The following is an 86,917-nucleotide window of genomic DNA, read 5'->3' on the forward strand; positions in this document are numbered from 1 at the left end:
AGCAGAGTGGGGCACGTGAACCCAGCCCGGCCGGACAGAGTCTCGCTCCTCGCCTCGGTGGGGGAGGGCGAACCGAGACGAGGAGCGACGAAGTGGAGAAGGCGAGGGGCGGCGAAGCCCCCCGCCCCTCGCCAAGTGCGAGCAGTTACCCGAAAACCGCCCGCAAGGCCGAACCTGGGCGACCCATGAGGGTGCAGGCCGACCGAACGCGTAATGCGTTCCAGCACCTCAAGTATCTGAGGGCGGGGATGCGGCTGTCTGTAGGTATTTCGGGGGACAACGACTCAGAACGTCGCGCGCCAGCCGAGCTCCCGCGCGAGCGGCCGGCGCAGTCCCCGCTGCGTGACCGACCACGCCGAACGGCGCGGGGCGTCGTCGGCGACGGCGCCCGCGCTCTCTTGCGCGTACGCCTCGGTGACGACGGCGATGAGCGCCGCGAGCTCTTCGGGGGTGGGGTTGCCGCGGCGCACGTCGATCGTGACCGGCGGAGCCTGCTCGTCGTTCGTCACAGGGGGATGTTCCCGTGCTTCTTGGGCGGAAGCGACGCGCGCTTGCCGCGCAGGGCACGCAGCGCCTTCGCGATCGATACGCGGGTCTGCGCGGGCTCGATGATGCCGTCCAGCTCGCCACGCTCGGCGGCGAGGAACGGCGAGGCGACGTTGTAGGTGTACTCGTTCGCGAGCCGCGTGCGCACGGCGGCGACGTCTTCGCCGGCCTCCTCGGCCTTCTTGATCTCGCCCCGATACAGGATGTTGACCGCACCTTGACCGCCCATGACGGCGATCTCGGCCGTGGGCCAGGCGAGGTTGATGTCGGCGCCGAGCTGCTTGGACCCCATGACGATGTACGCGCCGCCGTAGGCCTTGCGCAGGATCACGGTGACCAGCGGCACGGTCGCCTCGGCGTACGCGTAGAGCAGCTTCGCGCCGCGGCGGATGACGCCCGTCCACTCCTGGTCGGTGCCGGGCAGGTAGCCGGGCACGTCGACGAGCGTGACGATCGGGATAGAGAACGCGTCGCAGAACCGCACGAAGCGGCTCGCCTTCTCGCCGGCCTCGATGTTGAGCGTGCCGGCCATCTGCGACGGCTGGTTGGCGATGATGCCGACGCTGCGCCCCTCGACGCGACCGAAGCCGATCACGATGTTCGGCGCGAACAGCGGCTGCACCTCGAGGAACTCGCCGGTCTCCGAGCCCGCGGCGGGGTCGACGATCCGGCGGATGACCTCGTGGATGTCGTACGGCTGGTTCGGGGAGTCCGGGATGACGGTGTTCAGCTTGAGGTCGGAATCCGTCGTCTCGAAGTCGAACCCGGACTCGTAGTCGGGCAGCTCGGCGAGGTTGTTGTCGGGGAGGAACCCCAGCATGGTCCGCACGTAGTCGATCGCGTCGTCTTCGTCTTCGGCCAGGTAGTGCGCGACCCCGGAGCGGGTGTTGTGCGTGTAGGCGCCGCCGAGCTCTTCCATGCCGACGTCTTCGCCCGTGACCGTCTTGATGACGTCCGGGCCGGTGACGAACATCTGGCTCGTCTTGTCGACCATGACGACGAAGTCGGTCAGCGCGGGGGAGTACACCGCGCCGCCGGCGGCGGGTCCCATGATGATCGAGATCTGCGGGATGACACCGGAGGCCTGCGTGTTCAGGCGGAAGATCTCGCCGTACTTGCCGAGGGCGACGACGCCTTCCTGGATGCGCGCTCCGCCCGAGTCGAGGATCCCGACGACGGGGATGCCGCTGCGCAGTGCGAATTCCATGATCTTGATGATCTTGTCGCCGGCGACCTCGCCGAGCGAGCCGCCGAAGGTCGAGAAGTCCTGCGCGTAGACGGCGACCGTGCGCCCGTGGATCGTGCCGGTGCCGGTGACGACCGAGTCGCCGTACGGGCGTGAACGGTCCATGCCGAACGCCGACGTGCGGTGCCGCACGTATTCGTCGAGCTCGACGAAGCTGCCCGGGTCGACGAGCATCTCGATGCGCTCACGCGCCGTGCCCTTGCCCTTCGCGTGCTGCTTCTGCTTCGCGACCGCCTCGGCATCGAGGACGGCCTCCTGATAGCGGGCGCGGAGGTCGGCGATCTTGCCGGCGGTCGTCGAGAGGTCGGGCTGCTCGGTCACGGATTCCACCCTAGTGGCGGGTGTTCGCAGACCGTTGGAGGGTTCGCACAAGTGCCCGCGGCATCCGCTGTCGTGATCGTCGGATGCCGCGGCACGAGGCCCGTCGAGCGGCGCGACCGGAAATTTCTGTGGCGCCGCGATCTTCGGATGCAGTAGACATATCGCCGAGTCTCTACTCGCCGATGTCGCACTCGCTGCATCGATTGCTCTCTCGAGGAAGATTGAGGAATATGTCCCAGACGATGCATGTGCGCCGGGCACAGGGCGCAGTGGCCACCGTCGCGACTGCTGCGCTGCTCATCGCGGCCCTGCACGCCGCGCCCGCTGCCGCCGCAGAGGAAACACCGCATGAAGCGACCGCGCACGCAGCTGTGGCCGGGCTTGAAGCCGCCGGTGTCGGGGCTGTCGACGACGCCGCGCTGACGCAGTACGCCGCGGGAATCGCCGACGCGGACGGGACGATGACGATCATCGGCACAGAGGTGACCACGGGTGACTTCTCGATCGATCTGCCCACCGATACGCCGCTCGAGCTCGGCGAGGACGGTCTCGCCGCGGCGACGGATGCGCAGTCGGGACTCGGCGTCGTGGTGGCTCCCGTCGAAGGGGGTACGGCTCGCCTCATCACGGTCGCCGACGAGTTCTACAGCGACACCCCGGTGCACGCGTACGAGTACGACATCCGCCTTCAGGGGGGTGTGGAGCTGCGGCAGCTGTCTTCGGGTGACGTCGTCATCGTCGACGTGACCGGTGGACCCCACCCCGACGCCGAGGTCGAGCTGGCCCCCGAGGTCGATCCGGTGGAGTACGAGGCCGGCCTGGCCGAGGCCGCCGAGGGCATCGGTGCTGACGACGCAGCCGTCGGCGACGGCGAGGTCGTCGTCGGGGCGTTCCTGGCGCCTTGGTCCGTGGACGCGGACGGCATGCCGCTGCCCACGCACTACGAGATCGAGGGAGACACGCTCGTCCAGGTCGTCGACACCGAAGGTGCCGCGTTCCCGGTCGTCTCGGATCCGGCGCCGCTCATCGTGCTGGGCCTTCTCGCCGCTGCCCGCATCTTCGTGGCGGCGACTGCTCGTGCGTTCGTGACGACGGCGATCCGGGCGGGGATGGCGATGACGACCCGAGGGGGCTTCTCGACGTTCGCGAGGTTCAAGACGTGGGCCGGTAACGCCAAGCCGAATTATCAGTGGCACCATGTCGTCGAGCAGGGCAACACGAAGTTCCCCGCCGCTGCGATCCACAACCCGCAGAACCTGGTGCAGATCCCGACGGCGATTCACCAGAAGTGCGTCAACTCGTGGATGGCGAAGAAGTTCGCGGGGAGTGTCGCGGGCTTCGCCTTCCGCAACACTGCGACCATCCGCTCACAGGTGAGGGCGATGAGCTGGACCAACCAGCACAAGTTCGGAGTCCAGCTCCTGCGCCACTGCGGAATCAACATCTGACCGACGCTCGTGGTCCCGTGCGTGTTCGCCGCGCGGGGCCACGGGCTCGACCGAAAGAATCACGACGTGCCTCACATCGACCACCCGGCCTGGCGCAGGCTTGTCGAGCTCCACGCGCAGATCGCCGAGCTGACACCGCGTATCCACGAGATTCCGGCACAGAGGTGGAACGCGCTCGCCGACGAGCAGGTCGCCGCGGCGCGCGATGTGCGGTCCGACGGCAACCTGATGCGAGAGCTGCGGGGGCTCGTGGCCACCAGCGCACCCGACGAGGCGGCGGTGCTCCACGAGGTCTTGACCGGGGCCGTGTGGGAGCACCGTGCCGACCTCGGCGCGCTGCGGGCCGACCCGCGCGTCGCGGATGTGTCCGGCGATCTCGACATCCGCCCCGCGCTGTATCTGGCGGAGGTCGGTTCCGAAGACGACCCGTACGCGGCGGAAGAGCTCGACGACGACTGGCGCGACCTTTCGCGTATCGGCGGGGTGCCGACGGCGACTCCCGGATCGTCGATGCCGGACGGGACCGTGTTCCTCCTGCAGCTCGACGGTGCGGCGCTCACGCGGCTCGCCGAAGACGACGAGACGATCGCGGCGATGCTGCGGGCTCACGCGTGGCCGGCCGATGGGCTCGTGCAGGTCTTCCACACGACCCTCGGTGACTCGCGCACCGCACCGGACGTGCCGAACGGCGGCGCGGTCGTGCGCCATGTCGCGGAGGACGATGTTCGCGCCCGCGGCCCCATCGAATCGGGCCAGACGTCGGCACACGCCGTCGAGATCATCGCGCTGCCGACGTTCCAGCCGTCGCCGGACGCGTCGGCCGACGCGGTCGAGCGCGCCGGCTGGCTTCAGCTCGAAGCGGATCAGGTCGCCCGCAACGGCTCCTACCCGGACGGTTTCGAGGCCGCGGCCGAGCGCAGCCCCTTCGAGGCGCGGGCGGGTGCGGTCGTGCATCTGGGCGGTCTCGCGGCGCCGGACTTCGGCATGTCGCTCGACGACGTGCACGTGCTGAGCGTGCAGCTACCGCTCCAGCATCCGTCTGATGAGCACGTGCTGCTGTTCGACATCCCCGGAGACCCCTCGTTCGGCGGCGTCTTCGGCGACAGCGGGCATCTCGAGATCTGGATCCGCCGCAGCGACCTCGACGCGCACCGCTTCTCTCCGCTGGCCACCTTCATCCGCAGCGCCTGACGTCGGGTCTCGCGGTCCGGTGCCGCCGCGTGTCAACCCAGGGTGGCGAGCCCGACCCCCGAGTAGCGTGGCGTTCATGCCTATCCCTGACGAGGGCTATCCCCTCACCGCCGCGATCAGTCCCCGCGTGCAGGTCGTCGAGGCGACCGACTCCACCAACGCCGACGTCGTCACGCACGTGACCGAGGCGCCGGGCGAGTGGCCGCACCTGTCGGTGCTGCTCACGACCGACCAGCGCGCGGGACGGGGCCGCCTCGACCGCACGTGGACGACACCACCCGACACGGCGCTGGCGGTGTCGACGCTGATCGACGCGACGAGGGTGCCGATGGCCGCGCGCGGGTGGGTCCCGCTCATCGCCGGCGCCGCGATGACCCGGGCGATCGCAGCGCAGCTGGCAGGGAGTCCGCACTCCGCGTCGCTGAAATGGCCCAACGACGTGCTCGTCGACGGCGGCAAGATCTGCGGCATCCTCGCGGAGGTCGTGCCCGATCACCCCGACGCGATCGTGATCGGCACGGGCGTGAACACGCGCATGCCTCGCGTCGACCTTCCCGTCGACACCGCGACCTCGTTCGCCGCGCTCGGGCTCGAATGCGACGACGACCAGCTCATCGCCGACTACCTGAAGGCGCTCGATGAGCAGCTCACGGCTCTCGCCGACGCGCTGGGCAACGCCGTCACGGCGGGGCTCGCGGCCGAGATCGAGGTGCTGTGCTCGACGATCGGGCGCGAGGTCGTCGTGCTGCTTCCGGACAGCTCGCGTCTCATCGGTCGCGCCGCGCGTCTGGACGCCGAGGGACGCCTCGTCGTCGTGGGCGGCCTCGCCGTCGAGACCGCCGTGTCCGCCGGCGACGTGCTGCACGTGCGCTGAGCCGCGGCATCCGCCCTGCTCCGGTCTCCGACCCCTGGGCCCGTCGGGCCGGGTCCCTGAGCTCGCCGGTCCCTGAGCCTGCCGAAGGGTCGCCCGCCCGCACCGAATTCGTGCCCTCATCCGTCGTGGCGTCGCGGCACCGCGCGATCGCGCCCCCACAATAAGAAACATGACGCAGCCGATCTACGGCGGGCGCCCCCTGACGCCGGCGCCGGGCGCACCGACGCCCGAGCTGCGTGTTGCGCGGTTCCGCCCGCACGCGCGGCGGCTGACGTGGTCGGCGCTCGTGCTGATCGCGGTGGCCGGTGCCACCGGCTATCTCTACAACAACCTCCCGGCGGGATACGAGAACTGGATGCTGCTGACCGCGGCCGCTGCCGTCGTCTTCCTGCTCGTGCTGCTGCCGTTCCTCGTGTGGTGGACGCACGTCTACACGATCACGACGCGTCGCGTCATCGAGCGGCGCGGCGTGCTCGTCACGCACCGGCGTGAACTCGCGCACGTCCGCGGGTACACGATCCGGGCGAGGCGCGGCATCCTGCAGCGCATGTGGGGCACGGGCACGCTCGTGCTGTCGAACGGCGTCGACGAGCCACTGCGGCTCGTGAACGTGCCGAGTATGGCGCTCGTGCACGAGGCGCTCGTAGATCAGGTCGAGGTGAACCAGATCCTCGCGCATCGCGATGCGCAGCCGCCGCTTCCTCCGGGCACGCCTCCCATGCCGCCGCTGCCCTGACCCCGGCGCACCGCCCCCCGCGGCGTTTGGGGCGTATTTCGGCATCGACACGCCGCCGGCCACGGCGTGTCGTCGACAGAACGCGCCCCGAACTGCGGGTGAGGCTCGCGCGCCGGGGATGCCCACCGTGTTCGCCCCGCGCTGCGGGTGAGCCTCGCGAGCCGGGGACGCCCACCGGGTTTGGGGCGTATTTCGGCATCGACACGCCGCCGGTCACGGCGTGTCGCCGACAGAACGCGCCCCGAACTGCGGGTGAGGCTCGTGAACCGGGGACGCCCACCGTGGTCGCCCCGCGTTGCGGGTGAGCCTCGCGAGCCGGGGACGCCCCCGCGGGGTTTGGGGCGCATCTCGACACCGACACCCCGCCGGCCGCGGCGTGTCGCCGACAGAACGCGCCCCGAACTGCGGGTGAGGCTCGCGAGCCGGGAACGACCACCGTGTTCGCCCCGAACTGCGGGTGAGCCTCGCGAACCGGACACCCACCGGGTTTGGGGCGCATCTCGACACCGCCACGCCGCCGGCCACGGCGTGTCGCCGACAGAACGCGCCCCAAACCCGAGGAGAGCAACGGATGCCGGGACACGCGCCCCGGCCCGGGCTGGGATGATGGGTCCCATGACATTGCGCGTCGGAGTCGTCGGTGGCGGACAGCTCGCCCGAATGATGATCGCGCCCGCCGTCGAGCTCGGTATCGAGCTGCGCGTGCTGGCCGAAGACGAAGGGATGTCGGCGTCGCTCGCCGCGACCGCCGTCGGTGACTATCGCGACGCCGACACGGTGCTGGCGTTCGCACGCGAGGTCGACGTCGTGACGTTCGACCACGAGCACGTGCCTCAGGACGTGCTCGCGCAGCTCGTCGAGGCGGGGGTCCAGGTGCATCCCGGCCCGTCGCCGCTCGGTGTCGCGCAGGACAAGCTCGTCATGCGCGCGAAGCTCGAAGAGCTCGGGATGCCGCAGCCTGACTGGGCCGGTGTGACCGATGCCGTCGAGCTGCAGGCCTTCATCGACGCGCACGGCGGTCACGCCGTCGTCAAGACACCGCGCGGCGGCTACGACGGCAAGGGAGTGCGTGTCGTGCGGGCGGCGACCGAGGCCGAGGACTGGTTCGCCGCGCTCGCCGAGGACGCGCGCGGGGGAGCGCTGCTGGTCGAGGAGCTCGTCGACTTCTCGCGCGAGCTGGCGCAGCAGGTCGCACGGCGCCCGTCGGGCGAAGTGCGCGCGTACCCGGTCGTCGAGACCGTGCAGCGCGACGGCGTCTGCGCCGAGGTGCTCGCGCCCGCTCCCGGGGCGGGAACCCGTCTGCGCGACGTCGCCCGCGACATCGGCGTCGCGATCGCCGAAGGACTGGGCGTGACCGGGATGCTGGCGGTCGAGCTCTTCGAGACGACCGACGAGCGGCTGCTCGTGAACGAGCTGGCGATGCGTCCGCACAACAGCGGCCACTGGAGCCAGGACGGCGCCGTCACGAGCCAGTTCGAGCAGCACCTGCGTGCCGTCGCCGACCTGCCGCTGGGCGACCCGTCGCCGCGTGTGCCGTGGACGGTCATGGTCAACATCCTCGGCGGCCCCGCCGAGGGTGGGCTCGACGAGCGGTTCGCCGTGGCGATGTCGGAGCACCCTGAGGCCAAGATCCACACCTACGGCAAGGCCCCGCGCCCCGGCCGCAAGGTCGGCCACGTCAATGTCGCCGGGGCCGACCTCGATGACGTCGCCTATCAGGCTCGCGCCGCCGCCGCCCACTTCCTCGACTGACTCCGCCCGACGCCCCCACGCCCCCCACACCCGACCACACCCCACACCCCACACCCGCGAGACTGCAACCGCACGCCGAGAGAGCGGGTAGACCCCGCAGTCTCGGCGCGCCGTTGCAGTCTCGCGGTCAAATGAGGCCACGCGAGGCGCAGCGGGAGGCGTGCCGTTGCGGGGAGTTTCCAGCGACGCGCCCTAGCCTGGTCGAGTGACCCGGCCGCTGCATTCCTCCGACGCGCCCCTGGTCGGCGTCGTCATGGGCTCCGACTCCGATTGGCGCGTCATGAGCGACGCGTCCCAGCTGCTCACCGACTTCGGCGTCGCGCACGAGGTCGAAGTCGTCTCGGCCCACCGCACCCCTGACAAGCTGATCCGCTACGGGCGCGAGGCCCGGGCCCGCGGCATCCGCGTCATCATCGCCGGAGCGGGCGGCGCCGCACACCTGCCGGGCATGCTCGCCTCGGTCACCGCTCTGCCCGTCATCGGCGTTCCCGTGCAGCTCGCAACGCTCGACGGCCTCGACTCGCTCCTCAGCATCGTGCAGATGCCCGCCGGCATCCCGGTGGCGACCGTGTCGATCAACGGCGCGAAGAACGCGGGACTGCTCGCCGTGCGCATGCTCGGAGGGGCGGATGCTGCGCTCGCAGACGCCGTCGAAGCGTATGCGCGCGAACTCGAGGGGCAGGTCGAAGACAAGAACCGGCGGCTGAAGGACTCCCTGTGAGCGTGGCGAGCCCGCCGCGACCCGGCGCCGCTGCGCCCTACAGCACCGCGAGGCTCGTCGAGGATCGCCCGCTGCGCAACCCCGACACCCGGTCGCCGGCGTTCATGTCGCGGCGCGGCTGGTGGCTCGTGCTGTGCAACTTCGTCATCCCGGGGTCGGCGCAGGTGCTCGCGGGCAACCGCCGGCTCGGCCGGTTCGGACTCGCCGCGACGATCGTGCTGTGGGTCGCCGTCGTGCTCACGGCCCTGTGCGCCCTGCTGTGGCAGAGCGTCTTCCTCACGGTCGCGACGAACTGGTTCGCGTTGCTCGCCGTGCAGGTCGTGTTGATCGGCTACGCCGTGCTCTGGATCGTGTTGACGATCGACACGCTGCGGCTCGTGCGCCTGGTCAAGACGGGCGGGCTCGCCCGCTTCGGCATCGCGCTGCTCGCCGTCGTGCTGCTCGTCGTCTCGGGCGGATCGGCGGCCTATGCCGCCAACATCGCGGGCGTCACGCGCGACACGATCGGCATCATCTTCGGCGAGAGCGGACCGTCGGTTCCGCCCGATGACGGCTACTACAACATCCTCCTGCTCGGCGCCGACAGCGGCGAAGGCCGCGATTCGATGCGCTTCGACAGCATTTCGGTCGTGTCGGTCAACGCCGACACGGGGGCGACGACGATCACCGGCATCCCTCGTGACATGCCGAACTTCCCCTTCGCGCCCGGCCCGATGCAGGACAAATACCCGAACGGGCATGCCAGTCACACCGACCCGAACTGCGGGTGGGGGAGCGGCATCAACCAGCTGCGCACCGAGGTCGAGGTGTGTCAGGACGGCAACGCCCTGTATCCGGATGCTGCCGCCCAAGGCTCGGCGCCGGGGATCGAGGCGACGAAGGATGCCGCAGAGGGAATCCTCGGCATCACGATCCCGTACTACGTCTTCATCGACATGCACGGTTTCGCGTCGCTCATCGATGCGCTCGGCGGTGTCGAGATCACGGTCGCCGAACGCCTGCCCAAGGGCGGCGGACCGGCGTATCCGGGACAGCCCGCCGCGGAATGGGCGATCGGCTGGATCGAGGCGGGAACGCAGCACATGGACGGCGACACCGCCCAGTGGTACGCCCGATCGCGCTACACGACGAGCGACTTCGACCGCATGGAGCGTCAGCGCATCCTGCAGCAGGCGATGCTCGCACAGTTCACTCCGCAGACCGTGCTCACCCGCTTCCAAGACGTCGCGAACGCGGGTGCCGACATCGTCGAGACGGATCTGCCGCAGTCGCTCATCCCGTTCCTCGTCGAGCTCGCGATCAAGGCCAGGGAGCACCCCGTGACGACGATCGAGCTGACGCCCGATCACGGCATCGACGAGTACAACCCGGACTATCCGCACATCCAGCAACTCGTGCGCACCGCGTTGCATCCTCCGACTCCGACGCCGACCGAATAGGCGTCACGAGACCACCCGCGCCGCTCCCCGGCAACGGCCGCGCACGCCATTAGGCTCATCGCATGGTGGCGACGCTGCGGGTGATGCTCGACCAGATGGTCGCGCCCACCGACCGCGATCTCGCCGAAGCATCGCGCGAACTGACGCAGGCCCTCATCGCCGGGGCGCCCGACCGCTGCGAGGTGGCGGCGATCGTGCCGGCAGGGCCGGAGTTCGACGCTGTGCCCGGCCTCGCCGACGTGCGCCGACTCGCCCTCGCGCGCCGTGAGCTCGCGACGGCGCTGCAGCGGGGGATCGGTTTCGGGATCGGCGGGGGCATGATCCATTCCCCGACGCTGCTGGCTCCGCTCGTGCGGCACGACCGGATGCACGACAGCGACCAGACCGTCGTGACGGTGTGGAGCCTCGCCGCGTGGGAGACGCCCGACGAGGTGGGCCGTGGGTCTGCGGGGTGGCAGAAGGCGATGGTCAAGCGTGCGGTCAAGCACGCCGATGCCGTCGTCGTGCCCACGCATTCGCTCGCCGACGGCATCCGGCAGATCGCGCCCAAGCTCGGCGACCGGATCCGCGTGATCGCGGGCGCGTCGCCGCGCGGGTTCGCGGTGCCGACCGACGAGGTGGGCCGCCGTCGCGCGCTCGACCTGCCCGAAGGGTTCGTGCTGCTCGCGGGTGGCCCCCTGCCCTCCGATGCTCTCTCCGCTGGTTTCGCGGCCGTCGCCGCATCGGGCGTCGACCTGCCGGTCGTCGTGATCGACGTCGACGAGGGGCACGAGCCCGCCGTCGCCGAACTCGCGTCCGCCGCGGGTCTGCCCGAGCGACGGCTGCACGTGCGCGGCACGCTCGATCCGGGCGATCGTGCCGCGGTCTACGGCGCATCCGTCGCCTTCGTCGCCCCATCGCATCGCGCGGCGTTCCCGTGGCGGGTCGTCGACGCGCTCACGCTCGGCGTGCCCGTCATCGCGGCGGACTCGGCCGTGCACCGCGAAGTCATCGTCGACGGCGGCGTGCTTGTCGCAGGGGCGGATGCCGGCGAGCTCGGCGACGCCCTCGGGGATGCGCTGTCGTCTGTCGATTCCGCGGGGCGTCTCGGCGTGCTCGCTGGCGATCGCGGACGCGCCTTCTCGTGGCGTGAGGCGGCCGGCCGCGTGTGGCAGCTCCACGCCGAACTCTGAGCGGGGGCGGGTCACCTAGAATGTGATGGTTTGCACCGAGGGAGCGACCCTCATGCCTCGAGAACTGACAGACGTGAGCGACAACCCCGAACTCTTCGCAACCGTGCCCCGCAGCGCGTTCGACACCCCCGGCCGCAGCCGAGGGCTGCTCGACGTCTTCCGCTGGCACTACCTGCTGCGCCTGCTCGTGCGCACGGGAGTCACCACCCGCTACCGCAATAGCGTGCTCGGCTGGACGTGGTCGTACGTGCGGCCCGCCGCGCAGTTCCTGGTCTTCTTCGTCGTGCTGGGGATCTTCCTCGACCTCAACAAGGGCATCCCGAACTACGCGATCTACCTCTTCTCGGGCATCGTCGTCATCAATCTCTTCAGCGAGGGGTTCAAGAACGCGACGACGTCGATCGTCAACAACGCCTCGCTGGTGCGCAAGGTCTACCTGCCCCGGCAGCTGTTCGCCGTGTCTTCGGTCGTGGTCGCGTTCGTGCACTTCCTGCCACAGGTCGCGCTGCTGCTCATCGTCTGCCTCTTCTTCGGCTGGATCGTCAAGCTCTCGTTCCTCGCGATCCTCGCGATCATCGCCGGAATGCTGCTGGTGATGCTCTTCTCGCTCGGCCTCGGCCTGTTCTTCGGCGCGGTGAACGTGCGGTTCCGCGACGCCGAGAACATCGTGGAGCTTTTCCTCCTGCTGGCGACCTGGGCGTCGCCCGTGCTCTACAGCTGGACGATGGTGCGCGACGTGCTCCCGGCGTGGCTCCTCGAGGTCTACATGCTCAACCCGATCACGCAGGCGGTCGAGCTCTTCCACTACGCCTTCTGGTACCCGATCACCGCGACCCCGGGCAACGCGGCCGACATCCCGCTTCCGCCGATGCTGGGGATCAACACGCTGTGGACCTTCCTGATCGTGATCGCGACGGTCGCGATCGGCCAGACGGTGTTCCGCCGTCTCGAGGGAAGGTTCGCGCAGGCGCTATGACCAGTCAGATCACTCCCTCGCGCCCGAGCGTCATCGTCGACAGCGTGCGCAAGACCTTCACCCTCAACCACGCGTTCTCGCTGAAGGACACCCTGGTCAGCTGGGTGCGCGGTCGCCGGCTCACGAGCTCGTTCGACGCCCTCAAGGGCGTCGACCTCGTCATCGACGAGGGCGAGTCCGTCGCGATCCTCGGCCTCAACGGCTCGGGCAAGTCGACGCTACTCAAGCTCGTCTCGGGTGTCATGCAGCCCGACGCCGGCCAGGTGCTCACACGCGGACGCGTTGCCGGCCTCATCGAGGTGGGCGCGGGCTTCCACCCGGAGCTCTCCGGTCGCGAGAACGTCTTCCTCAACGCCGCGATCCTCGGTATGACCCGCAGGGAGATCGAGGAGCGCTACGACGACATCGTCGCGTTCAGCGAGATCGAGGAGTTCATCGACCAGGAGGTCAAGCACTACTCGTCGGGCATGTTCATGCGCCTCGCGTTCTCGGTCGCGATCCACGTCGAGCTCGACATCCTCCTCGTCGACGAGATCCTCTCGGTGGGCGACGCGCCCTTCCGCGAGAAGTGCCGACTGAAGTTCGAAGAGCTCATCGCGCAGCGCAAGACCCTCGTCGTGGTCAGCCACGATGCGACGATGGTGCGCGAGCTGTGCACCCGCGGCGTCGTCGTCAAGCGCGGCGAGATCATCTTCGACGGCCCCGTCGAAGAGGCGCTCGCGGCGCTGGAGGCGTGAGCGTGGACTGGCTTCTCGCGATCCCCGCATTCCTCGTCGCCCTCGTCGTCCTGTTCGTCCCGGGCCTCATCGCGGCCCTCGCCTTTCGCCTCCGCGGCCTCGCGCTCTGGGCGGTGGCACCGGCGCTGAGCACGGCCATGGTCGCCGTCACGGCGACGGTCCTCGGCTTCGCGGGCATCGCCTGGACGGCGCTGTCGGCGACGCTCGGCTGCCTCGTGCTGAGCGCGGCCGTCTGGGGCGTGGCCGTCCTCCTCGGTCGTCCGACTCCCGACCGACCCGCACGGGTGCGAGCCGATCGGCTCCTGATCGGCGTGGGGCTCGCCGCGGGCGCGATCCTCATCGCCGTCCGCCTGGGCATCTACATCGGCGCGCCCGCGAACGTCTCGCAGACCAACGACGCGATCTTCCACCTCAACTCCCTGAGATTCATCGCCGAGACGGGTTCGGCATCGTCCTTCGACATCAGCGGGGTCATCGGGCGCGAGGCGTTCTATCCCGCGGCCTGGCACGCGCTGGCATCCTTCACCTCTCTGCTCTCGGGCGCCGAGCCCGTCGTGGCGGCCAACGTGCTCTCGATCGCCCTCGCGGCGGTCGTCTGGCCCCTGGGCATCGCGTGGATGACGAACCGGGCGACCGGCGGATCGGCTCCCGCGACGGCGCTGGCCGGTGTGCTCTCCGCCCTCACGCTGACCTTCCCCTACCTGATGTTCGAGTGGGGCGTCGTCTACCCGTACGCGCTGTCGCTCGCGATCCTCCCCGGTGCCGTGGGTCTCCTGCTCTCGCTGCCCTCCTGGCGCGAGCGCCGGCAGCCCGATCGGCTCTCGGCGCGCGGCATCGTCGGCGCGATCCTCCTTCTCGCGATCGCCGCCGTGGGCATCGCGATCGCGCAGCCGTCCACCGTGCTGGCGTTCGCGATCATGGGCGCCTGTGTCGTGGTGTGGTGGATGCTGGCGGGCTGGCGCGACCTCGGCGGGCGGGCCCGTCTGCTTCGCGCCGTCGGCATCGTGGCGGCGCTGCTCGCCGTCACGGCGGCGTGGCTGTTCCTCGCGCGCGGCACATCCGGATCGACGTGGGGCACATTCCAAGGACGATGGCGGACGATCGCCGACATCCTGTTCAACGGCCAGGTCATGCTCCCGTTCCTGTGGGGCGTGAGCCTGCTCCTGATCGTCGGCATCGTGATCGCCGTGCGCACCGCGGCGCTGCGGTGGATCCTCGCGGTCTGGCTCATCTTCTCGGGCCTCTACGCGATCGCCGCGTCCGTCGCGTCACCCGCGCTGCGCGACCTGCTCCTTGGCGTCTGGTACGGCGACCCCTACCGCCTGGCGGCCCTTGCTCCGCTGACCGTCGTGCCGCTGGCCGCGGTCGGCGCCGCCGCGATCGCCGCATGGGCGGCGCGGGCGGTCGCCGCCCCTCGTCAGGCGGGGTCCGGCGCGATGGGCGCGGTCGCGGTCATCGCGATCGTCGGACTCCTCGCCGTCGCCGTCGCGCCCGTCGTGCAGATGCGACGCGTCTACACGGGCATCACCGAGGACGAGACGCGGTACGAGGTCACGCGCTCAAGCCACCTCTCGGCCGACGAGCTGGCGCTCTTCGCCCAGCTGGACGACCTGATGCCCGAGGGCGCGGTGGCCGTCGGCAACCCGTCGACGGGCATCGCATTCGGGTACGTCCTCACCGATCGCGACGTCTACCCGAGGACCTGGTCGCCGCCGCGCACCGAGGAATTCGACCTGATCTCGCAGGAGTTGCGCGACGTCGCCGACAACCCGGAGGTCTGCGCGGCGCTGGACGATATCGGAGCCGAGTACGTGCTCGACTTCGGGCCGGGCGAGGCGACCCCGGGTCGCTACGTCATCCCCGCCATGTCGGGGTTCGACGGGCGGGACGGCTTCGAGCTCGTGGCCCGCGAAGGCGACGCGAGCCTGTGGCGCGTCACCGCGTGCGGCTGATCCGCCGCTAGTCGTCGCTCGCGCGGTCGTCGGCCGTCGCCTTCTCACGGGCGAGCGCTTCGTCGAGCGCGATGCGTCGGCTGAGCTGCGTGATGCGCCGATTCAGGTCGACGTTGCGTCGGTACTGCGTGTAGACGAAGACGAGGAACACGACGAGCAGGCCGTACAGGAGCAGGTCGGTGCCGCGGCCGACGCCGAGCAGGTTGGCGAGCCACGACAGCCACGTGGGGAAGAGCACCGAGAGCACGGCGATCACCACGAACGCGAGCAGCAGGAGCCGCTGGATCGCGAGGTGGCTGTCGCTGCCGGGCCGGCGGAAGAACGCGTACCCGAGCGCCAGGATGGCGACGATCAGGATGATCTGGATCCACATGGGATCACCTCACGATCAGGTCGACGAGGATGTTCACGGAGTTGAGCACGCTCTGGCCCTTGGCCTTGGAGTAATCGGTGTAGAGGAGCTCGACCGGGTATTCCTCCCAGGGGAGGCCCGAGCGGCCGAGCTGGAGGACGATCTCTGTCGCGTGCGCCATGCGGTCCTGCTTGAGGTGCACGTTCTCGGCGGCGTCGCGCCGCAGGGCGCGCAGCCCGTTGTGTGCGTCGGAGAGGCGCATCCCGGTCGTCATGTTCGTCACCCAAACAGCGGTCTTGAGGATTACGCGCTTGAGCAGCCCGGGCTTGGTGCGATCGTCGAGGAAGCGCGAGCCGAAGATGATCGCGGCATTGTGCGAGCGCGCGATCGCGACCATCCCGACGGCGTCCTCGACGCGGTGCTGTCCGTCGGCGTCGAAGGTGACGATGTAGGCGCAGGAGGGATGCGCGAGCGCGAACTCGATGCCGGTCTGCAGCGCCGCGCCCTGACCGAGGTTGACGGGGTGCTCGACGAGGAACGCGCCCGCTGCGCGCGCGGCAGCGGCCGAACCGTCGGTCGAGCCGTCGTCGACGCAGACGATGTTCGTGAATTCCGGCTTCAACTCGGCGATGACCTCGCCGATGACCGACGCCTCGTTATAGAGCGGGATCACCACCCAGGTCTCCTGGTCGGGCTTCGCGGAGGTGCCCGGGGCAGCAGAAGGCATGTCTTCCATTCTGGCAGAGTGTTCGGCGCGTCGAGACAGGCGGTGGCGCATGGCCGCGTGCGGTCGGCGGTCGCTCAGGCGCCTTGGGTACAATTTCGCGAGCAGGGGGTGCATCAGCGCCCTCCCAAGGAGGATGCACGTGAGCCTTGCAACGGTCACCCAGGTGTGCACGAGGACCGTCATGGACACGACGGACCCCGACGTCTGGTTCGACGATGCCGGCGTTTCGAGTCACGCGCTGCGCTTCGACGAGCTGTTTGCAGACCGGGTCGAGCGCGCGCAGACGGGCGGTCGTGCCGACGAGCTGTCCGCCATCGTCGACAAGATCAAGCGGTCCGGCGAGGGCAAGCCGTACGACTGCGTCATCGGGGTCAGCGGAGGTGTGGACAGCTCGTACCTCGTCCTTCAGGCCGTCAAGCTCGGCCTCCGGCCGCTCGCGGTGCATTTCGACAGCGGCTGGAACTCCGAGCTGGCCGTCAGCAACATCGAGCGCATCGTCAAGAAGCTCGACCTCGATCTCTACACCGACGTCGTCGACTGGCGCGAGATGCGCGACCTCCAGCTGTCGTTCTTCAAGGCATCCGTCGCCAACTGCGACATTCCGACCGATCACGCCTTCCCTGCGGTCGCCTATCGACAGGCCGCGAAGTACGGGATCAAGTACATCCTCACGGGCAGCAACTACGCGACGGAGTCGATCCTCCCGAAGTCGTGGGGCTACAGCGCCGCCGACGTGCGCCACGTCAAGGGGATCCAGCGCCGGTTCGGCTCGGTGAAGCTGCGCACGTACCCGACCATGGGTCTCTTCGGCCGCTACGTCTGGTACCCGCGTGCCCGCGGGATCACGACCGTCGCGCTCCTCAACTACATGCCGTACTACAAGACCGAGGCCAAGCAGGCGATCGCCGATGAGCTCGGATGGCGCGATTACGGCGGCAAGCACTACGAGTCGGTCTTCACGCGGTACTTCCAGGGCTACTACCTGCCGACGAAGTTCGGATTCGACAAGCGCAAGGCCCATCTCTCGTCGCTCATCCTGTCCGGTCAGATCGATCGGGAGGACGCCCTCGCACAGCTCGCGGTCTCGGACTACGACGATGCCCTGCGTCGACAGGACGAAGAGTTCATCGCCAAGAAGCTCGGCGTCTCCGCCGAGGAGTTCCGCCGCATCCTGGACCAGGCGCCCGTGGATCATCTCGAGTATCCGAACGAGAAGTGGCTCTGGGACCTCGCGCTGCGGGTCTCGGGCAAGTTCCCGGGGGTCACGAAGGTCATGCGTTGACCGTCGGAGTCATCCAGTACGGAATGGGGAACCTCGGGTCCGTCCTCAACATGTTCCGGCGGATCGAAGTCGATGCGCGCCTTGTCTCCACACCGGAGGAAGTGGCGGCGAGCGACCGGCTGCTCCTTCCCGGCGTCGGCGCGTTCGACCAGGCGACCGCCCGCCTCGAAGGCAAGGGACTGACCTCGGCCATCCGCGACTTCGCCGCGACGGGCAAGCCCGTCCTGGGCGTCTGCCTCGGAATGCAGCTGCTGATGGACTCCAGCGCGGAGGGTGTCTCCAGCGGCCTGGGTCTGATCGAGGGCACGGCTACGCGCTTCGAGCCTTCTGCCGGGGTCAGAGTGCCGCACATGGGCTGGAACACGGTCACCCCGGCGCGTCCGGATGCGCTGTTCGACGAGCTGGATGATCCGCGCTTCTACTTCGTCCACAGCTATCACGTGGTGCCGACCGCTCCCGAGCACGTCCTCGCCAGGACGCCTCACGGAGCGGAATTCACCTCCATGGTGCGACGCGACAACATCGCCGGCGCGCAGTTCCACCCCGAGAAGAGCCACGCCTTCGGCATGCGGCTCCTGACGAACTTCGCTGCAGCATGACGGCCTTTCCCCGCGTCATCCCCGTCCTGACCATCAGCGACGGCTACCTCGTCAAGCCGGTCAAATTCGGTCGATCCAAGTACATCGGCGATCCGATCAACGCCGTCAAGATCTTCAACGAGAAGCGCGTGGACGAGCTCTTCATCTGCGACATCGACGCGTCGGTGAAGGGGCGCCCGATCGACTATGGATTGATCGAGGAGATCGCGACCGAAGCATTCATGCCGGTGGGCTACGGCGGCGGGATCGCGGCGGTCTCCGAGGCCGAGCGCATCGTCGGCCTCGGCATCGAGAAGGTCGTCCTGGGTTCCGCGATGGCACGTCGCCCGGATCTGGTCTCGGAGGTCTCGCAGTCGCTCGGCTCGTCGAGCACGGTCGTGAGCGTCGACTTCCGCAAGCGACTGACGGGGTACGACACGGTCGCCGTCCACGGCACCACGTCGCTTGGGATCGGTCCCGTGGACCTCGCACGTCGCGCCGAAGCGCTCGGTGCCGGCGAGATCCTGCTCTCGTCCGTCGATCGCGAGAGCACCTTCTCGGGTTACGACGTGAAGCAGATCGCCGCGGTCGCCGCGGCCGTCGACATCCCCGTCGTCGCCCTGGGAGGGGCCCGAGGCATGGACGACTTCCGAGAGGGGCTCGCCGCGGGTGCGAGTGGCGTCGCCGCCGGCGGCGCCTTCGTTCTGAACGGCAAGCACCGGGCGGTGCTGATCACCTATCCGTCGGTGGCCGAAGTCGAATCGCTACGGGCGCCTGCAGACGCGAGGTAAGCTGCAGCGTTCTCGGACGCGCGCGGTGCCCAGATCGAGGCCGCGTTCACGGCGTGCGTGCGCCGAGAGCCGTCGACGGCCGACGCAATTGCGCGACTGAGCTGCGAGTCGTCCGAGATCGAGGGGCCGAAGACGTCAGCGGGTGCGTACATCGCCGTCAGCGGGCTCTGCATGACGAGCACGTCCACATCGAAGCGCAGTGCCTCATACAGAACCGTGCTCGCCGTGCCGACCACGATGCGAGCATCGCCCAGGCTCTCGTAGACATCGGCAATGCGGTCGAACTCGACGCGGTGCGCACCGGCGAGCCGAGGGTAAAGCTCTTCGACGGTGGCCCGTTCGGACGGATGCGGGCGGAACGCGACGGTCCAGTCACTCGGCAGGACATCGCGCACGCGCAGTGTCAGATCCATCATCGATTCGCGGCGGTACACGCTGGAGACGACGATCGCTCGTCGCGAGCGCTGCCCCTTCTCGCGGATCTTCGCGGCGGCGGTCTCGAGATGAGGCTTTCCGATGATGACCGGTCGCGCGGGGTGGGCGAGGTCACGTCCCCAAAACTCGCCGAACAGGAGGAGCTCCGACGGAAGTGAGTCCCGAAGCTCGTCGTCCCACATGGCGGCGCCGAAGTTGTACGCGCCGTGCGCGCCCCCGATCCACCCGTGCTGAGGCTCGACGACGGTGATTCCCTGTCGTCGCATCCACTCGACAGAGGGGGATCTGCTGCCGTAGGAGGCGTCCTCCATGAGGACCACGTCGGGGTCGAGTCGTTCCGTGACACGTCTCAGGGTGCGGTGGCGACGGTCGGCGCGGAGGAGCCGCTGGACGGCGATGCCTCGCGCCTCTTGCGGAATCGGAACAGGGAGGAAGGGCTCGAAGGCGTCGACGAGGTCGTCCACCGCTCGGCGAGCCGCATCGACGTCGGCGCGGCGCCCGCGCGGGAGCCGATCGGCGAGCTCGCCGCCCACCAATGCAGCGCTCGTCGTGAAGGTCGCGGGGAAGGCAGTGCGGCGCGTGCGACCTCGCGGTCTGATCGCATCGGTGAGGAGCACCGATTCTTCCGGCGCTGCGGCAAGGTATGCGTCGGCGAGCCAGTTGCGTTCGCCTTCCGGCGTGGGATGGACCGTGACTCCACCCGTGACGAAGAGGAATCGCCTGTGAGCGGGCATGCGGCCGAGGCTCCCGCGCCCCACGGCGAGTCCAGCCGCGGCGCTGCGGATCTCGTCGAAGATGCGGGGGGTGCCGGTGTGCACGGGGGCGTGTGTCGCGAGCTCCGCGTCTACGGCGCCGGTGACGAGTGGCCACCGGACGAGCGGCCACACGTGCCAGTCCGCACCTGGCAGTACCGTGTACAGCGAATCGTGACGCGAGTCTTCGAATGCGACAACTCCGCTCACGGACTCCGACGTCGGCGCGGTCACAGCTCGCCCTGTGTGAGACCCGCGAGCATCGCCTGACGGGCGAAGTCGGGCTCGTCGCGCACGAGCTCGGCGAACGTGCCCTGGGCCGTCACCCGCCCCTCGCGCATGAAGAAGATCCGGTCGGCGTGCTGGATGGTCGCGAGCCGGTGCGCGACGACGATGACGGTCGTCCGGCCGTGAAGGGCGCCGATCGCGGAGGTGACGGCCGCCTCGGTCGACGTGTCGAGAGCGCTCGTCGCCTCGTCCATTACGAGCACGTAGGGGTCGGCGTAGAGGGCGCGCGCGATTCCGAGGCGTTGGCGCTGACCGCCCGACAGGGAGAGTCCGCGCTCGCCGATCGGGCTGTCGAGCCCGCCGCGGGCGTCGAACACGTCCCACACCTGGGCCCGACGGAGGGCGTCGACGGCGCGATCCCGGTCGTAGTCGTCCTTCCACGTGAGCGCGACGTTCTGGCCGACCGTTGTGTCGAACAGTGCGACTTCTTGGGGCACGTAGCCGACGTGCTGCTTCCACGACGTGCTGACGTCGCGCAGCGGCGTCTCGTCGATGCGAATGGCCCCCGAGGTCGGCGAGAGGAGGCTCAGGATCAGGTCGACCGTCGTGGATTTTCCCGAACCCGACGACCCGACGAAAGCGACCGTCGAGCCGAAGGGGATCTGCAGCGAGACGTCGTCGACGGCGGGCGCGGCATCCGGTGCGTACCGGAACCCGACGCTGTCGAGGATCAGCAGCTCGGGAGCGGTCGGGATGCCGTCGTCCCGGGTCTCGCTCGGAGCCTCGACGGAGGCCTCGGAGGCGTGGATCTCGTCGAGGATCGCCCGTGCCTGCGGGGCGTTCGCGGCCATCTGCGACGCGATCGCCTGCAGGCGGATGACGGCGGGTGTCATCCGGAAGCCGGCAAGCCCGAACAGGGCGACGGCGCTCAGGGCGCCGGTCGGGCCGCCGAAGGTGAAGCCGACGACTCCGACGAGCGCGATGCCCACGACGACTCCCGCTTCGAGCACGTACCGGGGGACCTGATTGAGGAAATGGATGTTGCCGCGCGCCCGCGTCGCCTGCGAGCGCGCATCGCCGACGACGGCCGTCATCTCGGGCTCTTTGCCGCGCAGCGTGAGTTCTTTGAGAGCGCCCACCATCTCGGTCATAAGCCGAGACGTGCGCAGTGTCGCGGCGAGGTTGACGCGGCCCGCGACACGGGCGTTGCGGGCGATCCAGACGTACAGCACGGCGCCCAGCACCGCGACGAAGGCGATCGCGACGATCGCGATCCCCGGAGAGGCGATGGCGAGCACCACCAGGATCGCCACGAGGCTCATGGCCTCGCCGACGACGGTCGAACCCGGCAGGAGGAAGCCCCCGACCGCGAGCGACAGGCTGCTGTCGGTGAGCCGGATGAGGTCGGACGAGTTCTTCTTCAGCCGCTCGGCCCACGGGGCCGAGATGTACGCGCCGAACAGGCGAGCACCGATCTCGAACTCGAAGCGCGCGAAGCGCCTCGTGGCGATCCAGAGCAGGACCGAGGCGGCCCCGCCTTTGACGACGATGAGCAGGCACACGATGCCCAGCGTGATGAAGACGCTCGCGCCTTCGAGCCTTCCGATGACCGGGAGGGTCGGAGTCGACCCCGACGCGATGGGGCCGACGATGAGCGCGAGGAGCCCCAGCGCGGCGGCGTCGAGGATCGAGAGGAATCCGAGGGTCACCGAGTAGCGGCGTGCGAAGCGGGCGGCACCGGGGGGAGCGGCCGCGAGCAGCTCACGGTAGAGCAGGTTCAGCGCCCGCACGAAGCGCTCCCGCGTGCACGGCTGCGACCGCGGTCAAGAGTCGACACGGCGTCGATCAGCTTCCTGCGGCGGCGTCCAGCCCGGCGATCGCCTCGCGGATCTCGTCGACGGTGAGCCATTCGTCGTTGCTGTCGGAGCGGTAGGCGAACCCGTCGGGGGCCGGCTCGCCCTCGGGTGCGACGAAGCCCCAATTGGCGATCGTGGGGAGCACGACGTAGCGATCGGCGAGCTTGAGCGTGCGGCGGCTGTCGTCGGCCGAGATCATCTCCTCGTGCAGCTTCTCGCCCGGGCGAATGCCGATGTCGACGAGCTCGGCGCCGGGGGCGATCGCCTCGGCGATGTCGACGACGCGCGTGCTGGGGATGCGCGGCACGAAGAGCTCGCCGCCGTTCATCGTGTCGAAGCTGTCGAGCACGAACTGCACGGCCTGGGGGAGCGTGATCCAGAAGCGCGTCATGCGGGCGTCGGTGATGGGGAGGGGCTGGCCCGCCTCAGCGAGCTTGCGGAAGAACGGCACGACGGAACCGCGACTGCCCATGACGTTGCCGTAGCGCACGACCGAGAACCGGGCGTCGTAGCCCGCGGCGTAGTGGTTCGCCGACTGGAAGAGCTTGTCGGCGGCGAGCTTCGTCGCGCCGTAGAGGTTGAGCGGGCTCGACGCCTTGTCGGTCGACAGCGCCACGACCTTCTTCACGCCCGAGTCGATCGCGGCCTCGATGACGTTCTGCGAGCCAATGATGTTGGTGCGCACGAACTCGAACGGGTTGTACTCAGCAGTGTCGACCTGCTTGAGCGCCGCCGCGTGCACCACGTGGTCGACGCCGTGCATCGCCCGGCGGAGCCGTGCCTCGTCGCGGATGTCGCCGATGAACCAGCGCAGACGGGGGTCGTCGCCGAAGGCGAGCCGTGCTTCGTACTGCTTCAACTCGTCGCGCGAGTAGATCACGACCCGCTCAGGAAGGCCGGCATCGAGGATGCTTCGGATGAAGGCTTTTCCGAAGGACCCGGTCCCGCCCGTAACGAGCAGCGAGGAGCCTTTGAGAATCGACACGTTGTCGCCTTTCTGACTGCGTGGTCAACCTCCACAGCCTATCAGTGGGGCCTGCGGTCGCTTGGGTATGCTGGCCGCGCGAACGGACGCTCGCTCGGCGGATCCTCCGCCGCATGGCGCGGACGGGGGAGGGTGCGCATTGTCCTGGCTGGTCACAGGAGTCTCGGGTCTGCTCGGAGCCACGGCGGCGACGCGGCTCGCCGATCGCGGTGTCGACGTCGTCGGGGTCAGCAGGCGGCCGCCCGCGGGAGCCTCGGCTCCGCATCTGGCGCGCGACCTGCGGTCAGCCGACGGGCGTGCCGGACTCGTCGCCGCGTCGGGCCCCGCCGTCGTGCTGCACACCGCGGCCTTGGCATCGCACGAGGAGTGCGAGCGCGACCCCGATGCGGCGTACGAGCTGAACGTCACCGCCGCGGCGGACCTCGCGGCGCAGGCGCGACGCGAGGGTGCGGCCTTCATCCACATCTCCACCGACGCCGTCTTCGACGGGGAGCGCGGTGGGTACCGCGAGACGGACCCGACCTCGCCGACATCGGTCTACGGCCGGACGAAGCGGGATGCCGAGGCCGCCGTGCTCGACGTCCATTCCGATGCGCTCGTGGCGCGCGTCAACTTCTACGGCTGGAGCCCGTCTGGCCGGCGCAGCCTGCTCGAGTTCTTCGTCAACGCCCTGCGCGCGGGGAAGACCGTCGGCGGCTTCACCGATGTGACGGTGTCGACGCTGTACGCGGGATTTCTCGTCGACGCGCTCGTCGCCGCGCAGGAGGCGGAGGCCTCCGGCATCCTCCACGTCGTCTCGTGCGAGAGCACGACGAAGTTCGACTTCGGCCGGGCGATCGCGCGGCGGTTCGCGTGGGATCCCGAGAGAGTCGAGCCGATCGAGTCGCGGGCGGTGCTGGAACTCGCCCGCGGGAACGACCTGTCGCTCGACACGTCGCGGTATCGCGCGACGGTGGGCGACCTCCCCGGACAGGCGGCGGGACTGGATGCCGCATACGATGATCTGGCTCGGGATCTTCCCGGGCGTGTGCGGGCATTCGCGCCCGGAGAGGGCCCGTGACCATGAGAATCGCGGATCGCAGCGTCGGACCCGACGACCCGACCTACTTCATCGCCGACATCGCGGCGAGCCATGACGGCGAGCTCTCGAGGGCGGTCGACCTGATCCACCTCGCGGCGCAGGCCGGCGCAGACGCGGCGAAGTTCCAGAACTTCACCGCACCGAAGATCGTCTCGCGCCGCGGCTTCGACGAGCTCGGGGGCGTGAGTCACCAGTCGAAATGGAGCAAGTCGGTGTTCGACGTCTACGCCGATGCCTCCATCCCGCACGAGTGGACGCCCGCCCTGCGCGCCGCCTGCGACGAGGCGGGTATCGCCTATTTCTCGGCCGCGTACGACCTCGAGGCGGTCGATATGCTCGATCCCTACGTGCCGGCATTCAAGATCGGCTCGGGCGACATCACGTGGCTCGAGTCGCTCGACCATACGGCGCGCAAGGGCAAGCCGATGCTCCTCGCGACCGGCGCAGCCTCGCTCGGCGACGTTGTGGCGGCGGTCGACGTGATCCGCGCCGTCAACCCCGAGCTCGTGCTGATGCAGTGCAACACCAACTACACGGCGTCGGCCGACAACATGCGTTTCCTGTCGCTGCGCGTGCTCTCGTCGTACGCGGCGCTGTTCCCCGATGTCGTGCTCGGTCTGTCCGATCACACGGCGGGGCACACCTCGGTGCTGGGCGCCATCGCGCTGGGCGCACGCGTCATCGAGAAGCACTTCACCGACGACACCACCCGAGAGGGCCCCGACCACGCGTTCTCGATGGACCCCGCGTCGTGGCGCGCCATGGTCGACAGCGCACGGGACCTCGAGGCTGCCCTCGGCGACACCGTGAAGCGCGTCGAGGCCAACGAGTCCGAGACCGTCGTGATCCAGCGCCGCGGCGTGCGTGCGGCGCGCGATCTCGTCGCGGGAACCGTGCTGAGGCGCGAGGATCTCGTCGTCGTGCGTCCGGCCACGCCCGACCTGATCCCCGCCGATCGCCTCGCGGATGCCGTCGGTGCGGCGCTGCGCCGTGCCGTCGGCGAGGACGAGGGGATCCGCCCCGAGGACATCGAGCACACGTGACCTCCGTGCGCCTCGCGTACGTCACCCAGGGATGGAGTGGCCACGACGACCGCTTCGTCGCGGCGTGGCGCGCAGCGGGCGCGGAGGTGGGGTCGGTTTCGGTGTCGCGCGACGACGTCGCAGACCCGCGTGCGGCCGTCTGGCAAGACCTCGCCGCACTGCTCGGCGAAGGGCCGGTCGACCTCGTGCAGGCAGGACCGCTCACCCATGTCGTCGAGAACGTCCGACGCGCCTGGAACGGGCCGCTCCTGGGCACGTCGTGGGGCTACGACCTGCTGCAGGACCTGGAGCGGGGCGGGGCCGCGGGCGCGAGCGTCGCCCGATCGATCGCCGCCTCGACGGTGCTGCTCGTCGATAGCGATCCCGGCCGCGCGGCCGCCGCGGCTCTCGGATTCCCGGAGGATCGCACGATGCAGTTCCCGTGGGGCGTCGACCTCGAGCGGTTCCACCCCGAGGGCGCCGACCTGCGCGACGATCTCGGGCTCGATCGCGATGACGTCGTCATCCTCTCGACGCGTCGCCACGAGCCGATCTACTCGGTGGGCACCCTCGCCGACGCCCTCGCGCTCGTCGCGGACGAACCGCGCATCCACGCGATCATCGCCGGCTCCGGGAGCGAGACCGTTCACCTGCGCTCAGTGGTCGACGCCGCGGGCCTGGCCGACCGCGTGCGGTTCGTCGGCGAGACCGACAACGCGCGGCTCGCCGACCTCTATCGCACGGCCGACCTGTACGTCAGCACGTCGACGACCGACGGCACCTCGATCTCGCTCCTCGAGGCGATGGCCAGCGGTACCCCCGCGGCGGTGAGCGACATCCCCGGCAACCGCGCATGGCTGCTCGCGGATGCCGTCGAGCCGTTCGCGCTCGGCTCTGCATCCGAGCTCGCGACGCGGCTGCGCGCGGCGACTCCGCGGGCCGAGCGCGCAGTCGCCTCGTGCCGGGTGCGACGCGCCGTCGAAGCCCGAGCCGACTGGCGTGAGACGGCAGCCGGGTTCGGCGCCTTGGCGCAGCGCGTCGTGCGCACCCACGAGCAGCTGGAAGTCTCCCGGTGACGGTGCGGGTCGTGATCCAGTCGAGGCTCTCGTCTTCGCGGCTCCCCGCTAAGGCCCTCCTGTCGGCGGGCGGACTCCCGTTGACGGCCCTCGTCGCGCTGCGCGCGGCGAACCGGGGCGCCGACGTCGTCGTCGCAACGAGCGAGGCGCCCGAAGACGCGCACATCGTCTCGATGCTCGATGGGCACGGCATCCGCTCCGTGCGCGGCCCCCTCGACGACACCCTTCGTCGCTTCGTGCTCGCGACGGCCGATCTCGACGACGACGACATCGTCGTGCGGCTCACCGCTGACAACGTGATCCCCGACGGCGAGCTGGTCGAGACGGCGGTCGCCGAACTCGGACAGCGCGATCTTCGCTACCATCGCGTGTCCGATTCGGATCGCGACGTGCCCTATGGCGTTTCGGTCGAGGTGTTCGACGTCGCGGCGCTGCGCGAAGCCGATCGTTCGACGGACGCCGCGTTCGACCGCGAGCACGTCACCCCGTGGATCCGCCGAACCTACGCGGCCGACGACTCCCGGGCGCCGGGCACGCACTCGTTCGGCCGCGCAACCGTCGACAATTTCGACGACTACGTCGTGCTCGCGGATGTGCTGGCGCACACGGATGACCCCGTCGGTGTGCCCTGGACACGTCTCTCGGAGCGCTTCGCCGTCGCGACGGGCGCCGCGCAGGTGCCGCGTCGCGCCGGCCGCAGCGAGCTCGTGCTGGGCGGCGTGCAGCTCGGCATGGCGTACGGCATCGCGAACGACACCGGCATGCCCGACGACGAAACGGTGACGGCACTGCTGCGCGCCGCCGTGCGGCACGGCATCGATCTCGTCGACACGGCGGTGGGGTACGGCGCCTCGGAGATTCGGATCGGACGATTCCTCGACCGCGGCTATCGCGACCGGCTCGCGGTCGCCACGAAGGTCTCGTCGCTCGAAGGTCTGCCCGACGCGGGGCTTCCGTCCGCCGTCGAGGCATCCGTCCTGCGTTCGGCAGTGCGGATCGGCGCCGACGTCGGTGGGGGAGCGTCGTTCGACGCGGTGCTTTTCCATCGCCCCGACGACGCCTTCCGGCCGGCGGCATGGGACGCCCTGCGCGCGCTCCGCGCCGACGGCCTCGTGCGCCGGATCGGCGTCAGCGTGCAGCATCCCGACCAGGCGCTCCGCGCGCTCGACCTGCCAGAGGTCGGCGCGCTGCAGATCCCGTTCAACATGCTCGACCGCCGGTGGGAGGCGTTCGCCGAGCAGGCTCACGGCCGCGCGGACGTGCACGTGACGGCGCGGAGCGTCTTCCTGCAGGGGCTGCTCACCGGGCGTGTGCCGGTCGAGGACTGGCCGACCGCGCCCGCGTTCGATCCTGCAGCGCTGCTCGATCGCATCGACGCAGCCCGCCGGCGCGTCGGCAGGAGTGACACGATGGCTCTGGCGCTCGCGTTCGCACGCGCGCAGCCCTGGATCGACGCCTTCGTCGTGGGTTGCGAGCGGCCGGAGCAGCTCGATGACCTCGTAATGCGGTTCGCCGCAGCGCCGCTGTCGGCGGCCGAGGCGGTCGAAGTCGCCGAGATTCTCGGCGAGGTGCCGCTCCGCATCATCGATCCGACGACGTGGACGAAGGGATGACCATGGACGAGCAGGGTGCCGCGAGCGCGGCAGGGCGGCTGTTCGACCTGTCCGGCCGGGTGGCGCTCGTCACCGGCGGTACGGGGCATCTAGGTGCGGCGTTCGCTCGTGCGCTCGCGGGGGCGGGCGCCGACGTGTGGCTCGCCGGCCGCGACGCCGAGCGCTGTGCGGATGCCGCTCAGCGGCTCACCGCCGAGTCGGGCGCGCGGGCGGTCGGGCTCGTCGTCGACGTCGAGGACGCGGCATCCATCCGCGAAGCCGCCGCGGCCTACACGCGGGAGCACGACCGGCTCGATGTGCTGGTGAGCAACGCGCACTACCAGCGGTCGGCATCGTTCTCATCGGTCATGGGCGCCGATTTCGCGCGTGCCGCGGGGATGGCCGCCGGCGCGACCCACGAGCTCGTGCAGGCGTTCGAGCCGGCGCTGCGGCGCACGGGCGGCGAGCTGCCGAGCAGCGTCGTCGCGGTCGCGTCTATGTACGGCTCGGTGAGTCCCGATCCGCGCAACTACCCGACGCCCGAGAGCCAGAACCCGCCCGACTACGGGGCGGCGAAGGCCGGCCTCAAGCAGTACGCACGCCATGCCGCGGTGCACCTGGCCGGCCAGGGAATTCGTGTGAACACACTGAGCCCGGGACCGTTTCCGCGTCAGGAGAACGCTGCCCCCGAGTTCCTTCGCACCCTCGCCGCGCGTGTGCCGGCCGGCCGTGTGGGGCGCGCCGACGAGCTCGCCACCGCGCTGCTGTTCCTCGCCTCGCCGTACTCTTCGTTCGTCACCGGCATCGATGTGCCCGTCGACGGCGGCTGGACCGCCTGGTGACGCCGTCGAGCGCCTCCGCGCGAACGTAGAATCGTCTAATGCGCATCGCCGTCGTCGCCCTCGGAAAGATCGGGCTTCCTCTCGCCGCTCAGTTCGCCGACGCCGGCTATGAGGTGATCGGCGTCGACGTCAACCCGGCGACGGTCGCGAAGATTAACGATGGCCTCGAGCCGTTCCCGGGCGAGGCGGGTCTCGCCGAGAAGCTCACCGCGCTCGTGCCCGCGGGGCGCCTGCGGGCGACGACCGACTACGCGGAGGCTATCCCCGGCGCCGACGCAGTCGTGATCGTCGTGCCCCTCTTCGTCGACGAGACGACGGGTCTGCCCGATTTCGGTTGGATGGATGCCGCGACCCGCGAAGTCGCGGCGAACCTCACTCCCGGAGCTCTCGTGAGCTACGAGACGACGCTGCCCGTGGGAACGACGCGCGACCGCTGGAAGCCGATGCTCGAGGAGGGCTCGGGACTCACGGAGGGCGACGACTTCCACGTTGTTTTCTCGCCCGAGCGCGTGCTGACGGGGCGCGTCTTTGCCGACCTGAGACGGTACCCGAAGCTCATTGGAGCGCTCAGCCCCGAGGGCGCGCGTCGCGCGACCGAGTTCTACGAGGCCGTCCTCGAATTCGACGAGCGCCCCGACCTCGCCCGGGCCAACGGCGTCTGGGATCTCGGCACCGCCGAGGCGAGTGAGATGGCGAAGCTCGCCGAGACGACGTACCGCGACGTCAACATCGGTCTCGCCAATCAGTTCGCCCTGTTCGCCGACCGCGTGGGCCTCGACGTCTACCAGGTCATCGAGGCGTGCAACTCGCAGCCGTACAGTCACATCCATCGGCCGGGGATCTCGGTCGGCGGTCACTGCATCCCCGTTTATCCCCGCCTCTACCTGTCGACCGACCCCGGCGCCGACATCGTGCGGGTCGCGCGCGAGGTCAACGCCGGGATGCCGACGGCCGTCGTTGCCCGTGCCGCAGACGTGCTCGGCGATCTCACCGGGCTCGAGGTCGCCGTCCTCGGAGCCGCCTACCGCGGCGGAGTGAAGGAGACGGCGTTCTCGGGCGTCTTCCCTGTCGTCGAAGCGCTGCGCGCCGGGGGAGCGAAGCCCCGGGTGCACGACCCGCTCTACTCCGACGAGGAACTGCGCGCGCTCGGGTTCGAGCCGTATGCGCTCGGCGGCGCGGCCGATGTCGTCATCATCCAGACCGACCACGCGGCCTACCGAACACTCGCGGCGAGCGACTTCCCTTCGGCGCGCCTGCTCATCGACGGCCGGAACGTGACGGACCCCGCTGCGTGGGCCGGCACGCCGCGCATGGTCGTCGGAGGTGGCGGCGCACGCAGTTGATCGGCCTGCGTTGAGCCCTCTCCGCGTCAGCGGATTCGGCCACCCGTGGCCGACGACCAGTCGATCGTGCCGCCCTGGAAGCTCTGGCTGCACGCGCCGTTCGCGTCACAGGACTGCGCCGAGGTCGGCCAGCCGAGGAGCCCGGCGGATCCGTCGACCGTGAAGTACGTCGCGCGGATGCCGCCGACGACGGCGAATGCGCCCGCCGCCGACGAGTAGACCGAGCCGGTCTCGTAGGTCTGGCCGTAGCCGCCGCCGTTCTGCGGGATGCGGATGAGCACGCTCGTGCGCTTTCCGAGCGCGCCGGTGTCGCCGCCGAGCGACGTGTGCACCGCTTCGATCACGGGGAGACCGACACGCCAGCCCGTGGGTGTCCAGTAAAGCGTGCCGCCCTGGAACGACTGTTCGCACACCGAACCGACGCAGGTCATCGCCGCGGTGGGCCAACCGAGTGTGCCGGCTGAGCCGTTGAGCGAAAAGTACGCCTGGCGCACCCCGCCCTTGACGACGAATGCTCCCGCTGTCGAAGCGTAGATGGACGCGTTCTGGAACGCCTGCGCGTAGCCACCGCCGTTCTGGGGAACCTTGACGACGCCGCTCATGCGCGCGCCGAGGCTCGCGGCGCCGCCGTTCGCTGCGTACGCTGCCTCTATGGCCGTGTCGCCGATGCGACTGCCGGTCGGTGTCCAGAAGAGCGTGCCGCCTTGGAAGTCCTGTTGGCAGGCCGAGCTCGAGGCGCACGTCATGTCAGATGTCGGCCAACCGAGCGTGCCGGTGCCGCCGCCGTTCGCGAAGTATGCGGCACGCAACCCGCCCCGCACGGCGAAGGCGCCCGCCGCCGATGCGTATATTGTGCCCCCTGCGAAGGTCTGTGCCGACCCGCCGCCGTTAACGCTGTAGGAGTACGTCGTGCTCGTCGGCCAGCCGAGGATGCCGGCCGGACCGCCGCTCGCGGCGTACGCCGCGTTGATGGCTGCTGTGATGGGACGTGCCCCGCCGGTGCTCGTCCACGCGATCGCACCCCCGGTGAACTGCTGCAGTTGCCCCCCCGCAGCCGACACGGGCTCGCTGTCGGGGAGCCCAAGCCACCCGTCGGCACCGTTGAGCGCGAAGTACTGCGCACGGATCGCACCGCGCACCGAGTGGGAGCCCGTTGCTGGGCTGTAGTAGATCGAGCCGCCCGCGAACGCCTGTCCGCCGGAGTTGGCGCGCCCTGCGAGCGGGATGACGCTCGAGGTGGGCCACGAGAGCCAGCCCGTCGCTCCCTGATACGCGAAGTACCGGTCGCGGTATGCGCCGTAGACGGCGTGCGCGCCGGTGCGCGCCGTCCAGTAGATCGATCCGCTCGTGTATGCGCGTGCCGTGCCGGCGCCATTGCCGCTTATCGTCAGGTAGTCGCTCGTCGCCGCTCCGAGGTTGCCGGTCGCTCCGCCCATCGCGTTGTACACGCGATCGATCTCGGGGATCCCGCTTAGTGTGGGTGAACCGAACCACTCAGTGAAGGTGCGCCAGAAGTTGCGGTTGCCGTACGAGCTACAGCCGTCGCCGAGCCCGTAGAGGTTCTGAAGGGCTGCGGCATTGGGCCGGTACGGCGTGTAGTTGTACAGATTCGCCGTCGCCTGGTTGCGGATGTTCACGATCGAGGTGCCGCAGCCCGAGTTAGGGTGCCAGAAGACGGCGGTGGGTCCGATGCGATGCCGCCACGGTGACGGGTTGTATGTGTACTGCCGGAACTGCCAGGCACCCATGTAGACCTGATTGAAGAAGTTGTAGTAGCGGGCGTCACACGGCGCCGTATCGGGGCAGCCGTAGCCCATGGCTGCCTTGTACTGCCAGTCCGTGGGCGCGGTTGCGGTTACCAGACCCTGCTCCTTCTGCAGGGTCGCCAGGATCACCTGTGGGCTGATGCGACAGGCCTGCGCGACGCGCCAAATGATGCGCGCGGCCGACTCCCAGCCTTCCGAGTTGTAGCCCGTGCAGTGTCCTGGGGCCTGGGCGGCACGCGTGTTGGTAGACGTGACGAGGTTCTTCAGGCACGGCCGATTGGAGTTGGTCGCGCGGCAGGTCGGCACCATCTTGTCGAGAAACGCCTGGATCTGCGCCTGCGACATCGCGGCGTTGTCGAAAAACCGCTCGTCGCTGATTATGTAGCTTGGATCGAACGATGAGCCCGAGATCGCGGTCGGCTGGGCCGCGAAAGCGGGAGGTGGCGCCGCAACGACGGGAGCGGCCTCTGCGCTGGTGGGCGCCCCGCCCACCAGCGACAGAGTGACTACCGTCGCAACACTCAGCGCCACCGCGGCATGGACGAAACGTCGTCGGCGCATCCGCATGAATCTCCCGGGACTGGTCGGTCTTCGTCCGCGTGAGTCTACCCGTTGGATTTCTTCCGCACCATGAGAAACATGAACACCAAGAGTCCCATAAGCCCCGCGGCTCCCACGGCCGTGGCGGCGAGGCCTATGTTCAGCCCGGGCGGAGTGAAGCGCAGTTCGAGCGTTCCGTCCTCGACGTCCACCGGCAGTTGCACCTCGAGGAGTCCAGCCGGACCGGCGCCGACCTCGAGCGGCCTGCCGTCGACGGTGGCCGAATAGCCCGGCCAAGCGATGCGGCCGAACACAACCGAAGATCCATCCACGGCCGAGAACTCGACATCCTCGCCTGTCGTGTCCACGCGGGTGTCCGAGAGGATGTCGGCGTCCGACCATGTCACGGTGCCGTCTCCCGTAGATGTGTCATCCCGCACGTAGACCGTCGCGTACTCCGTCGTTTCGGCGATACTCCAGCCTTCGGGGGTCTGCGGCTCTTCCACGAAGTCCTTCTGCAGAACCACGGTCTGGGCGCCGAGCAGGTCGGCGAGGATCGCTGGCGCGCCATCGGGACGCTCCCAGAGCGCTGTCCACAGGGCGGGGCAGGTGGATCCGTTGTACGTCATGCACATCGCGCTGTCGAGCTCGTTGTAACCGATACCGCTGTACGAATTAGTCGCGTCGACGCCCGCGATCGCGAACTGCGTGCCGATGAGCATGTCGCTCCAGCCGCCTTCGGGTCTGCGATCGAAGGTACCCATCGGATTGGCGATCTGCACAGTGACGCCCTGATACCGCTGGCCGATGCCGTCCTGCAGCACGGCGCGAGACGTCGGGAGATCGTACTGAGCGACGTTCACATTGCCTCGCACCATCGCCATCTGCATGCCGAGGAAGACGATCATCCCGGCTGCGAGCAGCGCGAACGCCTTCTTCGTGCTGCCGCGGAACCAGCGCAGGAACACGGCGCCCAACGCCAACACGCCGACGATGCTCAGTACGTGCCAGAAGACAAGACGGGGGACGTCGGATGCCGCGAGCCATGCGCCCACCATGACGGCCGTGATCGAGATCGTGACGCGCAGACCGAACCGGTCACGTGCGAATCCCTTCGAAGCGAAGACGGCGAACGCGACGACCACAGCGAGGTAGAGGAATGGGGTTAGGCGCGCAGGCCACCGGAACATCAGGAACTGCGAGGGGCCGAGCACGAGCAGTAGGAACAGGCCACCGAAGACGAAGACACTCGACAGGGCGAGGAACCGTTCGCGGGTCACACGCCAGCGCAGCCACGGAAGGATTGGCAGTAGGAACCACGCGAGGTACATCGCGGGCGTGCGGATCTCGGGGAGTCCGAACATGCGGATATAGGGCAGATACGACGGCGTGCTCATGCCCAGCAGGTTGCTCACGCTGACGGCGAGGAACTCGTCGTTCATGATCTCGGAGTTTGCCCTGAAGCCGACCGACGAGGTGAGCAGGAACGGTAGATACACCACGACGCTCAGGGCGAGCGTGATCGCGCCGATTGCAATGAGCCACCACAGCGCCTTCGCGCGCTTGGTCACGATCGCCTCGACCGCGATCGCGATGTAGGTGACCAGGATCGTCAGGAGCCCGTACGGGTTGCCCACAGATGTCAGCAGGTACCCGCAGGCGACCGCCACGACGATCGACCACGGCGTGAAGCCCTTGCGGAACGCGCGGCGCAGCGCCCACCACGCCCACGGCGTGAAGGCGGTGATCGCCGAGCCGTTGATCCACGACGAGCCGTCGATGAACAGAGCCCATCCGCTGAGCGGCAACATCGTGCCCGCGAGGGCCGACATCCATCTGTCGGCGCCGTAGCCCCGAGCGAGGCGGTAGACGCCGAGTGCCGTGATGACGAAGAGGGCGATCTTGCAGATCGTGATGGCCGCCGCGAGGTTGTCGATTGGATGCGTCACGAACATGAGTCCGAGCATCACGGGGTTCCACATGCCGGTCGCGGCTTCGGCGATGAGGTTGCCGCCTCGCCACATGTCGAGCTGCAGGAAGGGCAGCTCGCCTGAGAGCAGAGCAGCGGGGATGCGCTGCCACACGCCGACGGCGACGGCGGCCGTATCGTCCCAGTAGTAGAAGACCGGGTTGCGCAGCAGCGGGATGAGTGACCCCACGACGACGAGCACCACCATCGCCGTGGCGGGGATGAAGGCCCGCACGCGCGAAGCAATCGCGTCGGGCGTCTCGTTCCCGGCCTGGATGTCAGTCGTCACGCTCATGCGAGCACCTCCGCGACTTCGCGCTCGACGTGCGCGGCGATCTCGAGCGCGGCGGTGGCCGCCGGCGAGGGGGCGTTGAGGATGTGAAGCTGGCGCGCCGACCGCTGGATGTAGAAGTCGTCGACGAGCGACCCGTCGCGGTGCATCGCCTGCGCGCGCACGCCCGCAGGCGCCGGGACGAGGTCGTCAGCAGTGATGCCGGGCACGAGCACCGAGAGACTGCGCGCGAAGAGGCTTCGCGACACCGATCGGGTCATCTCCTTCGCGCCCGCGCTCATATTCTTGGCGCCCAGGCGCCAGAGGCCCGGCCAGGTCAGTGACAGCGCGAGCTCCGAAGGGCGCACATCGCGCCAGCGATAGCCTTCGCGCGCGAGCGCGAGCACGGCATTGGGGCCCGCGTGCACAGAGCCGTCGACCATCTTCGTCAGGTGCACGCCGAGGAAAGGGAACTCGGGGTCGGGCACGGGGTAGATCAGCCCGTTGACCAGGTCGTGCAGCTCGGGCCGCAGCTCGAAGTACTCGCCGCGAAACGGCACTATGCGCACGTCCGGACGGGTGCCCGAGGCCAGTGCGACCCGGTCGCTGTAGAGGCCGGCGCAGTTGACGAGCAGATCGACGTGGTGCGAGCCGGCATGGGTCTCGACCGTTACACCGTCGGCGGTCTCGTGCGCCGAGACGAATCGGCGTCCAAACTGGATCTCGCCGCCGTGGGCGAGCACGGAATCCGCGAGAGCTCGCGAGACGCCCGTGTAGTCGACGATCGCCGTCGTCTTGACGTGCAGCGCGTCGACGCACGCGACGTTCGGCTCGTACTCGGCCGCCTGCTCGGGCGTCAGACGCTCGAGTGGCACGCCATTGGCGATTCCTCGGCGTTCGAGCTCGGCGAGGCGCGGACGCTCCTCGTCCTTCACCGCGACGACGAGCTTGCCGGTCTCCTTCATTGCGATGCCGTGCTCGCGCGCGAACGACTTCATCGAGGCCGCCCCCGCGACGCACATCTGCGCCTTCATGCTGCCCGGCTTGTAATAGAGGCCCGAGTGGATGACTCCTGAATTGCGTCCGGTCTGATGCGCCGCGACGCGGTCTTCCTTCTCGATGACCGTGACGGTGTGACCGCCCCGGGCGATGCGCTCGGCGGCCGCGAGACCGACGATGCCCGCCCCGACGACGAGGATGCGAGACATGGTGCTCCGAATCAGTTGATGACGCCGGGGTCGCCGTGGTACGCGCCCTCACGGCGCCGGGCGACGACGGCGATGCCCGCGGCGGTTCCGGCAGACAGCAGATCGACGACGATGAACATGAGGCGGCTCACCGCTGCGTAGGCGGTGGCGGGGCCGATGCCGACGATCGGCGAGAGTGCGGCGATGATGACGAACTCCCGCGCGCCGAAGCCGGACGGCAGCAGGAAGGCGACGAGTCCGACGACCATTGCGATCGCCATGGTACCGATGCACAGGAGCAGCGGCGCGAACGTGAGACCCTGCCACGTGTCGGCGAGCAGCCACAGGTGCGCGCCGTAGCAGAGGTAGGTGAGGAGGGCGAAGCCCAGTGACGTGGCCACGACGCGGAGCCGGATCGGGTGGTCGGGTCGCGGGCGGCGCAGGATTCGGAAGCCGAAGTTCGCGAGTGAGGTGAGGATCTTCGGATGCAGCATCACGAGGCCCACCGGCAGCAGCAGGTAGAGCCACGGCAACCACGAGAGCTCGGGGTTCGACGCGACGAGCTCGGGCACCGCGAGTGCGCCGGCAAGGAGCGCGGCGACGAGGATGACGGCGAGGTTGAAGACCGTCGCGGCGAACGTGCGCGCCCGCGCGAGACCGGCCTTGTGGCCGAGCTCGATCTGCAGGACGTACGCCCACACCGAGCCGGGCAGGTACTTGCCAAGCTGGCCCACGAGGAAGATCTGCGCGCCACGGCCGAAGCCGATCGGCTTGCCGAGGTCGTCGACGAGCACGATCCAGCTGAGGGTCGCGAACCCGACGCCCGCCATCGCCGCGAGGAACGAGAGGATGACGCGGGGCCACTGCATGTCGGTGACGGTCTCGACGACGACGTTCCAGTTGAGCCAGAGCTGGAACGACGCAGCCGCCACCACGAGGACAATCAGCACCCAGCGGATGACGTTGACGATGAACGCCCGGCGACGCTGGGCCGGCGTGACTGGGGCATCCGTCGTCGGATCGGGCGTCTGCTCGACGCCGTCGTTCGCGGTGGGCTCGGTCATCGGGTGCGCTCCCCGGGCTGGGTCGGACGAAGCTCTCCGCGTGTGGACCACCACTCGAGGAGCTCTCGGTGAGCCGCCCACGGCTTGCTTTCGAGGAGGACGCCCAGATCGGAGGTCTCTGACACGTACAGCTCGCTGAGCGCCTCGATCGCGGCATCCGGAACTCCCGCACGTCGCATGCCGACCGCGTTGACCCCCTGCACACGCGGAGGCGTGCCGTAGACCTTCGCGAACGGCGGGATGTCGCGCGTGACGGGGGTGCCCATGCCGACCATCGCGCCTGGTGCCACGAGGCGGCGCTGGTGGATAGTCGCGTTCATGCCGATGTTCGCGCCGACGCCTATCTCGGCGTGGCCGCCGACCATGACGCCTGCCGATACAGTGGCACCCGCACCGACGTGGGTGTCATGCGCGAGGTAGGCGCTATTGAGGATCCACGCGCCGTCGTCGACGGTCGTCGCGCGATGGCTGCCCTGATGGATGACGACGTTCTCGCGGATGACGACACCCGCGCCGATCACGACGCCCTCGTGGGCCAGGTCACCCGTCCACGCGGCGTTCTGGCGGAGGGAGGAAATCTCGGGCGGCGAGCCGATCTTGCTCCCGGCGCCTATCCACGTGCGGGCACCGATCGTGCACGGGCCGAGGATGACGGCCAAGGGGCCGATCACGACATTATCACCGAGGGTGACTCCAGGACCGACGAAAGCCGCCGAGTGCACTTCAGCGAAGACCAATAGAAACCCTTGTCGTTGCGGCCCGACGGGCCTTCGAGAACTGGAAGAGTCTACCGCAGGGTCGATCCCGAACCTGAGAGCGGCATACCCGGCAGGGCCCCGGAGTGCACTCGGATAAGATTCTCGGTGGCCATCCGGTCGACAATCCTCCGAAAGGCAGTCCCCGTGATTCCCGTCTCCGTCGTGAAGCTCGGCCCCGAAGTTGAAGAGCGTGTACTCGCCGTCATCCGCTCCGGAATCGTCGCCCAGGGTCCGGTCGTCGCAGAGTTCGAGGCGCGGTTCGCCGAGATGCACGGCGTCAGACACGCCGTGGCCCTCAACAACGGGACGACCGCTCTCGTGGCAGCCATCCAGGCGCTGGATCTGCAGCCAGGCGACGAGGTGATCACGAGCCCGTTCACGTTCATCGCGACGCTCAACGCGATCCTGGAGGCGGGCGCGACCGCGAAGTTCGGCGACATCCGCACGAACGACTTCGCCCTCGACCCGGCATCGGTGGCCGCGCAGATCACCGACCGCACGAAGGTCATCATGCCCGTGCACCTGTACGGCCAGTCGGCCGATATGGCACCGCTCGTCGAGCTGGCTGAGCAACACGGTCTCGCGATCGTCGAAGACGCCGCGCAGGCCCACGGCGCGATGTATCGGGGCACGCCCGTCGGCGGCTTCGGCATCGGCAGCTTCTCGTTCTACGCGACGAAGAACCTCACGACCGGCGAGGGCGGCATCCTCACGACCAACGACGACGCGATCGCCGAGAAGCTGCGCATCATGCGCAATCAGGGCATGCGCCAGCGCTACGAGTACGTCATGGCGGGTCACAACTACCGCATGACCGACCTCCAGGCGGCGCTCGTGCTGCCGCAGCTCGACGCCTACCCAGCGCAGCTCGAGGCTCGACGCCGTAACGCCGCCGGCCTGACCGCGCGGCTCGGTGATATCCCCGGGCTCGTCCTGCCCGCGCAGCTCGAGGGGCGCGAGCACGTGTGGCACCAGTACACCGTGCTGCTGCCCGAGGGCACCGACCGCGATGCCGTCATCGCATCGCTCGCCGAGGACGGCGTCGGCAGCGGAATCTACTACCCCAAGCCCGTCTACGACTACGACACGTATCGCGACCGTGCCGACGTCGTGCGCTCCGAGACCCCCGTCGCTGAAGAGGCGGCGCGTCGCTGCCTATCGATCCCGGTGCACCCCTACGTGGCCGAGGCCGATCTCGATACGATCTCGACGGCTGTCCGCGCCGCGCTGGGGGCATGATGGCCGAGCGTCGCCTCGCGCTCGTCGGCGCCGGATCGATGGGGCGCAACCACGCCCGCGTAATCGCCGAGAGCCCGGCAGCCGAACTCGCCTACGTCATTGACCCCTTCGAGGAGTCCGGGCGCGCGCTCGCCGAGCAGCACGGCGCCGAGTGGAGGCCCGACCTCGAGGTCGTCTCGTCCGTCGACGCCGTCGTGGTCGCGGCATCCACCGAGCACCACTACACGATCGCGGGCGACGTCTTGCGGGCGGGCAAGCCGCTCCTCGTCGAGAAGCCCGTGTGCCCTTCGCTCGACCAGACCGTCGAGATCCTGGATCTCGCCGAATCGACCGGCACTCCGATCATGTGCGGCTTCCTCGAGCGTTACAACCCCGCAGTCATCGCGGCGAAGCGCATGATCGAGGGTCCGCTCTACGCGCGCGCCGACCGGCATTCGCCCTACGTGCCGCGCATCAAGACAGGCGTAGCGTGGGACCTGCTCGTGCACGACGTCGACCTCATCTCGCAGCTGTTCGGCGGCGAGGACCCGTGCTCGATCAACGTCGAGGTAGGCCATTTCCACCCGTTGTCGGTCGAAGGGGCCGAGGACGTCGTCGACGTCTCGCTCGCCTTCGCGGGCGGTGGCATGGCCTCGGCGTCGGCATCGCGACTCGGTCAGCGCAAAGTGCGGTCGCTCCTCGTGCAGACGCTCGATGACATGGTCGAGATCGACTTGCTGCGCCGTGGCGTGACGCTGTACCGCCACACGTCGATCTCGGAGGACCGACCCGGCGGCGCCGGATTCCGTCAGGTCACCGAGATGGAGGTGCCCGAGATCACGGGCCGCGAGCCGCTCGCGACGCAGCTGGATCGCTTCCTCGACGTCGTCGACGGCCGCGTGGATCAAGATGCCGAGCGTCGCTCGATTCTGCCCGCGCACCGCATCGTCGACGCGGCCCTCACGGCAGGCGCCGCGCGCTGACACCGGCGCACCCGGCGTCGTGGCCCGTCAGGACGGGTCGACGCGGCGGAACTCCGGGCGGGGGGAGTCGGGCGTCCCAAGCTCGACCTGGGCGACGAGGCGGGCGGGCACGCCCGCGACGACCGTCCGCGGCGCGACATCCGTCGTGACGACGGCTCCGGCGCCCACGACCGCCTCATCGCCGATCGTGACGCCCATGTTGATGATCGCTCCCGCGCCGATGAAGACGCGGTCGCCGATCGTGACAGGCTGCCTCTCGACCTCGGCGAAGCTCCGGCCCGAGACGCACCGACGCGCCGAGGAGTGCGTGTAGATCTGCACGCCCGACGAGATGTCGCAGCCGGCGCCGATCGTGAGACCGCCCGAGCCATCGATCACCGTGAAGGCGCCGATCCACGTGCCGACCCCGACGGCGGGCGCGCCGATGACCCAGGCGTGGTCGCTGTAGGGGTTCGGCGGCAGGCCGGCGCCCATCGGTCAGCCCTGCGCGTGCTCGTAGCGGATGAGGTCGGTCATGCCCTCGCCGACGGGGATGCTGTACTCGAACCCGATCATCTCCTTGGCGCGGGTCGTGTCGGCCGCACGGCGGCTCACGAGCACCTCCCGCGGGTTGAACTGCGGCTCGACCTTGGCGCCGATCGCATCGATGAGGATGCGGGCGAGGTCGGCGACGCTCGTGTCGATGCCCGTGCCGACGTTGATCGCTGCGTTGCCCTGGTCGGCCTCGGTCGCGAGGACCACGGCGCGCGCGATGTCGTGCACGTGGATGAAGTCCATTGACTGCTCACCGGCGCCGTCGATGATGGGCGGCTCGCCGTTGCGAAGACGGTTGACGAAGTGGTTGATGACGCTGGTGTAGTACGCAGTGGTCTTCTGGCCGGGTCCGTAGACGTTGAAGAACCGCAGCGCGATCCACGACAGGCCGGCCTTGCGCTCGTAGTAGCGCAGGAGGTCTTCGCCCGTGCGCTTGCCGATGCAGTACGGCGTCAGGGGGCTAAGCTCGTCGTCCTCGTGCATGGGGAGCTTCTTGGGGTCGCCGTAGACCGAGGCGCTTGAGGCATAGACGACACGCTGGATGCCCTGGTCGGCAGCCGTGGCGAACACGTTGTGCGAGCCGACCATGTTGATGTCGACCGAGCTGTACGAATCGGCGACGCTCTTGTTGATCGAGTCGGCGGCGAGGTGGATGACGTGGGTAGATCCCTTCATCGCCGCCGCGACGGCCGAGCCCGAGCGGACGTCCTGGTCGACGACCTCGACACCGTGCGACTGCGCGAGCGCGTTGGCGCGGTCGCGGTCGCCGCGCCACATGCTGTCGAAGATGCGGACTTTCCAGTCGCGCTCCAGCAGCTGGTTGACGACGTGCAGGCCGATGAAGCCGGCCCCTCCGGTGACGAATGCGGTGCGGTTCTGAGTCATGTCCTGGTTCCTTGCGTGGGTCAACGGCGGTTGGCGGGGTCGGTGACGACCTGGCGGAGCGTCTCGGCGACGTACGCGACGTCGTCCTCAATGAGGTTGGCGTGCATCGGGATGGCGATGTGCCGGGCGAAGACGTCGGCCGACACGGGCAGCGGAGCCTGCTCGCCGTACAGCGGCTGCAGATGGCTGGCGTAAGTGCCGAAGTTGCATCCGACGCCGGCGGCGCGCAGCGCCATCGCGACGGAGCCGCGGTCGAGCTCGGGGGCGACGGCGATGACGTAGGACTGCCACGGGTGCGTGCGGTCGGGGAGGGCGGTCGGGAGCGTCACTTCGGCGATGTCGCCGAGCAGCTGGGCATAGCCGTCCGCTGCGCGGCCGCGGGCAGCGAGCAGCTCGGGCAGTCGGCGCACCTGCACGCGCATGATGGCGGCCTGCACGTCCGAAAGGCGGTAGTTGTAGCCGAGCTCGTCGAACGACGGCACGGGGAGCTCGGTCGAGCCCTCGCGCGTGATCGCGGGCGCGATGCCGTAGGTGTGGAGCTTGCGCGCGTGGGCGATGAGGTCGGCGTCGGCGCTCGCGAGCGCCCCGCCCTCGCCCGAGGTGATGCCCTTACGGCCGTGGAAGCTGTAGGCGGTGGCGTCGGCGAGCGAGCCGACCTTGCGGCCCTTGTAGGTCGCACCGGTCGCGCACGCGGCATCCTCGATGACCCACAGTCCGTGCTTGCGCGCGATTGCGGTGATCTCGTCGTAATCGGCCGGCTGCCCGAACGGGTCGACGGCGATGATGCCGACCGTGCGGGGTGTGATGGCCGCCTCGATGAGCGCGGGGTCGATGGACCACGTGTCGGGACGCACGTCGACGAAGACGGGCTTCGCGCCCGACCACAGGACGGAGTGGCCGGTGGCGGGGAAGGTGTAGTCGCCGACGATGACCTCGTCGCCGGGCTTCACGCCCAGCGTGAGCTGGGCGAGGTGCAGCGCCGAGCCGCAGTTGCTCGTCGAGAGCACATTCGCCACACCTGCGACGTCGGCGAACTCCTTCTCGAACGCCAGGCACGAGGGGCCGGCGCCGGAGAGCCAGCCCGACTCGAACACCTCCTTGATCGCGTCGAGCTCCTCCTGGCCGACGGTGGGAGCGCCGAGGGCGACGGTGCGGTTCATGACTCTCCTGAGGGGTTCTTCCGGGCGCCGACCGTGATTTCGGCGACCGAGCGGACGATGTAGACGGGTCGGCGGCGGGCGTCGTCGCCGGCGCGCCAGACGTACTCGCCCAGCACGCCGATGCCGACGAGGACCATGCCCCCGACCGCGAGCACGAGGCCGCTGAGCAGGGCCGCGATAGCGCCGAGCGGCGTGAAGAAGGCGAGCACGATCGCTGCGATGAGGCTGAGGGCGCCGAGCGCGCCGATGATGAGGCCGCCCCACGCGACCCACTCCACGGGGGCGTGCGAGAACTCGACGAATGAGTCGACGACGAGCTTCATCTTGCGCTTGGTCGTCCACTTGCTCACGCCGTGCGGGCGGGGGAGCTGCTCGAAGTACACGCGTCGCTGATCGAACCCGACCCAGGCCGCCATCGCGAGGACGTTGCGGTTGAGCTCGGGCATCGCGACGAGGGCGTCGAGGACGGCACGCGAAGCGAGGATCTGCGAGGGGCCTTCGGCGGGATAGTTCGGCACATCGGAGTTGGCGCCGTAGATGCGTGAGAAGCCGCGTGCGAACGAGTCGCCCATGCCCTTTTTGACGGCCCGTGTGGCGCGCAGGCCCCACACGATGTCGGCGCCCTCGCGCCACTCCTGGATGAAGTCGGCGATGGCCTCGAGGGGCTCCTGCCCGTCGGCGCTCAGGGTGAGTGCAGCGTCACCGCGCGCGTGGGCGAAGCCCGCACTGATCCCCGCGTGCGAGCCGAAGTTGCGCGAGAGGCTGACGATCCGGGCCGGCCCGACACCATCGAGCGTCTCGAGCAAGGCATCTTTCGTGCCGTCCGTCGAGCCGTCGTCGACGACGATGAGCTCGAACGCCACGTCGGGGTGGGCCGCGATGATGTCCCGATAGAAGCCCGCGATGTCTTCCGCGGAATCGACCTCGTTGTACGCGGGGATGACGAGACTGAGCAGTGGCATCGCCGACGCCATCGATACCTTCCCTCACACAGAAAAACGCCCTCGGCGTGCCGGTCGCACGTGTCGAGGATTGCTACGATGGTATCAGGCTTGACCCGAGGACTCGATCTCGGCAACGCCGAGCACCCGCCGGAGGAACTCGCGCGCGACGGTCGCCTCGTGCTCGAAGCTGAGTTCCTTCGAGGCCGCGTCCGAGGCGTTCTTGGCCGCGAGGATCGCCGTGGGATCGAGCGACTCGAGCGACGCGACGCAGTCCTCGACGTCGAAGCCGGCGCTGACGACGCCGAGCGAGTACCGCTCGAGCAGCGTCGCCATCTCGATCGAAGGCCCGACCGCGATCGCGAGCCTTGCCTGCACGAAGTCGAAGAACTTGTTGGGCAGCGCGAAGCGCGCGTTGGTGTGCGTCGGAGGGATCCAGAACACCCCCACGTCGTATTCGTTGAGCGCGTCCGGGAGCAGTGCGGGGGCGACGGGCTCTTGGAAGATTATGCGCGGATCGTCCGCCGCCGACTGCTTGAGCTCCTGCAGGTAGGCGCCGCCGTCGCCCGCCCCGACGAGGTACAGATCGAGCGTGTACCGGTCGTCCAGTCGCCGCATCGCATCGATCATGAGCTCGAGGCGGCGGCCGTGCACCGCCATGCCGCTGTGCACCAGCCGGATCCGATCTTCTTCGAGCGGAGTGACGGCGAGGTTGCGCCACGGCCCGGCGTTCCGCATGAGTACGCACGTGACACCGAACCGCTCGCGGTAGAGGTCGGCGATGTTCTCGGCGACGGTGGTGACGACGGCCGCCTGCGGCAGATAGCGCGCGCACAGGTGGGTCATGAGAGGCGCTACGAGAAGACGCCAGGACAGGATGTGGGTGCGCTCCTCGGGGGCCCACTCATGCATGTCGGCCCACACGGGTGCTCCCTGCGCGACACGATCGGCGAGGGCGAGCACGCGCGCCTCGTTCGCGACGACGAGGTCGAATTCGTGCCCCTCGAGGGCGCGAAGCGACCACTGGATGGCCGGCGCGGCGAGCTCGGCGGCGCTGAGCCGACGGAGGGCCAGCTTGATCACCCCGGTCGGGGATTGGGGGAGGGTCTTGAGGTGATCGGGGACGATGATGTGCTCCGTCGCGTCGGCCGGGGCAGGTCCATAGCCGATCGTCGTGACGTCGCCGAACTCGGCGAGGAGCGAGATCTGCCGCAGCACGCGTGCATCGGAGACGATGTGCGACAGCGAGATGCACAGGATGCGGGCGCGGGGGGCGAGACTGCTCAACGGTCTGACTCCTGGGGCGAAGCGGGGGGACGGCGCTGGGCGGGAGCGGACTCGACGGCTTCGACGAACCGTTCCGAGACGGCGCGCAGAGAGACGTTCTCGCGGGCCCACCGCGCGAGGCGACGCCGCTCTCCGTCGTCCCGCGGGCGTGTGAGCGCGCTGATCATGGCGGTGGCCGCGGCATCCACGTCGTAGTCGACGCCCCACCCGATGCCGTTGATCTCGGTGAACGAGCGTCCGGGGTCGTCGCCCGCGTAGACGACGGGCGTGCCGCACCCGACCGAGGCGTGCATCTTCGCGGGGAATGCGCGGTATCGCCCCTCGGGCCGCATGCTCGCGAGCGAGGCAGCCGCGCCGCGGATCCACTCCGCCGTCTCCTGCGGCGAGAGCCGCGGATGGAACTGCACGGCGCCAGGGGCGAGCTCGTCGGCGCGCGCCTGCATGGCCGCGCGATCGGCGCCCTGGCCCACGAAGACGAGCCGGGCGTCCGGGACCGCGGCGCGCACCGCCGGCATGGCCTCGACGAAGACGCCGGCACCGTGGACCTCGGACGCCGTCCCGGCATAGAGCAGATACGGCCCGGCCAGGCTGCGATGCATGCCCTCGTCGGAGAACAGCGACTCGTCAAACCCGTTGCCGACCGTCGCGATCCGTGCCGTCGGCGCGATGGCGCGGATCCGCGCGGTGAAGTCCTCCGAGACCGACACGACGACCGCGGCGCCCCGATACGCGAAGCGCTCGAAAGTGCGCACGACCCGCGCGACCAACGAGGGTGCTTCCGTGAGCTCGACGGCGTCCGACCAGACGTCGGCGGCGTAGTAGGCGTAGGGGATGCGGCGCAGAGCGCACGCGATGCGCACCACGGCGCCCGTCGTGGGCGGCGGCTCGACAATCACGAAGTCGACACGGCGGGAGAACAGCACTCGGAAGAACGCGGGGATGTCGAAGCTCATGTATTGCAGATAGCCGCGGATGTAACCGGCGCGATCGCGCAACGCCCACGCCCGCCGGATCGTGATGCCCTCATGATCCGGCGGGTCGCCCTCGTAGCCGGCGGGCCTCGTCGTGGTGCGGACCGTCACCTCGGCGCCACGGTCGCGAAGAACACGGGCGAGCGAGCCGAGCCGGAAGGACGCGGCTCCTGGTTCGGGGCCGTAGATCCGTGAGATGATCGCGACGCGGCGACCGGCGAGAGAATGCATGAAGCCAATTGTGCAGGAGCAGGCGCCGCCTCTCCCGAACGCGGCAGCGGGAGGCGGCACCAGGAGGCGGTCTCACAGGGTGCGGCCGTTGCCACCCGGTAGACTCGAACGCCGTGTCGGCGCCTCTGTCCGCCGCGTCGCCGTGTCGGCGGCATCCGCCTCACGAAAGCACTCGCATCGCATGGATCTCCTCATCGTCGGTTCCGGTTTCTTCGGTCTTACGATCGCCGAACGGGCCGCGGCCGCCGGCCGCAAGGTCACCGTCATCGACCGCCGTCACCACATCGGCGGCAACGCATACAGCGAAAACGAGCCCGAGACGGGCATCGAGGTGCACCGCTATGGAGCGCACCTCTTCCACACGTCGAATCCGACGGTGTGGGAGTACGTCAATCGCTTCACGACCTTCACGGACTATGTCCACCGCGTGTATACGAACCATAAGGGTGTCGTGTTCCCACTGCCGATCAACCTCGGCACGATCAACCAGTTCTTCCAGAGCGCCCACTCGCCCGACGAGGCGCGCGCCCTCGTGCACGAACTCGCGGGCGAGTTCGACCCCAAGACGGCGCAGAACCTCGAGGAGCGCGGCATCGGTCTCATCGGCCGGCCCCTGTACGAGGCGTTCATTCGCGACTACACCGGCAAGCAGTGGCAGACCGACCCCAAGGAGCTGCCGGCCGACATCATCAGCCGCCTTCCCGTCCGCTACACCTACGACAACCGCTACTTCAACGACACATGGGAGGGCCTGCCGACCGACGGCTACACCGCGTGGATCGAGCGGATGGCCGACCACTCGAACATCGAGGTTCGCCTATCGACCGACTTCTTCGACGAGTCACAGCCCTATAACAAGAAGGCGACCGTTGGGCAGGTCCCCATCGTCTACACCGGCCCCGTCGACCGCTACTTCGACTACACCGAGGGTGCGCTCAGCTGGCGCACGATCGACCTCGAGCAGGAGGTGTTGTCGGTCGGCGACTTCCAGGGCACGTCGGTCATGAACTACGCCGATGCGGGTGTGCCGTACACCCGCATCCACGAGTTCCGTCACTTCCACCCCGAGCGCGAAGACCGCTATCCGAAGGACAAGACGGTCATCATGCGCGAATTCTCGCGCTTCGCCGACCGGGACGACGAGCCATATTATCCGATCAACACACCCGACGACCGTAATGGCTTGCTCGCGTACCGCGAACTAGGCAAGGGCGAGAAGGACGTCTTCTTCGGCGGCCGGCTCGGCACATATCAGTACCTCGACATGCACATGGCCATCGGCTCGGCACTGTCGATGTGGAACAACCAGCTCGCGTGAGGTCCTCTCTTCAGGTATGACTTCGTTCGACCACCCGGCTCGGGATGCGCGGCTCGGCTGGTGACGTCGTGCACGCGAGGCGCCGCCTAGGATCGATACTGTGAGCTCCGCCACCGTCGGCGCGCCGGGATCCCCGCAACGCTACCTCCACTCGCTGTGGCTACTCTCGGCGCGCGATCTGCGCGTGCGCTATGCGACGAGCGCGCTCGGCTACCTGTGGTCGATCCTCGATCCGCTGGTCATGAGCCTCATCTACTGGTTCGTCTTCACGCAGGTATTCCAGCGCACAGTAGGCCACGACCCATACATCGTGTTCCTAATCACGGCGCTGCTGCCGTGGGTATGGTTCAACGCGTGCGTGTCGGACTTCACACGGGCGTTCAGCAAAGATGCGCGGCTCGTGCGCTCGACAGCGATCCCGCGCTCGATTTGGGTGAACCGCATCGTGCTGAGCAAGGGCATCGAGTTCTTGTGCTCTCTGCCCGTGCTCGCCGGCTTCGTCGTCGTCGCGATGTTCACCAGCACGACCGCCATCGAGATTAACTGGAGTCTGTTGCTGTTCCCGGTCGCCGCACTGCTGCAGACGATGCTCCTGGTCGGGCTGGGTCTGCTGGTGGCGCCGCTATGCGTGCTCTACTCCGATCTCGAGCGCACGACCAGGCTCATCCTTCGCGTGCTCTTCTATGCCTCGCCCATCATCTACTCGGTGTCGGATCTGCCGAGCTGGGCCGAGCCGATCGCGGCCTTCAATCCCCTGTCGGGGGTCTTCATCCTCTATCGCGTCGGATTCTTCTCCGAGGCGTGGGACACCCTGAGCGTCGTAGTCGGCGTCGTCATGTGCGTTGGCTTCCTCGTAGCGGGTGTCTACACTTTCCGCCGACTCGAGCGACCCGTGCTGAAGGAGCTGTGATGACGTCTGGCGAACTGGCGATTGAGGTGCGCGACCTCGGCGTGCGCTTCCGGCGCAATCGACGCGGTCGGCGCAGCATCAAAGACCTGTTCGCCGATTCGCCGCGCCGCAGCCGGCCGGGCGAGTTCTGGCCGCTGCGGGACGTGACCTTCAGTGTGCGTCCGGGCGAGTCGATCGGCGTCGTCGGGCGCAACGGCCAAGGCAAGTCGACGCTGCTCAAGCTCGTGGCGGGCGTGCTGCTGCCCGACGAGGGCTCGGTTACCGTACACGGCGGCGTCGCGCCGCTCATCGAGATCACAGGCGGTTTCGTCGGAGACCTCACGGTGCGTGAGAATGTCGACCTCACGGCGGGCCTTCACGGGATGCGAAAATCCGAGGTCGCCCGGCGCTTCGACGACATCATCGGCTTCGCCGAGCTTGAGGGTTTCATCGACACCCCCTACAAGCACCTTTCCAACGGCATGAAGGTTCGCCTCGCGTTCTCGGTCGTCTCGCAGCTCGAGGAGCCGATCCTCCTCGTAGACGAAGTGCTCGCCGTGGGGGACAAGGCCTTCCGCAACAAGTGCTATCAGCGCATCGACGAGCTTCTAGCAGAAGGGCGCACCCTGTTCTTCGTCTCGCACAGCGAGCGCGACCTGCGCCGGTTCTGCAAACGCGGCCTCTACCTCGACAAGGGACGCCTGCAGCTAGACGCTCCGATCGCCGAGGTGCTCGACCGCTACAACGCCGAGTACGCCTCGTGAGGCGCGTGGTCGGGCCGTGGCTGCGTCCGAAGCCCCTGTACCTCGTGTCGACGGCGGGTCATCCCAACTACGGCGATGAGCTCATTACGCGATCCTGGCTCGACTACCTCGCCAAGACCCATCCGCGCAGTCCCGTGTGGCTCGACTCACCGCATCCGGGCCGCGCCGCGCACCTCTTTCGCGGCGCGCATCCGCACCTTCAGGTGACGAACACCCTATGGGAGCTCGCGATGGGGAGCCCGAGCCATGATCCGGTCGAGGATGAGGGGAGGATCTCGGCCCTCATCCTCGACCTCGGCTCACCTCGCTTCGACGCAGGTTTGCTCGCGCTCCGCGACATCGCGTCACTCCACATCGTCGGCGGCGGCTATCTCAACTCGATGTGGCAGGACAATCTTGGGCTGCTCGCCGCCGCGACCGCGGTACACCGAGAGTTCGGCGTCCGCATCGCCGTGACGGGCCTGGGTCTGCTCCCTATCGACGACGCGCACGCTGAGTGGGTGCGATCCCAGCTCGCCCAGTTTGACGTCGTGGAGGTGCGGGATGCCGCGACCTCCGCGTTCTGCGGTGTGCCGGTCGGACTGGACGATGCCTTTCTCGCGATCGGTATGCGACGGGCGTTGTATGCGCAGGAACCGACGCCCGATCGGATGGTGCTCGTCCAGGGCGACATGCGCGCGTGGTCTGAGCAGGCGGCGGAGCACTCGGTGCTCACCTTTACTGGGGGGAACCCGAAAGCGGAGGTCGGGTTCGTCGAAGCCGTCGCTCCCGACGACGCGCACTACGCCCGTCTGCGGCCGGAGGCGACCTTCTACCCGTTCGGGCGAGTATGGAACGATGGGCTGCCCGCACGGGCGCGCCAGCAGTGGCTGACCACGCGATTCCACCTGCACCTCATGGCCGCTGCGGCGGGCGCCGCGGGAACCGTCATCCTCGGGCGGCCAGGTTATTACGACATCAAGCACCAGTCGTTGCTTGATCTCGGCACCGGGTGGAACCTCGTCGAGGCGGGGGCCGACCTGCGCGAGGAGCAGAACCGCCCCACCGCCGACCCCGCTTTCCCAACGCTGGCGCGTCGGCTCGCCGGGCGCAAGCGGGATGTCGCCGACGGCTTTTACCGCCCGTAACTCTGGCGCCCGGCGGGGTCAGCGCGTTTCGTCGAACCGCCGATGCCACGCCTCGTGCGACGTCAGATCGCCCAGCGCCGCGCGATACTCCGCCGCCAGGCGGGGCCATTCCTTCGCGATGCGGCCGTGCAGACGCACGCTGTCGATTAGCATGCGGCGGAACTTGGCGCGGTCGCGCGTATAGATCGACTTGCCCGAGCCGTCCGCCGAGTTGACGAGCGCGCTGTCGTAGAGCGGCACACGCCACCAATTGGCATCGCCCTTGCCGAACTCGACCTCGGGCTGGGTTACATTGGCGGCGTCCGGTCTGTGAAACCAGTGCGACACGATGGTTCTCAGAGTGAACCACCTCAGGTGCAGCCCCGTGGGGCTGTCGAACTGGTGCATCTTCAGTCGCTTGAACACGAGGCGCCCGCGCCGCGCGCGCAGCGGCACGCCGGCCTTGCGGTGCACGACGGTCTCGGGGAAGTCCGCGGCCATCTTGCGGGCGGCGGGCATCGCCGTGCCGAGGGTGTCCCACATGTGCGCCGGGCCGGTCAGCAGGTCGCGGAGGGCGCGGTGGCGCAGCGCGACGGGGTAGTACTGCATCATCATGAGGTGCTTCAGATCAACCCGGCGGCTGTGGCGCAGTAGCGTGCCGCCGTTAGGCTGACCCGAGTGCAATAGCGCCGCGACGATGCGGTTGCGGGCGTGGAAGTACGCCTGCCAGTCGATCGAGTCGTCCTTGCCCACCCACGAGACGTGCCACAGCGCGACTCCCGGGACCGACACGGTCGGGAAGCCCGACTTTCGCGCGCGTAGGCAGAATTCGGCGTCGTCCCACTTGATGAACGCGGGGAGCGACAGCCCCACTTCGCGGATCACTTGGACCGGGATCAGGCACATCCACCAGCCGTTGTAGTCGGCATCGAGCCGCATGTGGAGGATCGGCGACTGACGCAGGTTCGACACGCTAAAGTCGTGCGGCATCTTCTCTTGAAAGAGATTACGCCACATGAAGGAGCGATCGTCGACGACCTCGGCCCACGCATGGAGCTTCGGTCGGTCGAGCAGATCAAACATGTGCGCGCCCACGATCATGGGCGTGGTGGCGAACCGGCCGAACATGATCGAGCGGCGCAACGACTCGGGCTCGATACGCACATCGTCGTCGAGCAACTGGACAAACTCGCTCGCGCCCGCGTCGAGAGTCTCGGACATCGCGCGCGCGAAACCGCCGGAGCCACCGAGGTTGGGCTGTGTCAGTACGGCGAGTGCGTCGCCCAGGGCTTCCTGCAGTTCTGGGTATTCGGGGCGGTCGGCGACGCGCTCGGTGCCCTGATCGATGACGTAGACGCGGTCGATGAGCTCCATCACCCCCGGCGACTCCGAGAGCGTCTTGAGCGTCTCGACGCAGTAGTCGGGCTTGTTGTATGTCGTGATGCCGATGGAGGCGTTGCCGGCGCGGGCGGGCTCCTGTTCGGTTGTCCACTCCGCGCCTTGGAAGACGGCGTTCTTCTCGTCCGCGACGATGTCGAACCAGATCCACCCGCCGTCGCTGTACTGGTCAAGGACGAGGTCGAACGTCGATTCGGTTATGCCGTCGACCTCGCGGGTGTCGAGGCGCTGCTTTGTGCCGCCGCCGTTCGAGCGGTAGACAAGGATCGTCGCGGGTCCGCTCGTCCGTACGTGCAGCTTCACGTCGCGCACAGCGGTCCAGTGCTGCCAATACGATGCGGGAAAGGCATTGAAGTACGTGCCGAACGAGACACGGCGACCGGCGACGATGCGTGCCGTCGTGCGGTCGAGGATATTGCCGAGCTGCGCCCGGCTGGACACGCGCACGGGTTGTTCGTCGATGACCGACCAGGTCTCGGGGTCGACGTAGAGGGGGAGGAGATCAGGGTCGCGATCGAGTGGAAAGACGATGTTCTGGAGGATGTGTGACACGAGGGGTCTCCGTAGGCGGACAGGCGCCGAAGGCGTCGGGGCCAACTCGAAATCCTACCCTTCCCCGCTCCGGCAGCATGAGTGCGTACTCAGCTACGGGGCGGTCGCCGAGCTCCGCAGGATGTCGCGAGTCACGCGTGCGACGTGGTGTCCCTGCGCAGATGGGCCGCGAGTATCTTCATCGAGTCGGTTGGCGCGAACCCCGCAGCGGTGATCTTCGTCAGATCCAGCACGCAGTTACGCGGGCGCGGCGCGACGGGCGCGGCAACCCCTCTGAAGTACTGCTCTGTCGGCACGCCGGTCACCCGTGCGGGGTCGTGGCCCGTGAGCTCGTAGACACCGCGCGCGACGTCCGCCCATGACATCGGCTCCCCCCCGCCGGTGAGGTTGTACGTGCCGAACGGGGCTCCGGTGGTGAGCAAGTGATGGATGCCGACCGCGATGTCGTCCGTGGACGTCAAGCGCCCTACCTGGTCATCGACGACATCCGGATCTATGCCGTGCTCGGCGAGCGAGGCCATCGTGCGCACGAAGTTCTTTCCGTCGCCGATTACCCACGACGTGCGCACGATGTAATGTCGTGGTGCCGTCGTGACGGCCGCGTCGCCGGCGGCCTTTGTCTGGCCGTACACGCCGAGCGGCGCGAACGGCGCATCTTCGGGATACGCGCCGTCGCGCGTGCCGTCGAACACGTAATCGCTCGAGACATGCACGAGGGTGATGCTGTTCTCCGCCGCGACGCGGGCGAGGGCTGCCACTCCCGTCGCGTTGGCCGCCCATGCTTCCCTGCGTCCCTCTGCCGATTCGGCGAGGTCGACGGCCGTGTAGGCGGCGGCGTTGACGATGACGCCGTAGTCGCGCCAGCGACGTGCGGTCGCCAAATCGCCCCCAGCGAGATCAAAATCGTCGCGTCCTGTGTACTCGATGTGGGAGGCGTCGCCGAACTCCTGGCGCAGCGCACGGCCGAGCTGACCGTTCGCACCGATCACGAGGGTCCTGCGCGGCGCCATGGGCACGACATCGGCGAGACGCGGGTGCGCGGCGTCCTTCGCCGAGATCTCGACGTCGACCAGCGGGATCGGCCACGCGATCGCCGCGGTCTCATCAGCGAGGTTGAGGAACGTGTACTCCGCCTCGGGCGACCAGTGGTCGTTCACGAGATAGGTGTAGGCCGTGTCGGGCTCGAGCGTCTGGTACCCGTTGCCGACTCCGCGCGGCACGAGGATCGCGCGGGATGGATCGATCTCGGTCGTGAAGACGGCCCCGAACGTCGGGCCCTCGCGCAGGTCGACCCACGCGCCGAAGATGCGGCCTGTGGCGACCGAGACCCACTTGTCCCATGGCTCGGCGTGGATGCCGCGCGTGGTGCCCACGGCGTCGTTGAACGACACGTTGTTCTGCACGGGCCCGAAGTCGGGGAGCCCCAGTGCGATCATCTTCTCGCGCTGCCAGTTCTCCTTGAACCATCCACGATTGTCGCCGTGGACGGGCAGTTCCCACACGACGAGCCCCGGGATCGGGGTCTCGACGCGCTCGAGGGACTTGCCGAAACTCATCACTGGCCTTTCGAGGCATAGAAGGCCTCGACGTCGTGCTTCGACAGAGCCCACCACGATTCGTTGTCGCGGTACCACTGGATCGTCGCCGCGAGCCCGGCCTCGAAATCGCCGTATGAGGGCGTCCAGCCCAGCTCGGTGCGCAGCTTCGTCGAGTCGATCGCATAGCGCAGGTCATGGCCCGCGCGATCCGTGACGTGGTCGTAGGCGTCCGTCGGCTCGCCCATGAGCCCGAGGATGAGCTCGATGACGTCCTTGTTGTTCTTCTCGCCGTCGGCGCCGATCAGATAGGTCTCGCCGATCTCACCCCTGTCGAGGATCGTCAGCACGGCGGACGAGTGGTCGTCTGCGTGGATCCAGTCGCGCACGTTCTCGCCCGCGCCGTACAGCTTCGGGCGGATGCCGCGGATGACGTTCGTGATCTGACGCGGGATGAACTTCTCGACGTGCTGGTAGGGACCGTAGTTGTTCGAGCAGTTGGAGATCGTCGCGCGGACGCCGAATGAGCGCACCCACGCGCGCACGAGCAGATCGCTGCCGGCCTTCGTCGACGAGTAGGGGCTCGACGGGTTGTAGGGCGTGGACTCCGTGAACCGGGCAGGATCGTCCAGCTCGAGCTCACCGTAGACCTCGTCGGTCGAGATGTGGTGGAGCCGCTGGTCCTGCCGGCGGGCGGCCTCGAGCAGCGTGTAGGTGCCGACGATGTTCGTGTCGAGGAACGGACGCGGATCGTGCAGCGAATTGTCGTTGTGCGACTCGGCCGCGTAGTGCACGACGGCGTCGACTCGGGCGAACAGCTCGTCGACGAGGCCGGCGTCGGTGATGTCGCCCTTGACGAACGTGACACGGTCTTCCGGGAGCCCTGCCAGCGACTCCAGGTTGCCGGCGTAGGTGAGCGCGTCGAGCACAGTCACGTGGTGATCGGTGTGGCGGACGACGTGGTGCACGAAGTTCGACCCGATGAAACCGGCGCCTCCCGTCACGAGCAGATGCGACATCAGCGACCCCTCTCCAGGACTTCGAGCAGATACGTGCCGTAGCCGGACTTCACGAGTTTCTCGGCGCGGGTGCGCAGGGCGTCGTCCGACAGGCGCCTGCGACGCCAAGCGACCTCCTCAGGCACGCCGATACTCATGCCCGTCCGCCGCTGGATGGTGCGCACGTACTCCGCAGCATCCAGCATCTGGTCGAACGTCCCCGTGTCGAGCCACGCGGTGCCGCGGGGGAGAACCTCCACCTGGAGCCTGCCGCGCTCGAGGTAGGCGCGGTTGACGTCGGTGATCTCATACTCTCCGCGCGCGCTGGGCCTCAGGCCCCGTGCGATCTCGACGACATCGTTGTCATAGAAGTACAGCCCGGGCACGGCGTAGTTGCTTTTGGGAGCGGAGGGCTTCTCTTCGAGCGAGACGGCGGCGCCGTGCGCGTCGAACTCGACGACGCCGTACGCGGTCGGCTCGGCCACCCAGTACGCGAAGATCGCGCCGCCGTCGATGTCGGCGAAGCGGGTGAGCTGGGAGCCGAGCCCGGGGCCGTAGAGCAAGTTGTCGCCGAGCACGAGGGCAACGGAGTCGTCGCCGATGAAGTCCGCGCCGATCGTGAACGCCTGCGCGAGTCCGTCCGGAGATGGCTGCTGTGCGAAAGATAGCCGGATGCCGAACTGCGACCCGTCGCCGAGCAGACGCTCGAAGAACGGGGCGTCGTGGGGCGTCGTGATCACCAGGATGTCATCGATCCCAGCGAGCATGAGCGTCGACAGTGGGTAGTAAACCATCGGCTTGTCGTACACCGGGATCAGCTGCTTCGAGACGCCCAGCGTGATGGGGTGCAGCCGCGTACCCGATCCGCCCGCGAGGATGATGCCTTTCACGGATCAATCGTGGCACAGTGCTCGGGGTGGCGACCCGGGGTGCCTCGGTACGATCGATGCGGGGAGACGCCGGGCACAGGAAGTGGAGCATGAAGATACTCATCACGGGAGGCGCCGGCTACATCGGGAGCACAATCGCTTCGGCCTGTCTCGACGCGGGGATCGAACCGGTCATCCTCGACGACCTCTCGAAGGGGATCGCCGCGCACACCGTCGGTCGGATCTTCTTCGACGGCGACATCGCCGACGGCGGGCTTCTCGACCGGATCCTCGACGAGCATCCCGAGGTCTTCGCCGTCATCCACTGCGCCGCTCGCACCGTCGTGCCCGAGTCGGTTGCCGATCCGCTCGGCTACTACGACGTCAACGTGGGGCGCACGGTGCGGATGCTGCAGCACCTGCGCCGGCGTGGCGTCCGCCGCATCGTCTTCAGCTCCTCGGCGTCGGTGTACGCCGGCGACCTCGTCGGCGGGCTCCACGAGTCCGCGCCACTCGCTCCCGCCAGCCCGTACGCGCGCACGAAGGCCGACGTGGAGCGCATCCTCTCCGACACCGCAGCGTCCGGCGACCTGCGTACGTTGTCGCTGCGATACTTCAACCCCATTGGCTGCGACCCGCGGCTGCGGACCGGACCGACGTCACCGCGCCCGAGCCATGTGCTCGGGCTGCTGCTGGCGGCGCGACGCGAGGACAGAGACTTCACGATCACTGGTGTCGACTGGCCCACCCGTGACGGCTCCGGCCTGCGCGACTTCGTGCACGTGTGGGATCTCGCCCGCGCCCACGTAGCGGCCGTCGAGCACTTCGACGAGATCGTGACAGACGAGGTCCCCGCCGTCGTGCTCAACGTCGGTACGGGTCGCGGCACGACAGTGCGCGAGCTCGTCGACGCCTTCGTCGCGATCGCCGGGCCGCTGCCGGTGAATGAAGGTACTCGCCGTCCAGGCGACGTCGCCGGCGGTTTCGCCCTCGTCGATGCGGCGGAGCACGCCCTGCGGTGGCGCGCCGAGCTGTCGATCGACGACGCAATCCGCGACGCTCTCGCGTGGGAGGACCGCGCGGCTTCCGAGACCGAAGCTCAGCGCTGACGCGCGACCCCCGGCTCATCCCGCGGCAGTTCCCGCCCGTGTCGCGCCAAGCGCGCGGAATGAGCGCATTGCGGCAGTCCACGATGTTCTTGCCGGCGGGGACCCGCGAGGCGGCGGGGTGTGAAGCTCGATACCCGTCCCGCTCGGTGACGAGCACCGTCGGCTTGCCGCCGACGATCGCACCCGGCGCGAGATGAGGAGCGAGCTGCGCGAACGCCGACCGCGCGTACGACAGGTCGACCGTATCTAATCGCGCTAGTGCTGAGTACCGACCGGGACGAAGTGCACCACTCCGAGGTAGCCCGACCCGATCACCGAGATCGGTGGCGTGGCGGTGTTCAGGATTTGCTGGGTGCGGCGAGCGGCTCCATCGGGCGCCAGCTTGCGTCCTTGGCGATCGCGCGACCGTCCTTCAGCCCTCGGAAGAGGTTCGACGTGCCGCGCACCTTGCGCTCCACCGCGATGAGGCGGATGAGCTCCTTCGCGAACGTCAGTGCGGTGCCCAATCCGAACAGCACGGGGTTGTAGACGCCGTGCGCCCGGTAGTACTGCTTGATGATCGCGCGGTTGCGCATGATGTAGTAGCGGTAGTTGTCGCTCGAGGCGTTCATGTGGCGGATGCCCATGTCCCACTGCTTGATCTCGCGCGTGCGGCGCAGCACGAACTCGTCGACGATGACCGACGTCGTCTTGCGCGATGCGAGCCAGCCGTAGGTCTGGTCATCCCAGTAGATGAAGAAGCGTGGGTCGGGAAGACCGATCTGCTCGACGATGTCGCGGTGGATGAACATGCCCTCGAAGCATCCGGAGTTCATCTCCTTGAACCCCGAGGCGTCGAACTTCGACGGCGCGAAGGGGATCGGGATGCCCAAGCGCTCGGCGATGCGGTACTGCCAGTAGAACTCGCTGCCGTCGTAGTCGTAGCGGCGGCCCTGGATGCTCTTGAACCGCGGCGCCCACCTGCCCATCTTGGCGAGGCCGTCGGGCAAGACCTCGACGTCGTCGTCCATGAGCCAGATCCACTCGGACCCCAGCTCGAACGCAACGCGCATGCCCTCGCTGAAGCCGCCTGACCCGCCCGTGTTCGTGTCGAGCCTGCGGTAGACGAGGTCGGTGCCGATCCGCGCGCGGAACGACTCGACGACCTCGGTCGTGTCATCGGAGGACGCATTGTCGACGATCACGACGTGACCGGGCTTCGGCTCCATGCGCTCGATGCTCTCGAGCAGTCGCGTGAGCAGTCCCGAGCGGTTGAAGGTCACGACGGCGATCGTCGCCGACGCGGGCCGGAATGGGCCGGTGGAGGACGTCTTCGCAGGGCTGTCAGAGGCAGTGGGCATGGCCTCAGCATCCTACCCCGCCGCGTTCGGGGGATCCTGGATGCGCGGAAGCCCCGGCGCCGCAGACGAGCCCATCCGCTCCCGCCACGAGCGGGACTGCCCCGCGCGCACGGCGCACAGGACCAGCAGCATCCACCCGATCCCGATCAGGGTGAAGCTCTCGAAGAACGAGTCGATGAACAGCGCCACGAGGATGAGCGGCGTCCAGGCGTAGATGATCGAGCGGCGCTCGCTCGCGTCGAGCCACGAGCGCACGAGCGCGACACCGGCGAACCCGAGGAACAGCACGAGACCCACCCAGCCCAGCTGCAGCAGCACATCGAAGTAGGCGTTCAGGCCGGTCGCGTGCGTGTCGTTGAGCAGGAAGTTGATCGATCCGAACGGCACGCCGTCCTGCGGCCACAGCCCGTACCAGCCCCAGCCCTGCACGGGCCGCGTGCGCAGGTAGTCGACCATGACGTTCCACAGGTCGACGCGCGTCGAGAAGTCGCTGCCCGCGCCGAGCCACGCGATGATCGGATGCCGCGCCAGATAGCCCACGATCACTCCGACCACGACGAGGCCGCCCAGCACCCACTGCAGGGCGCTGCGCTGCGCCGGCCGCGCGTGCCGCACGAGCGCGAGCGCGCCGACGGCGAGTCCGACGCCGACGGCGAGCACGAGCACCGTGGGGGAGTCCGAGAAGGCCGCGAGCATGCCCGCCAGCACGACCGAGAAGAGCGAGACCCCCGGTCGCACCGACTGCGTGCGGTACTCGACGAGGAACGTGATGAGCGCGACGACGGCGACGAACCCCAGCATGTTGCGCGTGCCGAAGATGCCCTGCACGGGGCCGAGCGCGGCGATCTGCCCCTCGACCCCGAGGAAGCGGAAGGGGATGTCGAGCAGGATGCCCGAGAGGATCTCGACGCCGAGCGAGATCGACAGCAGCACCCGCAGCACGTCGCCGACGGCTCGCGCCGTCTGCAGCGTGTCGCGGATGTGGCCCACGACGATGGCGAGGAACGCGATCGCCGCGAGCGAGACCCAGCCCCACCACGACTCGGGCCGGTCGAACGACCAGAAGACGCTCGCGAGCGCCCAGCCGAGGAACACCACGAGCGTCGTGGGCACGAGCCGCACGAACGAGATCTCGCGGCGCCGGGCGAAGAGGACGCCGGCGCCGACGACGCACAGACCCGCGACGATCGTGACGTAGGTCACGGGGCTCATGAGCCGCTCGATCGCGAACGATGAGAACACCGCAGCGAGGGCCGTGAGAGTGTAGGCCCGCGCGAACGAGGGCGAACTGAGCAGCGCGCCGAGCCAGCGCCGCTGCTCGCTCGGGCCCACCGTCACGGCTCCTGCTTCGTCGGCTCGCCCCGCTCGATCGCCGCGCTCTGCTCGGCCGGTCCGACGCCGATGTGCGGCGACTGCTTGATCTTGAAGCCGAGCATGACCAGCAGCATCCACCCCCACAGCAACAGGGGCGCGGACTCGGCGATGCCCTGCACGAGCAGGATCGTGCCGACGAGCGTGGGCAGCAGCGTGAGCGGCGAGTACGGCCGGTCGGCGCGCAGATCCCAGCGCGGACGGTCGACGGCGAAGAACCACGTGCGCCACACGTAGGCGAACATGAGCAGCGCGAACAGCACGATCCCGACGATGCCCAGCTGCAGGTAGACGTCGACCCAGACGTTGTGGGCCTGCATGACGGTCTCGCCGTGGTCGACGATCCAGCCGTCGAACGCGGGGTCCCACGGCATCCAGGGCGTCGCGAAGCCCCAGCCGGCGAACGGCCGCTCGCCGGCGCGCTCGGCGACGGACTGCCAGATGGCCTCGCGGCCCGTCAGATCCGAGCCGCGCCCGATCGCCTCGAACAGGCGGTCGCGCAGCAGCCACAGGCCGAGGCCCCCGCCGAGACCGACGACGGCGTAGCCGATGTAGTAGCGGGTGCGCTCGCCCGGCCGCTTCGTCGTGCGCATGAGCAGCACCGTCGCCAGCACGAGCACGACCGCGGCCGCCGCGACGAACGCGGTCGCCGACGCTGCCCGCACGAACAGGAACGCCGACAGCAGCATCCAGCCGACCAGCAGAGCGCGGCGGGGAGCGCGCGCGGCGAACCGGATCGCGAACACGACGAACGCGAGCAGCGCGATGGGCCCGAGCAGGTTCGCGTTGCCCATGATCCCCTGGATCCGGCCGCCGTCGAAGAGGTTGTTGCGCGACCAGTAGAGGATCGGATCGACCGGCTCATCACGGGGCACGAAGCCCGGCAGAAGCGGCACGCGCACGAAGATCGACACCCACAGCTCGAAGATGAGCGAGAGGGCGAGCGTCCACTTGAGAGCGGATGCCACGGTGCGCACCAGTTCTCGCCACGTCAGCACCGCCCCCACGAAGAACCCCTGCACGGTCGTCACGTACAGCAGCAGCAGCGTCAGCGCCGACGTCGCCGGCCACGCCGACCAGAGGATCGACAGCGTCGCCCACACGATGTACGCCACGGCGAACCACGGCAGACGCCGCCACTGCACGGGCGGACGCACGATGAACCACAGCAGGATCGACACGAGCATCCCGCCCACGCCGACGACGGCCGCGACGAGGTCGCCGAAGGCGTGCACCCACGCCGTGCCGGCGAACGCCGTGACGAGCACGAAGACGCACCAGCCGCGCAGCAAGAGCTGCCCCGTCTTCTCGCGGACCGGGGCTGTCGGCGGTGCCGATGCCGGATGCTTCGAATAGACGGCCATCGCCTCCCAAGGGTACTCGGTCGCGCGGATACGCTCGGGGGCATGCTCACCCTCCTGTCGAACACGGCCCGCGACTACGCGTGGGGCTCCACGACGCTGCTGCCCGAGCTGCAGGGACGCACGCCTTCGGGCGCACCCGAGGCCGAGCTGTGGTTCGGCGACCACCCCGGCGCACCGGCCTTCGCCGCCGACGGCGCACCGCTCGGCGCGTGGCTCGCCGCCCGGGGCGCGCAGCCGCTGCCCTACCTGCTGAAGCTGCTCGCCGCGGGATCCCCCCTGTCGATCCAGGCGCACCCCTCCAAAGCGCAGGCCGAGGCGGGCTTCGTGCGCGAAGAGGACGCCGGGATGCCGCGTGACGGCGCACATCGCACGTATCGCGATGCGAACCACAAGCCCGAGCTGATCGTCGCGCTGAGCGCCGAGTTCCACGCGCTCGCCGGTCTGCGGCCGCTGCCCGAGACGCGTCGTCTGCTGGCGCTGATCGGCGACGCGACCGCCGGACTGTCGTCGCGTCTCGACGGGTCGCCCGAGGCGACGAGCGCCGCGATCGCCTGGCTGCTGTCGGATGCCGCCACCGGCGACGTGCGCGCCGTCATCGGCGCCGCGCGTGCGGCCGGGGCCGCACAGGCCGACGCGGAGTTCACCGCCGAGCTCGCGCTCGCCGCACGCTTGGACGACCGGTACCCGGGGGATCCGGGGATCGTCGTCGCGCTGCTGATGAACCTCGTGACGCTGCGCCGGGGCGAGGGGCTGTTCGTCGCCGCCGGTGTGCTGCACGCCTACCTCGAGGGCCTCGGCGTCGAGATCATGGCGACGAGCGACAACGTGCTGCGCGGGGGCCTGACGCCCAAGCACATCGATGCCGCCGAGCTCGTCGCCGTGCTCGACGCGCGCACGGGCCCGCCGCCGGTCGTGCGGCCGGTCGCCGAGGCGCCGGGCGTCGAGCGCTACGCCGCGCCGGTGCCCGACTTCGCGCTGCGCGTCGCGCGGCCCGACGGGGCAGCGCTCGAGGTCGGGATCGACGGCGTCGCGATCATCCTGGCGACATCGGGCTCGGTGACCGTCGCGGGGGCAGCGAGCGGCGAGGCGGTCACGCTCTCGCCGGGCGAGGCCGTGCTCGTGACGGCCGACGAGCGGACCGTGCGGGTCGCGGGCTCGGGCGAGGTGTTCCTCGCGACACCGGCATCCTGATCACGCGGTCGTTATGCGAAGGCGACACGCCGTCGGCGCGTCGTGAAGGTTCAACCCCTGCATGAGGCTTTAGTATCTGCGACTTGACCGAGCCGAACTACACGGGTGTAATTATCCCTAACGCGGCAACCATGTCGCGGGTAGGACCTCCGGGGGGAGAACGACATGACCGGTTCCCAGTATCGCTCTGCGGTACCCGACAACTGGTTCGTCGACCCCGTCAATCTCGGGGTGCCCGGCGTTCGCCGTGCCGTCGACGGCGACGACGACAACCCGCTGTCGTGGCAGACCGACGCCCTGTGCTCGCAGACCGACCCCGAGGCGTTCTTTCCCGAGAAGGGCGGCTCGACGCGCGACGCCAAGCGCATCTGCACGACGTGCGACGTGCGCGACCAGTGCCTCGAATACGCGCTGCAGAACGACGAGCGCTTCGGCATCTGGGGCGGTCTCAGCGAGCGCGAGCGCCGCAAGCTCAAGCGCCGCGCGGTCTGATCTGTCGTCCGAATCCGCGGCCGGATCGCGGCGAACGGCGCGTGCGACACGGCTCACGCGCGACGCGCGCCTAGGCTGACCAGGCCATGCCCGCACGTGTCCACGCTCTTCTCGTCGTGCGCCCCGACGGACGAACACCCGCAGCGCACCACCTGCGGCGCACCGTCGGAGCCCTCGCAGCGCAGACGCGCCCCGTCGACAGCCTGACGATCGTGCTGTGCGGTGCCGAGCCCGGCGTGGTCGAGGCGGCCCGCGAATCGCGGGCCGGAACCGTCGTCGAAGCACCGGCATCCACCCGCTTCGCCGAAGCGCTCGCGCTCGCGACCCCCGCGCGCGGCGCCGACGCCGTCTGGCTGCTCGCGCAGGACACGACACCCGACCGGCAGGCCCTCGCCCGGCTCGCCGGTGTGCTCGAGCTGTCTCCGTCGGTCGCGTTCGCCGCACCCAAGCTCGTGCGCGCCGACGACCGCAGCGAGATCGTGTCGCTCGGGGTCGGCATGACCCGCTTCGGGCGCACCGTCGGCCTCACCGACGGCGAACTCGATCAAGGCCAGCACGACGCCGCCGACGACGTGCTCGGCGCCGACGTGCGCGGCGTGCTCGTGCGCACCGACGCGTGGACCGCGCTCGGCGGGCTCGACCCCGCGCTGCACGGCGCCGACGAAGGCCTCGACCTGGGCGTGCGCGCCCGGCTCGCCGACTCGCGCGTCGCTCTCGCCCCGACCGCGATCGTGGCGGTCTCGAACGACGGCGTGGCGGGGCTTCCCGCACCGGTCACGCGGCAGCACCGCCGCCGGATCGCATTCGCCGAGCGGGTCGCGCAGCTGCACCGCCGCCTGGTCTACGCGGCGCTGTGGGCGGTTCCGCTGCTCTGGCTCTCGCTCCTTCCGCTCGCGCTGCTGCGCACGATCGTGCACCTGGTGCGCAAGCAGCCCGCACGCATCGGCCCCGAATGGGTCGCCTCGGCGCTGGCCATGGTGCAGGTCGTCGCCGTCGTCAGAGCGCGTGCGCACCTGAGGCGCACGCGCCGGCTGCCGTGGAGCCAGATCGCCCCCCTGCGCGTCACGAACGCGCAGCTGCGGGCGCGTCTCGGCGACGACCCGGTCGAACCCGGCGCGCGCCTGCGCGGCGAGCTGCGGTTCTTCTCGGGCGGCGGCGCATGGCTCGTGCTCGGTGCCCTCGTCGCCTCGATCGCGGCGTTGCCGATGCTGCTCGCCTGGCCCGTGCTGGGCGGAGGCGGCGTCCAGCCGCTGCGCACGACCGTGGGGCAGCTGTGGGCCGACACGCTGTACGGCCAGCGCGGTCTCGGGCTCGACACGATCGCGCCCGCCGACCCCTTCGCGACGGTCGTCGCCGTCGTCGGCACCCTGTGGCCGGGCGATCCCTCCCGCGGCCTCGTGCTGCTGTGGCTGTTCGCCCTGCCGCTCGCAGCGCTGGGCGGCTGGTTCGCCGCGACGCGCGTCACGGATCGCGGCGTGCTGCGCGTGCTGGGCGGGGCCGTGTGGGCGCTCGCCCCGACGTTCCTCATGGCGCTCACGCAGGGCCGCCCCGCCGCCGTCATCGCCCACCTGCTGCTGCCGTGGCTGTTCTGCGCCGGTGCCGTCGCCCACCGCTCGTGGTCGGGAGCGGGTGTGGCATCCCTCGCTCTGGCCGGCGTCATCGCGTGCGCCCCGTCGCTCGCCCCGGCGCTCATCGTGCTGTGGGTCGTCACGATCGTGCTGTCGATCGCGCTGCGCGCCGGACGCGGCGTCGCCCGGCTGATCTGGACCGTCATCCCGACCCTGGCGATGGCCGGTCCGCTCGTGTGGCACGCGCTGACCTCGAACGGCGTGTGGGGCCTGCTCGCCGACCCCGGTGTGCCGTGGGCCGGGCCCCAGGTGGGGCCGGATGCCGCGGGTCGCAGCCTGCTCGCCGCGGGCATCCCCACCGCCGATGTCGCGGGCTGGGCGACGCTGCTCGGCGACGCCCCCACGTGGTGGGTGCCGCTGCTCGCGGCGCCGCTGGCGATCCTCGCCCTCGTCGCGCCGCTCACGCAGCGGTGGGCCGCCGGCATGACCCTGCTCGGCATCGCGGCCCTCGGCATCGGCACGGCGTTCGCCGCCGTCGGCATCTCGGTCGCGTTCGCACAGTCCGAGGCCGTGCCGCTGTGGCCGGGCACGGGCCTCAGCCTCGCGTGGCTCGGCGTCGTCGGCGGCGCGCTGGTCACCCTCGACGCCGGTCTCGCCCCCAAGGTCGCGCTGCTGCGCGGCGGACTCGTCGTGCTCGTCGGGGCGGGGGTCATCGCCCTGGCCGTCCCCGCGCTCACCTCGGCCGCCCGCGACACGACGCTGCTCACGAACGGCCCCGCCAGCACGCTGCCCGCCTACGTCGCGGCGCGCGGCGCGGACGACTCCGACGTCGGCACGTTCGTGCTCACACCGCAGAACTCGGGCGCCCTCTCGGCCCGTGTCGTGTGGGGCGGCAGCGAAACCCTCGGCGCGCAGAGCACCGTGCTCGCGACCCGCACCGTGCCGTCGGCGCAGGACCGCGAGATCGCCCAGCTCGCGGCAGGGCTCACGACGGGTGCCGCCGACGACCCCGTCACCCAGCTCGCCGCTCACGGGGTGAGCTTCGTGCTGCTCGCGCACGGCGCCGCACCCGAATCCGACGCCGCCCGCGCGTTCCGCCTCGCCGCCGAATCGGCCATCGACCAGCGCGACAACCTCGAAGCCGTCGGCGAGACCGCGCGCGGTTCGCTGTGGCGCGTCGAACTCGACATCCCGCCGCGGCCCCAGCCGGCGGCATCCGTCGATCGGATATCGGGGATCATCTTCACCGCGCAACTCGCCGTCGTCGCGATCGCGGTGCTGCTCGCCGCGCCCACCGCCGCATCCCGACGCGAAGCGAAGCGGATGCCGCGCATCGTCGGACCGCACTGGGAGGAGGGACGATGAGCGATCGCCGCTTCTTCCGCTGGGCCTCGACGAGCGCGCGGATGCTCGCGGGCACCGTCGTCGCCGCGGGCGCCGTCGTCGCCGTCGCGACCGCCGTGACGCTGCCCTGGCCGACGCTCGAGCGCGAGCCCGTCGCCGTCTCGGCCAAGCCCGCACCCGCCGATACGGTCATCGCGTGCGCGGGCGGCCTGCTCGCGCTCGGACGAGACCTCGACTCGCCGAGCGACCTCGCCCTCGTCGCGCCGCAGACCGTCACGGTCGGGGCGCTGCCCGACGCTCCGCAGCCCGAAGGGCGGAGCCTGATCGGGTCGGCGCCGGGGGCGAGCCCCCAGGCCTACACGGCACCGCCGTCGGGCGCCGAGCGCACCGACGTCGCGGCGTCAGGCTCGATGACGGCCGACTCCGACGATATGGCCGGGTTCGCCGCATCCGCGTGTCGACCGCCGCTCATGGAATCGTGGATCGTCGCCGGATCGGCGGCGACCGGGTCGGCGGACTTCGTGCTGCTGTCCAACCCCGGCACCGTGGGGGCGACCGTGCAGCTCACCGTCTACGGTGCGACGGGGCCCGAGACTCCTCCCGGCGGCTCGAACCTCGTCGTCGCCGCCGGTGCGCAGCGGGTGGTGCCCCTCGCCGGGCTCGTGCGGGGCGAGACCAGCCCCGTCGTGCGCGTGAGCGCCGTCGGAGCCCCCGTGCAGGCATCGGTGCAGTCGAGCCTGACGCGCGTGCTCGAACCGCTCGGCGTCGACCAGACGGGCGGCGTCGGGGCGACCGCGCCCGTGCAGCGGATCCTGGGCGTCGTCGTGACCGAGTCCGACGTGGCGAGTCCCACGGGAGCGGGCACCGTGCTGCGCGTGCTGTCGCCCGGCGCCGACACCGAGGCGACCGTCATGGTGCGCGCCGTCGGCGGCGACCAGCAGATGCTCGAGCCGCTGAGCGTGCCGCTCGCGGCGGGGGTGCCGACCGAGGTCGGTCTCGGCGGGCTCGCCGAGGGCGAGTACGACGTCGAGGTGATTGCGGGCTCACCCGTCGTGGCCGGACTGTGGCAGGCCTCGGGCTTCGAAGAAGGAGCCGACTTCGCCTGGCTGCTGCCCTCGCCCGAGATCACGGTCCCGAGCCTGTTCGCGGTTCCCGTTGGCCCGGACGCCACGCTCACCGTCGCCAACCCCGGTGAGGCGCCGGTGACCGTCGCCGTGACCGATCGCACGGGCTCACTCGCGGGCGAGCTGATGCTCGAGCCGGGCGAGAGTGCGACGCTGGGCGTGCAGTCGCGCACGATCTACACGCTCGACAGCGGCGGGGCTCCCGTGCTCGCGGCGGTCACGATGAGCGGGCCGGGCGCGCTCGCCGGGTTCCCGATCTGGCCCGCGGATGCCGCCGCTCCCGCGATCCGCGTCTACCCGTGAGGCGGGTTCGGGTGCGGGTGCGGGTGCGTCGTCGTCGTCAGAAGTAGCGGAACCGTTCGGGGCCGAGGTCCCACGGGTCGCGATCGAGGTATTCGGCCGCTGCTCGGAAGACGGCGCTCTCGATCATCATGCGGCGGTGCAGCTCGTCGTCGCGGTGCAGGTGGCTGAGGCGTTCGATCGGCAGCCGGAACACGATGATCCGCTTCTTCGCGCTGAGCACGAGCCAGCGGGGGATGCCGTCTGCATCGGATGCCGCGGGCATGTCGGCGATCTCGAAGCTCACCTCGCGCAGCTCGGGCCACGCCGACCGCAGGAACTCCGCCGCCGTGCCGACGGCGAGGTCGAACCGCTCGACGCGGGTATCGAGCGGAGGCAGCGGCGGGCGGACGACCGCGCTGCGTCCGAGACGCCCGTGGCGGCCGTGCCGCGCGGGGCGGCGGACAGGCCTCGACGCACTCGAGGAACGACGCCATGGCATGCGCCCCATCCTACGGCGGTGGTGCGTAGCGGGCTCACGAGGGCTGGGTCCCTCGGTTCACTTGCCTCACTCTGCTGCCTGCCCACCGGTCGGGCGACGTTCTGTGACAAATGAACGACGTTGGGGTGGTGGGCTGGTCGGGGTGCGGGCCCTCGGTTCACTTGCCTCGTTCTGCTGTCGGGGTGCGGGGTCGGCGACGTTCTGCGACAAGTGAGCGACGTTGGGGTGGTGAGCTGGTCGGGGTGCGGGCCCTCGGTTCACTTGCCTCACTCGGCTGCCTGCCCACCGGTCGGGCGACGTTCTGTGACAAGTGAACCGGGAGTGCCCCCGCCCGGTGGCCGGGGTCAGCGGCGGACCGCGCGGCGCGGCATCCGGAATCGGAGTCAGGGCGCGACTAGTGTCGGAGCGATGCGCGAGAGACTCTGCTCCAAGGTGGGATGCGCCCGCGAGGCGGTGTCGACCCTGACCTACGACTACAACGACCAGATGGCGGCCCTCGGTCCGCTCGGAGCGTCGGGCGATCCGCACGCGCACGACCTCTGCGCGATCCACACCGATCGCCTGTCGGTACCCAAGGGCTGGGTCGTCGTGCGGCACGAGACGCTCCGCGCCTGACCCGCGACCGCGGACGCTGCCGCCCTCCGCCGCCGCCGCGCCGCGGCATCCGCGCCCGCCGCTCCGCGGCATCCCATGACGCCGAGACTGCAACGGAGCGCCGAGACAGCGGGTAGTACCCGCAGTCTCGACCTGCCGTTGCAGTCTCGCGGTCAAGGCCTCGCGGTCAAGGGCGCGCGGGAGACGGGCGGTGTCAGCGGGCGGGGAAACCGCGCGGCACGTCGGGGACGCCGGAGGTGAGGGCGGTGACCCGCTGATCCTCGAGCACGAGGGCGTTCAGCTCGCGGTCGCGCCGGATCGCGGCGACGCCGCACACGAACGACTCGGGGTCGACCGCCGGCACGGGGGAGACGTGGGCCGCGGCTTCCGAGGCGAGGGATGCCGCCAGGCGTGCCCGCGCCGCAGGCTCCAGCTCGGGAGCCTGTCGCGCGAACTGCGCGATGCGCCGCGCCAGGCGGTCGGGCAGGCGGGCGACGTCGGCGACGGCTCCCCATTCGGCCAGGGCGGGCGGCAGACCGGGCGCGGGAGCGGGAAGGGGCGGCGTGCGGGTGCGCTCGGAGTACGTGCCGGCGAGCAGATCGCCCAGCCGCTGCGACCGCGGCGTGAACGCACCCACGATGGCGGCGAGCCCGCCGAAGGTGAACCACAGCTCGAGCACTCCGACGAGGGCGCGGATGAACGCCTGACGGAACCCCGTCGCCCCGCCGTCGGTGCGCACGATGCGCCCGCCGACGGCGAGCTTGCCGAGGCTGCGCCCGCGCGTGAACGTCTCGACGGCGGTCGGGATCACGACCAGCACGAGGACCACCATCGCGATCGTCACCATCTGCGCGGCCGAATCCGCGAAGAGGTCGAGCCCGAACAGGAACGTCGCGACGAGGACGAACACGATCAGCAGCACGAGCCCGACGACGATGTCGATGAGGGCGCCGAGCGCGCGCAGGAAGAATCCGACGGGCTGCACATCGAGGGCGACGGCCTCGCCCGTGAGCACCTCGTCCTGATGGATCGTCGTCATCCGCGAGTCGGGCACGACGGTCGAAGGCATGCGTACAGTTAACCAAATGGACCTCGACGCGCTCACCGCCGCCCGCCGGCAGGAATGGGAGCGTCTCGACGAGCTGAGCCGGGCCCGTCGCCTGAGCGGTGCGCAGGCCGACGAACTCGTCGCGCGCTACCAGTCCGCCTCGGCCGATCTGGCCGATCTGAAGACCTCGGCGGGCCGCACGCCGCAGGGCGACCTCGTCTCGACGATCCTCGCCCGGGCACGGCTCGCGCTGACGGGCACACCCGAGAACGTGCTGAAGCAGATCCCGCGGTTCTTCGCCCTGCAGCTGCCGGCGGCGCTGTACCGCGTGCGATGGACGACCCTCGTCATCGCGCTCGGCTTCGTCGCGGTCGGCGCCCTCGTGGCGTTCTGGGTCTCGTCGGATCCCGCGCTGGTGGCCACCCTCGGAACGCAGCTGCAGCTCGAGGACTACGCCGAGAACCAGTTCACCGAGTATTACAGCGAGAACCCGGCAGCCGTGTTCGCGGGCACCGTGTGGACCAACAACGCCTGGATCGCCGCGCAGTGCGTCCTGTTCGGCATCACCGGGTTCTGGCCGCTCATGGTGCTCGTGCAGAACGCCGTCGGCGTCGGCACGGCGGCGGCGATCATGCTGGCGTTCGATCGCGGCGACGTCTTCGTGCTCTTCATCCTTCCGCACGGCCTGCTCGAACTGACCTGCATCTTCGTCGCCGGAGCGGCGGGTCTGCACATCTTCTGGGCCTGGGTCGCCCCCGGGCGCCGGTCGCGGGGCGCCGCCCTCGCAGAAGCGGGACGCTCGCTCGCGACGATCGCGATCGGGCTCGTCATCGCCCTCGCCGTCGCCGGGCTCATCGAGGGCTTCGTGACGGCTCAGCCGTGGCCGTGGCCCGTCAAGATCGGCATCGGCGCGCTCGCGCTCGGCGCGTTCGTGTTCTACATGGTGGTCATCGGCGGGCGCGCCGCACGCCGGGGCGAGTCGGGTGACCTCACCGAGTACGAGACGGGAACTCCGACCCTCGTTTCCGGGTGACCGTTACTTTGAATTCTTCAAAATAACGCGGTAAGATGGTGCCATGAGTGCACCCGCGGTCGACGTCTACGAGACGGATGCTGCCGAGCTCATCCGCACCGTCGGCTTGCGCGTCACCGAGCCCCGCCGCGCCGTGGTCGACGCCCTGCGCACGCACCCGCACGCCAGCGCCGACGCGATCTTCCAGGTCGTCGCGCGCACGGTTCCGCAGACGAGCCTGCAGTCCGTCTACAACGCGCTCGGCGATTTCGCCGAAGCCGGTCTCGTGCGACGCATCGAGCCCGCGGGTCGTCCCGGACTGTTCGAGCTGCGCGTCGGCGACAACCACCACCACCTCGTGTGCACGACGTGCGGCGACGTTCGAGACGTCGACTGCGCCGTCGGCGAAGCGCCGTGCCTGACGCCGTCCAATCCGCACGGCTTCACGTTGCACACGGCCGAGGTGACGTACTGGGGCCTGTGTCCCGACTGCGCGGCCGCAGCATCCACCCCCACCGCTTGACTCCACCGACATCCACGAGGAAGGAAACCATGAGCGACATCGACGACACGAAGACCGGCATCGGCGAGAACCCGACCGACACCGATCAGGCCGTCACCCCCATCGACACGCCCGTCGACGAGCGCGAGGACGGCGAGACCCGCCCGCGCCCGAACGAGGACGAGGGCAGCTGCCCCGTCATCCACGGCGACAGCCAGCCGCACCCGGCGACGGGATCGGCCAACCGCGTGTGGTGGCCCAACCAGCTGAACATCAAGATCCTCGCGAAGAACCCGCCCGCGCGTAACCCGCTCGGCGAGGACTTCGACTACAAGGCCGCGTTCGAGAGCCTCGACCTCGCCGAGGTCAAGGCCGAGATCGAGAAGACGCTCACGACGAGCCAGGACTGGTGGCCCGCCGACTTCGGCCACTACGGCCCGCTCATCATCCGCATGGCGTGGCACGCCGCCGGAACCTACCGTGTCACCGACGGCCGCGGCGGCGCCGGCACCGGCCAGCAGCGCTTCGCGCCGCTGAACAGCTGGCCCGACAACGTCAGCCTCGACAAAGCCCGCCGTCTGCTGTGGCCCGTCAAGAAGAAGTACGGCCAGAAGCTCTCGTGGGGCGACCTGATGATCCTCTCGGGCAACGTCGCGCTCGAGTCGATGGGCTTCAACACCTTCGGCTACGCCGGCGGTCGTCCCGACGTCTGGGAGCCCGACGACGACGTGTATTGGGGCCCCGAGACCACGTGGCTCGGCGACGAGCGCTACACGGGCGACCGTGACCTCGACAAGCCGCTGGCCGCCGTGCAGATGGGCCTCATCTACGTCAACCCCGAGGGCCCCAACGGCAACCCCGACCCGCTCGCCTCGGCGCGCGACATCCGCGAGACGTTCGGCCGGATGGCCATGAACGACGAAGAGACCGTCGCGCTCATCGCGGGCGGCCACACCTTCGGAAAGACCCACGGCGCGGCGCCCGACACGAACCTCGAGGACAACCCCGAGGCCGCGGGCCTGGAGCGCCAGGGCCTCGGCTGGAAGAACAACCACGGCACCGGCAAGGGCGACGACACGATCACGTCGGGCCTCGAGGTGACGTGGACCTATCACCCCACCCGCTGGGACAACGAGTTCTTCCACATCCTCTACGCGTACGAGTGGGAGCTCATGCGCAGCCCCGGCGGCGGCCACCAGTGGCGTCCCATCAACGGCGGCGGCGCCGACATGGTTCCGATGGCGCACTCGTCGGCCCGTCGCGAGCCCCGCATGCTCACGAGCGACATCGCCCTGCGGACCGACCCCGAGTACGACAAGATCTCGCGTCGGTTCAAGGATGACCCCGTGGCGTTCGGCGACGCGTTCGCCCGCGCCTGGTTCAAGCTCACGCACCGTGACATGGGCCCGGTCGCACGCTATCTCGGTTCCGAGGTTCCCACCGAGGAACTCGTCTGGCAGGACCCCGTGCCGGCGGTCGATCACGAACTGATCGACGACGCCGACGCGGCGGCGCTGAAGGCGCAGATCCTCGAGTCGGGCCTCACCGTCACCGAGCTCGTCTCGACGACATGGGCTGCGGCATCCACCTTCCGTGGCAGCGACAAGCGCGGCGGCGTCAACGGCGCCCGCATCCGCCTCGCCCCGCAGAAGGACTGGGTCGTCAACAAGCCGTCGCAGCTGCAGCGTGTGCTGGGCGTGCTCGAGGGCATCCAGTCCTCGTTCAACGACGGTCGCACCGACGGCAAGCAGGTTTCCCTCGCCGACCTCATCGTGCTCGCGGGCAACGCGGGTGTCGAGAAGGCCGCGAAGGATGCCGGTGTGGATGCCACGGTGCCCTTCCGCGCCGGACGCACCGACGCGACGCAGGAGCAGACCGACGTCGAGTCGTTCCGCTTCCTCGAGCCGGCAGCCGATGGCTTCCGCAACTACCAGGCGACGACCGCGATGGCCACGCCCGCCGAGTACCTGCTGCTCGACAAGGCGAACCTGCTCACGCTCACGGCTCCCGAGATGACCGTGCTCGTCGGCGGCCTGCGGGTGCTGGGCGCCAACTGGGACGAGTCCGAGTACGGCGTGTTCACCGACCGCGTCGGCGTGCTCACGAACGACTACTTCGTGAACCTGCTCGACCTCGGCACGACGTGGAAGCCGCTCGACCCGGGCTCGCACGCGTTCGAAGGACGCCGTGACGGCTCGGACGAGTTCTTCGGCCGCGGCACGCGCGTCGACCTGCTGTTCGGCTCGAACTCCGAGCTGCGCGCCGTCGCCGAGGTGTACGCCTCGGATGACGCGCAGGAGAAGTTCGTGCGCGACTTCGTCGAGGCGTGGGGCAAGGTCACCGAGCTCGACCGGTTCGACCTGAGCTGACGCACACACGCAGAAGCGGCCCGTCCCGATGTCCTCGGGGCGGGCCGCTTCGCGTTCGTGTCAGCGACCCCGGCGCTTCGCGCCGCGGGCGTCGGGCACGCGCGCCTCGGACTGCAGCGGCGGCAGCTGCACCGGCTCGAACAGTGCGCGATGCAGCCAGCCCGCAAGGACCGCGCCGACGAGCGGGAACACGATGAACACCCACAGCTGCGCGAGCGCGTCGATGCCGCCGTAGATGGCCGTCGCGATCGAGCGCGCGGGGTTCACCGACGTGTTGTCGATCGGGATCGAGATGAGGTGGATGACCGTGAGGGTCAGACCGATCGAGAGCCCCGCGACGTTGCCGTTGCCGCGCTTGGTGTGCGTGACGCCGAGGATCACCATGACGAAGATCGCCGTGAGGATGATCTCGGCGACGATCGCCGCGCCCAGCCCGAACCCGCCCGGAGAGTGCGCGTCGAAGCCGTTGCTCGCGAAGCCGCCGTCCTGCGCGTTCGCGAGCCAGTTCGCCGGCCCGAACAGCCCGATCAGGACGATGAGCGTCGTGCCCACGGCTCCGCCGACGAGCTGGGCGATGATGTAGCCGGGTGCATCCTTCCACGCGAAGCGGCCCGCGGCGGCCAGGCCGAAGGTCACGGCGGGGTTGAAGTGTCCGCCCGAGATGTTGCCCCACGCGTAGATGCCCGCCATGAGGGTCAGGCCGAACGCGAACGAGACGCCGACGAAGCCGACGCCGAGGGACGTGCCGTTGGCTCCGGTGCCGAAGTCGGCGGCGAAGAGGGCGGTTCCGATAGAGCCGAAGACGAGCAGGAACGTGCCGAGCGCCTCGGCGACGAGTTTGTTGGCCGTGGTGGGTGGGGTGACGAGGGTGTCCGACATGTGACGGCCTCCTTTCCTCGATCCGGAGCGTAGACCCTGCACAGCCGTTTCCCAGGTTTCGGCGCGCTCGCGTGTCCGAAGCGGCACATCCGGCTCCGGTGCGTTCGGTGCGTTCGGTGCGTTCGGTGCGTTCGGTGCGTTCGGTTCGTTTGCCTCACATTGCGCTCGAACTCGGGCCGGGCAGCAGAGTGAGGCAACTGACCCGGTCGGCGTTTGGTTCGTTTGCCTCACATTGTGCTCGAATCCGGGCCGGGCAGCAGAGTGAGGCAACTGAACCCTGTCGGTGTTTGGTTCGTTTGCCTCACATTGCTCTCGAACCTGGGCGCGGGCAGCAGAGTGAGGCAACTGAACCCGGTCGGCGTTTGGTTCGTTTGCCTCACATTGTGCTCGGCCCCGGGCCCGGGCAGCAGAGTGAGGCAACTGAACCCCGGGAGCCCTCGAGGGGAGCCGTCAGAGGCGGCCGGCGGCCTTGAGGGCGAGGTAGCGGTCGGCGATGCGGGGCGGGAGGGCGTCGGGGGTGTCGGTGATGGCCTCGGCGCCGGCGCGGGCCATCGCGCTCGCGACGCGCTCGGCCTCGCGCGCCGTGCGCTCGGCGGCGGCTTCGCCGTAGACGTCGGCCGCGTCCGGACGTGCGACGGGCCCGGGGCGCTCATCGGCGACCGTGCCGACCAGCACGTGCGCGCGCTGCGCGAGCGCGGGCAGCGATCCGAGGAACCCGCGCGACGCGTCGACGGCGTCCTGCGCCGTCAGTACGACCACGAGCGAGGGGCGCGAAGTGAGGGCGCGCACCTGGGCGAAGGCGGCATCCCAATCGGTGTCGATCAGCTGCGGCTCGACGGGAGCCATCGCCTCGACGAGCGCGGGAAGCAGCCCCGGCCCGTCGACCCGCGTCACGCGCGCCCGGATCGTGCGGTCGAACATGACCAGGTGCACGTGGTCGCCCGCGCGGTTCGCGAGCGCCGCGAGCAGCAGCGCCGCCTCCATCGCGGCATCCAGCCGCACGCCGTCGCCGACGCGCGCGGCCGCCGTGCGCCCCGTGTCGATGACGATGACGACGTGCCGATCCCGCTCGGGGCGCCACGTGCGGATCATCGTCGTCGCCGAGCGCGCGGTCGCCCGCCAGTCGATCGAGCGCACGTCATCACCGCGCACGTACTCGCGCAGGCTGTCGAACTCGGTGCCCTGGCCGCGCACCTGCACGCTCGTGGAACCGTCCAGCTCGCGCAGCCGCGCGAGGCGCGACGGCAGGTGCCGCCGGGAGGTGAAGGGCGGCAGCACGCGCACGCTGCCCGGCGCATCCAGACGCACCTGGCGGCCCGCGAGGCGGAGCGGCCCGTCGGAGCGCACGACGACGAACGACGAGCGCAGCTCACCGCGACGCCGCGGCAGCAGCGGGATCGTCAGCGCGCGGCTCTCGCCGGGCGGGATCGAGATCGTCGAGCGCTCCAGCGGGGCACCGGCGGTCGGCTGCCACGCGTCGCGCACGCGACCCCGGATGCCGCGCCTTCCGGTATTGCGCAGCCGCAGCGTCGTGTCCACTCGCGCACCCAGAAGCGTGCGTGCCGGTGCGGGGCGCTCGACGGCGAGGGCGCGCGGATCAGGTGCCGCCGCGGCATCCGCGATCGCCGCCACGACGCACAGGGCGAGCCATCCCGCCGCTGCGACCCACGCGTCGACGCCGCCGAGCGAGAGCAGCACGACGGGCACGACGCCGAGGGCGACGAGAAGGGGAAGGCGGCCGGTGAGGTACATGGTGTGGGTGGGGGTCTCCTGAGGCTGACGAGATCTCGATACGCGCGCTTCGCGCGCTACTCGATCTGACCCGGGTCGCATCAACGCCGCTGCGCGGCATTGATCCGACCCGCGTCAGATCGGCACCCGCGTCTGCTGCAGCACCGAGCCGAGCACGGCATCGACCGAGACGCCTTCGAGCTCGGCGTCGGGGCGCAGGCGGATGCGGTGACGCCACGTCGGCACGAGCATCGTCTGCACGTGATCGGGCGTGATGGCGGGATAGCCGCCGAGCCACGCCCATGCCTTCGCGGCGGCCAGCAGCGCCGTCGAGGCGCGCGGGCTCACCCCGAGCTGCACGGAGGGACTCTCGCGCGTCGCCCGCGCCAGGTCGACGACGTAGCCGAGCACGTCGTCGGACACGGTGACGGATGCCGCGGCCTCGCGCGCCGCCCGCAGCTGATCGGCCGTCGCGGCAGGGCGGACCCCCGCGGCCGCGAGGTCGCGCGGATTGAAGCCTTCAGCGTGGCGGCGCAGGACGTCGAGTTCGGCGTCGCGTCCGGGCACGTCGACCAGGAGCTTGAGCAGGAACCGGTCGAGCTGCGCCTCGGGCAGCGTGTAGGTGCCCTCGTGCTCGACGGGGTTCTGCGTCGCGGCGACGAGGAACGGGTCGGGCAGGCGCCGGCTCACGCCGTCGGTCGACACCTGACGCTCCTCCATCGCCTCGAGCAGAGCGGACTGCGTCTTGGGCGGTGTGCGGTTGATCTCGTCGGCGAGCAGAACGTTCGTGAAGACCGGCCCCTCGCGGAACTCGAACTCGCCTGCCTTCGCGTCGTAGACGAGCGAGCCCGACACGTCGCCGGGCATGAGGTCGGGGGTGAACTGGATGCGCTTCGTGTCGAGTCCGAGCGCCGTCGAGAAGGCTCGCACGAGCAGCGTCTTCGCGACGCCGGGCACGCCCTCGAGCAGCACGTGGCCGCCCGCGAGCAGCGCGATCAGCAGGCCCGTCACGGTGCCGTCCTGCCCGACGACGGCCTTGCCGACTTCGAGGCGCACGCGGTTCATCGTCTCGCGCAGCGCCGCATCGTCGTGCGATGCGGGCTCGGGGTTCAGGTCGGTCATGGCAGGTTCCTTTCCGGGCGGACGGCCGCGTGCACGGCGTCTTCGAGGTCGCGGAGGCGCCCGCGCAGCGTCAGCAGGTCGCCGTCGGTGCGGGGCACGTCGTCGATGAGGAGCGCCCGCACGTCGCCGCGCGGCATGCCGGTGCGGGACGCGGCGGCGTCGGCGATCTCGGGCGCGGATGCCGCGGGCCCGAGGGCGAGCGCCCGGCTGATCCGTCCGAGCGCGCCGATGCGCAGCTGGTCGGCCGCATGGCCGGCGTCGCGGGCTCGGGCGTAGAGCCGCCCGCGTCCTTCGGTCGTCTCGGACGCGCGCACCGTCACCGGGAGCCGCTCCGCGACGAGGGGTCCGAACCGGCGTCCGCGCCAGATCGCGGCGGCGATCCCGGCGGCCAGGAGCACGACGATGGCGGGGCTGACCCACGGGGGAGTGAGCTCGCCGAGCGTCGGATCGGTTGCGGCGAGATCCGTGTCGCCGAGGCTCGGCACGTACCAGACGACGAGCGGATGCCGCCCCATGAGGTTCAGAGCGAGCGCGGCGTTGCCGGCGTCGGCGAGGTACTCGTTGGTGAACAGCGTCTCGCCGTCGACGGCCGAGATGCGGCGATCGCCGTCGGTGCCGACGAGCAGCCCCATGCCTTCGCCCGCCGGGTAGCAGGCGGTCCTGCCGGAGCCGGGGGAGAAGACGCGGCCGGGCGCGACCGGCCCGGCGCGTTCGGCGTCGGCGAGGTCGCACGCGGGGGCCACGGCGTCGCCCGACGCGAAGCCCGCCGTCGCGGAGCCGGCGAGGAAGAGGCGCAGCTCGCGCGAGCGCGGCTCGATCAGCACGAGGTCGGTGGCGGCGTCGCCGAGCTCCTCGACGGCGTCGTCGGACAGGGCGGGGGCGGCGGGGAGCACGAGGGTCGCCTCAGCAGCGGACAGGGCCGACGCGGCCTCGGCGCGATCACGCGCGACGATCACGTCGACGCCCTGCGCGCGCAGCAGCTGGGTGACGGCACGCGTGCCGAGGATGCCCGCGGAGTCGGGGTCCAGCGCGTCGCGCTGCGTCCACTCGCCGAGCTGGACGATGGCGCCGCCGATGCCGCCGACGACGAGGATGATCAGGGCGATGACGACCCATGCCCCCACGCGGCGACGTCGCGTCCCCTCGCGCACCTCGACCGCCGTCACGCGTTCGCCGCCGCGGTCTCGGGGATCGGGGCGCGGGCGGCGCGGAGCGCGTCGTCGACGTCGGCGACGCGGGCATACAGGTCGCGCGTGCCGGGACGGCGGAGGTACCGCACATCGTCGAACGCCGTCGCTGCCGCCTCGAGGGGCGCAGCCGAGGCGGGGAACACCGCGGACGCGGCGCGCGCGAACCCGTGCACCGTCGTTCCGGGCGGCGTCTCGACGACACCGCGCTCGTGCAGGCCGCGCGCGAGAGCGCGGAAGCGCAGCACGATCGCGGCATCCCATTCCTGTTTCGATGCGTGGGATGCCGCGGCCGCACGCAGTTCGGCCGCCGAACGATCGTCGGTCTCGCCGAAGAGCACGCCGCGGGCGGCAGGCAGACGACGGGTCGAGCGCGGCATGCCCCACACGAGGAAGGCGACGACGATGAGGAGGACGACGATCCCCGTCACGATGAGCGCGAGCACGAGGCCCCACTCGCCGCTCACCTGCGTCGAGAAGAGCCGTTCGATGAACTGCGCGACGGCGCGTGCGGCGCGGTCGAAGAAGGTCGGCTCCGCCTCACGGTAGGCGGGATCGGCGAGCTCGCGCTCGGCCCACTCGCGGGCCTCGTCCCCGTCGGGAATGAGGGGCAGGTCGGCGAGTCGGGTCAGCGTGGCGGCGACCGTCACGGGGCCTCTCGGCCCGCCTCGGGCGGAGCGGCGCCGGGGGCCGTCCACTGCGTCGGCGCTGCGGGAGGAGCGGGGGGCCGGGCGGAGGCCGCCGGACCTGCGGGGGACGCGTCCGCGGCATCCGCGGGCTGCGCGGGGTGCGAGGGCTGCGCGGGCGACGGCTGCGCGGGCGACGCGTCGGGCGGCATCGGCGTCGCGTAGGGCGGCGTCGGCGCCGCGTAGGGCGGCTGATTCGCGGCCGGATAGGGGGGTGCCGGGTATCCCTGCGGGCCGGACGGGCCCTGGGGCACCGGGTAGCCCTGTTGCGGAGCGGAGCCCTGCTGCGGCGAGTGCCCCTGCTGCGTGGGGTGTCCCTGCTGGGGCGCGTACCCCGGCGGCGGTGGGTACCCCGGCGGCGGTGCGTAGCCCGGCTGGGGCGCGTACCCCGGCTGGCCGGCGTAGGCCGGGTACGTGGGAGTGAGGTACGGCGACGGCATGTCGCGGCCGATGTGGGCGGCGTAGGGGTCGGGAAGACCGGTGGCACCGGCATCTCGCTTCTCGACGTATTCGAGCAGGTCGAGGTCGAGACCCTCGTGCCGCATGCGGCAGTCGACGTAGATGAGGGCCGTCGCCGTCGATTGCACGACGAGCGCGATCGACTGGATGAGCAACGCGACGGCGTACGTCAGCAGGAACGTGACGATCATGCTGATGACGTAGGTCGCCTCGTTCTCACCCGTCGGAGAGATGATGACGCCGAGCCCCGCCGACAGGAACGAGAAGGGCAGGCTCACGACCTGGCCGACGACACCGAAGATGGCGCTGATGAGCACGATGACGCCCAGCGCGGGCCAGAAACGCCCGCGCGTGAGAGACCACGAGCGGCGCACGGCACCGCGGATCGTGGCGCGCTCCATCAGGATGACCGCCGGCACGAGCAGCAGCTTGATCATGAGCCACCAGTACAGCGGGATCGCACCCAGGACGAGCAGGATGCCCAGCACGATCGCGACGGGCCACGCGACGAACCCGACCGCGATGACGACACCGGCGAGGACGGCGATGGCCAGCAGCGCGGCGGTTCCGATGATGAGCGACCACCCGATGACGCGCCACACGACGGGCTTCACCTGACGCCAGAGCGCACCGAGCGTGCGCTTCTCGGCGACGACGGCGTGACTGACCTCGACGACGACGACCGCCTGCACGATGACGGTCAGGGCGGTCGCGGCCAGCCCGAGCACGAAGCTCGCGACGACGGTCAGGGCGATCGAGCCGGCGAGGACCGCCTCGAACTCCTCGCTGCCGGGGCGCACCGTGTCCAGGCGCGAGAAGGACGCGAACGAGATGAGCCCGATCGCGACGAGGATCACGACGAAGGCGACGGTCTGCACGACGAGCGCGAAGCCCAGCAGCACGCGCGGGTTCTGGCGCAGGGCGACGAAGGATCGCCCCAGAATGGTGCCGAAGCCGAGCGGATGCAGCGGCACGATGCCCGGGCGGGATGCGGGCGTCCAAGCCGGATAGGCGGTCACGGCTGATCCTCCTGAGGGCTCGGCGGGCCGGGGTCGATCCATCGTGTCACACCCCGCCGACGCGCTCGGCGTCTGTACGGCCGGTGTCGACTACTCTGTGGGAATGCATGGGTGCTCCCGGATCGGCGCCCCGCGGACGCAAAGGACGAGTGGGTCATGACTTCACGCATCCTGGTGGTCGACGACGACACCGCCTTGGCCGAGATGATCGGGATCGTGCTGCGCACGGAGGGCTTCGAGACCGTCTTCTGCGCGGACGGCGCGAAGGCCGTCGACACGTGGCGCGACGAGCGTCCCGACCTCATCCTGCTCGACCTCATGCTTCCCGGGATGGACGGGATCGAGATCTGCACGCGTGTGCGGGCCGAGTCCGGCATCCCGATCATCATGCTCACGGCCCGCACCGATACCGCTGACGTCGTCAAGGGGCTCGAGTCCGGCGCCGACGACTACATCGTCAAGCCGTTCAACCCGAAGGAGCTGGTCGCGCGCATCCGCACGCGTCTGCGCCCCGTCGCCCAGACTGAGAGCGAGGTGCTGCGCATCGGCGATCTCACGGTCGACGTCGCGGCCCACGAAGTGCGGCGCGGCGACGACCTCATCGCCCTCACGCCGCTCGAGTTCGAGCTGCTCGTCGCGCTCGCCGCGAAGCCGCAGCAGGTGTTCTCACGCGAGATGCTGCTCGAGCAGGTCTGGGGCTACCACTACAAGGCCGACACTCGCCTCGTGAACGTGCACGTGCAGCGTCTGCGCGCCAAGGTCGAGAAGGATCCCGACAACCCGAAGATCGTGACGACCGTGCGCGGCGTCGGCTACCGCGCCGGCGCGCTCGCCTGAGGCGGACATGAGCTCGGTGGACACGGGCGGGATCGTCCGCGTCCCCGTGCTGGATTGGCGCAGCTGGCGGGCGTGGCCCGACAACGTGGCGCGCCTGTGGCGGCGGTCGCTGCGCTTCCGGACGGTGCTCGTGACGCTCGCCCTGACGGCGCTGGCCGTCATCGTGGCCTGCGTGTGGATGGCGATCTCGGTTCAGCGCGACCTGTTCGACTCGCGCCGGGATCAGATCCTCACCGACGCGCTCCGGGCGACGACGGCCGCACAGGAGACGCTCGACTCCGCCGTGCTCGGCGATGCGGCGCAGCTGCAGAACCTGCTCTCCACGACCGGCACGGACCTCATGGCGCAGGCCGCGAGCGACGGCATCCGCATCGTCCGCATCGACACGGCGCCTTCGCAGATCGCGCCCCAGGACCTCGCCGTCGGAACCTCGTTCGAGCAGGCGATCACTCCCGAGCTCGCCCAGCGCGTCGAGGCGGACTCCGGTCAGCAGTGGTGGCAGTCGGTCGCGCTGCCGCAGATCGGCGGATCCGTCGTTCCCGGCATCGTCGTCGCGCAGCAGGTCTCGATCCCCGTCGCCGACATCGGACCCTACGCCGTCTATCTCGCCTACGATCTCGGCGCCTCGGCGCAGACGCTCGGGTTCGTGCAGGCCACGCTGTGGGGCGTCGGCATCGCCCTCGTGCTGCTCATCAGCGGCATCGCGTGGTTCGTGCTGCGCTCGGTCACGACACCCATCGGCGAGGCGGCCGAGACGAGCGCCAAGCTCGCCGCCGGACGCCTCGATGTGCGCCTGCCCGTGCGCGGAGAAGACGAGCTCGCGACGCTCGGGCGTTCGTTCAACGCGATGGCCGACAGCATCGAGTCGCAGATCAAGGAGCTCGCCGACCTGTCGTTGGTGCAGCAGCGGTTCGTCTCGGATGTGTCGCACGAGCTGCGCACGCCGCTCACGACGATCCGGCTGGCCGCCGACATGATCAACGACCATCGTGACGAGTTCGATCCCGCCACGGCGCGTGCGGCGGAGCTGCTCAACGCGCAGGTGCAGCGCTTCGAGCTGCTGCTGACCGACCTGCTCGAGATCAGCCGCTACGACGCCGGGTCGGTGCAGCTCGAGCTCGAGCCGACGAGCCTCGCGCACCTGGCCGAGGATGTCATCGGCTCGATGGAGCAGCTGGCCGAGCAGCACGGCAGCGATGTGCGCCTCGTGGCACCCGGCGGCTACACGCTCGTCGACATGGATCCCCGCCGCATCCGCCGTATCGTGCGGAACCTGCTGGGCAACGCGATCGAGCACGGCGAGGGGCGGCCCATCGTCATCACGGTCGACAGCGACGGGGGCGCGGTCGCTCTCGGCGTGCGCGACTACGGTCTGGGGATGAGCCCCGAATCGGTCGAGCACGTGTTCGACCGCTTCTGGCGCGCCGACCCGTCGCGAAAGCGCACGATCGGCGGCACGGGGCTCGGGCTGTCGATCGCCCTCGGTGACGCGCGACTGCACGGCGGAGAGCTCGCCGTCTGGTCGGAGCTCGGCAACGGCACGAACTTCGTGCTCACGCTGCCCCGGCGCAAGGGACGCCTCACCGCACCGTCGCCCCTTCCCGTCGAGCCCGTCGACGATGTCGGTGCGGCGCTGGAAGACCTCGGTCTCACGCAGCCGATCGAGGTGCTGCGCGACACGACGGGAACGGATGCCGCCGGGGCAGGGGGCAGACGATGACGCGCCGGCGGTGGGCAGTCGCGATGGTGGCCGTGCTCGCCCTCGCGCTGTCGGCGTGCACCGGTCTGCCCACGGGCGGCGGCGTCAACGAGGGTCTCGCGGGCGGCGGCGATGTGGATCCGCCCGACATCTCGCTCATCCCCGATCGGCCGCAGGCCGGGGCGACGCCCGAGCAGATCGTCGACGGCTTCCTGCGCGCCGGCTCAGGGGTCGCCGACGACTGGGCGCGCGCGCAGGAGTTCCTCGCGCCGCAGTTCCGCGGCGAGTGGGATCCGAACGCCGGCGTCACGATCGACGTGCTCGGCTCACGCGAGACGCGCCTGCTCGACGACGACACCGTCTCGGTGCTCGTGTCGCAGGTCGCGCGCGTCGACGAGAAGGGATCGTACGAGCGCGTCGAAGAGGGCCCGACGACACTGACGTTCGAACTCGCACAGCAGGACGACGGCGAGTGGCGCATCGCCGAAGCGCCCGACGGCATCGTGCTCGACCGATCGCTGTTCACCTCGATCTTCAACGACTACTCGCTCGCCTACTTCGACACGACGTGGAACTACCTCGTGCCCGACGTGCGCTGGTTCCCCCGCTCGCGCGTCGCCTCGAGGATCGTGGCGGCGCTGGTGAACCGTCCGAAGAGCGAGTGGCTCGCGGCATCCGTCAGATCAGCCTTCCCCGAGGGCGTGTCGGCCGTGCCGTCGGTCACGGTCGCGGCCGGCGGTGTGGCGACGGTCGGCCTCACCGAAGACGCGCTCGCGCTCGATCAGGAGACGCGCGACCGCATGCAGACGCAGCTCAAGGAGAGCCTCCGAACGGCCAACATCACGCAGGTCGAGATGGTCGTCGGCACGACGGTGCTCAGCGCCGAGCCGGTGCCGGTGCGCCGTACGGCGGTGTCGGGGCCCGCCCTGGTCAAGACCGAGGCGGGTTTCGGATTCCTGTCGGGAGACGAGCTGCTGCCGATCCCGGGCCTGTCCGGCACCATCGCCGACGTCGACGCGACCGCCGTGCAGGTCACCGGCGACCGCGACCTCGCCGCCGTGCAGCGCACCGACGGCTCGGTATGGCGCGTCCCCGCGGGGGGCGAGGCGAGTCTCGTCGATGACCGGCCCCGGCTCGTCGAGCCGTCGGTCGACCCGTTCGGGATCATCTGGAGCGTCCCGCGCGACACCCCGCACGCCGTGCGCGCCCAGCTGCCCGACGGCACCGTCGTCGACGTCACCGAAGCCTGGCCCGAGACGACCGAGATCTCGGCGATGGCGATGTCGCGCGACGGCGCACGCATCGCGGGGCTCGTGACCGCCGGCGGCCGCACCGCCGTGTGGGTCTCGGGCGTGCTGCGCGGCGACGCCGGCGTGCCGACGGGTCTCGGCGCGCCCATTGTGCTCGGAATCGCCGGCGACGACGGGCGCGCGCTGGCGTGGCTCGACGAGACGACACTCGGAGCGCTCGCGGGTGGCGGCGAGACGGCGAGCGTGCTCACACAGCCCGTCGGCGGGCCCGGCACATCGGTCACGGCTCCCTCCGAAGCCGTCTCGATCGCGACCGGCAGCACGCTCGCCTCGACGCGACTGCGCGGAGCCGACGGCTTCCTCTACACGCGACGGGGTCCGAACTGGCAGGAGAGCGGCGCGGGCGTGCTCGTGCTCGCGACACAGCAGGGCACGCCCGAATAGACGGTCCCTCCCCAGTCGCGGGCGGGGCCGGACTGTGCACCGGACGCGGCCGCGCGGCAGCCGGTGCGAACGGATGCTGCGATGCTCGGCGCCGTGGACCCGTCATCGCCCGTCCGGCGCGCGCTCGCCGATGCCCTCACCTTCGTGCTGCCCGTCGACTGCGCGGGATGCGGCGTGCCCGATGTCGCGCTGTGCGAGCAGTGCGTCGGGCTGCTGGCGCCCGCCGTCGAGCACCGGACCGTCGCCGGTCTCGATGTCTGCAGCGGCCTGCCGTTCGACGGTGTCGCGGCGCGCGTGCTGCGCGCGCTCAAGGAGGAGGGGCGCACGGGTCTCGCCCGGCCCCTGGCGCCCGCACTGCGGGCGGCGATCGACGGGGGTTTCGGAGCGGCCGCCGTCGTCGTGCCGGTGCCGACCTCGCGGGCGTCGTTCCGCCGCCGCGGCTATCACGTCGCCGAGCTCGTCGCCCGGCGGGCGGGGCTGCGCGTCGAGCGGCGCCTGCGGCTCGTGCGGCAGCCGGCGGACCAGCGTGGTCTCGACGAGGTCGAGCGGCGCCGCAACGTCGCGGGGAGTGTGATCGCGCGGGGTGCGGCATCCCGTCGCGTCGTTGTGCTCGACGATGTCGTGACGACCGGTGCGACGCTCGCCGAGGCTGCGCGGGCGCTGCGCGAGGCCGGGGCCGACGTTCTCGGGGCGGTCACGATCGCCGCCACGCCGCGGCGTTCGCTGACAGGGGAAAGCCGTGCGTGACACGGCATGGTCCGCGCCGATAGCGTGGGGAGGACAAGGCGACTGATGGTCCGCCCTTGACCGGGCGGACCGGAACAAGGAGGTCAAGGATGGAAACCAACATCGCCGGCGTGGGAGTGAGCATTTCGGATCGCTTCCGCGGCGTGGTCGACGAGAAGGCCGTCCGCATCGAGAACCTCGCTCCGAAAGCGCAGCGACTCGACGTCAAGGTCACGCACCGCGCTTATCACAACGGCCGTGTCGAAGACGAGACGGTCGAGCTCACGGTGACCGGCAAAGGACCCATCGTCCGCGCCGAGGCCGTCGACGGCGACAAGTTCGCGGCGCTGGACATGGCGGTCGACAAGCTCACCGAGCAGCTGCGGCGCGCGAAGGACAAGCGCATCGACGCGCGCAAGCACCCCCGCGGTGCGAAGCTCGACAAAGAGAGCGGATCGCTGCAGGGCGTGGACATCCAGCCGGCGTCGGTCGAAGCGCTGCGCGCGGTCGCGACCGGTGAAGTGCCGGTCCTCGCGGGGGCGGAGGACGACGAGGACTACACGCCCGTCGTCATCCGCACGAAGGAGTTCGCCCCCGAGTGGATGACCGTCGAAGACGCCGTCGACCGCATGGAGCTCGTCGGGCACGACTTCTTCCTGTTCATCGACGTGCGCACCGACCACCCGAGCGTCGTCTACCGCCGCAAGGGCTGGGACTACGGCGTCATCTCGCTGGCGACGCAGGCCTCGCCCGAGGCCGTCGCGTCGTAGCACCGACCTGATCGCACGGATGCCGCGGGCTCAGGCTCGCGGCATCCGCTGTGTCGTGGGGTCGCTGCCCGGCGGGTTCGGGGCGGATTTCGATCGCGACGCGCCGTCGTGCTCGGGGTGTCGCGCCAGGAACGCGCCCCGAACCGCCTGAGGTGGTCAGTCGAACATGCCGTCGAGCAGGCTGCCGATCACGAGGCCGCCGAGGATGCCGCCCATGACGCCGTTTCCCCCGTCGCCGCCGCGGCGACCACCGCCCCAGTTCCCGCCCCACTGGTCCTGCTGCGGGCGGGCCGCGTCGATGTCGCGCTGGGCGAGCTGCAGGGCTTCGCCGGCGAGGAACGCCACCCGGCGCGCCATCGCCATCGCCTGCTCGCGGTGGTCTTCGTCGATCTGCGTGACGACGGATGCCGAGGTGCCCAGGTAGCGGTCGAGATCGACCCGCACGCGCTCGGCCTCGGCGAGGCGCGTGCGCGCGTCCGCGCCGATCCAGCCGCGGTGACCGGCGATGACGTCGCGGGCGACGGCGAGCTGCCGGTCGGAGTCGTCGATGCTGTGCCGCACGTGCTCGAGCGGTGGGATGGGGCGGGCAGCGCGCTCGCGCGCCGTCGCGATGGCGGCATCCAGCCCCTCGTTCGCGGCGCGCAGGCGCGTGAGCTGCGTGAACGGGTCGGTGTTGACCCCCGCGGCGGGAAGCGCCGCGAGCGCGGCCTGGAGGTCGTTGATCGCGGCGGAGACGCCGGGGGAGCGGGGCTCCTTGAGCGCGACGACGATGTCTTCGCGGGAGTCCTCGACGATCGCGGCGAGCGTCGACTCGGCGCGCAGTGCCTCGACCTCGAACGTCTCGACGGCATCGAGCAGCGTCGCCGCGCGGCGCACCGACTCGGTCGAGGCCTCGAGGGCGAGGTTCGCCTGCTCACGCTGTCCTGCTTCGCGTCGACGCTCCGCGACGCCGGCGCTGTGCTCGGCGAAGACGAGCAGCTGGTCGGCTTCGGCGGGGTTGGACTCGACCTGCGCGAGCGCCTCGGGAGCGTAGCGCGCGGCGAGCCGGGAGACCGTGTCGCGGGCTGCGGGGATGCGCGCGCGCAGGTGTGCGGCATCCGATCGCACCTTCGCGATGATCTCGGGAGCGCGACGTGCGCGGGCGATGCGCTCGGCGAGGGATTCGGTACGGTCATCGAGCAGGTCTTCGGCCCACCCGCACAGCTGGACGATGCGCGCGTTGCGCGTGCGCAGCTCTTCGGGGGTGTCCGGGATCTCGTCGTGGTTGAGCTGGTGCAGGTGGAAGGCCTCGCCGAGGTGCTCTTTCACGGCGGTGAGCGCCTCGCGCAGCTCCTTCGTCGAGTCGGGTCCGAGCTCGGCTTCGGCGAACGCGAGCTCGTCGCTCGTGACGCGGATCCGCTCGTCGGCGGCGACGAGGGCGGTGCGCGCCTTACGGGCGAGATCTGCGTCGTGGGTCTGCAGTTCTTCCTGCTCGCGCTTGCGTTTGCCCCAGAATCCAGCCATGCCTCCGATCCTACGGGCGGTGGCCGAACGTCGGCTGCGCGGGGGCGGCCCGGTGCGTCCGCCCACCGCGAACCCCCGACCGCGAGCCCCGAAGACCGCGAGACTGCAACGGCGCGCCGAGACAGCGGGTGAACCCCACGGTCTCGGCG

General features: G+C 69.8%; 74 protein-coding genes. 40 read left to right on the plus strand and 34 right to left on the minus strand.

Features of this window, described 5'->3' with window-relative positions; translation table 11 throughout:
• Positions 1-284: 284 nt before the first annotated feature.
• Together ACFC3F_RS03335 and ACFC3F_RS03340 are read right to left on the minus strand one after the other, a co-directional pair.
• Positions 285-509 carry an acyl-CoA carboxylase subunit epsilon gene (locus ACFC3F_RS03335; protein ID WP_376126645.1) on the minus strand — a complete coding sequence of 75 codons (225 nt, stop codon included), beginning with the start codon at positions 507-509 and terminating at the stop codon, positions 285-287.
• On the minus strand, positions 506-2,113 hold the full coding sequence (locus tag ACFC3F_RS03340) for an acyl-CoA carboxylase subunit beta (protein ID WP_376126647.1): 1,608 nt from the start codon (positions 2,111-2,113) through the stop codon (positions 506-508). Before ACFC3F_RS03340 ends, ACFC3F_RS03335 begins: the two co-directional genes overlap by 4 nt.
• A 230-nt stretch (positions 2,114-2,343) precedes the next feature.
• On the opposite strand from ACFC3F_RS03340, the gene ACFC3F_RS03345 reads away from it, so the two are divergent.
• The 11 genes from ACFC3F_RS03345 to ACFC3F_RS03395 all read left to right on the plus strand — a co-directional run bounded on the left by ACFC3F_RS03345 (position 2,344) and on the right by ACFC3F_RS03395 (position 15,111).
• Positions 2,344-3,561: a hypothetical protein gene (locus ACFC3F_RS03345; RefSeq protein ID WP_376126649.1), complete on the plus strand. Its 1,218-nt coding sequence runs from the start codon at positions 2,344-2,346 to the stop codon at positions 3,559-3,561.
• Between the two features lie 66 nt (positions 3,562-3,627).
• On the plus strand, positions 3,628-4,752 hold the full coding sequence (locus ACFC3F_RS03350) for a DUF1963 domain-containing protein (RefSeq protein WP_376126652.1): 1,125 nt from the start codon (positions 3,628-3,630) through the stop codon (positions 4,750-4,752).
• 76 nt (positions 4,753-4,828) lie between these two features.
• Entirely contained in the window at positions 4,829-5,626 is a 798-nt protein-coding gene (locus tag ACFC3F_RS03355; protein WP_376126654.1) for a biotin--[acetyl-CoA-carboxylase] ligase, read from the plus strand.
• Between the two features lie 169 nt (positions 5,627-5,795).
• Positions 5,796-6,362: a PH domain-containing protein gene (locus tag ACFC3F_RS03360; RefSeq protein WP_376126656.1), complete on the plus strand. Its 567-nt coding sequence runs from the start codon at positions 5,796-5,798 to the stop codon at positions 6,360-6,362.
• Between the two features lie 615 nt (positions 6,363-6,977).
• Complete coding sequence (locus ACFC3F_RS03365) at positions 6,978-8,114, plus strand: 5-(carboxyamino)imidazole ribonucleotide synthase (RefSeq protein WP_376126659.1); 1,137 nt, start codon at positions 6,978-6,980, stop codon at positions 8,112-8,114.
• A 253-nt stretch (positions 8,115-8,367) separates the two neighbouring features.
• Complete coding sequence (purE, locus tag ACFC3F_RS03370; RefSeq protein WP_376126828.1) at positions 8,368-8,835, plus strand: 5-(carboxyamino)imidazole ribonucleotide mutase; 468 nt, start codon at positions 8,368-8,370, stop codon at positions 8,833-8,835.
• Positions 8,832-10,274 (plus strand): LCP family protein, encoded by a 1,443-nt coding sequence (locus ACFC3F_RS03375; RefSeq protein WP_376126661.1) that lies wholly within the window; start codon positions 8,832-8,834, stop codon positions 10,272-10,274. The genes purE and ACFC3F_RS03375 overlap by 4 nt, the downstream gene beginning before the upstream one ends.
• A 62-nt stretch (positions 10,275-10,336) precedes the next feature.
• Positions 10,337-11,446 carry a glycosyltransferase gene (locus tag ACFC3F_RS03380; RefSeq protein ID WP_376126664.1) on the plus strand — a complete coding sequence of 370 codons (1,110 nt, stop codon included), beginning with the start codon at positions 10,337-10,339 and terminating at the stop codon, positions 11,444-11,446.
• A 52-nt stretch (positions 11,447-11,498) separates the two neighbouring features.
• Entirely contained in the window at positions 11,499-12,422 is a 924-nt protein-coding gene (locus ACFC3F_RS03385; RefSeq protein ID WP_376126666.1) for an ABC transporter permease, read from the plus strand.
• The gene (locus tag ACFC3F_RS03390) at positions 12,419-13,159 is read left to right on the plus strand and encodes an ABC transporter ATP-binding protein (RefSeq protein WP_376126669.1); all 741 of its coding nucleotides are present in this window, start codon (positions 12,419-12,421) and stop codon (positions 13,157-13,159) included. Before ACFC3F_RS03385 ends, ACFC3F_RS03390 begins: the two co-directional genes overlap by 4 nt.
• Before the next feature lie 2 nt (positions 13,160-13,161).
• On the plus strand, positions 13,162-15,111 hold the full coding sequence (locus ACFC3F_RS03395) for a DUF6541 family protein (RefSeq protein WP_376126672.1): 1,950 nt from the start codon (positions 13,162-13,164) through the stop codon (positions 15,109-15,111).
• 7 nt (positions 15,112-15,118) lie between these two features.
• On the opposite strand, the gene ACFC3F_RS03400 is transcribed toward ACFC3F_RS03395, so the two are convergent.
• Complete coding sequence (locus tag ACFC3F_RS03400) at positions 15,119-15,484, minus strand: DUF2304 domain-containing protein (protein WP_376126674.1); 366 nt, start codon at positions 15,482-15,484, stop codon at positions 15,119-15,121.
• Between the two features lie 4 nt (positions 15,485-15,488).
• Positions 15,489-16,190: a glycosyltransferase family 2 protein gene (locus ACFC3F_RS03405; protein ID WP_376126675.1), complete on the minus strand. Its 702-nt coding sequence runs from the start codon at positions 16,188-16,190 to the stop codon at positions 15,489-15,491.
• A gap of 139 nt (positions 16,191-16,329) precedes the next feature.
• Here ACFC3F_RS03405 and ACFC3F_RS03410 point away from each other — a divergent pair, with 139 nt between their 5' ends.
• Genes ACFC3F_RS03410 through ACFC3F_RS03420 form a run of 3 tightly spaced genes read left to right on the plus strand, consistent with a single transcriptional unit; the run spans position 16,330 to position 18,841 of the window.
• A complete protein-coding gene (locus tag ACFC3F_RS03410) occupies positions 16,330-17,472 on the plus strand; it encodes an N-acetyl sugar amidotransferase (protein WP_376126678.1) in 1,143 nt (380 codons plus the stop codon).
• A complete protein-coding gene (gene hisH, locus ACFC3F_RS03415; protein WP_376126679.1) occupies positions 17,406-18,071 on the plus strand; it encodes an imidazole glycerol phosphate synthase subunit HisH in 666 nt (221 codons plus the stop codon). Before ACFC3F_RS03410 ends, hisH begins: the two co-directional genes overlap by 67 nt.
• Positions 18,068-18,841 carry a HisA/HisF-related TIM barrel protein gene (locus ACFC3F_RS03420; protein ID WP_376126682.1) on the plus strand — a complete coding sequence of 258 codons (774 nt, stop codon included), beginning with the start codon at positions 18,068-18,070 and terminating at the stop codon, positions 18,839-18,841. Before hisH ends, ACFC3F_RS03420 begins: the two co-directional genes overlap by 4 nt.
• Here ACFC3F_RS03420 and ACFC3F_RS03425 read toward each other — a convergent pair.
• The 3 genes from ACFC3F_RS03425 to pseB are packed head-to-tail and all read right to left on the minus strand — an operon-like array spanning position 18,787 to position 23,097.
• Positions 18,787-20,238, minus strand: coding sequence for a hypothetical protein (locus ACFC3F_RS03425; protein WP_376126685.1), 1,452 nt, complete (start codon positions 20,236-20,238; stop codon positions 18,787-18,789). The genes ACFC3F_RS03420 and ACFC3F_RS03425 overlap by 55 nt on opposite strands.
• A 20-nt stretch (positions 20,239-20,258) precedes the next feature.
• A complete protein-coding gene (locus ACFC3F_RS03430; RefSeq protein ID WP_376126688.1) occupies positions 20,259-22,046 on the minus strand; it encodes an ABC transporter ATP-binding protein in 1,788 nt (595 codons plus the stop codon).
• Positions 22,047-22,101: 55 nt separating this feature from the next.
• The gene (pseB, locus tag ACFC3F_RS03435) at positions 22,102-23,097 is read right to left on the minus strand and encodes a UDP-N-acetylglucosamine 4,6-dehydratase (inverting) (RefSeq protein WP_376126690.1); all 996 of its coding nucleotides are present in this window, start codon (positions 23,095-23,097) and stop codon (positions 22,102-22,104) included.
• A 139-nt stretch (positions 23,098-23,236) separates the two neighbouring features.
• Here pseB and ACFC3F_RS03440 point away from each other — a divergent pair, with 139 nt between their 5' ends.
• The 6 genes from ACFC3F_RS03440 to ACFC3F_RS03465 are packed head-to-tail and all read left to right on the plus strand — an operon-like array spanning position 23,237 to position 30,053.
• Entirely contained in the window at positions 23,237-24,157 is a 921-nt protein-coding gene (locus ACFC3F_RS03440; RefSeq protein ID WP_376126693.1) for an SDR family oxidoreductase, read from the plus strand.
• A gap of 2 nt (positions 24,158-24,159) precedes the next feature.
• Positions 24,160-25,221 carry an N-acetylneuraminate synthase family protein gene (locus ACFC3F_RS03445; RefSeq protein WP_376126830.1) on the plus strand — a complete coding sequence of 354 codons (1,062 nt, stop codon included), beginning with the start codon at positions 24,160-24,162 and terminating at the stop codon, positions 25,219-25,221.
• Positions 25,218-26,276 carry a glycosyltransferase gene (locus tag ACFC3F_RS03450; protein ID WP_376126696.1) on the plus strand — a complete coding sequence of 353 codons (1,059 nt, stop codon included), beginning with the start codon at positions 25,218-25,220 and terminating at the stop codon, positions 26,274-26,276. Before ACFC3F_RS03445 ends, ACFC3F_RS03450 begins: the two co-directional genes overlap by 4 nt.
• Positions 26,277-26,287: 11 nt before the next feature.
• Positions 26,288-27,889 carry an aldo/keto reductase gene (locus tag ACFC3F_RS03455; RefSeq protein WP_376126699.1) on the plus strand — a complete coding sequence of 534 codons (1,602 nt, stop codon included), beginning with the start codon at positions 26,288-26,290 and terminating at the stop codon, positions 27,887-27,889.
• Entirely contained in the window at positions 27,886-28,710 is an 825-nt protein-coding gene (locus ACFC3F_RS03460; RefSeq protein ID WP_376126701.1) for an SDR family NAD(P)-dependent oxidoreductase, read from the plus strand. The genes ACFC3F_RS03455 and ACFC3F_RS03460 overlap by 4 nt, the downstream gene beginning before the upstream one ends.
• A gap of 38 nt (positions 28,711-28,748) precedes the next feature.
• A complete protein-coding gene (locus ACFC3F_RS03465; protein ID WP_376126702.1) occupies positions 28,749-30,053 on the plus strand; it encodes a nucleotide sugar dehydrogenase in 1,305 nt (434 codons plus the stop codon).
• A gap of 26 nt (positions 30,054-30,079) precedes the next feature.
• Here the strand turns inward: ACFC3F_RS03465 and ACFC3F_RS03470 are convergent, their stop codons facing one another.
• The 5 genes from ACFC3F_RS03470 to ACFC3F_RS03490 all read right to left on the minus strand — a co-directional run bounded on the left by ACFC3F_RS03470 (position 30,080) and on the right by ACFC3F_RS03490 (position 37,572).
• Positions 30,080-32,311, minus strand: coding sequence for a hypothetical protein (locus ACFC3F_RS03470; protein ID WP_376126705.1), 2,232 nt, complete (start codon positions 32,309-32,311; stop codon positions 30,080-30,082).
• A 113-nt stretch (positions 32,312-32,424) separates the two neighbouring features.
• A complete protein-coding gene (locus ACFC3F_RS03475; protein WP_376126708.1) occupies positions 32,425-34,623 on the minus strand; it encodes a hypothetical protein in 2,199 nt (732 codons plus the stop codon).
• A complete protein-coding gene (gene lhgO, locus ACFC3F_RS03480) occupies positions 34,620-35,807 on the minus strand; it encodes an L-2-hydroxyglutarate oxidase (protein ID WP_376126710.1) in 1,188 nt (395 codons plus the stop codon). Before lhgO ends, ACFC3F_RS03475 begins: the two co-directional genes overlap by 4 nt.
• 11 nt (positions 35,808-35,818) lie before the next feature.
• On the minus strand, positions 35,819-36,850 hold the full coding sequence (locus ACFC3F_RS03485) for a lysylphosphatidylglycerol synthase domain-containing protein (protein ID WP_376126712.1): 1,032 nt from the start codon (positions 36,848-36,850) through the stop codon (positions 35,819-35,821).
• A complete protein-coding gene (locus tag ACFC3F_RS03490) occupies positions 36,847-37,572 on the minus strand; it encodes an acyl-ACP--UDP-N- acetylglucosamine O-acyltransferase (RefSeq protein WP_376126832.1) in 726 nt (241 codons plus the stop codon). The genes ACFC3F_RS03485 and ACFC3F_RS03490 overlap by 4 nt, the downstream gene beginning before the upstream one ends.
• 180 nt (positions 37,573-37,752) lie before the next feature.
• Here ACFC3F_RS03490 and ACFC3F_RS03495 point away from each other — a divergent pair, with 180 nt between their 5' ends.
• Positions 37,753-38,847, plus strand: a complete 1,095-nt coding sequence (locus ACFC3F_RS03495) for a DegT/DnrJ/EryC1/StrS family aminotransferase (protein ID WP_376126714.1) — start codon at positions 37,753-37,755, stop codon at positions 38,845-38,847.
• On the plus strand, positions 38,844-39,809 hold the full coding sequence (locus tag ACFC3F_RS03500; protein ID WP_376126715.1) for a Gfo/Idh/MocA family protein: 966 nt from the start codon (positions 38,844-38,846) through the stop codon (positions 39,807-39,809). The genes ACFC3F_RS03495 and ACFC3F_RS03500 overlap by 4 nt, the downstream gene beginning before the upstream one ends.
• A 27-nt stretch (positions 39,810-39,836) precedes the next feature.
• Here ACFC3F_RS03500 and ACFC3F_RS03505 read toward each other — a convergent pair whose 3' ends face one another.
• The 6 genes from ACFC3F_RS03505 to ACFC3F_RS03530 all read right to left on the minus strand — a co-directional run bounded on the left by ACFC3F_RS03505 (position 39,837) and on the right by ACFC3F_RS03530 (position 45,818).
• Positions 39,837-40,283 (minus strand): acyltransferase, encoded by a 447-nt coding sequence (locus tag ACFC3F_RS03505; protein ID WP_376126717.1) that lies wholly within the window; start codon positions 40,281-40,283, stop codon positions 39,837-39,839.
• Between the two features lie 3 nt (positions 40,284-40,286).
• The gene (locus ACFC3F_RS03510; RefSeq protein ID WP_376126719.1) at positions 40,287-41,228 is read right to left on the minus strand and encodes an NAD-dependent epimerase/dehydratase family protein; all 942 of its coding nucleotides are present in this window, start codon (positions 41,226-41,228) and stop codon (positions 40,287-40,289) included.
• 20 nt (positions 41,229-41,248) lie between these two features.
• Positions 41,249-42,388: a DegT/DnrJ/EryC1/StrS family aminotransferase gene (locus ACFC3F_RS03515; RefSeq protein ID WP_376126721.1), complete on the minus strand. Its 1,140-nt coding sequence runs from the start codon at positions 42,386-42,388 to the stop codon at positions 41,249-41,251.
• The gene (locus tag ACFC3F_RS03520) at positions 42,385-43,350 is read right to left on the minus strand and encodes a glycosyltransferase family 2 protein (protein WP_376126724.1); all 966 of its coding nucleotides are present in this window, start codon (positions 43,348-43,350) and stop codon (positions 42,385-42,387) included. The genes ACFC3F_RS03515 and ACFC3F_RS03520 overlap by 4 nt, the downstream gene beginning before the upstream one ends.
• 84 nt (positions 43,351-43,434) lie before the next feature.
• Positions 43,435-44,616 carry a hypothetical protein gene (locus ACFC3F_RS03525; RefSeq protein WP_376126726.1) on the minus strand — a complete coding sequence of 394 codons (1,182 nt, stop codon included), beginning with the start codon at positions 44,614-44,616 and terminating at the stop codon, positions 43,435-43,437.
• The gene (locus tag ACFC3F_RS03530) at positions 44,613-45,818 is read right to left on the minus strand and encodes a glycosyltransferase family 4 protein (RefSeq protein WP_376126727.1); all 1,206 of its coding nucleotides are present in this window, start codon (positions 45,816-45,818) and stop codon (positions 44,613-44,615) included. The genes ACFC3F_RS03525 and ACFC3F_RS03530 overlap by 4 nt, the downstream gene beginning before the upstream one ends.
• Before the next feature lie 181 nt (positions 45,819-45,999).
• On the opposite strand from ACFC3F_RS03530, the gene glf reads away from it, so the two are divergent.
• The 4 genes from glf to ACFC3F_RS03550 all read left to right on the plus strand — a co-directional run bounded on the left by glf (position 46,000) and on the right by ACFC3F_RS03550 (position 49,916).
• A complete protein-coding gene (glf, locus tag ACFC3F_RS03535; protein ID WP_376126730.1) occupies positions 46,000-47,136 on the plus strand; it encodes a UDP-galactopyranose mutase in 1,137 nt (378 codons plus the stop codon).
• Between the two features lie 100 nt (positions 47,137-47,236).
• Positions 47,237-48,046: an ABC transporter permease gene (locus ACFC3F_RS03540; protein ID WP_376126733.1), complete on the plus strand. Its 810-nt coding sequence runs from the start codon at positions 47,237-47,239 to the stop codon at positions 48,044-48,046.
• Positions 48,046-48,789 (plus strand): ABC transporter ATP-binding protein, encoded by a 744-nt coding sequence (locus tag ACFC3F_RS03545; protein ID WP_376126734.1) that lies wholly within the window; start codon positions 48,046-48,048, stop codon positions 48,787-48,789. The genes ACFC3F_RS03540 and ACFC3F_RS03545 overlap by 1 nt, the downstream gene beginning before the upstream one ends.
• A complete protein-coding gene (locus tag ACFC3F_RS03550; RefSeq protein ID WP_376126737.1) occupies positions 48,786-49,916 on the plus strand; it encodes a polysaccharide pyruvyl transferase family protein in 1,131 nt (376 codons plus the stop codon). Before ACFC3F_RS03545 ends, ACFC3F_RS03550 begins: the two co-directional genes overlap by 4 nt.
• 18 nt (positions 49,917-49,934) lie before the next feature.
• Here the strand turns inward: ACFC3F_RS03550 and ACFC3F_RS03555 are convergent, their stop codons facing one another.
• The 4 genes from ACFC3F_RS03555 to rfbA all read right to left on the minus strand — a co-directional run bounded on the left by ACFC3F_RS03555 (position 49,935) and on the right by rfbA (position 55,268).
• Positions 49,935-51,845, minus strand: coding sequence for a glycosyltransferase (locus tag ACFC3F_RS03555; protein ID WP_376126740.1), 1,911 nt, complete (start codon positions 51,843-51,845; stop codon positions 49,935-49,937).
• Between the two features lie 131 nt (positions 51,846-51,976).
• Positions 51,977-53,401 (minus strand): sugar nucleotide-binding protein, encoded by a 1,425-nt coding sequence (locus tag ACFC3F_RS03560; protein WP_376126744.1) that lies wholly within the window; start codon positions 53,399-53,401, stop codon positions 51,977-51,979.
• Positions 53,401-54,399: a dTDP-glucose 4,6-dehydratase gene (gene rfbB, locus ACFC3F_RS03565; protein WP_376126747.1), complete on the minus strand. Its 999-nt coding sequence runs from the start codon at positions 54,397-54,399 to the stop codon at positions 53,401-53,403. Before rfbB ends, ACFC3F_RS03560 begins: the two co-directional genes overlap by 1 nt.
• The gene (gene rfbA, locus ACFC3F_RS03570; protein WP_376126750.1) at positions 54,399-55,268 is read right to left on the minus strand and encodes a glucose-1-phosphate thymidylyltransferase RfbA; all 870 of its coding nucleotides are present in this window, start codon (positions 55,266-55,268) and stop codon (positions 54,399-54,401) included. The genes rfbB and rfbA overlap by 1 nt, the downstream gene beginning before the upstream one ends.
• A gap of 89 nt (positions 55,269-55,357) precedes the next feature.
• On the opposite strand from rfbA, the gene galE reads away from it, so the two are divergent.
• The gene (gene galE, locus ACFC3F_RS03575; RefSeq protein WP_376126752.1) at positions 55,358-56,356 is read left to right on the plus strand and encodes a UDP-glucose 4-epimerase GalE; all 999 of its coding nucleotides are present in this window, start codon (positions 55,358-55,360) and stop codon (positions 56,354-56,356) included.
• 338 nt (positions 56,357-56,694) lie between these two features.
• Here the strand turns inward: galE and ACFC3F_RS03580 are convergent, their stop codons facing one another.
• The 3 genes from ACFC3F_RS03580 to ACFC3F_RS03590 are packed head-to-tail and all read right to left on the minus strand — an operon-like array spanning position 56,695 to position 60,431.
• Positions 56,695-57,696 carry a glycosyltransferase family 2 protein gene (locus tag ACFC3F_RS03580; RefSeq protein ID WP_376126755.1) on the minus strand — a complete coding sequence of 334 codons (1,002 nt, stop codon included), beginning with the start codon at positions 57,694-57,696 and terminating at the stop codon, positions 56,695-56,697.
• A gap of 12 nt (positions 57,697-57,708) precedes the next feature.
• The gene (locus ACFC3F_RS03585; RefSeq protein WP_376126757.1) at positions 57,709-59,034 is read right to left on the minus strand and encodes an O-antigen ligase family protein; all 1,326 of its coding nucleotides are present in this window, start codon (positions 59,032-59,034) and stop codon (positions 57,709-57,711) included.
• On the minus strand, positions 59,031-60,431 hold the full coding sequence (locus tag ACFC3F_RS03590) for an O-antigen ligase family protein (RefSeq protein WP_376126759.1): 1,401 nt from the start codon (positions 60,429-60,431) through the stop codon (positions 59,031-59,033). The genes ACFC3F_RS03585 and ACFC3F_RS03590 overlap by 4 nt, the downstream gene beginning before the upstream one ends.
• A gap of 42 nt (positions 60,432-60,473) precedes the next feature.
• Here ACFC3F_RS03590 and manA point away from each other — a divergent pair, with 42 nt between their 5' ends.
• The 4 genes from manA (at position 60,474) to ACFC3F_RS03610 (ending at position 66,453) form a co-directional block, all read left to right on the plus strand.
• Positions 60,474-61,622: a mannose-6-phosphate isomerase, class I gene (gene manA, locus ACFC3F_RS03595; protein ID WP_376126762.1), complete on the plus strand. Its 1,149-nt coding sequence runs from the start codon at positions 60,474-60,476 to the stop codon at positions 61,620-61,622.
• Positions 61,623-61,787: 165 nt separating this feature from the next.
• Positions 61,788-62,114, plus strand: a complete 327-nt coding sequence (locus ACFC3F_RS03600; RefSeq protein WP_376126765.1) for a WhiB family transcriptional regulator — start codon at positions 61,788-61,790, stop codon at positions 62,112-62,114.
• An 86-nt stretch (positions 62,115-62,200) separates the two neighbouring features.
• A complete protein-coding gene (locus tag ACFC3F_RS03605) occupies positions 62,201-65,047 on the plus strand; it encodes a glycosyltransferase (RefSeq protein ID WP_376126768.1) in 2,847 nt (948 codons plus the stop codon).
• Entirely contained in the window at positions 65,044-66,453 is a 1,410-nt protein-coding gene (locus ACFC3F_RS03610; RefSeq protein ID WP_376126770.1) for a DUF5719 family protein, read from the plus strand. The genes ACFC3F_RS03605 and ACFC3F_RS03610 overlap by 4 nt, the downstream gene beginning before the upstream one ends.
• Positions 66,454-66,490: 37 nt before the next feature.
• Here ACFC3F_RS03610 and ACFC3F_RS03615 read toward each other — a convergent pair whose 3' ends face one another.
• Positions 66,491-66,931, minus strand: coding sequence for a metallopeptidase family protein (locus ACFC3F_RS03615; protein WP_376126773.1), 441 nt, complete (start codon positions 66,929-66,931; stop codon positions 66,491-66,493).
• 408 nt (positions 66,932-67,339) lie between these two features.
• Between ACFC3F_RS03615 and ACFC3F_RS03620 the strand changes: the two genes are divergently transcribed.
• On the plus strand, positions 67,340-67,546 hold the full coding sequence (locus tag ACFC3F_RS03620) for a DUF3499 family protein (RefSeq protein WP_376126775.1): 207 nt from the start codon (positions 67,340-67,342) through the stop codon (positions 67,544-67,546).
• Positions 67,547-67,739: 193 nt separating this feature from the next.
• On the opposite strand, the gene ACFC3F_RS03625 is transcribed toward ACFC3F_RS03620, so the two are convergent.
• A complete protein-coding gene (locus ACFC3F_RS03625) occupies positions 67,740-68,594 on the minus strand; it encodes an RDD family protein (protein ID WP_376126777.1) in 855 nt (284 codons plus the stop codon).
• Between the two features lie 16 nt (positions 68,595-68,610).
• Here ACFC3F_RS03625 and ACFC3F_RS03630 point away from each other — a divergent pair, with 16 nt between their 5' ends.
• From ACFC3F_RS03630 to katG, 3 genes are read left to right on the plus strand one after another with little or no spacing between them, the layout of a single operon-like run.
• The gene (locus ACFC3F_RS03630; protein ID WP_376126779.1) at positions 68,611-69,606 is read left to right on the plus strand and encodes a stage II sporulation protein M; all 996 of its coding nucleotides are present in this window, start codon (positions 68,611-68,613) and stop codon (positions 69,604-69,606) included.
• A 43-nt stretch (positions 69,607-69,649) separates the two neighbouring features.
• The gene (locus ACFC3F_RS03635) at positions 69,650-70,108 is read left to right on the plus strand and encodes a Fur family transcriptional regulator (protein ID WP_376126782.1); all 459 of its coding nucleotides are present in this window, start codon (positions 69,650-69,652) and stop codon (positions 70,106-70,108) included.
• Between the two features lie 29 nt (positions 70,109-70,137).
• The gene (katG, locus tag ACFC3F_RS03640; RefSeq protein ID WP_376126785.1) at positions 70,138-72,456 is read left to right on the plus strand and encodes a catalase/peroxidase HPI; all 2,319 of its coding nucleotides are present in this window, start codon (positions 70,138-70,140) and stop codon (positions 72,454-72,456) included.
• Between the two features lie 60 nt (positions 72,457-72,516).
• Here the strand turns inward: katG and aqpZ are convergent, their stop codons facing one another.
• The 6 genes from aqpZ to ACFC3F_RS03670 all read right to left on the minus strand — a co-directional run bounded on the left by aqpZ (position 72,517) and on the right by ACFC3F_RS03670 (position 79,539).
• Positions 72,517-73,335 (minus strand): aquaporin Z, encoded by an 819-nt coding sequence (gene aqpZ, locus ACFC3F_RS03645; protein ID WP_376126787.1) that lies wholly within the window; start codon positions 73,333-73,335, stop codon positions 72,517-72,519.
• Between the two features lie 450 nt (positions 73,336-73,785).
• Complete coding sequence (locus tag ACFC3F_RS03650; RefSeq protein ID WP_376126789.1) at positions 73,786-75,087, minus strand: DUF58 domain-containing protein; 1,302 nt, start codon at positions 75,085-75,087, stop codon at positions 73,786-73,788.
• Between the two features lie 114 nt (positions 75,088-75,201).
• Positions 75,202-76,188 carry an AAA family ATPase gene (locus tag ACFC3F_RS03655; RefSeq protein WP_376126791.1) on the minus strand — a complete coding sequence of 329 codons (987 nt, stop codon included), beginning with the start codon at positions 76,186-76,188 and terminating at the stop codon, positions 75,202-75,204.
• On the minus strand, positions 76,185-77,354 hold the full coding sequence (locus tag ACFC3F_RS03660; protein ID WP_376126793.1) for a DUF4350 domain-containing protein: 1,170 nt from the start codon (positions 77,352-77,354) through the stop codon (positions 76,185-76,187). The genes ACFC3F_RS03655 and ACFC3F_RS03660 overlap by 4 nt, the downstream gene beginning before the upstream one ends.
• The gene (locus tag ACFC3F_RS03665; RefSeq protein WP_376126796.1) at positions 77,351-78,025 is read right to left on the minus strand and encodes a DUF4129 domain-containing protein; all 675 of its coding nucleotides are present in this window, start codon (positions 78,023-78,025) and stop codon (positions 77,351-77,353) included. Before ACFC3F_RS03665 ends, ACFC3F_RS03660 begins: the two co-directional genes overlap by 4 nt.
• Positions 78,022-79,539 (minus strand): glycerophosphoryl diester phosphodiesterase membrane domain-containing protein, encoded by a 1,518-nt coding sequence (locus ACFC3F_RS03670; protein WP_376126799.1) that lies wholly within the window; start codon positions 79,537-79,539, stop codon positions 78,022-78,024. The genes ACFC3F_RS03665 and ACFC3F_RS03670 overlap by 4 nt, the downstream gene beginning before the upstream one ends.
• A 156-nt stretch (positions 79,540-79,695) precedes the next feature.
• Here ACFC3F_RS03670 and mtrA point away from each other — a divergent pair, with 156 nt between their 5' ends.
• From mtrA to hpf, 5 genes are all read left to right on the plus strand, one after another.
• Positions 79,696-80,376, plus strand: coding sequence for an MtrAB system response regulator MtrA (mtrA, locus tag ACFC3F_RS03675; protein ID WP_376126802.1), 681 nt, complete (start codon positions 79,696-79,698; stop codon positions 80,374-80,376).
• A gap of 7 nt (positions 80,377-80,383) precedes the next feature.
• Positions 80,384-82,096 carry an MtrAB system histidine kinase MtrB gene (mtrB, locus tag ACFC3F_RS03680; protein WP_376126804.1) on the plus strand — a complete coding sequence of 571 codons (1,713 nt, stop codon included), beginning with the start codon at positions 80,384-80,386 and terminating at the stop codon, positions 82,094-82,096.
• Positions 82,093-83,769, plus strand: a complete 1,677-nt coding sequence (locus tag ACFC3F_RS03685; RefSeq protein ID WP_376126807.1) for an LpqB family beta-propeller domain-containing protein — start codon at positions 82,093-82,095, stop codon at positions 83,767-83,769. Before mtrB ends, ACFC3F_RS03685 begins: the two co-directional genes overlap by 4 nt.
• A gap of 81 nt (positions 83,770-83,850) precedes the next feature.
• Complete coding sequence (locus ACFC3F_RS03690) at positions 83,851-84,516, plus strand: ComF family protein (protein ID WP_376126810.1); 666 nt, start codon at positions 83,851-83,853, stop codon at positions 84,514-84,516.
• A gap of 89 nt (positions 84,517-84,605) precedes the next feature.
• Positions 84,606-85,265 (plus strand): ribosome hibernation-promoting factor, HPF/YfiA family, encoded by a 660-nt coding sequence (gene hpf / locus ACFC3F_RS03695; RefSeq protein ID WP_376126813.1) that lies wholly within the window; start codon positions 84,606-84,608, stop codon positions 85,263-85,265.
• A 156-nt stretch (positions 85,266-85,421) separates the two neighbouring features.
• Here hpf and ACFC3F_RS03700 read toward each other — a convergent pair whose 3' ends face one another.
• Positions 85,422-86,768 carry a hypothetical protein gene (locus ACFC3F_RS03700; RefSeq protein WP_376126816.1) on the minus strand — a complete coding sequence of 449 codons (1,347 nt, stop codon included), beginning with the start codon at positions 86,766-86,768 and terminating at the stop codon, positions 85,422-85,424.
• Between the last annotated feature and the right edge of the window lie 149 nt (positions 86,769-86,917).

The organism is Microbacterium sp. NPDC055910, from assembly GCF_042271185.1.
Lineage (GTDB): Bacteria > Actinomycetota > Actinomycetes > Actinomycetales > Microbacteriaceae > Microbacterium.

Excerpts from the sequence above, each read along its gene's own strand:
- ACFC3F_RS03345 (WP_376126649.1), top strand. The coding sequence starts at position 2,344 with ATGTCCCAGACGATGCATGTGCGCCGGGCACAGGGCGCAGTGGCCACC.
- ACFC3F_RS03355 (WP_376126654.1), top strand. The coding sequence starts at position 4,829 with ATGCCTATCCCTGACGAGGGCTATCCCCTCACCGCCGCGATCAGTCCC.
- ACFC3F_RS03360 (WP_376126656.1), top strand. The coding sequence starts at position 5,796 with ATGACGCAGCCGATCTACGGCGGGCGCCCCCTGACGCCGGCGCCGGGC.
- ACFC3F_RS03365 (WP_376126659.1), top strand. The coding sequence starts at position 6,978 with ATGACATTGCGCGTCGGAGTCGTCGGTGGCGGACAGCTCGCCCGAATG.
- purE (WP_376126828.1), top strand. The coding sequence starts at position 8,368 with ATGGGCTCCGACTCCGATTGGCGCGTCATGAGCGACGCGTCCCAGCTG.
- ACFC3F_RS03380 (WP_376126664.1), top strand. The coding sequence starts at position 10,337 with ATGGTGGCGACGCTGCGGGTGATGCTCGACCAGATGGTCGCGCCCACC.
- ACFC3F_RS03385 (WP_376126666.1), top strand. The coding sequence starts at position 11,499 with ATGCCTCGAGAACTGACAGACGTGAGCGACAACCCCGAACTCTTCGCA.
- ACFC3F_RS03390 (WP_376126669.1), top strand. The coding sequence starts at position 12,419 with ATGACCAGTCAGATCACTCCCTCGCGCCCGAGCGTCATCGTCGACAGC.
- ACFC3F_RS03400 (WP_376126674.1), bottom strand. The coding sequence starts at position 15,484 with ATGTGGATCCAGATCATCCTGATCGTCGCCATCCTGGCGCTCGGGTAC.
- ACFC3F_RS03405 (WP_376126675.1), bottom strand. The coding sequence starts at position 16,190 with ATGCCTTCTGCTGCCCCGGGCACCTCCGCGAAGCCCGACCAGGAGACC.
- ACFC3F_RS03420 (WP_376126682.1), top strand. The coding sequence starts at position 18,068 with ATGACGGCCTTTCCCCGCGTCATCCCCGTCCTGACCATCAGCGACGGC.
- ACFC3F_RS03445 (WP_376126830.1), top strand. The coding sequence starts at position 24,160 with ATGAGAATCGCGGATCGCAGCGTCGGACCCGACGACCCGACCTACTTC.
- ACFC3F_RS03460 (WP_376126701.1), top strand. The coding sequence starts at position 27,886 with ATGACCATGGACGAGCAGGGTGCCGCGAGCGCGGCAGGGCGGCTGTTC.
- ACFC3F_RS03465 (WP_376126702.1), top strand. The coding sequence starts at position 28,749 with ATGCGCATCGCCGTCGTCGCCCTCGGAAAGATCGGGCTTCCTCTCGCC.
- ACFC3F_RS03475 (WP_376126708.1), bottom strand. The coding sequence starts at position 34,623 with ATGAGCGTGACGACTGACATCCAGGCCGGGAACGAGACGCCCGACGCG.
- lhgO (WP_376126710.1), bottom strand. The coding sequence starts at position 35,807 with ATGTCTCGCATCCTCGTCGTCGGGGCGGGCATCGTCGGTCTCGCGGCC.
- ACFC3F_RS03485 (WP_376126712.1), bottom strand. The coding sequence starts at position 36,850 with ATGACCGAGCCCACCGCGAACGACGGCGTCGAGCAGACGCCCGATCCG.
- ACFC3F_RS03500 (WP_376126715.1), top strand. The coding sequence starts at position 38,844 with ATGATGGCCGAGCGTCGCCTCGCGCTCGTCGGCGCCGGATCGATGGGG.
- ACFC3F_RS03505 (WP_376126717.1), bottom strand. The coding sequence starts at position 40,283 with ATGGGCGCCGGCCTGCCGCCGAACCCCTACAGCGACCACGCCTGGGTC.
- ACFC3F_RS03510 (WP_376126719.1), bottom strand. The coding sequence starts at position 41,228 with ATGACTCAGAACCGCACCGCATTCGTCACCGGAGGGGCCGGCTTCATC.
- ACFC3F_RS03515 (WP_376126721.1), bottom strand. The coding sequence starts at position 42,388 with ATGAACCGCACCGTCGCCCTCGGCGCTCCCACCGTCGGCCAGGAGGAG.
- ACFC3F_RS03520 (WP_376126724.1), bottom strand. The coding sequence starts at position 43,350 with ATGCCACTGCTCAGTCTCGTCATCCCCGCGTACAACGAGGTCGATTCC.
- ACFC3F_RS03530 (WP_376126727.1), bottom strand. The coding sequence starts at position 45,818 with ATGCATTCTCTCGCCGGTCGCCGCGTCGCGATCATCTCACGGATCTAC.
- glf (WP_376126730.1), top strand. The coding sequence starts at position 46,000 with ATGGATCTCCTCATCGTCGGTTCCGGTTTCTTCGGTCTTACGATCGCC.
- ACFC3F_RS03545 (WP_376126734.1), top strand. The coding sequence starts at position 48,046 with ATGACGTCTGGCGAACTGGCGATTGAGGTGCGCGACCTCGGCGTGCGC.
- ACFC3F_RS03560 (WP_376126744.1), bottom strand. The coding sequence starts at position 53,401 with ATGAGTTTCGGCAAGTCCCTCGAGCGCGTCGAGACCCCGATCCCGGGG.
- rfbB (WP_376126747.1), bottom strand. The coding sequence starts at position 54,399 with ATGTCGCATCTGCTCGTGACGGGAGGCGCCGGTTTCATCGGGTCGAAC.
- galE (WP_376126752.1), top strand. The coding sequence starts at position 55,358 with ATGAAGATACTCATCACGGGAGGCGCCGGCTACATCGGGAGCACAATC.
- ACFC3F_RS03580 (WP_376126755.1), bottom strand. The coding sequence starts at position 57,696 with ATGCCCACTGCCTCTGACAGCCCTGCGAAGACGTCCTCCACCGGCCCA.
- ACFC3F_RS03590 (WP_376126759.1), bottom strand. The coding sequence starts at position 60,431 with ATGGCCGTCTATTCGAAGCATCCGGCATCGGCACCGCCGACAGCCCCG.
- manA (WP_376126762.1), top strand. The coding sequence starts at position 60,474 with ATGCTCACCCTCCTGTCGAACACGGCCCGCGACTACGCGTGGGGCTCC.
- ACFC3F_RS03600 (WP_376126765.1), top strand. The coding sequence starts at position 61,788 with ATGACCGGTTCCCAGTATCGCTCTGCGGTACCCGACAACTGGTTCGTC.
- ACFC3F_RS03605 (WP_376126768.1), top strand. The coding sequence starts at position 62,201 with ATGCCCGCACGTGTCCACGCTCTTCTCGTCGTGCGCCCCGACGGACGA.
- ACFC3F_RS03610 (WP_376126770.1), top strand. The coding sequence starts at position 65,044 with ATGAGCGATCGCCGCTTCTTCCGCTGGGCCTCGACGAGCGCGCGGATG.
- ACFC3F_RS03615 (WP_376126773.1), bottom strand. The coding sequence starts at position 66,931 with ATGCCATGGCGTCGTTCCTCGAGTGCGTCGAGGCCTGTCCGCCGCCCC.
- ACFC3F_RS03620 (WP_376126775.1), top strand. The coding sequence starts at position 67,340 with ATGCGCGAGAGACTCTGCTCCAAGGTGGGATGCGCCCGCGAGGCGGTG.
- ACFC3F_RS03625 (WP_376126777.1), bottom strand. The coding sequence starts at position 68,594 with ATGCCTTCGACCGTCGTGCCCGACTCGCGGATGACGACGATCCATCAG.
- ACFC3F_RS03630 (WP_376126779.1), top strand. The coding sequence starts at position 68,611 with ATGGACCTCGACGCGCTCACCGCCGCCCGCCGGCAGGAATGGGAGCGT.
- ACFC3F_RS03635 (WP_376126782.1), top strand. The coding sequence starts at position 69,650 with ATGAGTGCACCCGCGGTCGACGTCTACGAGACGGATGCTGCCGAGCTC.
- katG (WP_376126785.1), top strand. The coding sequence starts at position 70,138 with ATGAGCGACATCGACGACACGAAGACCGGCATCGGCGAGAACCCGACC.
- aqpZ (WP_376126787.1), bottom strand. The coding sequence starts at position 73,335 with ATGTCGGACACCCTCGTCACCCCACCCACCACGGCCAACAAACTCGTC.
- ACFC3F_RS03650 (WP_376126789.1), bottom strand. The coding sequence starts at position 75,087 with ATGTACCTCACCGGCCGCCTTCCCCTTCTCGTCGCCCTCGGCGTCGTG.
- ACFC3F_RS03655 (WP_376126791.1), bottom strand. The coding sequence starts at position 76,188 with ATGACCGACCTGAACCCCGAGCCCGCATCGCACGACGATGCGGCGCTG.
- mtrA (WP_376126802.1), top strand. The coding sequence starts at position 79,696 with ATGACTTCACGCATCCTGGTGGTCGACGACGACACCGCCTTGGCCGAG.
- mtrB (WP_376126804.1), top strand. The coding sequence starts at position 80,384 with ATGAGCTCGGTGGACACGGGCGGGATCGTCCGCGTCCCCGTGCTGGAT.
- ACFC3F_RS03685 (WP_376126807.1), top strand. The coding sequence starts at position 82,093 with ATGACGCGCCGGCGGTGGGCAGTCGCGATGGTGGCCGTGCTCGCCCTC.
- ACFC3F_RS03690 (WP_376126810.1), top strand. The coding sequence starts at position 83,851 with ATGCTCGGCGCCGTGGACCCGTCATCGCCCGTCCGGCGCGCGCTCGCC.
- hpf (WP_376126813.1), top strand. The coding sequence starts at position 84,606 with ATGGAAACCAACATCGCCGGCGTGGGAGTGAGCATTTCGGATCGCTTC.
- ACFC3F_RS03700 (WP_376126816.1), bottom strand. The coding sequence starts at position 86,768 with ATGGCTGGATTCTGGGGCAAACGCAAGCGCGAGCAGGAAGAACTGCAG.